The sequence below is a fragment of the Rhizobium sp. GR12 genome (genome assembly GCF_036596185.1).
Classification (GTDB): domain Bacteria; phylum Pseudomonadota; class Alphaproteobacteria; order Rhizobiales; family Rhizobiaceae; genus Agrobacterium; species Agrobacterium nepotum.
In genome coordinates this window covers 111446-222726 of sequence record NZ_JASXTH010000009.1, presented here as the reverse complement: position 1 = coordinate 222726, position 111281 = coordinate 111446, and the positions used below count along the sequence as shown (strand labels likewise).

The following is a 111281-nucleotide window of genomic DNA, read 5'->3' as shown; positions in this document are numbered from 1 at the left end:
GGCGTCAGCCACGGATCGTTGTCGGCAAGGGGATCGGCCACCACATGGGCGGCGGCGAAAGCGATGCGGTTGAAATCGGCCGCACTTCGTTTTTCAACGGCGACCGGCGTACCTGACAGGCTGTAGACCTCGATGCTGCGGTCGTCTTTCGGAAGCTTGAGTTCGCTCACCATCGCCTCCTCAGGAAATGGCCGGAACGTCGAGCCAGCGGCGCTCCTTCCAGGATTTCAGACCCAGTTCGGCAAGCTGCACACCCTTCACGCCCTCCATCAGCCCGTAGGGCCACGGGTCGTTGTCCACTAGATGACGCACGAACATTTCCCATTGCACCTTGAAGCCGTTGTCGTAGGTGACGTTGTCAGGCACTTCCTGCCAGGTTCTGTAGAAATCGATCGTCTGCGGCTGGTCCGGGTTCCACACCGGTTTCGGCGTGTTGGTGCGGTGCTGGGTCCAGCATTTGGTCAGCCCCGCCACCGCCGAACCATGTGTGCCATCCACCTGGAAAGTCACGAGGTCGTCGCGGCGCACGCGCACTGCCCATGAGGAGTTGATGTGGGCGATAGCGCCGCCTTCCAGCTCGAAGGTGGCATAGGCCGCATCGTCCGCATCCGCCTTATAGGCGTTGCCCTGCTCGTCGAAACGCTCTGGGATATGGGTCGCGCCGAGGCAGCTTACCGATTTCACCGGCCCGAACAGATTGTCGAGCACGTAACGCCAATGGCACAGCATATCGAGGATGATGCCGCCGCCATCTTTCAGACGGTAATTCCAGGAAGGACGCTGCGCCGGCTGCCAGTCGCCCTCGAAAACCCAGTAACCGAATTCGCCGCGCACCGAGAGGATCTTGCCGAAAAAGCCGCTGTCGCGCAGCATTGCCAGCTTGCGAAGGCCCGGCAGGAACAACTTGTCCTGCACGACGCCGTGTTTGATGCCGGCGCTTTCGGCCAGCCGCGCAATTGCCAGCGCCTCTTCCATCGTGTCGGAAATTGGTTTTTCGCAATAGACGTTCTTGCCGGCCTTGATGGCTTTCTCCAGCAGGCTGCCGCGCATCTGCGTGGTGCCGGCATCGAAGAACAGCGTATCATCCGGGTTCGCAAGGGCGACGTCGATGTCGGTCGTCCAGCGCGCAACATTGTGCTTCTTGGCGATTTCCTCGATTTTCGCGCCATTGCGGCCGACCAAAATGGGGTCGAGCATGACCCTTTCGCCGTTCTTCAAAAGCACGCCGCCCTGATCGCGAATAGCGAGAACGGAGCGTACGAGATGCTGGTTGTAACCCATGCGGCCGGTGATGCCGTGCATGATGACGCCGATACGTTTCATGAATTTCCTCCCAAGGCGGCCCTTTCCCGTAAGGCCGCTTCCGTCAAACGTGGTAATTTGTAACCATTTGGTTATTTGTGGTCGCGAAGGACGCGATCTGTCAAGGTGTTTTTGCCAGGAAAAATACATGTCATGACGGCGGCCGAAATCACAGCTTCGTGCCGCATCGCAAAACGAAACGGCGCGCTTCGCGGATGCGAATGGCGCGCCGTCGCTGTTGTTAAAGGGGAATTCGGTTTTTGCGGCTCAGACCGGCCGCACTGCAGCAAGCAGAGTATCAACGATGTGCTGGCCCCACCGTTCCAGTTCTGCGGGGTCGGTCAGGTCGCGCTGGAAGATCGTCGAGAGCGTGAACCTGTTCGACAGATAGAAAGCGCCGAGCGAGGCGATCGTCAGATAGACGTCGATCGGATCGAGACCATCGCGGAATTCTCCGGTGTCGCGGCCGCGCCGCAGCACGTCTTCCAGCTCGGAAATGAAGTTCGAATGCATCGCCGCGATCGTCGCCGATTGCCTGAGGTAACGGGCTTTATTGAGGTTTTCGGTGGCCAGGATGCTTAAGAATTCAGGATGGTCGAGAAAATAATGCCAAGTGAAAAGCGCAAGTTCCCTCAAGCCCTCCGAAGGCGCCTTGCGGGCGAGGTCCAGCCGCCTTTCGGTGTGCCGGATGTGGCGATAGGCGTCTTCCAGCACGGCGAGGTAAAGCGCGTCCTTGTCGCCGAAATAATGATAGATCATCCGCTTGTTGGTGCCGGCACGCCGCGCCACGACATCGATTCGCGCGCCTGCCAGTCCCTTGGCGGCCACCTCGCGGCGGGCGGCTTCGAGGATGGCTGCCCGCGTTCTCTCGGGGTTTCTGACCTGCGCCGTTCCGCGCTTGCGTTTGGGGGCAGGTATTTCCTCAAGAGCCGGATCGGGCTGATGGTTTTTCGTCGTTTCTTCCATTTCAGCACCCGCTTGACAATGTTTGCGATCAGTGTTCCCATGTAACCAATTAGTTATAAAACGGCAATAGTCGTTTACGCTCATCATCAATTTGGCAGTCAACAGGGAGGAGTTGCCAATGTCCGTGATGCTTCACAGGAGAAGTGTGCTTTCCGCGGGCCTTGCGGCCCTTTCACTTGCAACATTGGGGGGTGGTTCGGCGCAGGCTCAGGCCGCGCGGCTGCGTATGTTGTGGTGGGGGTCGCAGGAGCGTGCGGATCGCACCAACAAGGCGATATCAGCCTATAAGCAGGTCAAGCCGGATCTCGACATCGCCGGGGAATTCGCCGGCTGGAGCGATTATTGGCCGCGTCTTGCCACGCAGGTGGCCGGCCGTAACGCGCCTGATCTGATCCAGATGGATTATCGCTATATCTTCGAATATGGCCGGCGCGGCGCGCTTGCGCCCCTCGACGATTATATCGGCAAGGGCCTGAAGATCGAAGATTTCGGCAAGATGAACATCGATTCCGGTCGGGTCGACGGCAAGCTTTACGGCATCAATCTCGGGGTCAATTCAAGTGCTGTCTTCTTCGACAAGGCGGCCTGGGAAAAATCCGGTGCGACGCCGCCGTCGATTGGCCAGACCTGGGAAGAATTTGCCGAAAACGCCGCCAAGCTCAGCAAGAACAAGCCGAAGCCCGGTTATTACGCGACAGCCGATGCGAGCGGCGTGGAACCAAGCTTCGAGAACTGGCTGCGCCAGAACGGCAAATCGCTTTACACGCAGGATGGCGGCATCGGTTTCGATCCCACTGATGCGACCAAGTGGTTCACCATGTGGGCGGATCTGCGCAAGAGCGGCGCCTGCGTGCCGGCCGATATTCAGGCGCTGGACCAGTTGAACATCGAAACAAATGCGTTGACGACGGGCAAGGCGGCAACCGCATTCGCCCATTCCAACCAGTTCGTCGGTTATCAGGCGCTCAACAAAGCCAAACTGGCGATAACCTCCTATCCCAGGAGCGCCAAGGACGGCCCTTCCGGCCATTACCTGAAGCCCTCGATGCTTATCAGTGTCGCCAATGGCAGCGCCGGCATCGAGCAGGCGATCGGCTTCATCAACTTCCTCGTCGCCGAACCGCAGGGCATCGATATTCTCGGCGTGGAACGTGGCGTTCCGGCATCGGAATCCATGCGCAACGCGCTGACCCCCAAGCTCGACGAGGTCAGCAAGAGCATGGTGCAATATATTGCCGAAATTACCCCCGGTGTCGGTGATCTGCCGCCGGCACCGCCTCCGGGTGCTGGCGAATTCGCCTTCGTCCTGAAACGCACGGCGGAAGAGATCGGCTTCGGCAAGGTTTCGCCGGCAGAGGGCGGCGACCGGCTCGTCAAGGAATCCGAAACCGTTATCAAACGGAAGTGATGGCATATGGCCTTTCGATCTGAAACTCTCATTGAGGAGAGCCGTGGCGCGGCTCTCCCTAGGCGGGCAGGCGTGAAGCGGATTTTCGACCGCAACATCCACGCCTACCTGTTTCTGCTACCCTGGCTGATCGGCTTTTTCGGCCTCACCCTCGGCCCGGCGCTGGTGTCGCTTTATCTGTCGTTCACCAATTATGACTTGCTTCAGTCTCCGGACTGGGTGGGGGCCGCCAATTATGTGCGCATCGCCACCGCAGATCCCAAATTCGCCGCCGCCATGCAGGTCACCTTCACTTATGTGCTGCTGTCGGTGCCGCTGAAGCTGATCTTCGCGTTGCTGGTGGCGCTCGCCTTCAATCGTGGCATAAAGGGCCTGACGCTTTACCGGGCGATCTTCTACCTGCCGTCGCTACTCGGTTCCAGCGTGGCGATCGCCGTTCTCTGGCGCCAGCTTTTCGCCTCCGATGGCCTTGTCAACATGATCCTGTGGCAAGCATTCGGCTATGAAGGCCCGAGCTGGATTTCCAATCCGGATTATTCGATCTACACGCTGGTCATTCTGTCGGTCTGGCAGTTCGGTTCGCCGATGATCATCTTCCTCGCAGGGCTCCGGCAAATCCCGCAGGATATGTACGAGGCCGCCGATATCGACGGTGCGAGCAAGGTGCGGCAGTTCTTCCGCATTACCCTTCCGCTTCTGACGCCAGTGATCTTCTTCAACGCGGTGATCCAGACGATCGACGCCTTCAAGGCCTTCACGCCTGCCTTCATCATCTCCGAAGGCACCGGCGGGCCGATCAACTCGACGCTGTTCTACACGCTTTATCTCTACCAGGAAGCATTCGGTTTCTTCCGCATGGGATATGCCTCGGCACTTGCCTGGATTCTTGTGATCATCATCGCGCTGTTCACGGCCTTCTCGTTCCTCAGCGCGAAATACTGGGTGCATTACGATGACTGACGCTGTTACCGCTCCCCGGCCGGGACAAGGCTCGCAACGCTCGCCGCTGATGTCGGTGTTGCTGCACACGGCCTTGATCATCGCCTCCTTTGCGATGCTTTATCCTATCCTGTGGATGATCTCGGGTTCGTTCCGCCCGCAGGACGAGCTGTTCGGCTCCTCCTCGCTCATTCCCTCGTCGGTCGATTTCGGCGGCTATATCCGTGGCTGGACCGGGCTTCAGGTAAGCTTCGGACAGTTCTTCTTGAACTCGTTCTTCATCTCGGTACTCGCCACCATCGGCAATGTGGTCGGCTGTTCGCTTGCCGCCTTCGCTTTCGCCCGGCTGCGGTTCGGCGGGCGCAATTTCTGGTTCGCGCTGATGCTCGGCACCTTGATGCTGCCCTATCATGTGGTGCTCATCCCGCAATATATCCTGTTTCTGGAAATGGGCTGGGTGAATACCTCACTGCCGCTGATCGTGCCGAAATATCTGGCGACGGACGCCTTCTTCATCTTCCTCATGGTGCAGTTCTTCCGCGGCATTCCGCGCGAGCTGGACGAGGCGGCGGTGATGGACGGCTGCTCGCCCTTCCGCATCTACTGGAAGATCATGCTGCCGCTGTCTTTGCCGGTTCTGGCCACGGCCGCCATCTTTTCCTTTATCTGGACGTGGGACGATTTCTTCGGTCCGCTGATCTACCTGAACGACATCAACACCTACACCGTACAGCTCGGCCTCAGATCCTTCGTGGATTCCACCGGCAGCTCGGACTGGACCTCGCTTTTCGCCATGTCCAACCTGTCGCTGGTGCCGGTCTTCCTGTTCTTCCTGTTCTTTCAGCGGCTGTTGATCGAGGGCATCGCCACGACAGGAATGAAACGCTGAACGGAAGACGGATCGAGAACGAATTTTAGCATCAACACTGTCGCGGCCGGCCTCTGCGCGGCGCGACAGTCGGGAGAAACAGCATGGCAAGCAGCATTACGCTCGAAAAAATCGTCAAGCGGTTCGGCGCTTTTCCGGTCGTCCACGGCATCGACCTCAAGATCGAGCCGGGTGAATTCACCGTTTTCGTCGGCCCCTCCGGCTGCGGCAAATCCACGCTTTTGCGCATGATCGCCGGTCTGGAGGAAATCTCCGAAGGTGATCTTCACATCGATGGCGAAAGGGTCAATGAGACCGCCGCCTCCAAGCGCGGCATCGCCATGGTCTTCCAGTCCTATGCGCTCTATCCGCATATGAGTGTTTACAAGAACCTTGCCTTCGGGCTGGAAACGGCGGGTTACAAGAAACCGGAAGTCGAGGCGCGGGTGCAGAAGGCCGCCGATATCCTGCAGATCGGCCCGCTGTTGCAGCGCAAGCCGAAGGCGCTTTCGGGCGGCCAGCGCCAGCGTGTCGCCATCGGTCGGGCGATCGTGCGCGAGCCGAAAATCTTCCTGTTCGACGAGCCTTTGTCCAACCTCGATGCCGAATTGCGCGTGCAGATGCGTGTCGAAATCGCCAAACTGCATCAGACGCTTGGCAGCACCATGATCTATGTGACGCACGACCAGGTGGAAGCCATGACCATGGCCGACAGGATCGTGGTCCTGCGCGATGGCCGCATCATGCAGGTCGGCCGCCCGCTCGATCTTTACAACAATCCGGCCAATCAGTTCGTGGCCGGTTTCATCGGCTCGCCGAAGATGAACTTCCTCTCCGCGAAGGTGGCTTCAGGCGACAGCTCCAACCGCACCATCGAGGTCGCCGGCCAGCGTATCACGCTGGAAAAACCGGTTGCGGCTCAAGAGGGCGAACCGCTCACCTTCGGTGTGCGTCCCGAACATGTGAATCCGCAGGCCCAATCGGCCTCGCTGGGCGAAGCCTCCATCCAGCTCGTCGAACATCTCGGCGGCTCGACCGTGGTTTACACCAGCACGCCCGACGGCCAGCCCGCCACCGTGCTTCTCGACGGCCAGCGCCATATCCGCATCGGTGAAACCATTCCCTTTGCGTTCGATCTGGCGAAGACGCATCTGTTCGGATCGGATGGGCGGCGGATATAGCCTGCACCCGTTGCGGTTTTCTGAACCGGAACCCGGTATGTCTTAAGCGGCGTGTTTCGGGCGGCCGGGCCGGCGGGGACGGAAATGCGCATGCATCAGAAGCGGGTCGCGTTGGGTGGCCCGCAGCAGCATCTTGACCGCGTGGCTTACAGGTGCACCCGCACGGTAGTTGTTCCACGTCCGTAAAGTGACACCGAGAAAATCCGCGGCCTCATTATTGGAAAGGCCGATCTCCTCCTGCCATTTGCGCAAATCCTCGACATCGAAGTCCCGCTGGTCCTCTGCGATCTGGTGAAGATGATAGGCATCGATCGCCAAGTCGTCGCCGTCCCATTCCACGCTGGCGCCATAGTCGGTAACTGTCGCGGTCTTCCATATATCCGCCGAACGGAGTGGATTGAGCAATTCTCCCCCGGTCGCTATCCATCCGCTCAGGTCGGCGGTTGATCGGCTTCCGTCGGCCCAGTCGATGGTGAGCAAGCTAGGCAGATTGGGCAGGATGGCTTTGACGCGTGGTGTCATGACTTGTTTGCCTTTTCTACAATGGGAAAACGCGGGTTTGTGCGGTTCCATTCATCGACAATCAGAATCCCGTTGGTTTTCGCCCATGCCAAAGCTTCGGCCTCTGCCCTGCGGGAAAGCTTGCCGCGCAGGATTTCCAGAGTTTCGATGTCGACAAGAGCATCAGCATCAGGTGTTATGATGTGAAAATGCGGCGGCAAGTGATCATTCGCATACACGCGTATGATGATGTTCCCGATCTGAATTAATTTGCCCATGCAACACCCACAACGTCAGTAAAACATAGTGCATAAATTTCACTATGTGAAGTGAGGGAATGGAGTATATTTCTGGTAAGTGGACAGGCAGAAGGCGAGCTTTATGATCTACAAAGAACGTCCCTGAGCGTCACCGCATCTTCCGCAAACTGGCCGATGTCGTCGCCCTTGACGAATTCCAGCATCGCATAAGCCGGTTTCGTCCATTCGCTCTCCGGCAAGGCATCGACACAGGCCCGCCAATAGTCCTCACGTTCGCCAAGCGGCAGGCGGCTGGCATCACTGAGCCAGGCGAAGACGTGCAAGTGGCAGATACGCGAGCCGAGCGCGGATATTTCATCGAGAGCATCGTCGAGCGGCAGGCCGGGGGCCGGTTGCCAGTAGAAGAAGAGGTTGGGCATCGGCAAATCCTGCATGAGTTGCAGGGCCGAAGGCAGCGTGTCCGTCAGCGAATTGGGATGATATTCGAGCCCGATGGTCATGCCATAATCATCCGCTCGCCGGGCGATCATCGCCAGTGCGTCGGTCGCCGCACGGCGCTCCATGGGCGAATAATCGGCGGAGGGGCGTTTGCGGCTGCCGGGCCAGATGCGGATATGGCCGGTGCCGAGTGCTTTGGCTGTTTCCAGCACGGCGGTCAAATCCTTCGGCGCAAAATCGGGCGCGAAGATGTAGGAGCCGTAAGAGGAAACGGTAAGGCCGGCTTTCGCAGTTCGCTCGGCCACATCCCTTGCATTTTCGAGATCACCCGGCGGCACATGGATGTCTGCGCCCCATTCTATCGCCTTGATCCCGTTTGCGGCGGCTAGATCGATAACGGCTTGCGGTGTCATCGCGCGGAAGGTGACGGAGCAGAGGCCCGGTGCGAAAATTCTCATGCGATCAGTTCCAGATGTTCCGGCCGTACCTGCTGTTGCAGCGCAACGCCGTGACAAAAGCGTTCGATTTCGGCAATCGCCATGTCACCGAGACGCGCGCGTTCAAGGCCGATGGCGCCGGCAATATGCGGCGTGAGGAACACGTTCGGCAGGCTGTAGAACGGTGAATCCTGCGGTGGCACTTCAGGATCGGTCACGTCGATGACGGCTTCGATACGTCCGGTTTTCAGTTCCGCCAGAAGGGCGTCTTCGTCGACCAGCGCCCCGCGCGCCGTGTTGATGAGGGTCGCGCCGTCCTTCATCCGGGTCAGCGCCTCTGCTCCGATCATGTGCCGGGTTTGCGGCAGGGAAGGCGCATGCAGGGAAATGACGTCGCTCGCCGCCATCAATTCATCAAGCGGCACCGAACGCACGCCGAGCTTTTCCGCCTCCACAGCACTCAAAAACGGATCGAAAAGCGTCAGGTCGAGGTCGAAAGGCTGCAGTAGATTGATGACCCGACGCCCGATGCGCGACGCTCCGACGATGCCGACTGTCAGGCCGAGATTGCCGATGGCCTGCGATTGCAGGCGCTCGACGTTGTCCCGTCCGCGATCATCGCCATAGATGCGCCGGAAACCGAAAGTGCGTTTGCCGGAAAGCAGGATCATCGCCAGCGCGAACTCCGCAACCGGTTGAGCATTCGCCTCGGCCGCGCTGCATACCGTGATGTCGCGTTCGAAGACCGCTTGCGACAGGAAATATTTGACCGTGCCGGCGGCATGGGAGATCAGCCGCAGTTGCGGCATGAGCGCCAGTTCCCGCATGCCGATATCGGGACAACCCCAGCCGGTCAGAAGAATATCCGTCCGTTCCAGCTGGTCTCTCAGGGATGGATCGTGAAAGTCGTTGATCCGCCTGACGTCGAGAATATCGACGCTCTGCGACAGCCTCGCGAGCGCCTGTGGCGTCAGCACATGCTGCGTCCGCTCCGGGTCCATGGCAAGGCTGAGACGCGGAAGCGGGCTCCTCATTGCGGCTCTCCCGCCGCCGCCATGCTGCTGACCGGAACACCGTGTTCCGCAAACAGGCGGTCGAGCGCCTCGATGTCTGGAAGTGCAGGAACTGTCGCCACGGCTTTTTCGCCTTCCGGCCCTGTCAGTCCCGCAAAGACGGCGCAGGCGAGCAGGGTTTCACCTGCGGGGATGTTACCCCGCAATTGCGGCACGGTGGTTTTGGCGTTGATGAGATTGGTATTGGGCAACGCCTTCAGCGCCACACCCCGGCGAGATATGCTTGAGCCGAGATCGACGATGGCGGATATGTCGGTACCGCAATCGGCCGCCGCCTTGCCTGCCTCCTCGCTCATTGTATCGCAGTCGCCATCGTTGCGGTTGATCGCAAAGCCGCCTTCGGTAACGACAAGGGGGCGGGCGGAGGTGATCCGATGCAGCCTGACATGCCAGTCTCCGGCCGCAATCAGTGTCGTTTCAACAGCCACATCAGGGAATGGCTTCCATGTCGCCCGCAGGTTTTCCCCCGCCAGTAAAACCGTGTCGTTGGTTTCGCGCACCCGGTAGTGCCGGCCGTCCTCGGAAAAGGCCAGCATATTGTCGAAACCATTGGTCTTGAAACCGCGCTCGTCCACTTCCACGCCAAAACCGTAGCGGGAGGAATAGGCGAATTTGGCGTATTTCTCTGGCCCGCCACGCATGGACAGGTTTTCCTGCCCGCTGGTCAGCGCCGTGACGTTGCCTTTGGTGCGCATCATCACCATGCCCGGATGAACGAGCGGACGTGGTTTCGCAGATGCGTCGGGCAGTTTTTCCTCGGCCTGCCAGAAGGGGTGACTTTCGGGCAGAGCGAGCGGCAGGAAGGCCTTGAAGGCCCAATAGGGTGAGCCCGCCGAATTATAGCTTTCCGACATGGTGAGCTGCGGGTAGGCGTAACCGATGGAGAGCACGCCGTCCCGGTCGGCAATCGGTTTGTTCGCCCACCAGCGCAGATGCCTGAGATAAAGCCCCTTGATCTCGCCCCAGGGCAGCGCTCGCTCATCGGCAAAGGCGAGGCCGGCCCAGAAACCGCCGCAGGCGAAACGATAGGTCATGGAGCGGCCGAAGGCGAGGACACCGCCATCCTCGTCGAACCAGCTTGCGAAGTCTGCGGCGAACAGACGGGCGCGTTCGCGGTAACGTTCGGCGTAAACATCGCCCGGTTTGCTGAACCTGGCGTAGATCAGGCCGTAAAAATGCATGGCGAAGGCGATGTAGTGGTCAATGCGGCGGTAATTGCCGTCACGATACCAGCCATCGGCGATATAAAACCCGTCCAGCTCTTTCAGATACGTTTCCGTCAGGCTCCGGTCGAATTCGATACCGAGATGATCGAGCGCCATATCGACCATCACCCGGAAAAACTTCCAGTTATTGTCGGCATAGATGCGCTCGCGCGCCGCCAGAAGATAGCGGCGCACATTGTCTTTCTGAGCATTCGACAGCGGTTCCCACAGGTGCTGCGGCGCAAGCCGAAGCGCAAAGCCGAGGGCCGCAAGCTCCACCAGCCGCTGATCCTTCTGGCGCACGTCGCCCCAGTAATCGGGATGGGTGGGGTCGGTGCCGTTGGCGATGCCTTTCGCCAGCAGCGGCCAATGGGCGAATGTATCGCCGCTGAGCGCAAGCGGCGCGATGCCCCAGAGCGGCCGTGCAAATCCTTCCAGATCGGCCGCCGCCCGGTCGAAATGCGCGGCGGTGCCGCTGAGCGTCACCCTTGCGCCGCTCTCTGAAAAATAGGGAAGCAGCGGCGCAAAGCTGTCGTCCAGCGCCCGCCGGACGTCGGCGCGGGTCTTGAGCGGATTGCCGTGTAGCGGATTGAAACGCGTCATCGGATCATGGTTTGTCGCATCATGCATCGCGCTCTGCCTTTCCCGTCTGTTTCACCTGGCCGGCGGTCTGTCCTTCCACCAGCTGTACGCTCAGCTGAACCTGCCGGGCATTGGCCGATGGCTCCGTCAACCGGCGGCGCATCAGCTCCACCGCCTCGCGGGCGATTTCGCGGCGGTCAACGCGGATCGTGCTGAGCCTTGGGGTGGAAAGCTCGGCGAAGGGCAGGTCGTCAAAGCCGATAATGGAAAGATCGTCCGGCACGCCAAGGCCAAGTTCCTGCGCCGCACCGAGCGCGCCGAGCGCGATCGCGTCGTTCATGCAGAAAATGCCGGTCAGATCAGGGTTTTTGGCCAGCAGCTGGCGAACCGCATCGCCAGCCTGCCCGAAGCCGCTATCCACTGTGGAAAGCAGAAACTCCTCATAGGTGGTTCCTTCCTCCTCGAGGATCGTTTGCCGGAAGCCGCGCATGCGCTCTCTTATGGTGTGGCGGTGCTGTGGGCCGATATAGGCGACCTTCCGGTGGCCCAGTTCCAGAAGCCGCCGCGCCGCCATCGCGCCGCCGTAAAAATTGGAAGGCGAGACGCAATCCAGCATCATCGATGGATCGGCGCTGTTGACCAGAACCGGCTGCAGCACACCCTGCGTGATCCGGTCGATGATCTCTTCTTCAGGATCAAGGCCGATTGCAAGAAGGCCATCGACCTCGCAGACCCGCTGCGTCAGCGCGTCGTCGATCTGCTTCTGGTGCAGGAGCCGGATATCGAGTTCGAAACCCTCCGTCTGGGAAAGGCTGCGCAGCATGTCGAAAATATCGTGATAAAAAGCGCCGATATCGCCGGTCGCCCTCTCGGCGGACATGAGGGCGAGAATTTTCTTGCCTTCCAGCGATACGCCGCCGGTCTGGCTGGTGACTGGCCGCAGCGGATAACCAAGTTCCGCCGCAACACCCAGAACCTTGGTCTGGATCGATGCGCTGATGCCTTTTTCTCCCGCGAGAACCCGGGATACGGTGCTGATGGAAACCCCGGCGCGCTGGGCGATATCCGACTGACGCGGGCGGCTGATGTCGGGCGTATCGTTCATATCGTCTCCTGCGCTTGCAAAAAAATCTATTATGATGCAAATATTGCAAATATGGAAAATTTGCAAGAATTTAAGCGATAAGTAGAAAATTTGCATAACGCGGGAGGAGCAGATGCAAACTATCGACAGACGTGGATTTATGGTGACGGCGGCACTGGCCGGTCTTGGGGTTGCGGCGGGCGGTTTGCGCGCGGCGGCGGCTGAAACCCGGATTCGGTGCGTATGGTGGGGTTCGGCTGACCGCAGCAGGCGCACCAATGAGGTGATCGCCCTTTACCAGAAGGCCGATCCGCAAACGGTGATCAGCGGCGAGATGATCGCCGGTTCCGATTACTGGACCAAGCTTGCGACATCCATGGCGGGACGTAATGTCGCCGATATCTTCCAGCTCGAGCCTTCCACCATTGCCGATTATTCCGGCCGTGGCGCCTGCATGGAACTGGACCAGTTCGTCGGCTCGTCGCTTGATCTTTCCACCTTCGGCAAGAGCGAAGTCGATCTTTGCCGCATCGATGGCAAGCTTTACGGCGTCGGTCTCGGGCTGAATTCCTTCTGCATGATGTATGACGCAGAGACGCTGAAGGAGGCCGGCATCTCCGTGCCGAAGGACCAGATCACCTGGAAAGCGCTTGCGGAACTGGCGCGCGATTTCAAGAAGAACGCCCCGGCGCGTCGCAACTACTGGGCTGTGCCCTATGGCGCACGTTATCACTATGTCTTCGATGTCTGGCTACGCCAGCGCGGCAAGCTGCTGTTTCAGGACGGCACCATCGGATTCAACAAGGAAGACGCCAAGGAATGGTTCGCCTATTGGGAGGATCTGCGTGAGAACAAGCTCTGCGTTTCCGCCGATATCCAGACGCGTGACGACAATACCATCGAGTCCAACGCACTGACCCTTGGCAATTCGGCAATTGGCTTTGCCTATTCCAACCAGCTTGTGGGTTACCAGGCGCTCAACAAGAAAACGCTGTCCATCGGCATGCTACCGGGTGAGGGGGCGGGCAAACCGACCGGGCATTATTACCGGCCGGGCCTCATCTGGTGCATTTCGTCCACCTCCACCAATCCGGAAGCGGCGGCGAAGTTCATCAACTTCTTCGTAAACGATCAGGACGCCGGCAAGGTGCTCGGCGTCGAGCGCGGCGTGCCGCCGGCGAAGAAAGTACGCGAAGCGGTGTTGCCGAGCCTCAACGAAACGGAGCGCAAGACGGTGGACTATATCGAGAGCCTGTCTGGCAAACTCGATACCTATCCGGAGCCCGCCCCCATCGGCGCCAATGAGTTCGACCGCGGCGTGATGCGCCCCATCGCCGACTCGCTCGCCTTCGGCCGCGCCAGCGTGGATGAGGCAGCGCAGAACCTTGTCGATACCGGCACCCGGACCCTGCGCAAGCGCGGATAAGGAAAAGGGGCAGCGCATACGGCATCGAAACCGTTTGCGCTGCCTCCGTTGACTGTTACCCCGCGGCAAGGCTTCAAATATATCGTCACGGCAAACAATGCTGGACAGCATAAATTATTTAAGCCAGAAATTCTGATCTAGATCGATAAATCTGAAGTTTAGAGAATGGCCCCCAATTTCCTCCTTATTGACGCAGAAAAAGAATTCGATGTTTTGAAGGCGGCTTCGTCGCTGATCCGCGTGCAGATATTGAAGCTGCTGCACGAGGCCAACGGTCTGAATGTCAATGAGATCGCACAGAAGCTTGACCTTCCACAGTCCACGGTTTCGGCAGGTGTGACCGTTCTTGAGGAGGCGGGGCTGCTGCGAACCGAAGCGCGCAAGGCGCGCAAGGGCAGCCAGAAAATCTGTTTTGCGACCTGCGACGAACTCATCGTTTCGTTTCGAAGACCCGAAGCGCCAGCGGCGTCGAATTACATTGCCGTCGCCATGCCGCTCGGCCTCTACACGCAGAGTTCAGTGACGGCGCCTTGCGGCATCTGTTCGCCGGAGGGCATTATCGGGCTTCTCGACGTGCCGGATACCTTCATGGACCCGGACCGCATGAAGACAGCGCTTTTGTGGTTCACGTCGGGACATGTCGAGTATCAATTCCCCAATAATGCCAAGATTCAGGGCCGAAACGTCGAGGAAGTCGAGTTTTCGATGGAGGTCAGTTCCGAGGTGCCGGGAACGCACAGCAACTGGCCCTCGGACATTACCCTCTCCGTCAACGGCAAGGAAATCGGTGTCTGGACCTCGCCCGGCGACTTCGGGGACAAACGGGGGACGTTTACGCCGGACTGGTGGAAACTGTCCGGCTCCCAATACGGCATGCTGAAAACCTGGCGTATCACCGCCCAGGGAACCTATGTCGACGGGACGCGCATTTCAGACGTGACGCTGGCGGATATCGATCTGTCCAGCCATCGTTCGATCCGGCTGCGCATCGAGGTCAAGGCCGATGCGAAACATCCGGGCGGGCTCAACATCTTCGGCCGTGGTTTCGGAAATTACGATCAGGACATCGTATTGCGTCTGCGCACAGCGGACTGATCCAGTCATTTTTTAAAAGTATGATTTTCGCGGTTGACAGGCGCGGATTCCCTTGGCAACTATATCAGTAAATATGGTTTATATCATATTTTATGATATAGTGCGCATGGGAGGAGAGCCTTATGAAAGCACGGGTTTCAGTCCACCGGGACTTCCGGATTGGACGTATTGACGATCGCCTGTATTCCGCCTTTATCGAACATATGGGGCGGGCGATCTATGGCGGGATTTACGAACCCGGCCATCCGCAGGCGGATGAAAACGGCTTTCGCAAGGATGTCCTGAAATTCGTGCAGGATCTGAAAATCCCGGCGATCCGTTATCCTGGCGGCAATTTCGTTTCGGCCTATCGCTGGGAAGATGGCATCGGTCCCCGCGACAAGCGGCCGATCCGCCTCGATCTCGCGTGGCGCTCCAAGGAGACTAACCAGATCGGCGTCAATGAGTTCGCGGACTGGGCCTCGATGGCTGGCATAGAGATGATGCTTGCCGTCAACCTGGGTTCCCGTGGTCTGGACGATGCCCGCAACTTCCTCGAATACGTGAATTTCCCCGGCGGCACGGAACTCAGCGACCTTCGCCGCAGCCATGGCACGGAAAAGCCTCACGGCGTGAAGATGTGGTGCCTTGGCAACGAGATGGACGGCCCCTGGCAGATCGGTCACAAGACGGCGGTGGAGTATGGCCGGCTCGCCAACGAAACTGCAAAAGCCTTCAAGGGTTTCGACCCGACCATCGAGGCGATCGTCTGCGGAAGTTCGAACGACGGCATGCCGACCTATCCCGAATGGGAGCGCGAGGTGCTGGAAGAATGCTACGAGAATGTGGATCACATCTCGCTGCACAAATATTTCGGCAATAACAGCCGCGACACGCTGAATTACTTCGGGAAGATCGAAGAAACCGGGCGTTACATTCAGACTATCGCCGGCGTCATCGATTATGTGAAGGCCAAGAAGCGCGCCAAAAACGACGTCTCCATCTGCTTCGATGAGTGGAATGTCTGGTATCACATCCGCGAAGACGACAGCAAACGCATCAAGAGCTGGGACTGGCCGGAAGCGCCGGCACTATTGGAGGAGACCTACAATTTCGAGGACGCTCTCTTCGTTGCCGGTCTGCTCAACGAATTCATCCGTCGCTCGGACCGCGTGCGCATCGCCTGCATTGCCCAGCTCGTCAACGTCATCGCCCCCATCCGGGCGGAAAAGAACGGGCCGGCGTGGCGGCAGACGATCTATTATCCCTATCAGTTCGCCTCGCTCTATGGCCGTGGCGTCGCGCTGAACATCGCTGTCGATTGCCCGACCTATGATTGCAACGCGGCCGACGACGTCAAATATCTCGATGTCGCCGGCGTGTTCGATGAGGAGGAGGGCGTCGTGACGCTGTTCGTCCTCAATCGTCACCTGACCGAGGCGGCGGAACTCAATGTCGGCCTCACTGGTTTTTCGCCCGTTGCACTCAGCCTGCATCTTTCCATGGCGGGATACGATTTGAGGGTCGGCAACGGTCCGGATCAACCTGATCGCGTCGTGCCGGTGCCGGGCAGCGGCATCGGCGTCGAGGATGGGGCGCTCAAAGGCTCCGTGCCGGCGCTGTCCTATCATGTCCTGCGCGTGAAGGTTCAGTGAGGCGGTGATGGGTGTCCGTCTTAGCAATATCGCCAAGTCCTTCGGCTCCTTTGCAGCCATCCGGGACGTTTCGATGGAAATCCCGACGGGCAGCTTCGCGGTTTTCGTGGGGCCTTCCGGTTGCGGAAAATCCACCCTGTTGCGCATGATTGCCGGTCTTGAGGAAACCAGCGGCGGTCACATAGCCATAGATGACCGCGACGTCACTGCGGTCGAACCGGCGGATCGCGGTGTTGCGATGGTCTTCCAGAACTATGCGCTCTATCCGCATCTGACGGTGTTCGAGAACATGGCGTTCAGCCTGCGCCTCGCCCGCCGGCCGAAAGCGGAGGTGAACGAGAGGGTGGGGGAGGCTGCTCGCATCCTTCAGCTCGAGGATCACCTGCACAAAAGACCGTCGCAGCTTTCCGGCGGCCAGAGGCAGCGCGTGGCCATCGGCCGCGCGATCGTCCGGCAGCCGAAGGTGTTTCTCTTCGATGAGCCCCTGTCCAATCTGGATGCGGAACTTCGTGTCCAGATGCGGCTGGAACTGACCCGGCTTCACCGCAAGCTCGGCGCCACGATGATCTATGTCACGCATGACCAGGTGGAGGCCATGACGCTTGCGGACAAGATTTTCGTGCTGAAGGGCGGCATCGTGCAGCAGGCCGGTGCACCGCTCACTCTTTACGACGATCCGGACAACCGTTTCGTGGCGGGTTTCATCGGATCGCCAGCGATGAACTTCCTTGCAGCCGAAATTGTCGGGCAGCGGGACGGTATCGTGACGCTTACGTTTGAAGGTGGTGAAAAGCAGCTCGAAGCCCGGCTTTCGCAACCGGTTTCGCCCGGTCAGCGGGTCGAAATCGGCATAAGGCCGGAACATCTGGTGATCGTCGAGCAGGGTGCATTGCCGGTCAACGTCGAGGTGGCCGAGGAGCTTGGCGATCTTTCCTACCTCTATACCCGCACCAGGGCGGGAAAGGAGCTTGTCGTGCAGCGGCAGGGCTCGCGCGAGCGGCTGGATGGCCGCTCCGTCTCTCTAAGCGCCTCGCCCGATCACATCATGGTTTTCGACAGCGACGGCAAAAGGTTGCGATAGGCGCGAGGAGGCGCCTTTCGATGCAGTAAACCATCCCCTGAACGGGGTGTTCCAAAAACGGGAGGAGTGAACGATGCGACTGATCAAGACATTGCTTGTTGGTACGGTTCTGGGCCTGAGCGCCCTGCCGGCGCTGGCAAGGCAGGATATCGTCTGGTGGGACTTTCTGTCGGGCGGCGACGGCGTGCGCATGAAGGCGCTGATAGACGCCTTCAACAAGGAACATCCCGATATCCAGGTCAAGGGTACCACGCTCGAATGGGGCGTTCCCTTTTATACCAAGGTGCGCACGGCTTCCGCCGTTGGCGAAGGTCCTGATGTCATGACCTATCACCTGTCGCGCGCGCCGCTCGGCATTGAGGAAAAAGTGCTGAGCGAAATCACCGAAAAGGACCTTGCCGACGCTGAGCTGAAGGCGGCTGATTTCTTCAGCGCGCCCCTCGATGCGGCGACCCAGAACGGCAAGCTCTACGCCGTACCTTTCGATATCCATGCCCTCGTCCTCTATTACAATGCCGATCTCCTGAAGGGGTCTCCCTATCTCGATGCCGACGGCAAGCTGACCGGCATCAAGACGATGGAGGATTTTGAAAAGGCGCTGGCCTGGGCGAAGGACAATGGCGTCCAGACGCCGATTACCTATCAGTCGGGTGGCGAGGGCGGTGTATGGCGCGTGTTCTATACGCTCCTGTCGCAACAGGGTGGCGAACTGGTCACCAACAATGAAGTCCTCGCCGGCGACAATGCCGATAAGGCGGCAAAGGCCATCGAGACGATGTCCAGATGGCGGGAAAACGGCTGGGCGCCCGAGCAGGCGGAATATGAGGCATCCGTCGCCCTCTTTTCCGCCGGCAAGTCCGCTTTCCAGCTCAACGGCGTCTGGGAAGTGCCGACCTACAAGGATCTGGAAAAGAACGGCAAGCTCGGCTTCAAATGGAATGCGGTTGAAGTGCCGCCTTTCATGGGCAAGCGCGCCACCTGGGCGGATTCGCACGCCTTTGCCATTCCGAACGAAGGCGACAAGACGGTTTCCGGCGAAAAACGCGCCGCCGTCATGAAGGTCATCGGCTGGATGGAAAAACACGCCATCAGCTGGGCCGATGCCGGGCATATCCCGGCCTATAAATCGATCACCGAAAGCAGCGAATACAAGGCGATGCAGCCGAATGCCACCTATGCCTCGCTGGCGGAGGCCGCGGTGTTCGACCCGAAGACCACGATTACCGGGGTTGCCTCTCCCGCTTACGACGCGGCGCTCAACGTCATCGCTCCGGCCATTCAGGGCTATATGAGCGGCCTGGATGCGGTCGAGCAGATCAAGGCGGAGCTGCAAAGCAAGATCAAGTAATCCGTGACTGCCCTCCGGCGCTAAACAGGCCGGAGGGCAGCGTGCAATGCGGGAGGTCCCGGAGGCATTCCATGGCTATGATTGAAAACCGGCGCAAGAAATCGCTGATCGCGCTGTCGATGGTGACACCGTTCATCGTGGTCTTCACCACGTTCTTTCTTTACCCCCTGATCGAGATGGTGCGCATCAGCTTCACGGATGCGCCGCTGATCGGCGACGGCAACTGGGTCGGCCTTGAGAACTACGCGAAATTGCTGAGCGATCGCCTGTTCCTCACCTCGCTCAAGAACAACGGCTATTTCGTACTGCTGACGGTCGTGCCGACAACGGTCATCGCCTTGATGATTGCGCTGGCCGTCAGCCGCTTGTCGGGCGTCAAGCAGACAATCGCCATGAGCCTGTTTTTCCTGCCCTACGTCCTGCCTGTTTCGGTCGTCACCGAGATATGGGCCTGGATGCTCGATCTGCAGTTCGGCATTCTCCAGCCGGTCATATCGTTGCTGGCGGGTAAACCCATCGCCGTTTTCAAGAACCCCAATTGGGTCATGCCGATGGTCGCCGTCGTCACGATCTGGTGGACGAACGGCTTCAACGTGCTGCTGTTCATTGCCGGCCTGCGAAACATACCGACCGAGCTTTATGAGGCGGCGGCACTCGATGGCGCGACGACCTGGCAGCGTTTCTGGCGGGTTACATGGCCGCTTCTGTGGCCGGTGACAGCACTTGTCCTGACGCTGCAACTGATCCTGCAACTGAAGATATTCGATCAGATCTATCTGTTGAGCGGCGGCGGTCCCTTCAACTCCAGCTTCGTGCTTCTGCTCAAGGTCTATCGGGAAGCGTTCCAGATGAACAATGGCGGCTACGCATCTGCCGTTGCGACGGTGCTTTTCCTCCTGATCGTCGTCGTTTCCGTTCTCCAGTTCCAGTTGCTGCGCATCCGGAGGAATTCATGAGCCCGACAAAAAAACTCGAGAACATCATTTTGACGCTGCTGACGTTTTCGGCGGCGATCGTATGGATTTTTCCGCTCTACTGGACTTTCGTCACGTCAATTCGTTCCGACGAAAATGTTGCCGGCAATACATCGCTGTTGCCCGACGAATTCCAGTTTGGCGCCTATGTAAACGCCATCTTCAATACGCGGTTGATGAACTGGTATATGAACTCCATCGGCACTGCGGTCATCGTGACGGTCTCCGTCCTGGTAATTTCGATGTTATGCGCCTATGCGCTGTCGCAGATACGCTTTCCAGGGCGACGGCTGCTTTACGGCATCGTGCTGGCGAGTTTCATGGTGCCGGCGCAGACGCTTGTCGTCACGCAGTTCATCCTGATGAAGAACCTCAACCTCATCAACACCTGGGCCGGGATCATCCTGCCGCAGCTGATTACCCCCATCGTCATCATCGTCTACAAGCAGTTTTTCGACAGCGTGCCCAAGGAGATGCGCGAAGCGGTGGTTCTGGATGGCGGCGGCGAATACACGATCCTTTTTAAGGTGTATCTGCCGCTGAACTGGGGCATCACGACCGCCATGGCGATCGTGACCTTCATTACGGTGTGGAACGCCTTCTTCTGGCCTTTCCTCGTCGTCACCTCTGAAAACATGATGACGATCCCGGTCGGCATCACGCAGGTAAACGACGCCTTCGGTGTCGCCTATGCGCGCCTGATGGCCGTTGCCATGCTGGCGGCGCTACCGGTCATCGTCGCTTATGTCATCTTCCAGCGACGCGTGACGGAAGCCATCATGATTTCGTCCGGTGTTAAAGGGTGAGGAAGTGATCGGCTACGATGCATTATTCAGGAAAAAACGGTTCACCGGGCGTTGCAGGCCGAGATGATCGCGCAATGTCGGTCCCTCATAGTCTCTCCGGAACAAACCGCGTCTTTGCAGTTCCGGCACGAGGAGGGTGGTGAAAGCGTCGAGACCGGCGGGTAGGAAGGGGAAGGTGACGTTGAAGCCGTCCGAGCCCTCTTCGTAGAGCCATTGCTCCATCTCATCGGCAATCGTCTGCGCCGTGCCGACGAATGCGAGACCCGCATAACCGCCCAGCCGCTGGGCGAGCTGGCGCACCGTCAGGCCTTCGCTTCTGGCGAGTTCGATCACCCTTTCACGGCTGGATTTACTCGCATTCGTTTCGGGAATGTCCGGCAATGGACCATCGGGATCGAAGCCGGAAACATCATGGCCGAGCGCAATCGAAAGCGAGGCGATCGCGCTTTCATAATGGACGAGACTGTCGAGCCGGGCGCGCTTGGCTTTTGCCTCCTCGACGGTATCGCCGAGCAGAACGAAGGCGCCCGGCAGAATGACGATGCCGTCGCGGGAACGGCCCGCCGCGACAGTCCTGTCCTTGACGTCTTTGTAAAAGGCCTTTCCCGCTGCAAGGGTGGGTGTTGCCGCAAAAACGACCTCTGCGGTTTCGGCAGCTAGCTGGCGTCCCGGCTCCGAAGCTCCAGCCTGAACGATGACGGGCCAACCCTGCACCGGACGCGCGATATTGAGCGGCCCGCGCACGGAGAACTCGGGTCCCTTGTGATCGAGAACGTGCATTTTTTCAGGATCGAAGAACAGCCCGCTATCGACGTCCCGGATAAAGGCTTCATCGGAGAATGAGTCCCAGAGGCCGGTGACGACATCGTAAAATTCCCGCGCTCGTCCATAACGCTCCGTGTGATCAGGTTGTTCTTCCCGACCGAAATTCAGCGCCGCATCCGGGTTTGACGTGGTGACGATGTTCCAGCCGGCGCGGCCATTGCTGAGGTGATCGAGAGAGGCGAAACGCCGCGCCACATGATACGGCTCATCGAATGTTGTGGAGGCGGTGGCGACAAGACCGATGCGGGAAGTGACGGCTGCTAGCGCCGAAAGCAGGGTGAAGGGTTCGAAAGACGTCACGGTATGGCTGCGGCGCAGGGCTTCCGTCGGCATGTTCAGCACCGCCAGATGATCGGCCATGAAAAACGCATCGAATTTCGCGGCTTCGAGTTGTTGCGCGAAGCGCGCCAGATGGGCGAAGTTGAAATTGGCGTCCGGGAAAGATCCCGGATAACGCCATGCACCCGTGTGGAGACTGACGGGCCGCATAAAGGCGCCGAGATGCAGTTTGCGATCATTTGCCATTAGGCTTCACTCTCTCATTGGTGTTTCTGATCCGGGCGGCTTATCTTGTCGATTGCTGCGAACAACCGCAGGCAGGCCCGATCCTCATCGCGACGATATCCCTGCCGGGGGATTGGCGCGGCAAACACTATTCCGATAGTGACTTCCAAACCGAAAGATTTTTCCTGAAATTATCCATTTCGCATGATCTCTTTGCTGGCAACGGGTTTGCCTCGGCCTTGTTGGCCGCAGGAACCGGCTGGCGGCGTGCCATCCGTGGCGACTGCCAAACGAATGGCAGCGTATTTTTCACATGGGATTTTATGCACTAAAACTAAGTAAATTCAGTATATTGTCTAAAATAGTTAATGTAGTTTGTTCTTTCGGGCTTGCTGGTCGAGATCGATAAAAAACACGTCGATTCCACGTCCGGCGCGGTTGGAACATTCCCAAACCGCGCTGGACTGTTTCGCGCTCAAACTCCCACCTTCAAACCGTCAGCAGTTTCTCGTTACCGATGCGGGTAGCCACAATGGCTCCCTCGATTTCGATCCGCTTGCCCGTGGCGGGGTCAAAGAAGTGGAGGTGGTTGGGGGGCAGCTCGAAGTGGATGCGCTGGCCGGGTTTGACCAGCAGATCCTCGCCAATGGCGGCGGAGAAGGTCTCGCCGGCAATATCCGCATGCACGATGCGGCCGGAGCCCAGTTCTTCCACGAAATCGACGGTTGCCGGCACGCCCGCACCTTCGGTGCTGACCAGGCATTGTTCCGGGCGGATGCCCACCGTCACGTCGCGGCCGCGCAGTTCTAGTGCCGTTTCGGGGAAGAGTTTGACTGGCGTGCCGCCCAGCATCACGGCAGGAGATTCGACTTCCACCCGCGTGTTGAACAGGTTCATGGCCGGTGAGCCGATGAAGGAGGCGACGAAGGTGCTGGCCGGACGGTGATAGATATCGAGCGGATGGCCGACTTGCTCGACATTGCCCTTGTTCATCACTACCAGGCGGTCAGCCAGTGTCATGGCTTCCACCTGGTCGTGGGTGACGAAGACGGAGGTGGCGGACAGGCGCTGGTGCAGCTTGCGGATTTCAGCGCGCATCGTCACGCGCAGCTTGGCGTCGAGGTTGGACAGCGGCTCGTCGAAGAGAAACACCTGCGGTTCGCGGATGATTGCGCGGGCCATGGCCACACGTTGGCGCTGGCCACCGGAAAGGGCGGCGGGCTTGCGCTCGAGAAAGTCGGAAAGGCCGACGATCTTTGCCGTTTCCTCGACGCGGCGCAGGCGCTCGGCCTTGGCGACGCCGGCGACTTTCAGCGCATAACCGATATTGCCTGATACCGTCATATGCGGATAAAGCGCGTAATTCTGGAACACCATGGCGCAACCGCGCTCGCGCGGCTCCAGCGTGTTGACGACACGCCCGCCAATGGCGATTTCACCTGACGTGATATCCTCCAGCCCGGCGATCATCCGCAGAAGCGTGGATTTGCCGCAGCCCGAGGGACCGAGGATGACGACGAATTCGCCGGTTTCGAAAGTGAGATCCACGCCGTGCAGGGTCGGGGTCTTGCCGTAGGATTTGCGGACCTGCCGAATATCGATCTGAGCCATGATACTGAAAACCTTGTTGTTGAAAAACCGTGCCGTCACTTGTCGGACGAGACGAGACCGCGGACGAACCAGCGTTGCAGGAACGCCACGACGAGAAGCGGCGGCAAGATGATGATGAGGGAACCGGCAAGCGTGACGTTCCAGTCCGGAGTGCCGTCCTCGGAGGGCAAAAGCGCGCGCAACGACATCATCACCGTCTTGTAGGAGGGGTCGGTGACCATCAGCAGCGGCCACAGATACTGGTTCCACGATGAGACGAAGAGAATGGTGGTGAGGGCGAGCATGTTGGTGCGCGACAGCGGCAGCAGCACGTCGAAAAAGAAACGAACGGGACCGGAACCGTCCATGCGCGCCGCTTCCGCAAGCTCGTCCGGCAGGGTCATGAAAAACTGCCGGTAGAGAAAGGTGCCGGTGGCCGTGGCGACAAGCGGCAGCGACAGACCCGCATAGGAATTCAGCAGGTTCCATTCGACATTGATTTCGACACCGCTGACCAGCGCTATGAGGTAGCGGAACGGCTGGAACACATCCGCCGCCACGGCATAGGTCGGAACGGCGCGAATTTCGAGCGGCAACATCAGCGTGATGAAGACGGACCAGAAGAACAGGTGTTTCAGCGGCGAACGGAAAAATACGATGGCGAAGGCGGTGAGCGCGGACAGAGCCACCTTGCCCGCTGTAACGAGCGAGGCCATCACCAGACTGTTGAACATGGCGGTGCCGAGATTGGCGCGGTTCCAGGCGGTGCCGAGATTGTTGAAAAGCTCGCCCTGCGGCATGAAGCTGAAGGGCGTGTGGTTGACCTGCTGCACCGTCTGGCTGGCGCCAGCCAGCACCACGATGAAGGGGCCGATGAGAAGCAGAAGTCCCGCGACCATGACCACGTAGGTCAGGGCGTCGGCATAGGGCGTGCGCTGGATCATCTCTCAGGCCTCACTTGTAATGGACGCGCCGCTCGATGAAGCGGAACTGGATGAAGGTGAAGACCATGATGAGACCGATCAGGACGATGGTTTGTGCCGACGCGCCGGAATAGTTCAGTCCTTCGAAGGCCTCGGTGACGATGCGGTAAACCATCACGTCGGTGGCGCGATTGGGACCGCCTGCCGTCAGAGAATGCACGATGCCAAACGTGTCCTGGCCGACGAAACCCTCGGTCATCATCGTCACCATCAGGAAGAACAGCGTAGGCGCGAGCAACGGCACCTGAATGTCTATGGCGCGGCGGATCGGGCCGGAGCCGTCCATCGCTGCGGCTTCCGTCAGCGAACGGGGCACGGATTGCAGGCCGGCGAACAGGAAGATGAAGGTGTAGCCCGCCCATTTCCAGATGAAGATGGCGATGACGAGCGCCAGTGCATGTTCCCCGTACTTGGCCGGGTTCCAGATATCCGGCCAGGTGGCGTTCAGTGATGCGGCAAGCCCGCGCTCCGGCGACAGGATGAAGCGGAAGGCCATGCCGGCGGCGGGGCCTGCAATGGCGAAAGGCAGGATATACAGAACCCGGAAAAATCCGGAGCCGGGAAGCTGGCGATCGACGGAGAGAGCCAGAACGAGGCCGATCGATATGGCGACGAAGGGGCCGACGGTTGCGAAGATCAGGCTGACGGTAACGGAATGCCAGTAGAACGGATCGGAGAAGACTTCCTGGAAATTGGCGAAACCGACGAATTCCGCCGCGCCGCCAAAGGGCGGTTGAAGGGTGAAGGCCCAGTTGATCACCGCCGCCACGGGCCAGTAGAAGAACAGGAGGATCAGTGCCAGCTGCGGCAATGCGAACAGCAGCGGCAACCATGTGCTTTTGAAAACGGCGCGCTTTTCCATGAAATATCCGAAACAGAAAATGGCATTAAGAGTTTGCCCGTGCGGACACGGGCAAACCCAGGCGAAAAGGACCGGCTTAGTTCAGCTTGGCGCCGGCATAGGTCTTTTCGAAGCGACGCAGATTGGCGTTCGAACGCTCAACAGCCTTGTCGAGTTCGGCCTGAATGTCGGCGTTCTGCATGAAGATGGCTTCGAGCGAGGTCGAAACTTCCTTGCGGATCTGCGTGAAACCGCCGAGACGGATGCCGCGCGTATATTCGGAAGGCGGCGTAAACGTCAGGCTTTCGATCGCCTTTTCACGGCCCTTGTAGGGAGCCTTGTCGTAGAAGCCGTTGGCCTTCATGGCGTCGAAGCCGGTCTTGGTAACCGGGATGTAGCCGGTAACGGTCGACCACCACTCAACCATATCAGGCTGGGCGATGAAGTTCAGGAATGCGGCCGCACCCTTGTATTCGGCGTCCGGACGACCGGCCATGACCCAGAGCGAAGCACCGCCAACCAGCGAGTTGTGGCGCTCGGTGCCCTTCCAGATCGGCAGCATGGCAACGTCCCACTTCACGCCTTCCGGCATGGCCTTGCCGACGGTGCCGTGGCCGGCGATCGAGGACATGAACATCTGGCAGGTCTGCGAGGTGAAGGCGGGCAGGATGTCCATGCCGAGCTGCTTGGTCTTGACGACGAACAGCTTCTCGTCCTGCATCTTCTTGAAGAATTTGACCTGATCGACGAACTTCGTCTTGTTGATCGTCAGTTCGGCGTCGAGACCCTGATAACCGTTGCCCTTGGTGGCGATAGGCTGGTTGTGGATGGCGGAGAACTGCTCCATCAGCATCCAGGTGTCGAAATTAAAGGCCAGCGGGCACTCGAAACCGGCGGTCTTCAGCTTCCTGGCGGCCTCTTCGACCTGTTCCCAGGTGTCGGGCTTGAAGGTGATGCCAGCTTTTTCGAAGGCGTCGACATTGTAATAAAAGACGGCGGTGGAGGAATTGTAGGGGAAGGAGTTCAGCTCGCCGTCAGCCGTCGCATAATAATTGGCGATGCCGGGGAAATAGTTGTTCCAGTCGATCTTGTAACCGTTGTCGGCCATCAGCTTCTTGGCGGGAATGAAAGCCTTGGACAGCATCATGTCCAGCGTGCCGGCATCGTAGATCTGGGTGATGGCGGGCTGCTTCTTGGCGCGGTAGGCGGCAATGGTGTTCTGCAACGTGGCGTCGTAATCGTTCTGCGAGGTGCAGACGATCTCGAATTCAGCCTGGGAGTCGTTGAACTTCTTGCAGGTTTCCTGAACGCGGTCGCCGAGATCGCCGGAAAGGCCGTGCCAGAATTCGAACTTGGTCTTTTCTGCGTGGGCAGCCGTGGCGCCGAAGGCGGCGGCCATGGCAACGCCGGCCACGAAAGAGGTCAGAGCGGAAGGTTTCATGAGGTGAGCCCCGTTGATGGATTGATGGCATGATCGGCAAGGACGTCACATCCTCCGCACGAAGCCATGGGCTCTGCTAGCAGCCGTTTTTGACGGATAGCTTACATTTTGTTGAACGTTTTGTGATGACTGGCCGCGCAGGGAGATCTGCGCGGCGGAGCAGGCGGGAGAAAAGCCGTAGAGACGGATTTCCACTTATTTTACATGCTATTACGGTTTCGAAGCAACTTCGCTACTTGCTGCTGAATAGTGCGCCTGCATCAACCGCGACGTGCGGCTTCGATGGCGGCGACGTCGATTTTCGTCATATTCATCATTGCCGCAAAGGCGCGTTTGGCCTCCGCGCCGCCCACTGCCATGGCTTCCATCAGCACGCGCGGGGTGATCTGCCAGGAGATGCCCCATCTGTCCTTGCACCAGCCGCAGACGCTTTCTGCGCCGCCATTGCCGACGATGGCGTTCCAGTAACGGTCGGTTTCCGCTTGATCCTCGGTTAGGATCTGGAACGAAAAAGCTTCGCTGTGCTTGAATTCCGGCCCGCCATTGAGGCCGACGCAGGGCACGCCGACGACTGTGAATTCCACCAGCAGCACATCCCCCTCCTTGCCGGAGGGATAGTCGCTCGGTGCATAGTATACCTTGCTCACCGCGCTGTCGGGAAAGGTCTCGGCGTAAAACCTGGCGGCTGCCTCGGCGTCCTTGTCGTACCAGATGCAGATCACATTCTTCTTCATTTGCGCCTCCTCCGAAATTCAGGCCCCATTCGGCATAGAATGCTACTATGCGGCGAACGTTCCGAACGTAGCGGAGAAAAGGCACAATTTTACGATTGAAGAACAGCGGAAGGTCTGGGAAAATCTTCTCGATTGCCTGATGATTGGTGCATCGCGCCTGGAATTTGCGGGGAAATTCGTTTGGCAGGGATATCGACTGGCCACATCGGCCTTGCTCTCTGGTTTCTGGCTTCGGCCTGCGGCGCGGCCGGGGCTGAGGAGCCGGCTGCGGGAAAGCCGACCTGTACCTACACCCATGATGTTGCGCCGGAATTGTGCATCCGCGTCGGCAGTTACAATAGCGATCTGTGTCACGCCATCGAGGTTCTGGCCGGGCGCCATGCCGTGCCACCGGATTATTTCGCCCGGCTCATCTGGCGGGAAAGCCTGTTCCGGGCCAATGCGGTCAGTCCGAAAGGCGCTGAGGGCATAGCCCAGTTCATGCCGGGAACGGCAAGGCTGCGCGGCCTTAAAGACAGCTTCAACATCATCGCCGCGCTGGAGACGTCCTCCCGTTATCTCTCGGAGCTGAATGTGCAATTCGGCAATTTCGGCCTTGCAGCTGCGGCTTATAATGCCGGTGAGGCGGGATTGCGGACATTCATCGCCACCGGCCGGTTGCCGACGGAAACCCGGGATTACGTGTTCGCGATAACGGGATATCCCGCAGAGACATGGAAGGACAATCCGCCGGAAAAGGCGGCCCCGGCGCTGGACGACAGCCGGTCCTTCATCGATGCCTGCCTGCGTCTGGCCGACACCCGAACGATGAACGATCCCGTCCTCATCTCATCGGCCGACTGGGCGCCATGGGGCGTGCAGCTTGCCGCGCATTATAATCCGGCGGTGGCAAACCGGCTTTTCACCCGTGCGATAGGCCGGTTGTCCGGGCCGCTTAATGCCGAGCGGGCATTGATCGTGCGGCAGCGAGGCGGAAATTTCGGTTCGCGCCCACGTTATGCCGCCCGCATCGGCCGCGACACACGCGGCGAGGCCAATGAGCTTTGCGGTGAAATCCGGCAGGCCGGCGTTTCCTGCACCGTATTTCGCAACCGGTAGAGAATGCCGGCATGGTGGACGTCGATCATGACAAGTTGATCGGCATTTTGGCCGCTCCTTCTTTCAGCGCAAGATGATCGATCCTAGATTGCGCTGACACGGCGGCGAAAACGCATCGGCCGGTGGCATTTTGTGAGGGAAGAAACTGAAAAAAATGAGATGGCTCGAAACGGGATGTCTGGTCGGTATGCTTACTATTGTTTCGGCGTGCGCCAGCACCGGACAGGCGGAGGTTTCCCGCACCGTGGCAAGCCTCGTGGGTCAGCCCCGGGAGGCGGCTATCGCCAGATTTGGCCGCCCCAACAAGGTCATTATCGAGAACGGTGAAACGGAGTCCTATTGGCTGAAGGTCGAGGTCGAGACCTATGCCGGTCTCAGCAACAGACGGGAGGCCCGTATCGTGAACGGGCAGACGCAGATATCTGAAACCGAGGGCATGAAAATCAAGGAGCATCGCCGCGACTGCATCATCAAGGTCACTGCGGGTGCTGCCTCCATCATCAAGACGAGCGAAATCATCGGCAATCCCGCGAGTTGCGAAAATATTACAAATCGTCCGCAGTCTTGAGATAGGTCAAGGTGATGTTTCCCCCGGCAGCCCCAACCACCGTAACAACCGGATTGTGAGCGGTCTCCTAATATGCGACCATCCGTGCTGGAGGAAGTATGCATGGTATCGACGCTGTCGCATATACGGGAGATCGAACGTGTCGGCATGGGGGCGGTGAGCCCGCGTGATACGTCCGTCATCCAGTCATGGCTGCGCTGTCTGAACGACTACAAGCTTGACCCCACGATCGCGCAGGAAGCCTATATCGTGCCGGAGCTGAAGCTTCGGGAGCATCGCGAGCAGGCCGAGGAGTTGATCCGCATCGGCCGCTCCGGTCTTGAAGCCCTGTTCAACCAGATTGCCGAGCAGAACTATGTCCTGCTGCTGTCTGATGCGCGCGGCGTCACCGTCGATTTCATGGGCGATCCGACCTTCGACAACCAGTTGCGTCGGGCAGGGCTCTATCTCGGCTCTGAATGGTCCGAAAACCGGGCCGGCACCTGCGCCGTCGGCGCCTGCCTCGTTTCCGGCGAGCCGGTGATCATCCATCAGGACGACCATTTCGATACCAGCCATATCGGGCTGACCTGCACGGCGGCTCCCATCTTCGACACGCTGGGTGATCTTACCGCCGTGCTCGATATTTCCCAGCTGCGCTCGCCGACGGCCAAGGCCAGCCAGCAGCTGGCGCTGCATCTCGTCGCCTCCACCGCGCGGCGTATCGAGCTTGCCAATCTGATGACCCGCACCCGCAATGACTGGGTGTTGCGTCTTGCCCGTTCGCCTGAGTTCCTCGATGTCGATCCTGATGCGGCGATTGCCCTCGATGGCAGCGGGCGCATTACCGGCATGACCCATGGGGGTTTCGGGGCGCTTGCGCGCTCCATGAACATGCACGGCCTTGCTACCCGCGATTTTCTCGGCAAGCCGATTTCTTCGGTCTTCGATATCGACGTGGACGACCTGCCGCGCTTCATGCGCGGGCGGCCGAATGGCGAACGGCTTTTGCGCGCGCGCAATGGTCTGGTGCTTTTTGCCAGCGCCATCGCGCCCGCCGTCAGCATTCGCACCTCCCTTGCGCCGGAGCCACGCTTGCCTCGGGCGCTCAGGGATCTGAGCGACGGCGATATGGCGATGGAGAAGGTGCAGGCACGGGCCGCAAAGCTCGCTGCCCGCGATATTCCGATCCTCATTCAAGGCGAAACGGGAAGCGGCAAGGAATATCTGGCGCGGGCAATCCACGACAGCTGCGGCAGCGGCGGCAATTTCGTCGCCGTCAATTGTGCGGCGATCCCGGAGCATCTCATCGAATCCGAATTGTTCGGCTACGCGCCGGGCGCTTTCACCGGCGCCAGCCAGAAGGGCAAACGCGGCCTCATCGAAGAGGCAAGCGGCGGCACATTGTTTCTGGATGAGATCGGCGATATGCCGCTTTCCCTGCAAAGCCGCCTGCTGCGTGTGCTCTCGGAAAACGAGGTGCAGCCGGTCGGTGCATTGAAGGCGAAGCCGGTTCGTCTGAGGGTGCTGTCCGCCTCGCATCGCGATCTTGCCGAGCTGGTGAAGGAAGGCCGTTTCCGGCAGGACCTCTATTATCGCCTGAATGCGGCAACGGTGACGCTGCCGTCGCTGCGGGAGCGTGAAGATCTCGGCTGGCTTATCGACCAGTTTCTCCGGCGCATCGAGAAGGAAAACGGCGAGGCCTATCGGATCGATACGGCGGCACGGGAAATCCTGCTTGCCCATGACTGGCCGGGCAATCTGCGCGAACTTTTCAATGCCCTGCGTGTTGCAGCCGCACTCTGCGACGGCGGCGCCATCGATCCGGGTTGCCTGCCGGAACACCTCTTCACCGAGGCTGCCACTGATACGTCTCGGGATGACGACGATCTGCGCCGGGCGCTGCAGGACTGCGGCAACAATGTCTCGGCGCTGGCGCGGAGCCTCGGCGTCAACCGCTCCACCATCCACCGTCGTCTCAAACGCCTGAACTGATGCGTCTGGACTGATGTGCCCGAACTGGCGCAACTGCTGCAACACCTGTTGCGCGCGACCTGTTGCATTCGTTTGCCGGATTGAAATCGCGTTTTCGCAACCCGTTGAAAACACGACGTAATATAGCATATCCCATTCTGGCATGCCGCTTGCTGAACCTCCTGTGCAAGAACAACAGGAGGAAATGCAATGAAAGCACTGCGCTTTCACGCCGCCAAGGATCTACGCATCGAAGATGTGGATACGCCGCCCGAGCCAGGTCCGGGCGAGGTGCTCGTCGAAAACAAATTTTGCGGCATCTGCGGCACGGATCTGCACGAATATGCCTATGGCCCGATCTTCGTGCCGAAGGAGCCGCATCCTTTCACCGGGGCATACGGCCCGCAAATTCTCGGTCATGAATTCGGCGGTGTCGTCAAGGCCGTGGGCAAGGGCGTCAGCCATGTAAAGCCCGGCGACCGGGTATCGATCCAACCGCTCATCATGCCGCGCCATGGCGATTATTATGCCGATCGCGGTCTCTATCACCTGAGCGCCAATCTCGCACTCGCCGGCCTGTCCTGGCATTCCGGCGGCATGGCGCAGGCCGCTCTTCTCAACGATTATAACGTCCAGCCGATACCCGACGCGCTTACCGATCAGGAAGCGGCCCTCATCGAGCCGACGGCAGTCGCCGTTTATGCCTGCGACCGTGGCGGCGTGACGGCCGGCAGCAGCGTGCTTGTCACCGGTGCCGGACCGATCGGCATTCTCGTCGCCATGGCGGCGCGTGCGGCCGGTGCCTCGCAGATATTCCTTTCCGATCTCAACGACACGCGTTTGGCGCTGGCGCGGGAGGCGCTGGGCGAGGTGCGCACGATCAATCCGAAGACGGAAAAGGTGGGAGATGTCATCCGTGCCGAGACCGAAGGCAATGTCGGCTGCGATGTCGCAATCGAATGCGTCGGCAATGAATATGCGCTGAAGAACTGCGCCGATGCCGTGCGCAAGCAGGGCGTTGTGGTGCAGACCGGCCTCCACCCCGGTGAAAACCCGCTGAACTGGTTCGACGTGACCTTCAAGGATATCGATATTCGTGGTTCCTGGGCCTATCCGACCCATTATTGGCCGCGCGTTGCCCGGCTGATCGCCAGCGGCCAGATTCCGGCAAGCCGGATCGTCACCAAATATGTCTCGCTCAGCGAGGCCGTCACTGAAGGGTTCGACCAGTTGCTCGACCCGGCCGGCAAACATCTGAAAATCCTGATCGACTTGTCCCGATAGGCCGATCCGTCTTGCGGGGCGGTTGAGGAGCCGTCCCGTTTCCATAGTGAGCAGGAGGAGGAACACATGCTCGAAAAAACCCCCACCACCCGCCTTCAGGCGCTTCTCGACACCTTTGACGCGGTGCTGGAAGCTGGCCGGATCGACGATGCCGTCAATCTGTTTGCCGAGGATTGTTACTGGCGCGATCTCGTCGCCTTTACCTGGAACATCAAGACCGTCGAGGGCCGCGATCAGGTGCGCGACATGCTGCAATCGCAGCTTTCGACGGCCAGACCATCAAACTGGCGCATCGCCACCGGCGAGGAGGCAACGGAAGCGGACGGCGTGCTGGAAAGCTGGATCACCTTCGAGACGGCGACCGGGCGCGGTTACGGTCTGGTTCGCTTCAAGAACGGCCAGATATGGACGCTTTTGACGGCGCTTTCCGAACTGAAGGGCCACGAGGAAAAATCGGGTTTCACCCGCCCGCTCGGCGCCCGGCATGGCCAGAACCTTGGCGCAAAAACGTGGAAGGAGGAGCGCGAGGAGGAAGCGCGCACGCTTGGCTACGACAAACAACCCTATACCGTCATCATCGGCGGCGGCCAGGGCGGCATCGCGCTTGGCGCCCGGCTGCGCCAGCTCGGCGTGCCGACGATCATACTTGAAAAGAACGACCGACCGGGTGACAGCTGGCGCAAGCGCTACAAGTCGCTCTGCCTGCATGACCCGGTCTGGTACGACCATCTGCCTTACATCGATTTTCCGAAGAACTGGCCGGTCTTTGCGCCCAAGGACAAGATTGGCGACTGGCTGGAATTCTACACCAAGGTGATGGAGCTGAATTACTGGACCCGCTCCACCGCCAAATCCGCCAAATGGGACGAGGCGGCGAAGGAATGGACGATCGTCGTTGATCGCGACGGCGAGGAGGTGGTGCTCCGGCCGAAACAACTGGTCTTTGCAACAGGTATGTCCGGCAAAGCCAATATTCCCGAGTTCAAGGGTCGGGACCGGTTCAGCGGCGATCAGCACCATTCCTCGCAGCACCCGGGACCCGATGGTTACAAGGGCAAAAAGGTCGCGGTCGTCGGCTCGAACAATTCAGCCCACGATATCTGCGCTGCGCTCCACGAAGCGGGCGTCGACGTCACCATGATCCAGCGCTCGACCACCCATATCGTCAAATCCGACACGTTGATGGATATAGGGCTCGGTGCGCTCTACTCCGAACAGGCCTTGGCGAATGGCGTGACGACGGCAAAGGCCGATCTCATCTTCGCCTCGCTGCCATACCGGATCATGCATGAGTTCCAGATCCCGCTTTACGACAGGATGCGGGAGCGTGATGCCGACTTCTACGCCGCGCTGGAAAAAGCCGGCTTCCAGCTCGACTGGGGTGCGGACGGCTCTGGCCTCTTTATGAAATATCTGCGGCGCGGCTCCGGTTATTATATCGATATCGGCGCCTCGCAGCTCATCATTGACGGCAAGGTGAAGCTCGCCGCCGGTCAGGTGGACGAGATCACGGAGAACTCGATAAAACTTGCCGATGGCAGGGAAATTCCCGCTGACGTCATTGTCTATGCGACGGGCTATGGTTCGATGAATGGTTGGGTCGCGGACCTAATCGATCAGGAGACGGCTGACAGGGTCGGCAAGGTCTGGGGTCTCGGTTCGGACACGCCGAAAGACCCGGGGCCGTGGGAAGGCGAGCAGCGCAACATGTGGAAGCCGACGCAACAGGAGGCGCTGTGGTTCCACGGCGGCAACCTGCACCAGTCGCGCCACTATTCGCAATATCTCGCCTTGCAGCTGAAGGCACGCATGGAGGGTATTAAAACGCCGGTCTATGCGCTTCAGCCCGTTCACCACACGCGCTGACCGGATCGGGTATTCCCGGCAAATACACGATGAAAGGAGAGGGCGGATCATTCCGCTCTCGCTTTCTATCGGGAATGCGGCGCGGGCAACGTCAGGGTGGCAGGGTTCGGTTTCTGTGGATCGCCGCAACCGGTGTTGTTAGTGTGAGCCTCTACGCATATGCTGGAATACTTATTCTCGATTTCCGGCCAAAGCGGACAGCAGTACAATGACCTCCCAACTGGATTTTTTCGCTTCCGCGACGGCGCGGCTTCCTCAGGCTGAACGGGGGCGACAAGCAGGTGGTCGTGAAACGACACCAAAAACTGTTCCCGATGACGAGGCTCTGGCCGGATATCTCGAATCCACCGGCCATTACCGCATCTTGCGCAAGCTGCAGCCGCGCGCGATCAGCGAGCAGCCGCGACCGGGGTTTCCACGTCAGGGCGTGATCCTCGACACCGAGACGACGGGCCTCAACTACCGAACTGACGAGATCATCGAAATCGGCGTCATCACCTTCACATTCGACGATCAGGGGGCGATCGGCGATGTCACCGGCGTCTATGGTGGTTTGCGACAGCCGGGCATCGCCATTCCGGAGGAGATCACGCGGCTGACGGGCATCACCGATGAGATGGTTGCCGGGCAGGCGATAGACATTGATCGGCTGACTTCCCTTATCGCCGATGCCGATTTGATCATCGCCCACAATGCCGGCTTCGACCGTCCGTTTTGCGAGGTCTTCTCGCCGATCTTCCGAAATAAAGCCTGGGCCTGCTCCGTTTCGGAGATTGATTGGAGTGCGCGGGGCTTCGAGGGCAGCAAGCTTGCCTATCTGATCGGACAATCCGGCTATTTCCACGACGGCCACCGCGCCGTAGACGATTGTTTTGCGCTGCTGGAGGTGCTGGAACAGCAACGCCCCGGCCAAAGCGGGACGCCCTTCATGGAACTCCATGAGGCCAGCCAGCACTCCAGGGTCCGCATTTATGCGGAAAACAGCCCGTTCGACATGAAGGATCATCTGAAAAAGCGGAGCTACCGCTGGTCGGATGGTTCCGATGGCCGGCCGAAATCCTGGTGGGTGGAACTGCCGGAAGAAAAGCTCGAAGACGAGCTGCATTTCCTTCGAACCGAGATTTACCGCTGGGACGCCGATCCCACGGTCAAACACCTTACGGCTTTCGACCGGTTCAAGGCGGGTTAAGACGAAAGCTCCAGGGCAAGGCCCGTCGAGATTATATAGCTCTGCATTTTTGGGTGCATGTCGATTTTCTTGCTTAAATTTTAAGCGAGTGGGTGCGGAAATTTTCGGTATTTTTTGATTTTAATAGAATAATCCGTTCTGGCACGAGCCTTGCTTTCAGTCTTGTATGCAAGATTTACATACCAGGCAGGACCGTCAGATAAACATCGAAGAAGCCATCATTTCCGGCATTCTTTCGGCGCGCATCCGGCCGGGCACGCGGCTGAGCGAAAATCAGCTGGCTGGACTTTTCTCCGTTTCGCGCACCCGTGTACGTGAGGCGATGATGCGGCTGGAAACGCGCGGCATCGTCCATGTCAGTGCACGGCGGGGGTGGTTCGTCGTCGAGCCTTCCGCCGAGGAGGCGATGACCATCTACGAGGCGCGGCGGATCATTGAATCCGGATTGCTGCGCAGCATGCGGGTGCTCTCGGAAGAGGGGCGCAAGGTTCTCCTCGCGCATCTCGAGGAGGAGAGGATTGCGATAGCCGCTGCCGACCGCCAGCGCCTTACCTGCCTCTTGGGCGATTTCCATATCCGCATCGCGGAGCTTTGCGGCAATGCCGTGCTCATCGAGCTGCTGCGCGATCTCACCGCCCGGACAATTCTGATTTCCATGCTCTACCAGTCGGAATTCCATGCCCTCCAGTCCCATGAGGGGCACTGCCGGATATTCGAGGCCATGGCTGCGGGCGATTTCGTGAAGGCGGCGGAGCTTTCCATAGAACATCTCGACGAGGTGGAAACCGGCCTCGACCTCACACGCCGCCCGGACCCACTCGCGGGCCTTCGCCGCTCGCTCGCCTTGCCGGAAATAAATGGCGGCGATCCGGACAAAATCCCTACGCAACAAAAATCATCAAAAGGAGAATGACAGATGATCTTCAGCCGCACACTCATCGCTGCCGCAGCAATGGCGACCGCCTTTGGTCTTTCCGCGCCCGCCAAGGCGGATGCCCTTGCCGATATTACCGCACGCGGAACGCTGCGTGTGGCCGTGCCGCAGGATTTCCCGCCCTTCGGCAGCGTTGCGGCTGATATGACCCCCCAAGGTTACGACATCGACATGGCCAAGCTGATCGCCGACAAGCTGGGCGTGAAGGTGGAACTCGTGCCGGTCACGAGCGCCAACCGCGTTCCCTATCTCCAGACCAACAAGGTCGATCTCGTGATCTCCAGTCTTGGCAAGAACGCGGAACGCGAAAAGGTCATCGATTTCTCTGATGCCTATGCGCCCTTCTTCAACGGCGTTTTCGGCCCGACCGATCTTGCGGTCTCCAAGGCCGAGGACTTGACGGGCAAGACCGTCGCCGTCACCCGTGGCTCCGTCGAGGATCTGGAACTGACTAAAGTTGCGCCTTCGGACGCCACCATCAAGCGCTACGAGGACAATAACGGCACCATCTCCGCCTTCCTTTCCGGCCAAGCGGAAGTCGTTGCGACCGGCAATGTGGTCGCAGCCGCAATTCTCGCCAGGAACCCGCCGAAGCGCCCGGAAATGAAGTTCCTCATCAAGAACTCTCCCTGCTACATCGGCCTCAACAAGAGCGAGACGGCCCTGCTTGAAAAGGTCAACGCCACCATCGCGTCAGCCAAGGCGGATGGTTCGCTGAATGCGATCGCCGCCAAATGGCTCGGCCAGGATCTTCCGAAAGATCTTTGATCACCCTTTACCCTGGTCATCCCGGACCCGCCGGGATGACGCCTTTCTCCATCGGCGCAAGGGGACGGTTTCTTGAGCTATCAATTTGATTTCCTGTGGCTTGGCGAATATTGGCCACAAATTGCCAAAGGCATTGCCATTACCAGCCAACTTACGCTGGTCGGCGGTGTGGTCGGCGTCTCGCTCGGCATCGCCTGCGCCTGGGCCCGGGCGCTGGGCCCTTCATGGCTGAAGCCCGTGGTCGGCACCTATGTGGAACTCATCCGCAACACGCCCTTCCTCATCCAGCTGTTCTTCATCTTCTTCGGCCTGCCATCGCTTGGTTTCAAGCTTTCGGAGCTGACCGCAGCCAATCTGGCGATGATCGTCAATCTCGGCGCCTATAGCTGCGAAATCATCCGCGCCGGCATTCAGGCGACGCCGAAGGGCCAGTTCGAGGCGGGGGCGAGCCTCGCCATGACTCGCTTCGAGACGTTTCGCCATGTGGTGCTCACACCCTCGCTGCAACGCATCTGGCCGGCGCTCTCCTCGCAGGTGGTGATCGTCATGCTCGGCTCGGCGGTTGTCTCGCAGATTGCCGTGGAAGACCTGACCTTTGCAGCGAACTTCATCCAGTCGCGCACGTTCCGCGCCTTCGAGGCCTACATCCTGTCAACCATCATCTACCTGCTGCTCGCCATCCTGCTGCGCCAGGGCATGCTGGCGCTCGGCAGCTTTCTTTTCCCGAGGAGGACGGCACGATGACCGAATTCACTCTTTGGGACATTCTGCGCAATCTTTTGCTTTCCGCCCGCTGGACGCTGCTGCTCTCGCTCGTTTCCTTCATTGGCGGCGGCATGGTCGGCATCGTGATTCTGTGGCTGCGCATCAGTCCGCGCCGGGCTTTGAACCGTGCGGCCCGCATCTATATCGAGGTCTTTCAGGGCACGCCGCTGCTGATGCAGCTCTTCATCGCCTTCTTCGGTCTTGGCCTCATCGGGATCGACGTTCCGGCCTGGCTTGCGGCGGGCGTTGCGCTGATCCTCTGGACGGCCGCGTTTCTTGCGGAAATCTGGCGTGGCTGCGTGGAGGCGATTGCCAAAGGGCAATGGGAAGCTTCGGCCAGCCTCGCCATGGGCCGCCTGCAACAGATGCGTTACGTCATTCTGCCGCAGGCGATGAAGATTGCCATTCCGCCGACGGTCGGTTTCTCCGTACAGGTCGTCAAGGGCACCGCGCTCACCTCCATCATCGGTTTCGTCGAGCTGTCCAAGGCCGGCACGATCGTAACCAACGCCACCTTCCAGCCTTTCACCGTCTACGGGCTGGTCGCTCTCATCTACTTCGCTCTCTGCTGGCCGCTGTCGAAGTCCAGCCAGTTCCTCGAAAGGAAGCTCAATGTCGCTCATCGAAATCACTGAAGTCCACAAGAGCTTTGGCGACAATGAGGTACTGAAGGGCATAAATCTGGATGTCGAACCCGGCGAGGTGATCGCCATCATCGGGAAAAGCGGCTCCGGAAAATCGACGCTGCTTCGCTGCATCAACGGGCTGGAGACGATCAGCAACGGTTCGATCCAGGTGGCGGGTGCGCAATTGCTGGACGACGAGCTGCATCTGAAGGCATTGAGGCTGAAGGTCGGCATGATCTTCCAGCAGTTCAATCTCTTTCCGCATCTGACGGCCGGCGGCAATGTCATGCTCTCGCAGATGGTGGTGAAGAAGGTCACCAAGCCGGAGGCAGAGGTGACGGCGCGCAAAATGCTGGAGCGCGTCGGGCTGGCCCACAAGTTCGATGCCTATCCGGATGAACTGTCCGGCGGCCAGCAACAGCGCGTGGCGATTGCCCGCGCCCTTGCCATGCAGCCGATCGCGCTTCTCTGCGACGAGATCACCTCGGCGCTCGACCCCGAACTCGTGTCCGAGGTGCTGGCCGTTGTGCGCGAGCTGGCAAAGGAAGGCATGACGCTGTTGATGGTGACGCATGAAATGAAGTTCGCCCGCGATGTCTGCTCGCGCGTCGTCTTCATGCATCAGGGCCGCGTGCACGAAATCGGTCCACCGGAAGAGGTTTTCGCCAATCCCCGGACGCCGGAACTCAAGCAGTTTCTCGGCATGCTGTGAGCGCCGTGCCGACGCAAAGTCACCTGCCCGGTGCGTGCGTCGGCATTGCCAAGATCGCATACAATTTCTACATAGAATCGAAAACAATCGCTGCAATTTTGAGCAGCCCGATGGCCGGACCAGAGGCCATTTTGAAATTCTCCTTTCATATCAAAGGCAAAGCAGACTGGCACGCCTCCTGCATGACAAAGACGTCGCAGGAGAGTGTTCATGAGCAAAGCCGCAGCAATCGACATCGCTTCCGTTTCCAAGATTTATGGAAACACCACAGCCGTGCACGCGATAAGCCTCAAGATTCCGGCTGGAAGCTATTGCTGCCTGCTCGGTCCGTCGGGCTGCGGAAAAACCTCGACGCTGCGGATGATTGCCGGTCACGAAAGCATTTCAAGCGGCGATATCAGGCTTGGCAATGTGGTGGTCACCGATCTGCCGCCCGCCAGACGCGGCACGGCGATGATGTTCCAGTCCTATGCGCTGTTTCCGCATCTCGATCTCGTCGATAACGTCGCCTTCAGCCTCAAGATGAAGGGGGTGGACAAGGAAACGCGCCGCGCCAAGGCGCTGGAGATGCTGCAGCTGATGCAACTTGAGCCCTATGCGACCCGACGCCCGGCCCAGCTGTCCGGTGGGCAGCAGCAGCGTGTGGCGCTGGCGCGCGCATTGATCACCGATCCTGAGGCGCTTCTGCTGGACGAGCCGCTTTCGGCACTCGACCCTTTCCTCAAAATTCGCATGCGCGCCGAGTTGAAGAAGCTTCAAACCTCGCTCGGCATTACCTTCGTCCACGTCACCCATAGCCAGGAAGAGGCCATGGCACTGGCCGATGTCATCGTCGTCATGAATGACGGCCGCATCGAGCAGGCGGCGACGCCGCGCGAGCTGTTCGAGCGTCCGGCCACCGCTTTCGTCGCCCGCTTCATGGGCGACCACAATGTCATTTCCGGACGCTTCAAGGAAAAGAGCGGCGATCTCATCACGCTGGAAATTGCAGGCGGCGGCGCCTTCACCGCGAGCGGCATTGCCCCGAATGACGGCGCGGTCGATATCGCCGTTCGCACCGACCGCGTACGCGTGGGCGAGGCGGATCAACCCGGTTTCGGTTTTACCGGCATCGTCTCGAATGTCGAATATCGCGGCGCGAGCGTGAAGATTGCCGTCACAGGCGCGGGCATTGAGGATTTCAACGCCATCCTCAGTGACGTCGCCTTCTTCGAAAAGCCGGTAAAGACCGGCGACGCCATACCGCTTTCATGGAATGCGGCCGATGCCATCGTGCTCGGCCGGGTAGACAAGTGACCCCAATAATAACCAGAGGAGAACTTTGAAATGACCGATACCTCCAAGATCAAGACCGGCCTTTCCCGCCGCGGCCTTCTGAAGGCGGGCGCTGCCGCAACCGGTGCGGCGATTGGCTCCGGCCTCATCACCGGTTTCCCGACCATCTGGGCGCAGAACCCGATCACCATCCGCCAGTTCGGCACCGGCGTATCGAACCTCAACGCGATTGCTGAAAAGTGCAAGGCCGACCTCGGTATCACGCTCGAGATGACGGCGACGGATTCGGATGCGGCCGCCCAGCGCGCCGTCACCCAGCCGAACTCCTATGACATTGCCGATATCGAATACTGGATCCTCAAGAAGGTCTATCCGGCGGGCGTCATCCAGCCGATGGAAATCAAGAAGCTGAAATATTACGACAAGATCGTGCCGCTGTTCAAAAACGGCAAGCTGACACCGGACAGCGTCGTGGCGCAGGGCACAGCCCCGCACACGGTCGGTTTCGTCGAAAAGCCCGGCGACAAGACTTTCGCCAAGGGTGAGACCGATTATTTCACCATGGTTCCGACGATCTACAACGCCGATACGCTCGGCATCCGCCCCGATCTCGTCGGTCGCGATATCACCAGCTGGGCCGATATCATGGATCCCAAGTTCAAGGGCAAGGCCTCCATCATCAACATCCCCTCCATTGGTATCATGGATGCGGCGATGATCATGGAAGCCACGGGCAACATCAAATATGTCGACAAGGGCAACATGACCAAGGAAGAGATCGACAAGACGATCGATTTCCTCATCAAGGCGAAGAAAGACGGCCAGTTCCGTGCGTTCTGGAAGAGCTTCGACGAAAGCGTCAACCTCATGGCGTCGGGTGAAGTCATCATCCAGTCCATGTGGTCGCCGGCCGTCGCCGCTGTCCGCTCAAAGGGCGTCGCCTGCAAATACCAGCCGCTGAAGGAAGGTTACCGCTCGTGGGGCGGTGGTCTCGGCCTCGCTAAGCACCTCTCCGGCGCCAAGCTCGATGCGGCTTATGAATATATCAACTGGTACACTTCCGGCTGGGTCGGCGCATATCTCAACCGTCAGGGCTACTACTCCGCCGCCATGGGTACGGCGAAGGAGCACATGTCCGCCGACGAGTGGGGCTACTGGGTCGAAGGCAAGCCCGCGCAGGGCGACATTATCGCGCCTGATGGCAAGGTCATGGAAAAGGCCGGTGCAGTGCGCGACGGCGGCTCCTTCCAGGAACGCATGGGCAAGGTCGCTTGCTGGAACTCTGTCATGGACGAGGACCGCTACATGGTTCGCCGCTGGAACGAGTTCATCGCGGCTTGATATATGCAAAAGACAAGACTGGCGGCTTATAACCGTCAGTCTTGAGAACGGCAGGGCGTCCCAACTTCTCAACCGTCATCCTCGGGCTTGACCCGAGGATCCACAACCCGGTGTGGCCATGGATCCTCGGGTCAAGCCCGAGGATGACGTCGAGAGTGTGGAGGACTTTTCAACATGCTCGCCGGCGACCTTGCCGCCGGTGCATCCGCAAATTAAGGGAGAGGCCCCGATATGGTGACAGTCAGATTCATCGGCGTGAGCGAAAAAAAGGACAAGCCGTCCCGCAGCTTTGCCCTGCCGCAGAAGCTTGTGTCCTATGTTCAGGCCACACCGCTTTTCCTGATCCTCGGCTTTTTCCTGGCTTTGCCGATCGTCATGATCGCCGTCGTCAGTTTCTGGGATTATGATTTCGCCCAGATGTACCCGGGCTTCGTGACCTTCAACTATACCGAGACGCTCGGTTCCTGGGTCACATGGCAGACCTATATCAATACGCTGAAATTTGCCGCCATCGTCTGGGCGATCACGCTGTTCTGCGGTTTCTGGGTCGCCTATTTCCTCGCTTTCCATATCCGCACGACGACCATGCAGATGGTTCTGTTCCTCATCTGCACTGTGCCGTTTCTGACGTCCAACATCATCCGCATGATTTCCTGGATTCCCGTTCTCGGGCGCAACGGGCTGGTCAACAGTGCGCTGCTCAGCGCCGGCATCGTACCTGCGCCGATCGAATGGCTGCTTTATTCGGATTTCGCCGTGGTGCTGGCCATGGTGCATCTTTATACGCTGTTCATGGTCACGCCGATCTTCAACACGCTGATGCGCATCGACAAATCGCTGATCGAAGCGGCACGTGATGCCGGTGCGAGCGGCTGGCAGACCCTCTGTAACGTCATCATTCCGCTTGCCAAACCCGGCATGGCGATCGGCAGCATCTTCGTCGTGACGCTGGTCATGGCTGATTTCTCCACGGTTCAGGTCATGTCCGGCGGGCAGAGCGCGTCGGTGGCGCTGATGATGAAAAACCAGATGTCGCTGCTGCAATATCCGGCGGCCGCCGCAAATGCCGTCATCCTGCTCATCCTCGTTCTTCTGATGGTCGCGGGCATCCTGCGCATCGTCGATATCCGCAAGGAGCTGTGACACATGCATTCGGAAAAACGCGGCCGCGAATTTTACGTCCTTGCCTTCTTTTTTCTTCTTTTCGTGCTGTTCCTTTACGGCCCGCTATCGGCGATCCTCATCCTCGCCTTTCAGGGGCCGAATGGCGGACTGACCTTTCCGTTGAACGGCGTTTCGCTGCACTGGTTCGGCAATCTTTTCGAACAGCAGGCGGTCGGTGATTTCGGCGGCTCGTTCCGCCGCTCCTTCGGCCTCGGTGTGATGGTCATGGTCGTCACTGTGCTCGTCTCGCTTCTGGCGGGTCTTGCTTTCCGGCGCAAATTCATCGGTGCGACGCCGCTGTTTTATCTCGCCGTTGCCAGCCTCGTGGTGCCGTCGATTATCATTTCGCTTGGCATTGGTGTTCTTTTCCAGCAACTTGGACTGGAACCTTCATGGTATACATCAGCTTTCGGCGCGCACCTGACCTGGACACTGCCCTTCGGCGTTCTCATCATGCTGGCCGTTTTCAACCGCTTTTCGCCCTCCTATGAGGAGGCCGCCCGCGATCTCGGCGCATCCGCCTGGCAGACCTTTGCCCATGTGGTGCTGCCGATGATTGCGCCGAGCCTGATCGGTGTCGGCCTGTTCGGCTTCACGCTCTCCTATGACGAATTCGCCCGAACGCTGATGACGTCAGGCACCTACAACACCCTGCCGCTGGAAATCTACGGCATGACTACCAACGTCACGACGCCGGTGCTTTATGCGCTCGGGGCCGTCACGACCCTGTTCTCCTTCCTGGTGATTGCGGCCACGCTCGGCCTGATCGTTACCCTGAACCGCCGCCATTCGCGCGGATAAAGAAATGTAAAAATGCGCATCCTCGTCATCAATCCGAACACGACGCAATCCATGACGGCGACGATCGCCGACGCCGCAACGCGGGCAGCCAGCAGCGATACGGAAATCCTCGCCGTTACCTCTTCCATGGGGCCTGTCTCCATCGAAGGATATTACGATGAGGTTTTCGCTGTGCCTGGCCTGCTGCTCGAGCTTGCGAGGGCGCCGGCGCTCGGTGCCAAGGCAGCCGTCATTGCCTGTTTCGACGATACCGGGCTCGATGCGGCCCGCGCGCTGGCAGATATACCGGTGATCGGCATCTGCGAAGCGGCGGTTTCCGCCACCGCCTTCATTGCGCAGAGGTTCACCATTGTCACAACGATGGAACGGTCACGGCTGCCGCTCGAGCACCTTGTCCATCGATATGGCATGTCTGCCCGTTGCAACGTTCGTGCCGCCGATATTCCCGTCCTGTCGCTGGAAGAACCGGGCTCGAATGCCCGTGAGCGGTTGCGCGAAGAGATTTTGCTGGCGCTGAAACAAGATCGCGCCGAAGCGATCGTGCTTGGCTGTGCCGGCATGGCGGACCTTACTGCCGAACTGCGCAGCGAATTCGGCGTGCCTGTTATCGATGGCGTTGCCGCGGCCGTGAAACAGGCGGAATCGCTGGTATCCATGGGGCTTTCCACCGCCAAACGCGGTGCCTATGCCACACCGGTTGCTAAACCCTATCGCGGATTGCTCGAAGCGTTCGGGCCGGAGAGGCTTGCCGGGGTGCCTGCGGACGGTTGAAGCAGCCGTTCCAATATGTGTTTCGGATGGTGACGCGGCCTGCCGTAAAATACACGCGAATATATCCCAGAAATCAGCGACGGATTTTGCGCGGGTCTGCGTTAAAGTGGCAAGGTGCGGAACGCCGTCACTGAAGCCGCTGTCAATCCGCATGGAATTTCCCCCTGTCCGGCAGGACGGTACGGAGACAAAGCCTGATACATGGTAAGTGATCCGGATGCAGATTTGGTGGCGGATGTCGCTGCGGGAGATGTCCGCGCGATGCAGGCGCTGGTGACGGTCAAACTGCCACGGATCATGGCGCTTGCCACGCGCATGCTGGGTGATCCGGCAGAGGCGGAAGACATCGCGCAGGAGACGTTCCTGCGGATATGGAAACATGCCGGCACCTGGCGGCAGGGACGCGCGCGGTTCGATACCTGGATCCACCGGGTGGCGCTCAACCTCTGTTACGACCGGCTGCGAAAGCGCCGGGAAATATCGGTAGCGGAGCCGCCCGAACAGATCGACGGCAGCGCGCTGCCCGATGCCGACCTGCCATATGATGGCGACGAGAGCGGTGCCGTGGCGCGCGCCCTGCAGGCCATACCGGCCCGGCAACGGGAGGCGATCGTTCTGGTCTATTATCAGGAGATGTCGAACCGCCAGGCGGCCGATGTCATGCATGTCAGTGTGGATGCGCTGGAAAGCCTTCTGGCGCGGGCGCGTCGGGCACTCCATGCAATTTTGAACGAGGGCGACAGATGAACGGCGCGAACAAGACGCTCATGGATAGCCAGATTTTTTCCGAACTTGTGTCGGCCTATGGTGCCGATCCCGAGCGTTGGCCGCAGGATCGGCGGGTAGAGGCCATGGTTTACGCGGAGACGGAAGACGGCAGACACCTAATCGCGCAGGCGGCCGGTCTCGATTCCGTGCTGTCGACGTATCGTCTTCGGGACCCATCGGCCATCCTCAACGCAAAGATCATGGCGCAGGCAAGAACCCAGACGACCAGACGCAGGTGGATCGTCCGATACGGGTTGGGTGCCGGCATGATCGGCATCAGCCTTGCCGGAGCGCTGACGGGAGCGGTTGCCGTCATCAACCTCACGCCGCCGCCGGCCCTGACACTCGGCGATACTTTGACGGCATTCGGAAACCTGCAAAACGATAGTGAAATGGCCGAGGACACGAAATGAGCGATCAGAATTTCCGCTGGATAGTCGTTGTCCTTCTCGTCGTGAACACGTTTCTTGTCTGCGCAATTGCCGGCGCGGGTTTCGTTTATCTGAAGAATGACCCCGCCGCCGTCGCTGCCCGCATGCCGCTTGCGGGCGAGCAATTGCCAAAGGCCGAAAGGGAAGCCTTCCGGCGCAGCCTGAGCGACGCGCGCAGGACCATGCGGGAAACCTCCGCCGAGGCGCGTCAGGCGCGCATCGAGGCGGCGTCTCTGATGGGCGCGGAAACGCTCGATCCGGAAGCGCTTTCCGCAGCGCTCGAACGCGCCCGCAAGGCGGAATATGAGGTGCGCGCCGCAACCGAGCTTCAGGCGGCGGAGTTTGCCCGCACATTGTCGCTCGAGGCGCGGCGGCGGCTGGCGGAAGGGCTGCTCGCCCGCGAGGCGCCAAAGCCTGCCACGAAATAATCACATTTCAACAACGACGGATTTTGGCCCTGGCTCCCGTTGAATGGTCGATAACGAAACGGAGTTCGTATCGGCCATGTCAAATTCCAAGGAACTGGATGCAGCCCTCTGTCTGTGGCGTTTCGGCCTCGGCGCGCGCGAAGGCGATATCCAGGCGATCAAAGACGATCCGCGCGACCTGTTGCGGCTGGAAGTTACCGAACGCGCCACACCAATTCCCGTCGGCGCGCAGCTGCATTCCAGCGCTGATCTTCTGGTATCGCTGCTGGCGTATAACAAGGAGATCAAGGCCGAGCGTGAAAAACCGGCTGTCCTTGCTGTTTCTGCCGGCACCGGCGGAGCAGGAGCAATGGATCGCCCGTCGCCAGAAATGGGGGCGGCCGCAAATGCAATGGACAAGGAAGGCATGACGCCGCCCACCGGCGGCCAGGCGGACAAGAAACCGGACGCGACAGTCTTAAAACGCCCCTATTTTCCCCAGCAGATATTGCTTGCGGAGGCGGACGCCCGCTTCAACGGCACGATACACCAGCCGCTGATCGGCTTTGGCGAACGGCTGGCTATGTTCTGGGCCAATCATTTTGCGATCGCCACCGGCAAGGGCGGCGATGTGCACATTCTGGCCGGGGCTTTCGAGCGTGAGGCGATCCGTCCGTATGTCTTCGGCAATTTCGAGGATATGCTGCTCGCGGTCGAGACCCACCCCGCCATGCTGTATTTTCTCGACAACCAGCAATCGGTTGGACCGAATTCGCAGGCCAACAGGAACGGCAAGCGCGGGCTCAACGAAAACCTCGCACGCGAGATCATGGAACTGCATACGCTCGGGGTGGATGGTGGCTATAGTCAGGCCGATGTGACAGCTCTTGCTCGCATCATCACCGGCTGGAGCGTTTATCGTGATGAGAAGCTTCCCGGCCCGCTTGGCCGTTTTTCCTTCAACGCCAACAGCCATGAACCCGGCGACCATGCGGTGATGGGCATCACCTATGGCGAAGCCGGGGTGGAGGAGGGGCGTCGGGCGCTGCGCGATCTCGCGCACCACCCGGCCACGGCCCGCCATCTCGCTTATAAGCTGGTGCGTCATTTCGTCAGCGACCATCCCCCACCGGAACTGGTCGCGAAACTTGCCGCCGCCTACACCAAGAGCCATGGCGATCTTTCCGCCACCTATACGGCGTTGATCGAGGCGGAACAGTCGTGGAACCCGACCCTGACCAAGCTCAGACCGCCGCTCGATTTCGTGACGGCCGTCATCCGGGCGAGCGGTATCGAGCCGAAACCCGAACAGGTCGTCTCCGTGCTCAAAGCACTGGGCCAGCCGCTATGGAACCCCTCCGGCCCAAACGGCTTTGCCGATGTCACCGACAGCTGGGGTTCTTCCGAAGGACTGGCGACGCGCATCGATGCCGCCAGCCTGTTCGCCCATCAGGTTGCGGGTTCGATTGACCCGCGCGACTTCGTCGCAGACCGGCTGGGGCCGCTTTTGTCCGACGAGACGAAAAAGGCCGTGCAGCGGGCGGAGAGTAAGCCGCAAGGACTGACGATCGCATTCCTTTCCCCCGAATTCCAGAGGCGTTGACCATGCTGTGTGAACATCTTTCCCCCACCCGCCGTGCTCTTCTCGGCACAGGCGGTGCGCTTTTCGCCTGGGCTTTCATGCCGCGCTTTGCTTTTGCTGCCGGTGGTCGCGACCCACGTTTCGTCACCATCATCCTGCGCGGCGCGCTCGACGGGCTGACCGCCGTGCCCCCGGTGGGTGACCCCGATTATGAGGCCTTGCGGCAACAGATCGCCATGCGCACCGAAGGCGACAATCCCGCCCTTGCGCTGGATGGTTTCTTCGCACTCCACCCCTCTCTTCGCAATTTCCAGCGGCTTTACCGGAAGGGCGAGGCGGCAATCGTCCATGCCAGCGCCACCGGTTACCGTGACCGTTCGCATTTCGACGGGCAGGATGTGCTGGAATCGGGTTTTCCGACCCCCGGCCATGTCGAGACCGGTTGGCTGAACCGCCTGCTCGAACAGCTGCCGGCGGGTGAAACCATCAATCCGGCGGCTGGACAGCGGGTGAGCGGCCTTGCCGTTGGCGCCAGCGCACCGCTGGTCATTCGCGGCAAGGCGCCGATCCTCGGATGGGCACCATCCGTTCTCAAACCCGCCGATGGCGATCTGGCCCCGCGTCTTGCCGATCTCTATGGTCAGACGGACCCGATGCTGGCGGCATTGCTTGCCGAGGGCATCGAAACCGGCAAGATCGCCTCGGGCGTCGACATCAAGGCGCGCGGTGGTCCGGGTGATCCCGTCGGCATGGAGCAGATGGCGCGCGGTGCCGCGCGGTTGATCGCCCACCCCGAAGGCCCGCGCGTCGCAGCACTCGCCTTCGAAGGCTGGGATACCCATGCCCACGAGGTAGACCGTCTGGCGAAGTTGCTGAGCGGACTGGACAATGCGCTCGCCGCCTTCGAGCAGGAACTGGGGCCGGCCTGGAAGGACACGGCAATATTGGTCGCCACGGAGTTTGGCCGCACCGCCCGTATCAACGGCACGGAAGGGACAGATCACGGAACGGCAACAACGGCCTTTCTCGCCGGTGGCAGCATCCGTGGCGGACGTGTCATCGCCGATTGGCCCGGCCTCAAGGTCGCGCAGTTGCGGGATGGGCGGGACCTTGCGCCCACCACGGATATTCGCGCAATCATCAAGGGTCTCGCTGTCGATCATCTCGGCGCAAGCGCTGCCATGCTCGACAAGGCGGTCTTTCCCGGCTCGGAGGCCATCCGGCCCATGAAGGGGCTGATCGTCTGAGGCTGGAGAATACCTGAAACGAAGATATGGAGCGCGTCCTACGACACCTTTTATAAGGACGCACTCCGGCCTCTTCATATCCCTGTCATAATAGTATCTGATATCGATATCGTTTTAAGATATCGGCATTGTGTAGACGAACAGCCGTTGCACGCTCAGGGAGCTTTTTCGTGAAGTCGTCAACGGAAACAATTCGCACTGAAACCGCTACCCCTCGCAACGGCACGCCCGGCGAGGTCTTCGCGGCCTTCCTGAAGCTCGGCGTCACCTCCTTTGGCGGCCCCATCGCCCATCTCGGTTATTTTCGCGATGAGCTGGTCGTGCGGCGCAAATGGATCGACGAGGCCGGCTATGCCGATCTCGTGGCGCTTTGCCAGTTTCTACCCGGCCCGGCCTCCAGCCAGGTGGGTTTTGCCCTTGGGCTGCTGCGGGCAGGGCCGTTCGGCGCGCTTGCGGCCTGGACGGCGTTTACCCTGCCATCCGCCATCCTCCTCCTGCTCTTCGCTACGGTTGCCGCATCCATCGAAGGGCCAATCGGCACCGGCCTGTTGCATGGCCTGAAGATTATCGCCGTCGCCGTTGTGGCGCAGGCGGTTTGGGGCATGGCAAAAAGTCTCGCCCCCGACCGTGAACGCGCCAGCATCGCGCTTGCTGGCATCATCTGTGTCGTCTTCCTTGCTGGCGCCTTCGGGCAAATTCTGGCGCTCGCCGTGGGCGCCGTCGCCGGTCTCGTCTTCTGCCGCACAGATGCGGTTCGACAGGCCACCCATCTCGCATTCCGGGTGCCGAAAAGCGTCGGATACATCGCACTCGCCGCCTTTGTCCTTCTGCTTGGCCTCTTGCCGCTCCTTGCGGCGGTGGCCGGATCGCAGGGCCTGTCGCTGTTCGATGCGTTCTATCGTGCCGGTGCTCTTGTTTTCGGCGGCGGCCATGTAGTGCTGCCATTGCTGCAATCGGCAGTCGTTTCAACGGGCTGGGTGACGGAAGATGCGTTTATCGCCGGTTACGGCGCAACCCAGGCCGTTCCCGGTCCGCTGTTTACCTTCGCGGCCTATCTCGGCGCGGTGGTCGGGCCGCAGCCGAACGGCATTGCGGGGGCAGCCATTGCCCTCATCGCGATCTTTCTGCCGGGCATGCTGCTGCTCGTCGGCGCGCTTCCCTTCTGGGAAGGGTTCCGCAAGCACCTTCTGGCGCAGGCCGCCATGCGCGGCGCAAACGCCGCCGTCGTCGGCATTCTCGGAGCCGCACTTTATGACCCGGTGTGGACAAGCGCCATCTTCACCCCAAAAGATTTCGCGCTCGCGCTTGCGGGATTCATCCTGTTGACGGTGTGGAAGACGCCGCCATGGATCGTCGTGGTCATCTGTGCTGCCGGCGGCGTTCTGCTGGCCCTGTCATAGGCCGTCCTGCGCAGGGCCGATATTGGCAAACATCCAGTCGTAAAAGGCCTGCATGGCTGCGGTCTGCGGCTTTGATTGCAGCCGCGTCAGCCAGTAGCTCCCAAGCGATATGGTGATGGGAAAGGGCTGCACGATCTCCCCGGATGCCAGATGCCGCGAAAACATCGAGGGTGGGGCGAGCGCCACGCCCAGCCCCTGCAATGCGGCCTCCATCATGCCGAGCGAAGTATCGAAAACGATCCCGGCATTCACCTGCGCCACCGGCGTCACGCCAGCCGCCGTAAACCACGTGCTCCACTCATCTGACCTGTAGCTGCGCAGCAGCGTTGCCTCCGCGAGAGCGGCGGGCGATTTCAGTGTCTCCGCCAGTTTCGGCGTGCAAAGGGGCGACAAAGGCGCTTCGAAAAGCCGGAACGCATCCGTGCCATGCCAGGAGCCCTGGCCGAAGCGAATGGCGAAATCCAGCCCTTCGGCGGCCATGTCTACCCGGTTGTTATTGGTGGAAACGCGCACATCGACAAATGGGTGCTGCTTTTGAAACTCTCTTAGTCGGGGCAGCAGCCAGCCAACGGCAAAGGTTCCCACAACCCCCAGAAACAGTAGCTCGCGCACCTGTCCGGCCTCGATCCTGTCGAGCGTGGTCGCCATCTGGTCGAAGGAACTGGTCACCGTCGGCAGCAGGGCCTCACCTTCCGCCGTGATTTTCAAACCCCTCGGAAGCCGTTGAAAAAGCGAAACCCCCAACCGCTTTTCCAACCCCTTCACCTGCTGGCTCACAGCCGCCTGCGTCACGCACAGTTCAATGGCCGCGCGGGTGAAGCTGAGGTGCCGGGCTGACGCCTCGAAGGCCCGCAGGCCATTCAGGGGAAGAAATTGCCGAACCATTCAAGACCTAGATTTTCTTGTATCTGCTCCGAGATATCATGATTTGTTCGTGCATAGTAGGGCGGTTAAACGTCTTTCATTGGGTACGACGCACACGCCGAAAATCCACCTGAAATCCTGGAGAACGCGAAAGATGATACTTAATTGCAGACACGTCGCACTGGCCACCTTGCTCTCGACAAGCCTGTTCACGCAGGTTTTCGCCGCTGATGATGCCAGGCTGAAGGCGATAACGGATGTCGCGATCAAGCCGGTCATGGAGAAAAACGGTATTCCGGGTCTTGCTGTTGGGATCAGCGTCGATGGTGAAAATCACGTCTTCACCTATGGTGTTGTGTCAAAAAGTACGGGCCAGCCGGTCACCCCGCAGACGCTTTTCGAACTCGGCTCCATCAGCAAGACATTTACGGTCACGCTCAGCACTTATGCGGAGGCGCAGGGCAAGCTGTCATTGTCCGGCAAGGTCGGAGATTATCTTCCGTCCATGAAGGGGAAGCCCTTCGGCGATGTCACGCTGATGCAGCTCGGCACCCACACCGCTGGCGGTTTTCCGCTGCAGGTGCCGGATGATGTGAAAACCGAACAGCAGCTTCTGGCCTATCTCAAGGCCTGGAAGCCCTCTTATAAGGCTGGGACAAACAGAACCTACGCCAATCCCAGCATCGGAATGCTCGGATACGTCACCGCAAAGGCCATGGGCCAGGGCTTTGACAGCGCCATGCAGGACGTGCTGTTTCCCGCGCTTGGATTGAAGAGCACCTTCACCGTGGTGCCCAAAGCGAAGATGGCCGATTATGCTCAGGGCTACAAGAGAACCGGCGAGCCGGCCCGCGTGACACCGGCCATTCTCTCTTCGGAGGCTTACGGCGTCAGATCGACAGCGACAGACATGATCCGCTTCGTCAGCGCGAATATGGGTCTGGAAAAGCTGGACGCGAAACTCCAGCAGGCGATCACCAGCACCCATACGGGATATTTCAGCGTCGGCGCGATGACGCAGGATATGATCTGGGAGCAATATCCTCAAGCCGTCGCACTGAAAACGCTGGTTGAGATGAACTCCGGCGCGTTGCTGAAGACAGTGCCGGTCAAGGAAATCACGCCGCCGATGAAACCGGCCCCGGATGTTCTCATCAACAAGACCGGCTCCACCAACGGCTTCGGTGCCTATGTGGCGTTCATACCGAAGCAGAAACTCGGCATTGTCATTCTGGCCAATAAAAACTATCCCAATGAGGATCGTGTTTCCGCGGCTTACCGGATTCTGACGGCGCTTAGAACTTCCGAATGATGCCCAGGCCGTTGTGAACTTGCGCGTTGGGAGCGACGGCATTCCGGTTGTGAGGTGCCGGCAGGCTCGGCGCGCGGTTCTCCGGTCGAACCCTCATTCTTGCCTTGGGAGGATGCAGTCCTCTTCCTGAAAAACAGCACAATGCCCATATTTTGAGCTGTTCAAACGGCGGCTCAAAATTGGGCTTGACGTCTGCGAAATTTTCTCACCAAATGAACCAATACATGATTGGTTCACAAATGGTGCGGTGTGGCGGCAGGTCCTAACGACAATTCAAACTACGCTCTGGCGAAGCTGCGCGCGTACATTCAGGCGCCGCATCTCGCGAAAGATGGCCGTCTGCCGACGGAACGGGCTTTTGCCGAGACCTTCAATGTCGGTCGCCGGTCAATCCGCCGCGCTCTGGAGGTTCTGGAAGCCGAAGGTTTGATCTGGCGTCGTCAGGGGGCGGGGACCTTTGTCGGCGAAAAGCCGGATGATTGGTCCGCTCAGGTCACCGAACTGGTCGCCGGCACGGATATCATGGAAATCATGGAAGTGCGTCTTCGCATCGAGCCGCAACTGGCGCAGCTTGCAGCCATGCGCGCCAAGCCCGCCGAGGTCGAGCGCATGCGTGCGCTTGTCCAGAAGACCGGCGAGAGCACGGATGCCGACGCCAAGGAATTGTGGGACGGTTCGCTCCATCGCCAGATCGCCCAGAGCGCCGGCAACAGGCTCTTCCTGTCGATTTTCGATGTCGTCAACCGTATTCGTCAGGACGATGCCTGGCAGTCAATACGCGAGCTTGCGCGTCGCACCGGCACGAATGGCAGGGCTTCTTTCGAACAGCATATGGCCATCGTCGACGCCATTGCCGACCGCGATCCGGCGAGAGCCGGAGAAGCGATGCGCCAGCACCTTCTCATGCATCAGGAAAGGCTGATCCGCGCCACTTCGTTCGGTTTTCACGAGGAGAAAACTACGCAAGACAGCGCGGCACAAAGCCTCGACGAAGCCGACAATCCGCTTACCCCGGCCTCATAGGCTGCGGGTCAAAACCTGTCGGCCTTTCGGGCCGGCCAATTTTAAAAAGCAACGACAAAAACAAAGAAAACCAGACCAGAGGATCGAACATGAAGAAAATCTACACACTGACTGCGGCCCTGTTGGCCAGTGCGTTTCTGGCAGCACCAGCCATAGCGTCCGAATTGCGCATCGGCCTCAATGATGACGCAGATGTCCTTGATCCGGCGCAATCGCGCACCTTCGTCGGCCGTATCGTATACACTGCCATGTGCGACAAGCTGGTCGACATTTCCCAGGACATGAAGATCGTTCCGCAGCTTGCCACCGAATGGGCCTGGTCCGAAGGCGGCAAGGTGCTGACGATGAAAATTCGCGACGGCGTGAAGTTCCACGACGGCGAAACGCTGGACGCGGCGGCCGTCGTCGCCACCATCGAGCGCAACATGATCCTGCCGGAATCCCGCCGCAAGAGCGAGCTGTCTTCGGTCGAGAAGGTTGAGGCTACCGGGCCGCTGGAAGTCAAGTTCACGCTGAAGACGCCCGACGTCACGTTGCTTGCGCAGCTTTCCGACCGCGCCGGCATGATCGTCGCGCCGAAGGCAGCCAAGGAACTGGGCGCGAATTTCGGTTCGAAGCCGGTCTGCGCCGGACCGTTCAAATTCGTCGAACGCATCCAGCAGGACCGTATCGTGCTCGAGAAATTCGTGGATTATTGGGACAAGGACAAGATCAAGGTCGACAGGATCGTCTACCTCCCCATCCCCGATACCACGGTGAAGCTTGCAAACCTGCGTTCAGGCGATCTCGATATCGCCGAGCGCATCTCGGCATCCGACGCGGAATCCGTCAAGAACGATCCCAAATTGACCTATGCGGACGTGATCGGTCCGGGCTACATGGCCATGTATGTCAATATCAACAATGGTGCGCGCGCTGACAATCCGCTCGGGAAGGACAAGCGCCTGCGTCAGGCCTTCTCTTATGCGATTGACCGCGAGGCGATCGGCCAGATCGTTTTCGAGGGGACTTCCAAGGCCGGCAACCAGTCATTCCCGCCGACAAGCCCCTGGTTCAACCAGAACCTGCCGGTGCCTGCCCGCGATATCGACAAGGCCAAGCAGCTGATGAAAGAGGCGGGCTACGAGACGCTCGATATCGAACTTCAGCACGCCAACAACACCACGCAGACGCAGATGATGCAGGTGATCCAGTCTATGGTGGCGGAAGCTGGCTTCAACGTGACCCTGAAGGCCACCGAATTTGCGACGCTTCTTTCCGAACAGACGGCCGGCAATTATCAGCTCAGCCGCTCCGACTGGTCTGGTCGTATCGATCCGGACGGCAATCTTCATCAGTTCGTCACCTGCAAGGGCGGCATCAACGACGTGAAATATTGTAATCCTGAAGTCGACAAGCTGCTGAACGAAGCACGCGCCTCGACCGAAGATGCGGTCCGCAAGGAAAAATACGATGCGGCGAGCGTCATCCTCAACGATGACATGCCGATCATCTATCTCGGCCATCAGCCCTATGCCTACGCCATCTCCAACAAGGTCAAGGGCTGGGCGCCGTCGCCGGATGGCATGATCCGCCTTCTCGGCGTCAGCAAGGACTAAGCGCTTCAAATCCGCCGCACGGCTTGCCGTGCGGCCCTCCAGAACGTGTACGAACGGGGGCAATGCCATGCCTGTCTACATCGGCAAGCGACTGCTGGTCGCTATCCCGACCCTTTTGATCATCTCCATCTTCGTCTTCTCGCTGCAGAAACTGTTGCCGGGCGATCCGATCCTCGCCATGGCGGGTGAGGAGCGCGATCCGGCGACGATAGAATTCCTGCGTGAGAAATATCGGCTGAACGACCCGGTGCCCCTCCAGTACATCAACTGGCTGGGCGGCGTGGTGACCGGTGATTTCGGTATTTCGCTGCGCACGAACCAGCCGGTGCTGGAACTGATCGGCCAGAAGCTGCCGGTCACCATCCAGCTGGCTGTGATGGCGATGTTCTTCGCGATGGTCATCGGCATACCGATCGGCATTCTGGCCGCCGTCAAGAAGAATACGTGGATTGATTACACGGCCAATATCGTGGCGCTTTCGGGCCTGTCGATCCCGAATTTCTGGCTCGGCATCATGCTGATCCTGCTGGTTTCGGTCAAACTCGGCTGGCTGCCCGCATCCGGTTATGAATCGATCTTTGTCGACCCCGTTCGCTCCATCGAAACGATGATCATGCCCGCCTTCGTACTCGGCAATGCGCTTGCGGCAACGCTGATGCGCCACACAAGGTCGGCAATGATCGCGGTGCTGAATTCCGACTATATCCGCACCGCGCGCGCCAAGGGCCTCTCGCCGCGCGAGATCATCCTGTCGCACAGCTTTCGCAACGCGCTTCTGCCTATCATCACGCTGTTGGCATTGCTCTTCGGGGAACTGCTGGCGGGCGCAGTTCTGACGGAGCAGATATTCACGATCCCCGGCTTCGGCAAGATGACCGTCGATGCGGTCTTCACCCGCGATTACGCTGTCGTACAGGGCATCGTCCTTTGCACTGCGGTCGGCTTCATCCTCATGAACCTTCTGGCCGACATCGCCTACGTCCTGCTTAACCCTCGCCTCAGGGCGACGATCTGAGGCCCGATATCATGACCGCTCTCGATCAAAACCTGTCCGTACCGGTGCTGAGGCAGGAAAGCCGCGCCTGGAAGAAAATGAAGCGCAACAAATCGGCGATGGTCGGTCTGGTTATCGTGCTGTTCTTCACAATTCTTGCCGTTGCAGCACCGATCTTGCCGATCGCGGACCCGATTGCGACCAGCTGGTCGGCCATCCGCAAGGCGCCGTCCGCCGCCCACTGGCTCGGCACCGATGACCTCGGCCGCGACATTCTTTCGCGCATGATATACGGCGCGCGCGCCTCGCTGATGGCGGGCGTCGTCTCCGTGATGATCGCGGTGGTCATCGGCGTGCCCTTCGGCCTGATCGCCGGTTACTTCGGCGGCTGGGTTGATATGGTCATATCCCGCATCACCGAAGCCTTGCTGGCCATGCCATTCCTTATCATGGCAATTGCCCTTGCGGCCTTCCTCGGCCCGAGCCTTACCAACGCGATGATCGCCATTGGCCTCTCCGCCATGCCGATTTTCGTGCGGCTGACCCGTGGTCAGGTGCTGGCGGTCAAAATGGAGGATTATGTCGAAGGTGCAAGGTCGATCGGCCTCAACCACATCGACATCATGACCCGTTACATCCTGCCGAATGTCTTTGCTCCCATCATCGTGCAGGCAACGCTGACGGTTGCGACCGCCATTATCGCGGAAGCGAGCCTTTCCTTCCTCGGCCTTGGCCAGCAGGCGCCGGCGCCGTCATGGGGTTCCATGCTGAACACCGCAAAGAACTTTCTGAGCCAGGCGCCATGGATGACGATGTGGCCCGGCATTGCAATTTTCCTCGTCGTCATAGGCTTCAATCTCCTGGGCGACGGCCTGCGTGACGCGCTCGATCCGCGCGAAGCATGATTTCTCATAAGGAACTGACTGAATGACCGAATTTACCACACGCCCCGAAATCCTCGGCACATTCGGCGTCGTCACCTCGACGCACTGGATCGCCTCGGCCGTGGGCATGGCGATCCTAGAAAAGGGAGGCAACGCCTTCGATGCTGCTGTCGCCACGGGCTTCGTTTTGCAGATCGTCGAACCGCATCTCTGCGGCCCGGGCGGTGACATGCCTGCGGTCTTTTATTCGAAGAAGAAGGACAAGGTCGAAGTCATCTGCGCGCAGGGTCCTGCTCCGAGCGGTGCCACGATCGAGCACTACACTTCGGAGGGGCTGAAGCTGATCCCCGGCGATGGTCTGCTCGCAACCGTCATTCCCGGAGCCTTCGACGGCTGGATGCTGATGCTGCGCGACTATGGCACGATGAGCGTTCGCGAGGTGCTGGAGCCCGCCATCTACTACGCCGAATACGGGCACCCGACGCTGCCGCGCGTTTCCGCCACTATCAAAGGGCTGGCGGATTTCTTTGAAAAGGAATGGCCGACCTCCCATGAGACCTGGCTGCCGGGCGGTGCCGCACCCGAGCCCCATGCCCTTTTCAGAAACCCGTTTCTTGCGGAAACCTACAAGCGGATCATCAAGGAAGCCGAAGCCCGCTCCGGTCGCGAAAACCAGATCGAAGCGGCGCGCGACGCCTTCTACCGAGGTTTCGTAGCGGAAGCTATCGACACTTACGTCAGGACCGCCGAAGTCATGGATGCAAGCGGCACCAAGCACAAAGGCGTGCTGACGGCGCAGGATATGGCGGACTGGCATGCGACCGTCGAAGCGCCGCAGACGCTCGATTATCATGACTGGACGATTGCGAAGACACCCGCCTGGGGGCAGGGTCCGGTTCTGTTGCAGTCGCTCGCTTTGCTGAAAGGCTTCGATCTCGCGGCCATGGATCCGTCCGGTCCCGATTTCATCCACACCATTGTCGAAGCCATGAAACTCGCCTTTGCTGACCGTGAGGTCTATTACGGCGATCCGGAGTTCGGCCAGATTCCGACGGAGTATCTTCTCTCCGAAGGCTACAATGTCGGGCGTCGTAAACTGATCGGCTGCGAGGCATCGCTTGATCTGCGTCCCGGCACCGTGCCGGGTTACGAAAAGCAGGTGGATGCCACCATGGCCATGCTGGCCGAGATGAGCGGCAAGGGTACCGTTTACGAACCGACCATGTCGCATCTGACGGAGAAACGCGGCGACACCGTACATATCGATGTCATCGATCGCTGGGGCAACATGGTTTCCACCACGCCATCAGGCGGCTGGCTGCAATCCTCGCCAATCGTGCCGGGCCTCGGTTTTGCGCTCAATTCCCGCGCCCAGATGTTCTGGCTGAAGGAAGGTCTGCCGACTTCACTTGCGCCGGGAAAACGCCCACGCACCACGCTGACGCCGTCCCTCGCATTGCATCAGGGACGCCCTTCCATGGTGTTCGGCACGCCCGGCGGCGACCAGCAGGATCAGTGGCAACTTCCTTTCTTCCTGCGCTACGCCCATCACGGCAAGAACCTCCAGGCGTCCATCGACATGCCGCTGTTCCACACCTCGCATTTTCCGGGCTCGTTTTACCCGCGCACCAGCTCGCCGGGCGAGATCATGGTGGAAAGCACCGTCGGAGACGTCACGTTACAGGAGCTTCGCCGTCGCGGGCACAAGGTCACGGTTGCCGATGCGTGGACAGTGGGGCGTCTGACCGCCGCACGACGGGATGCCGATGGCCTGCTGCGGGCCGCCGCAACACCCCGGCTGATGCAGGCCTATGCTGTGGGACGATAGAGCCATGAATACGACACCTGTCCTATCGGTTAGAAACCTGACCACCTCTTTTCTTGTCGATGACGAGTGGAAAAGCGTCGTCCGTAACGTCTCCTTCGATGTTGCTCCCGGCGAAACCGTTGCCATTGTCGGCGAGTCCGGCTCGGGCAAGTCCGTCACCTCGCTGTCTATCATGCGCCTGCTTAACCCCGCTTCCAGCCGGATCGAAGGTGAAATTCTGCTGAACGGCCGCAATCTTCTGGCGCTTTCCGAAAAGGAAATGCGGGGCGTGCGTGGCAACGACGTCTCGATGATCTTTCAGGAACCGATGACGTCTCTCAACCCGATCTTCACGATCGGCCGTCAGATTTCCGAGGTTCTCGTTCGGCACAAGGGCCTTTCAAGGCAGCAGGCGAGGGCGGAGACGGTTCGCCTGCTGGAAAAGGTCCGCATTCCCAACGCGTCGGGCCGCTTCGATGAATATCCGCATCAGTTTTCCGGCGGCATGCGTCAGCGCGTGATGATTGCCATGGCGCTCGCCTCCCGGCCGAAACTGCTGATCGCCGATGAACCGACAACTGCGCTCGACGTCACCATTCAGGGCCAGATTCTTGATCTGATCAAGCTGCTTCAGGAGGAGGAGGGCATGTCGGTCCTCTTCATTACCCATGACATGGGCGTGGTGGCTGAGATCGCCGACCGCACGATCGTCATGTTCCGGGGTGACGAGGTTGAGACCGGACCGACAGAGGATATATTCCAGCGCGGTAAACATCCCTATACGCGGGCGCTGCTTTCGGCGGTGCCAAAGCTCGGCTCGATGCGTGATCGGCGATGGCCGACGCGTTTTCCGGTCCTCGACATGAAAACCGGCCTGTCGACCGAGCCGGTGGAAGTGGCCGAAACGGTGGCGAGCGGACAGACGCCGGTTCTGTCGGTCAAGAACCTTGTGACCCGTTTTCCCATCCGCTCTGGCCTGTGGGCGCGCCAGACGGGTGCTGTTCATGCCGTTGAAAACGTCTCCTTCGATCTGTTCCAGGGGGAAACGCTGGCACTTGTCGGCGAGTCCGGCTGCGGAAAATCGACCACCGGCCGCTCGATCATGCGCCTTGTGGAGCCGACGGCCGGCGAGGTGTCGCTCGACGGTTACGATGTGATGCGGCTTGATACCGTTGGTCTGCGCAATATGCGCAAGTCCGTGCAGATGATCTTTCAGGATCCGTTCTCTTCGCTCAATCCGCGTATGACGGTGGGGACCGCGATTTCCGAGCCCTTCATCAAACACCAGCTGGGTACCGCAAGGCAGGCAAAGGATAAGACGGCCGATCTTCTGGAGAAGGTTGGTCTGGCTGCCGACATGGCCAGCCGCTACCCCCATGAATTCTCGGGCGGCCAGCGCCAGCGCATCGCAATCGCCCGTGCGCTTGCCCTCGATCCGAAGGTCATCGTTGCAGATGAAAGCGTGTCGGCGCTCGATGTGTCGATCAAGGCGCAGGTCTGCAACCTGCTGCTCGACCTGCAACAGAGTCTCAATCTGGCCTTCCTGTTCATCTCCCACGACATGGCGGTGGTGGAGCGCGTCAGCCATCGCGTCGCGGTAATGTATCTCGGTGAGATCGTCGAGATCGGCCCGCGTGTGGCCGTCTTCGACAATCCGCAACATGCCTATACGAAGAAGCTGATGGCGGCGGTGCCGGTGCCTGATCCGGCAAGGCGCGGGATAAAGCGGAGCATATCCAACGACGAACTGAAAAGCCCGATACGGCCGATAGGTTATCAAGTACCGGAGCGGAACTACACAATGGTCTCGCCCGGCCATCTGGTCCAGATGGCTTGAGCCCTGCGCAGTTCGTAACGATGCACCCGGCATCCTCTGATGCCGGGCGTGGAGGCGTGAACTTCATCCCCGGTTCTGCTATTCAGAGTCGTCGCAACGTCTTTCGAAGGGGGGAGCCATGATTGCAGCCTATATTGATGAAATCATCATGTTTTTTGCCGGCTTGTGGATGACGCTGGTGGGGTTTGGTTATCTGCGCCTGTCAAAAAACCAGATGAGCCAGCCGCCGGTGGTCCGTCACTTCAAGTGGATGGGTCCCTTGCTGCTCGTGATCGCCCTCGTTCTGGCCGCTGCCTCATAGCTGTGGCCGCCAACCCGAACGACGAGGCGAAGAAAAACCCGCCGAAGCGGGTTTCCCATTACCATGTCTGACGACCGTACCAGTCGTCGACGTCCTTGCGGGCTCTGTCCTTCTCGTAACCGTAGCGCTCCTGAAGCTTGCCTTCCAACTGCTCGCGCTTGCCGTTGATGACGTCGAGGTCGTCGTCGGTGAGCTTGCCCCACTGTTCCTTGACGTTACCCTTCATCTGCTTCCAGTTACCTTCGACACGATTCCAATCCATTGGGACCTCCCATAGTTTTGTTTTCAGCTTACGATGGTAAATGTCTCAATCCACATGAGGTTCCGGCGAGGCGACCTGGACTGCTTCTCGTCCCACCGCACCCTGGAACAATCACCGGCTTTCTTTGTTAGTCTCACCGAAACCGAACACGGTGTGTGTGCGGCAGTGCAAGACCGCAAGGTATAGAGCGCTTCATGAATAGGCTGTTCACTCGCCTCGCAGGCGGTATCGCTTCTTTCTCAGGCTCCCCGATCGCATTCGTGGTGGCGCTGGGAACAGTTCTCGTCTGGGGGATCAGTGGTCCGTTATTTGGCTTTTCAGAGGTCTGGCAACTGGTCATCAACACGGGCACGACCATCGTCACATTCCTGATGATCTTCCTCGTGCAGAATTCGCAGAACAGGGACTCCGCCGCAATGGAAGCAAAGCTGGACGAGTTGCTGAGGGCGGTGGAGCAGGCACGCGGAGATTTTATCGGAATCGAGCACCTCACGGCGGAGGAAATCGAGGAAATCCGCGCGCGTCTTGAAAAGGACAATGGGCAGGAAAGCGACAAGCCTCCTCCCCATCACACCGTGGCTCGTCTGCTTTCCCGGCGTTAGACCCGATGCCTCGCCAGAGGAGACGGCAGCCTGAAACGTCCATCGGCCCAGCCAGCGGAAGGAGCTATCATGTCGCTCACAGCCATTGCTTTAAACGCAACGCTCAAGCCGTCGACGTCAGTCGATGGTTCTTCGACGGAAAAACTGTTGCAGTTGATCATTCGGGAACTCGCCGGTCATGACATTCGAACAGAGACGATCAGGCTTGCCGACCATAACATCAAACCCGGCGTCTCCTCCGATGAAGGTGAGGGCGACGCGTGGCCCGCCATCAGGAGAAAAATCCTCGAGGCCGATATTCTCCTGTTTGGAACGCCGATATGGCTCGGTCAGCCTTCGAGCGTGTGTAAAAGGGTGCTGGAGCGCATGGATGCGTTTCTCGGCGAGACCGACGATCAGGAGCGAATGGTTTCCTATGGCAAGGTCGCAGCCGTTGCCGTTGTGGGCAATGAGGACGGCGCCCACCATGTATCGGCAGAGCTTTTTCAGGCACTGAACGATGTCGGCTTCACCATTCCGGCCAACGCGGTTGCCTACTGGGTCGGAGAAGCGATGGGCTCGAAGGATTTCATCGACCTCGATGAACCACCTGAGGCGGTGGAGACCATGATCGGCATGCTCGTACGCAATACCGTCCATCTGGCTGCTCTTTTGAAAAATGCCCAGTATCCGGGAAGCAAGGCGTAACGGCATTTCCGCCGCGAGCCGGTTTGCGCCACTTCTCGTCGGACGAAGCAATATTTCCCGTGACTTCAATTATTTTGGGAACTTGGCCGATGTCGCGGAGTTCGGAGGGCGTCCGAATCCGGACCTTTCAGTATCGTCACATCAAGGAGGAGAGACATGCCAAATCAAGGTGGATCACACGACCAGGGCAAGGCTGGTCAACAGACCAAAAGCAGCAACAACAAGGGTGGCAACGACACCCGCCGTTCCTCGGCCAGGGACGATAACAAGCAGGGCGGCACACATGAACAGCATGTGAAGGCCGGGCAGCAAAGTCACAAGAATGACCGTTGATGTCTGTCTGAGAACGGGTTCCCGTCTGGAGGAGGGGAACCCCGGAGATGGAAAGGTCGATTGGACCAGACGGATCGAGACCGGAATGCCAAGCGGAGGAAAACCGGATGAAAACGACCATTCTAGTTGTGATGCTCTTCGGGGCCAGCACGGTGTCGGCCGTAGCCCAGCAGGCTCCGGCGACCAATCCCAGCGGAAACACGCCGGCTGTTACCACGCCTGACAGCAAAAATCCCACCGCTCCGGTGGAGGGCGCCAACAGCTTCACTGAGGCCCAGGCTAAGGAGCGCATCGAAGCTGCCGGGTACACGCAGGTCAAGGACCTGAGGAAAGACGACAAAGGCGTGTGGATGGCATCGGGCATGAAGGACGGCAAAGCCATGGCCATCGCGCTCGATTACCAGGGCAACATCGTCGCCAGGTAAGGCGCGAAGGACTTTTTGGGAGGAATGACATGAGAACCGTAACCGGACTTTTTGACGACTACGCCGACGCAAAAACGGCTGTCAGCGAACTCGAGGCGGCCGGCGTACCGTCACGCGATATCAGCATCGTATCCAGCAATGCCGACGGCCGCTACGTAGAGGGCTCGAAAGCGGCTGAAGGAGCAGGCGCCGGCGCGGGAATAGGCGCTGTTGTCGGCGGCGCCGGCGGTCTGCTGACCGGCCTCGGCGTGATGGCGATCCCCGGCGTCGGGCCGGTTGTGGCCGCCGGCTGGCTTGCCGCAACGGCTGTTGGTGCAGCGGGCGGAGCCGTGGCGGGTGGCGCTGCCGGTGGCCTTATCGGAGCGATGACCCGTTCGGGCATTTCCGAAGACGACGCCAACGTCTATGCGGAAGGCGTTCGCAGGGGAGGCTCGCTCGTCACGGCAAGGGTTGAGGAGAGCTTCGTGCCGGAGGCGGAAAGCATCCTCAAGCGATCCCGCTGGATCGATCCGGTGGAGCGTCGCGCAGCTTACAGCGAAGAGGGCTGGACACGCTTTGATGAGACGCAGAGGCCCTATGCGCCGGAAGATGTCGAAAGGGAGCGGAACCGCTATCGCCATTCCTCCGTTTGACGGAAGACCGCTTTGTTCAGCCGGGGTCGTGGCTTCCTCGACCCCTTGCTCACTCTTTTTTGGGATCTAAAATGGCTAGGAAAACAGCGTCCACCTCATCTGTCGGAAAAAACGCCCCTGCCACTATCCACGATCAGAAGCTCGATCGTGGTGCAGGTGGCGAACTGCATCAAACCGCCCAGGGCGAGGGAGCCATATTGACCACCGCTCAGGGCGGGCCGGTCGCCGACGATCAGAATTCTCTCCGGGTCGGCCCCCGCGGCCCCCTGATCATGGACGATTTCCATTTCCGCGAGAAGCTTTTTCACTTCGATCACGAGCGAATTCCTGAGCGCGTTGTCCATGCCCGAGGTTATGGCGCGCATGGTTATTTCGAGACATATGAATCCCTTGCGGCCTATACCAAGGCGGACCTGTTCCAGCGTGCAGGCGAAAAAACTCCGGCCTTCGTCCGGTTCTCGACCGTCGCCGGCAACAAGGGATCGGCGGATCTGGCCCGGGACGTGCGGGGCTTCGCCGTCAAGCTATACACGCAGGAGGGTAATTGGGATCTCGTCGGCAACAATATTCCGGTATTCTTCATTCAGGATGCAATCAAGTTTCCTGACCTCATCCATGCCGCCAAACAGGAGCCTGATCGCGCTTTTCCCCAGGCGCAAACCGCGCATGACACGTTCTGGGACTTCATCAGCCTCACGCCTGAAAGCATGCACATGGTCATGTGGATCATGTCTGATCGCACCATTCCGCGCTCGTTCCGGTTCATGGAAGGCTTCGGCGTGCACACCTTCCGTTTCGTCAATGCGAAAGATCAGTCGACATTCGTGAAATTTCACTGGAAACCGAAGCTGGGTCTTCAATCCGTGGCGTGGAACGAGGCTGTCAAGATCAATGGCGCCGATCCCGATTTCCACCGGCGCGATCTGTGGACCGCGATCCAGTCAGGCAATTTCCCTGAATGGGAGCTTCAGGTCCAGCTTTTCGATCAGGAGTTTGCCGACAGCTTCGACTTCGACATCCTCGACCCGACCAAAATTATCCCGGAGGAAATATTGCCTCCGCAACCGGTCGGCAGGCTTGTTCTTGATCGTATGCCCGAGAACTTCTTTGCCGAGACCGAGCAGGTGGCGTTCATGACGCAAAACGTTCCGCCGGGTATAGATTTCAGCAATGACCCGCTGCTGCAAGGCAGAAATTTCTCCTATCTGGATACACAGTTGAAACGGCTGGGCAGCCCGAACTTCACACATCTGCCGGTCAATGCTCCGAAGTGTCCTTTCGCGCATTTCCAGCAGGACGGCCATATGGCGATGCGCAACCCGACGGGCCGGGCCAATTATCAACCGAACTCGTTCGGGGAGGGGCCAAGAGAATCGCCGGCGCACGGTTTCCAGCATTTCCCCGCTGACGAGGAGGGGAGTAAGGCGAGGTTACGGCCGGAAAGTTTCGCCGACCACTACAGTCAGGCCCGGCAGTTCTACATCAGCCAGACGCTGCCCGAACAACGCCATATCGCGTCGGCCCTTACCTTCGAACTCAGCAAGGTCGAAACACGGGTTATTCGCGAAAGGATGGTTTCGCACCTCCTGAATATTGACGAAGGGCTCGCCACGACCGTCGCGCAGAAGTTGGGCCTGCAGACGATGCCGAAACCGGCGGATGCTGCTGTGCCGACCCGCCAGGATCTGGAGCCGTCGCCGGCGTTGAGCATCATAGAACGTGGCCCCCAGCGCTTCGAGGGGCGCAAGCTTGGCATTCTTGTCACCGATGGCGTCGATGCAAAGCTGCTGCAGGGGCTGACGGAGGCCGTTACCGCTGAGAAGGCCGTCTTCGAGCTGATCGCACCGAAGGTCGGGGGTGTTACCGCTTCGGACGGCGCTTTCATCGAGGCTCACCACATGATCGATGGCGGCCCCTCGGTTCTGTTCGATGCGGTGGCATTGCTGACATCGACGACGGCTATCGACGATCTGGTTAAGGAAGCGACTGCCCGGGACTTCGTCGCCGACGCATTCCAGCACTGCAAGTTCATCGGCTACGATCAGTCGGCGCTGCCGTTGCTGGAAAAGGCCGGCGTTGCGGAGGCCATGGATGAAGGCGTTCTCCCCCTGCCGGGTAAAGAAGGACCGGCGGCCTTCGTTTCCGAACTCGGCAAGTTGCGCCTCTGGGGCCGGGAGCCTTCGCTGAAATTAGGCAAGGCGTCCGCTCCCCTCGGCAGGGAGTAACGAACGCAACCGATACTGGCGACACTTCGTTTATCCGGCGGGTTTTGTATTCAAACGAGGTCGAATTATGAAACTGCTTCGCGATAATGGGTTGTCGATTGTCCTGCTCCTTGCCTCCCTGCTTACCATCGGCGGCATGTTCGCTACGGGCTGGGTCGTTCACAATGACGAACTCGCGCAACATCACGATACACCGCTGACGTTCCTGTCCTACGCGACCAGCGGCCATTTCCTCTCGGCGCTGTTCGAGAACTGGGAGAGCGAATTTCTACAGATGTCGGCCTATGTGGTGCTGACGGCGTTCCTGTTTCAGAGGGGCTCTGCCGAATCGAAAGATCCGGACGAGCAAGCGCCGCAGGACGAGGACCCGGAGCGGAGAAAGCACGAGCGTCACGTTCCATGGGCGGTCAAAACCGGCGGCGTCATCCGTGTGATTTATTCCTATTCCCTCGGTCTCGCCCTTTTCGCTCTCTTTATTGCGAGCTTTCTTCTGCATCTCAGATACAGCGCCAATGCCGCAGCTGTGGAGGCGCGCCTGCATGGCGAGCCTGTGGCGACGGTGTTCACCCACCTTGGAAGTGTCGAATTCTGGTTCGAGTCCTTCCAGAACTGGCAATCGGAGTTTCTTTCGACCGCGGTTCTGGTAATTCTTTCCATTTTCCTGCGCTTCAGGCGGTCGCCGGAATCCAAGCCCGTTGCCTCCCCGCACAGCGAAACCGGAGGATAAGGGCAGAGGGGCGAACAACCAGGGGAGAGGCAATTCCGCTCCTTGTTGGGGCTGGTTGACGCACGCCGCAGCTTCTTATTCCGGTTCCGCCATCATCGTCTTCAGCGGCTGCTGCGCAAGATTGGCCTCGATCTGCGCACGCCCTGGAGTCTCGTTCAACGCCTTTTTCATGTTCCTGCGATAGTCTTCCGGCATCCTGGGCGGCATCATCGGTTCGTAAGCGTCGACAACCGCTTCGATGATCACAGGCCCTTCATCCGCGAATGCGGCGTCCAGTACGCCGTCGATCTCTTCGGGCCGGGAGATGCGATAGCCGATACCGCCGAGGGCTTTGGCGGCAAGCGTAAAATCGATGGGTTGAAGTTCGCAGGCAAATTGCGGATTGCCGAGAAACATCATCTGCTCCCATGCGATCTGGTTGAGCATCCCGTTCTTGATGACCAGCATTTTCAGCGGAATCCTGTGCCGAACGGCGGTCGAGAACTCGCCGAGTTGCATGGCGAAACCGCCATCGCCGACGACAGCAAGGACGGGACGGCCGGGGAATGCGATGCCGGCCGCGATGGCATAGGGCAGGCCGCACGCCATGGAAGCGAGCGAGCCCGATACGGCAAACGCCTGAGTGGGCTTCATGTCGATGTGACGGGCCGCCAGCTCGGTATTTTGGCCGGAATCGGTGGTGAGGATTGCATTGTCCGGCATGCGGTCCCCAAAAGCCTTGACGATCCGCTGGGGTTTCAGAGGCACGTCGTCTCTTGCCTCGGCTTGCCTCATCATTTTGCGCCAGCGGACCATGCCCTGTCGGGCGCGGTCGAGAAACGAACGATCCGGCTTTCGCTCCAGTTTCTGATTGAGAAGGTTAAGAGAGACAGCGGCGTCGCCGACGAGACCCGCTTCAACAGGACAACGTAAGCCGATGCGCTGCGCATCACGATCGATCTGCACGCATCGCGCCTGACCCGGCTTTGGGTAATATTCGATATAAGGAAACGTCGAACCGACAATCAGCAGCGCGTCGCATTGTTCCATGATTTGCTGTGAAGGAAGCGTTCCAAGGATGCCGATACCGCCGGTCGTATAGGGATGATCGTCCGACAGGACCGCTTTGCCCAGCAGGGCTTTTGCGACCGGAGCGCCAAGCAGGTCGGCGGTCTTTTCAAGCTCAGCCCTCGCGTGCAGGGCGCCGCGTCCGACCAGAATAGCGACATTCGAGGCTTCCTTCAAAATCGCGGCGGCTTTTTCGAGTTCAGCTTCGTCAGGCAGTTGGCTGCCATTAAACCACCGGGTCGGTGCGTGACCTTCGCGGTTTCGACGCGAGCGTTCGCTGTCGTCCTTCGTCATTTCCTGAACGTCGCTGGCGATAGAGATGTGAGCGACACCTCGCGCCGCGAGCGCCGAGCGGCATGCAAGGCTTGCGACGTTTTCCATATGAGCGGCGTCGGCCACCTGTACGTTGAACACGGAGACATCGTTGAATACCCGCGTGAGATCGACATCCTGCTGTGTAAAGGTCTCGATCAGGTCATGGAACTGCATGCCGGTGATTGCGAGAACCGGAGCCTGATCGAGTTTGGCGTCGTAAAGACCGGTCAGCAAATGCGTGCCGCCCGGGCCGGAGGTCGCGAGGCAAACTCCAAGCTTGCCCGTCCATTTCGCATAGGCGCTTGCCATGAACGCCGCGGATTCCTCGTGGCGCACCTGAACGAACCGGATACGGTCCTGTCGCGTCCGCAGCGCTTCCATGATGCCATTGATGCCATCGCCGGGAAGGCCGAAGATGACCTCCACGTCCCAGGCAATCAGAGTTTCAATCAGGATGTCTGCTGTATTGGTCATGTCAAATCGCCCTCTTTGGCAACCCGTGCAGTTGTTCTCGCGTGGCGAGCCTTGCAGTATGGGATTGGTCAGCGCCTGCGCGCTCCAGCCCTTGTCAACCGGAGGAGTTTTTCAATGCAGGGAATGAAGTCAGGTTCATCTTTTTTTAAGGTTGCCGGTTGGCGGAGTGGTCCTGTTCCTGCTCCGTCTTGATGGCGTTGCCGTCCTGGCCGCGTTCTTTCGAGTGCTGCTTCTTGTCTCGGTTCGAAAGCACCTGATTTTCTCCAACCGCCTCTTTGTCCAGCTCGGTCATTGCACCTGCACCGGAACCTTTTCCCTGCGTTCCTTTTCCGAAGTGTTTTCTGTCTCCCTTCGCCATGATCATCTCCTCTTTCGTGGCTGGAGTGATGCTGCGGCGCCGGACGCAGCCCGATGCCGCAGCCTGTCATTTCCAAACTCCAGGCGGGCCGATTCGTTCCGGAACTTCTGCCGCCGCGCGTAGTTCGTGAACGCAAAAGGGCTGCTGCGGATTGGGGAACATCACCGCATCGAAAGGAGGATCTCGATGACCAGCAAACATCCGAAGACACGCAAACCCACCGACAGGGATCTGCGGAAAAATCCCGGAATCGGTACTTCCAAGGGCGCCACCGAAACCAAGAAAAATCTCGATGAGGAAGAGGACCTGTTGGGAGACAACACATTCGAGGGCGATGTCGCGAATGACGTCACGCCGCAGGGAGGCATCAATCCCGGTCAGACCGGGCGTACGAACAAGTAAAACAAGTAAAAGGAGGCACGACCATGGCCGGCCGAAAGACCCACGAACAACAGCTGCGCATCATCGAAAAACGCGAAAACACCGGTAATGCAGGCGACGATTTCAACGCCGAGGAGGAGTTGAAGCGATCCAAACAGGTGCGGGAGGTTCATCTGGGTACGGATAATCTTCGCGATGACGGTGTGGAGGTGACGGATAAAGATGATCGTCAGATGGTGCGGGGTAAAAATCAGGAAAGTCAGCATCACAAGCGCGGAGGAGGCGATTGACGATATTCGGCAGATTTACCGGTCGCGGGAAGGTCACGGCTGTCCCGCATCCCGGCGGAAAGCGCCTGCCGGATTGGTGGCAAAATGCGGAGGAGCCACATAATAGGGGCATATTTTGCGGTGGGATTTAGACGCTTCAAATGGCAAGCCGGGTTACGCCGTGCTTGATTATGCACTAGGATATTAAAAAAAATGAGGACTCCACCATGGCCGACAGTGCGCGTTTTCCCATCGTCGGCGTTGGTGCGTCTGCTGGCGGCATACCGGCGTTTGAAGGCCTGTTTCGCGGCCTCCCGGTCGATTGCGGCCTTGCTTTCGTTATCGTCACCCATTTGAGCCCCGCGCGCCAAAGCCTTTTGCACGAGGTCATCGCGCGCTATACCGAATTGCCGGTCCAAGTTGCTGAAGAGGGCTGCCGGGTTGAGGTGAACCACATCTATGTGATGCCGGAGAACGTCATTCTGACGATCGAAGGCGGCATCCTCAGGATGAAAGAGCCAAAGGCCGGCGAACGCGAGCGCAAACCGATAGACGTCTTCTTTGCTTCCCTCGCAGAGGATCAGGGAGAGTTTTCCATCGGCATCGTGTTATCCGGCGGAGACGGTGATGGAACCCTTGGCGCCAAGGCGATCAAGGAGGCGGGCGGTCTGACGCTTGCGCAAACCGCCGATGGCTCGGGGCCCAGACATTCCGATATGCCGCAAAGCGCGATCTCCAGCGGGATGATCGACATCTGCCTTCCGGTTGAGAAGATGGGCGAGAGGCTCGTGAGTTTCGCCCGCAGCTTCGACATGCTGGACGGGCCTGCGCAGGATGACGGCGACGACGAGGATGCGGCGCTCGACGCCGCACGAATGGAGATCTGCGCCATCCTGTCGAGCCACAGGGGTCATGATTTCTCAGGCTACAAGACCAAGACCTTCTTCCGGCGCGTGCGCCGGCGCATGCAGGTCCATCAGCTGGCGTCGATGTCGAAATATATCGACGAGCTCAGGAAAAACGAGAACGAGGTCATCAGCCTTTTCCGCGATCTGCTGATCAACGTCACCAATTTCTTCCGTGATCCCGACGCCTTCCGATTGCTTGCGGAGAAGATCGTTCCGAAGCTATTCGAAGGTAAAGGAGCCAAGGATGCCGTGCGGATCTGGGTGCCCGGATGTGCAACGGGCGAAGAGGTTTTCTCACTCGCGATCCTTGTGCGGGAACATATGGACAATGTGTCAGTGCATCCGAAAGTCCAGATCTTTGCGACTGACATCGACGAACCCGCGCTTGGGGTGGCGAGGCAGGCGCGTTATCCCGGGCATCTGCTGGATGGCGTCAGCGAGGAACGCCGCCGAAGGTTCTTCCGGCTGGACGGCGCAAGCTACGTCCTCGATGCCGAGGTCCGCGAGCTGTGTATCTTTTCTCCGCATAACCTGATCCACGACCCGCCGTTCTCACGCATGGACATGGTTTCCTGCCGCAACCTTTTGATCTATTTCGGGCCCGAGCTTCAAAAGCAGGTTATTCCGACGTTCCATTATTCCCTGAAACCCGGTGGGTTCCTGTTCCTTGGAACGTCGGAAAGCATAGGCGTTCACGGACATCTGTTCTCGCCGGTAGACAAGAAGTTCAGGATATTCCAGGCACGCGAGACGCCGTCGCAGATGCCACGCCTGCCGAGCCTGACCGGACAGGACCGTTCGTTCCCACTGCAGGATGTCAGAGGGAGCGGCACGAGGGACATGGCGGCAGCGCTCAAGCAGGTGGCGGAGTGGCAAATCCTGGAACGTTATGCGCCGGCGCATGTGATCATCACGGCTGATGGCGACATCCTGCACTATTCGGCGGGAACCGGACGTTTTCTGGAAGCCGCTGCCGGCATGCCCAGCCGGCAATTGATGACCGTTGCGCGCCGCGGTCTGCGTCTCGACCTGAGATCGGCCCTGCGGGAAGCGGTGGAGAATAAACGTACGGCCGTGCGCGGTAATCTGACCGTTGAACGCGACGAGGATCAGACCCAAGTCGTCACGGTCACCGTTGAGCCCCTGCGTGAGGGTGTCAGCCCCGAGCCATTGTTTCTCGTCGTATTTTCTCCCCAGGCCGCACCGCAACCCGCATTCATACGCCCCGCGACCGAGAAGCTGAACGCCGAAATCGAGGCGGATCTTCGGGCGACGAAGGACAAGCTGCAATCGACCATCGAGGAATACGAGACCGCGCTGGAGGAACTGAAATCTTCCAATGAGGAGTTGGTCTCGGTCAACGAGGAGGTTCAATCGAGCAATGAGGAGCTTGAGGCTTCGAAAGAGGAGACCCAGTCCCTCAACGAGGAACTGAATACGATAAACGCGGAACTGCACAGCAAGGTCGAGGAACTTGACCGTGCCAACGCCGATTTGCGCAACCTGTTTGAAAGCACGCGGATCGCGACGATATTCCTTGACCGGAACCTGGTGATCCGCACCTTCACACCCGCAGCTGCGTCCTTCTTCAACCTGAGGCCTGCGGATGTCGGCCGACCGCTGACGGAGCTTGCGAGCCAGCTCGACTACCCCGAGCTCAAGGATCACATCACGGGCGTTTTCGAGACGGGAGAGCCGCTCGATCATCATCTTGCGCAGGACAAGGAAGGCAAAAGCTACCTCGTAAGGCTGATCCCGTATCGCCGCAGCGGCAACAGGGTCGACGGCGTCGTGGTCACCATGGTCGATGTGACGAGGCTGACAGAGGCCGAAAAACACCAGCAGGTCCTGAACGCCGAGCTTAATCACCGCGTCAAGAACATGTTGGCCATCGCCATCGCCATTGCCCATCGCACACTCGAAAGCGCACAGACGCCGGAAGCCTTCTACAAGGCGTTCACCGGCCGGCTGAATGCCATGGCCCGCGCTTACGGTGTGCTGTCGCAGCAGAGCTGGACGGAGACGTCGCTGCACGCCCTGATCCGGCAGGAACTGAACCCGTTCGGCGAACAGTGTTTCAGCATCGGCGGCAACGATATTCCTCTCAAATCCCAGTATGTACTCCCGATAGGCATGGTCCTGCACGAACTGGCCACCAATGCCGCCAAATACGGAGCTTTTTCGCAAAAAGACGGCAGAGTGCAGGTGGACTGCCGGGCAGATGAGGGAATGTTGCACATTTCCTGGCGCGAAACCGACGGGCCGACCGTTCGCGAGCCGGTTCGGATGGGGTTCGGGCTGAAGCTGCTTGAGGGCGAGGTCAGCTATCGTCTCAAAGGCGAGTTTGAAACCAATTTCAGCCCGGAGGGTTTAACGGTGCTAATTCGCATTCCAATTACGGAGTAGCGATCGATGACTGACAGAAAACACGTCCTCGTCGTGGAGGATGAGTGGCTGCTTGCCTCGGAGATTTCCCGCAGGCTGACAAAAAGCGGCTACGACGTGATCGGGCCGGTGCCGACGGTCGAAGAGGCGATGGAGCGGATTGAGCAGCGCCAGCCAAATTGCGCCGTTCTGGATGTCCAACTGGACGGAGGGACGACGCTTGCGCTGGTGCCGCGTCTTGTCGAGAAGCACATACCGTTCTTCTTCCTTTCAGGACATTCCACGCGGGATTTCCCGGAACTCGTTGCACATACCGTTCTTTCGAAACCGGCTGACTGGAACGACTTCTTCCGGACGCTGGAAACGAAACTGCTGCAAAAAGCGTGATCCGACGTCAGCGCGCATTGTGAGGTCGCGGCGATAACCGCTGTACCTGGCGCTCAGCCCCTCGCTCTCCCGGCGGCCGTCAACTTCGCGACTGGCAGACGCAGATCCGTCCCCAGTTCGATGAGCCCGGCGTCGCGTGCGATGATCATGGTTTTTAGTCCGACGTGTTTCGGCGGACGGCGGAAGCTGCGGTCGTCCAGATGTTGCAGGAGCGCCGTCAGCCGATTTTCCGCAATTGAGGGCTTCTTTTTCGCTTCGTCCTCTGGCCCGCCCTCCGGAAACAATAGGCGAGCTGCGAGGAGCGCATTTGTCTGGACGGAGCGAAGATGCTCTTCGCTCAGCTTCTGCATGTCGCGAAAATTTTGCAAAAGCCTTTCGGCCAGCGCCGTGTCGCACCGTGCCGCCCGCAACCGCGTGATGACTTCCTGTTGGCGATCTATCCGGCCCTGTCCATCCCGCAGGTGGCGCAGGCACCTCGCTTCTGTCGTCTCGCGCATTCAGGCACCTCCTGAAAGGAGAATACCCGATCCAGCACCCGTGATCGACTATTAAGTTTCCCGGTCTTCAATTCCAGACACGGCATGTCGGCGCGCCGTACCGGTGCTTGCGGCTCTCCAAGGGCATCACAGCCGGAGATATCGGGAGCAGGAACGAAACATTGCCGCTGCGGTTAGGCGGGTTCACAAACATCCAAGACCGAGGAGAAATACCATGCGACACATCTCCCCAGACCAGCAGGCCTGCATCGACGATTGCCTGGCGTGTTACGCCACATGCCTCTCAACCGCGATGAACCATTGCCTCGAAAAGGGCGGCAGGCATGTCGAGCCGAAACACTTCAGGCTGATGATGTCCTGCGTCTCCATATGTCAGACGGCGGCCCATTTTATGCTGATCGGCTCCCGGCATCACAAACATGTCTGCCGGGAATGCGCTGAAATATGTGAGGAATGCGCCAACGACTGCGAAGCGCTCGGCGATATGAGAGAGTGTGTCGACGCGTGTGCGAAATGCGCGGAAAGCTGCCGGAAGATGGCCGCCTGACATGCCTGGTTGTTCGCCCGTCGAAAACTCACGGCCCGGTCGGCTGGCGGGTCATGAAATAGGTCGCCAGCGGGTCGATGTCCTCTTCCTTCAGATGTTCGACCGCGCGTGTCATCATGATGTGGAATGGACCGCCGCCGCGCCGCTTGTCGCTGAAGAGGCGAAGCTGATTGGCGAGATAGGCGCTGGGCTGGCCTGAGAGGCGTGGAATGACGGGATTGCCATCGGCCTTCTCGTGACAGTTCAGGCAGGCTGGAAGGTTTCTTTCCGGATCCCCGAATTCGGCAAGTCTTTCGCCCCGTGTTCTTAGCGACTGATCCACTGTCTGCATCGCGCCGGATGCGGCTTGCCCGGCAAAGACGGCGGCAAGGGTTTTCCGTTCTTCCTCGCTCAATCCTTCCGTCGCCACAGCCATGATACCGCTAGGGCGGGTATTGTTTGCAAAGGCGGTAAGGGCCTGTTGCATATAGGTGAGCGACTGGCCGGTAAGCCGGGGAACGAGACTGTCGGCTTCAAGGCGCTCCGGGGCATGGCAGCCGTTGCAGGTCTCGATCAGCCGCTCGATCCTTTTCGAGCGCGTTGCCGTGTATCCGGCAAGCGCGCGGTAGTCCCGAGCCGTCATTTCCGGGTAGCGCCGGAGGAAAGACACCATGGCCCACGTCTCGTCGTCGCGCTCCGCAACCGGCCATGCCGGCATGCCGGTAAAACGTATTCCGTGCTGCACGATCTGGAAAAGTTCGGCGTCGGTCCATGTTGGAATCCTGTCTTTCAATTCAGGGGGCACGGGCAGCATGTTGCGAACGCTGGCGGGCGGCGGCGTGCCGGGAGAGCCGTGGCAGAGGGCGCAGCCCTGTTCGAAATGACGGGCCGCCATCGGTAACATGCCCTTTGTGAACGGGGGTATGGTCGTGCCCAGCGCCGCCGTGCGCACCGAGGAACGCATGGCCCAGTGCAAGAACCAGTCTGTCGCTTTCCAATGGCCGGTACTCGCGCCGACACCGATGATGCCGCTCCAGGCAAGGAGAAGAGCACCAAGCCCGCCGGCGACGATCAGGCCGGCTATATGTTTCCAGCCGATCACCATCGCGGTTTCTCCACCGGGATGCGGCGATCCTCGCGCAAAAGACCCGAGATAAGGATGACGCCGCCGATGAGATAAGAGAACGCGCCGGCCACCAGCATGAACACGCCGCCCAATTGCTGGTCGGCTGCGGCTGAAAGAGGAATGCCGAAACAGGTCACCTCACCTTCGCCATAGAGCGGGCGCGGGGCGAGCGCAAGCAGTACGCCGAGCAGGGTCATGTGCATGAAGGTGAACAGGAGGCCGATCGCGCCTGCGAGGCGTCCTTCCTTCGGTTGAAGGCAGGCGAACCAGAGTAGAAAGCCGGCGGCAAAAAAGCTGATTTGTTCCAGGAGGGAAAGGGCAATACTGGCATCGGCGGCCGTGCGCAGCGCCGGCGCGTGCCAGAACCAGACCACGGCGAGTTCGATCAACGAAGCGGGCATTGGTGTTACCCGCTCCAGCAGCAACACCGGCCCCTGTGCAGCGCCGGCCACGGCATAGGCGATGAGCGGGGCTGCGAATGCCACCGTTCCCATGTGAACGATCATGTGAATGGTGAAGGAGCCGTTGCCGGCGTTCGCCACGAGAAGGATCGCGATGAGGGCGAGAAGAGCGAGGCCTGCTGTAAGGCAAATAGTCTTCATGGCTGGCAGGTCTCCATGAAAACGAGCGGAATGGCGACGAAGAACACGGCGACAAAGCTGAGGCCGCAGAGAAGCAGCGTGGCAAAACCCTGGAAGAGCAGCCGGTCTCTGCGCGTCGCCGCACCATGCGGCGGGTCATCGGAGCCAAAGCCCCATTGCCGCCAGGCGAGGAAGGCTGAAAGAGCGATGCCGGCAAGGGCGGCGAGCGTTATCCCTGCAAGGATAAGACGCATTGTTCCGAAGGAAAAGGGCGCGGCCTTTGCGCAAAAGACGGCGGCAAGAACGTAGCATGTCAGGAAATGCAAAGCCCAGATGACGGGAGCTGTGAAAAGCGTCCAGAGGGTCTCGATTTCTTTGGGGATCAGGCGCATTAGCGTCACCTCGCAGCCGGAAAAAGGCCGAGCACGCCGAAGGACGTGACCGCCGTGATGACGAGGAAATGCCAATAGAGCACGACATTGCGAAGGTCCATGTCATGCCGCGTGCTCATCCGGCCGGCGAAACTGCGCGCCAGGCAATAGAGTTGCATGATGGTGCCGACGAGGCCGTGCGCGACCGTCCACAAAACCACGACCCAGACAATTGCCGGATAGACGTGGGTCGTCGGATCCATGGCTGCAAAATGGGGTCCGGCAAGGCCGGAGCCGCAGGCGGCAAGCGCAAGCAGGAAAGACGTAGCCAGCCAGAAACGGGTAAGGCGGTGGCGGTCGTTTTCGTTTACGTGGCGGGCAATCAGCATGGCCACCCAGGAGAGCGTGAAAAGCGCGACCGCGACAAGCGGCCAGAACAGGCCCGGCCCGACATGGCCGCCGGTGAAGTCGTCGTGGATTGTCCAGTAGAAGAAATATCCGAACATCAGGCTGGCATAGGCCGTGCCGTCTCCCGCCATCGTGATGAACATCGCCCACCAGCCGACCGATTGCGGGCCGGAGGCATAGAGGGGAAGTCTCTCGCCCAGACCGATCTCGCGCATCTCCTCCTTGGGAATGGCGGCCGTCCCCGTCCAGAGCCAGGCGATGATCGCGGCAAGCGCGACGAGCGCAGAGATGGCCGTCACGATCCACCAATGGAAGGTCAGCGCGATGAATACTCCGCCGAGAGCAAAGGCGGCAATGATGTTGAGGATTGAGGTGCCGCCAACACGCAGGCATTGAATGGGTTTTGCATCCAGCACTGATGTGACGAGGGTCTCACGCGCACCATCACTGGCATCGGCCAGATAATAGCGGCCGGCCTTGATCTCCTCGATCAATCCGGGCTGATCCCATAGCGGATAGCGGCTACGGATGATCGGGATGGAACGCACTCCCCAGGTCTCTTCCGGTTCGCTTATCCATTCGAGCGTGCCGGAATTCCACGGATTTTGTTCGCCTTTCGGCTGGCGATGTTTCGGGCGCAGCACATCGATCACCACAAGCGCAACGCCGGCGGCGAATATGAAAGCGCCTATGGACGAAATCAGGTTGAACCAGTTCCAGCCGATATCGGCGGGATAGGTGAAGACCCGGCGCGGCATGCCGCGCAGCCCGGCAAGATGCATGGGAAAGAACGCAATGTTGAAACCGGAGAACATCAGCCAGAAGGCGATCTTGCCGAGCCTTTCGGACAGCCTTCGTGCGTTCAGCAGGGGATAATAATAATAGATGCTCGCGACGACCGGGAAGAGCATGCCGCCGATCAACACATAATGCAGATGTGCGACGATGAAATAGGTGTCGTGCGCCTGCCAGTCGAAAGGCACGAGCGCCACCATCACACCCGTCAGGCCACCGATGATGAAGATTGCGAGCCCGCCCGCCCCGAAGAGCATAGGAACGGAGAAAATGACGCGGCCGGCGAGCATTGTTGCGATGAAGACGAATATCTGCACCCCGGTCGGGATCGCCACGGCCTCCGAAGCGGCGGAAAAGAAGGCGAGCGAAATCTGCGGTAGACCGGTGGTGAACATATGATGCACCCACAGGCCGAAACTCAGGAAGCCGGTGCCCACTGCGGCAAGAACGATCCAGGAATAACCTACGATCGGCCGCTGGGCGAAAGTCGGCACGATCATCGCCATCAGCGCGATCGCCGGCAAAAAAATGATGTAGACCTCGGGGTGGCCGAAAATCCAGAAAAGATGCTGCCACAGCAGAGGATCGCCGCCACGTTCGGCATCGAAGAACGGCCAGTCGAACATCCGCTGCATCTCGAACAGGATGTCGCCGGCGATCAGCGGCGGGAAGGCGAAGAGGATCATGCCGGCAACGATCAGAAGATACCAGGCGAACAACGGCATCATGTTGATACGCATTCCCGGCGCCCTGCACTTCATGATCCCGACGATCAGCTCCACGGCGGCGGCAATGGAGGCGACTTCGATAAAGGAGAGGCCGAGCAACCAGATATCCGCGCCGATGCCGGAATATTCCTTGTCGGTGGCAAGAGGCGGATACATGAACCAGCCGGTGTTCGGCGCAGCACCGAAAAAGATGGAGCCGCAGACGAAGACGCCCCCAAGTGCGAAACTCCAGAACCCGAAAGCGGCCAGCCGAGGAAAGGGCAGCTCCCGCGCGCCCAGCATCGAGGGCAGAAGGAAGATGGCCACCGCCTCGAAAATCGGCACGGCGAACAGGAACATCATCACCGTGCCATGCAGGGTGAAGGCCTGGTTGAACATGTCAGCAGACAGGAAGTCATTATCCGGCACAGCAAGCTGAACACGCATCATCAGTGCCAGCACGCCGGCAAACAGCATGAAGATGAAGGCGGCCGATCCGTACCAGAGGCCGATTTCGGTATTGTTGACCGAGGTCCAGTAACGCCAGCCGGAGGGCGTGCGCCAGATTTCCCGCAGCTGCGCTTCCTGCATTTCGCGTTCTTTACTGGAAAGATGCGGCACGGGGGCGCTGGTCATCTCAGCTCCGTAAGATAGGTGGCTATGGCCGCGATGTCCTCATCCGGTAACATGTCGAAAGCGGGCATTTTCACGCCGGGTTTGATTGCCTCTGGATTGCGGATGAAGCGCGCGACATTTTCGCGAGTATTTGCGAGCGTTCCGGCGCCGAGCGTCAGCCGCGCACCGAAGAAGGTGAGATCCGGCCCGAGGGTTGCGGGCGACGTAACGCCGCGTATGCCGTGACAGCCGACGCAGCCGTGATGCTCGAAGAGCCGTTCGCCCTCGCTCCGCTCCGGCCGGTTGCCGCCGGCCTGCGCGCGGCGCCAGGATGCATAGGCTTCCGGCTCCATGACGATGACGGAAAAAGCCATGAGCGCGTGGGAGGTTCCGCAAAACTCCGCGCAAGGTGCACGAAAGACGCCGGTTCTTGTCGGCAAAAGAGACACGATATTGGTGCGGCCGGGGATCATGTCCATCTTGCCGCCGAGCGCAGGTATCCAGAAGGAATGGATGACGTCGGCGGTCTTCAGCGAAAAGGCGGTACGCTGCCCGACCGGCAGGCGCAATTCATTCGCCGTTTTGAAAGCAGCAACGCCGTCGGTCGGCGGATAGTTGATGCGCCACCAGAACCGTTCGCCGGTCACCTCGATCATCTCTCCCGCCGACACGGACCTGGATAACCAGGGGCGGATACCTGGCATCAGCCAGACGGTATAGGTCAGCAGCGCGAAGAGGATGACGACTGGAAATGCCACTCCGCCCCAGGCAATCAGGCGGCCTGCGTTTTCACCAGACCACGGTGGAGTGCGGCGACGTGCGGCAATCATGAGCAGGCCAACGACGGAAATCCAGATCAACGCGCCGCCAACGACCATGACAAGGAACAGCCGATAAATCGCCTGCGCCTCCTCTCCTGCCGGAGCGAGGGCAGATTGCCTGCCGGAGCAGCTCGTCAAGCCCGTGAGGGCGACAGCGCAAAATCCGGCTAAAAATACGTTTCCGGGCCGGTCATGATCAAGTGGCATGGCAAGCGCTCTTCGATGGGCGGACATCGACCGCCGCAGCGATCTCGCAGGTAGCCAACAGGTTTCACCGGCACGGCCACAAATCCAAAACTGGAATCGGCGGGAATTGTTCCGGGCAGACCACGGGGCCGGGCCGGAGGACGCCTGCAATCGACCGGAGAGGCTCCCCGGCGTATCCAGCATGTCCGTACGCTCGAAGAACTCCGTATCGGCCGCATCTGGCATCAGGCAGTGACCGTGACGCTGATGCATGAGGAGGTGCTAGTGATGACTGCAAGGCCAGGCTCGTTCTCCTCTAGGGATTGAGAACGACCTTGATGCAGCCGTCGTCCCTGCCGCTGAAGGTCTTGTAGAGATCGGGGCCTTCGTCGAGAGTGGCGCGGTGGGTGATGACAAAGGAAGGGTCGATTTCGCCCCTCTCGATCCTCCCCATCAATGCCGGCAGGTAAGCCTGTACGGGCGTCTGCGCCATTCGGAACGTCAGGCCGCGATTGATTGCCGAACCCATCGGAATCTTATCCAGAAAACCGCCATAGACGCCGACAAGCGAGACCGTGCCGAAGTTGCGGCAGCAGTAGATCGCCTGACGCAGGACGTGCGGCCGGTCGGTTCCCATGAAGGTGGCAACCTTGATGCGATCCAGCCGGGAGTCCCAACCTGCCGCGGGATCGGCCTCCGTTCCCACCGCATCGATGCAGGCATCAGCGCCACGGCCTTGGGTCAATTCCATGATCCGCTCGTAAATATCTTCGTCCAGATAATTGAGCGTCAGCGCGCCGGCGGCGGCTGCGAGATCGATGCGTTCCTGCACCGCGTCGATGGCGATCACTCTTTCGGCGCCGAGCAGAAAGGCGGAACGGATGGCCATCTGGCCCACGGGTCCGCAACCCCATATGGCGATCGTATCGCCGGGCTGGATATTACAGAACTCGGCGGCCATGTAGCCCGTCGGGAAAATATCGGACAGAAACAGCACCTGCTCATCGCTGAGCCCATCCGGAACCTTTATCGGTCCGGCATCCGCAAATGGCACGCGCATATATTCCGCCTGCCCGCCGCTGAAGCCGCCGAGAAGATGGGTATAACCGAACAGCCCCGCCGGCGAATTGCCCCACATTTTCCTGACTTTGGACTGGTCCGGGTTGCTGCGCTCGCAACCGGAGTAATAACCGCGTTTGCAAAAAAAGCATTCGCCGCAGGCAATGGTGAAGGGAACGACCACGCGATCGCCGACCTTCAACGACGTGTTGTCCTTTCCGACCTCCACGACTTCTCCCATGGTCTCGTGGCCCATGATGTCGCCGCTGTGCATGTCCGGCATGATACCATTATAAAGGTGGAGGTCGGAGCCGCAGATGGCACACGCCGTTACCTTTATGATCGCATCGCGTCCATGCTCGATTTGGGGGTCGGGAACGGATTCGCAGCGAATGTCGTGTTTGCCGTGCCAGGTCAGTGCCTTCATTGTCGCTCACCTTCGTCGTTTATCTGATTGTGAAATGCCGTCCCCGCCAGCGTGCGCCTAACCGGCGCGGCGTGCCAAAGTTCCCGCCACAGGGGTCTTCGCCGTGCCGGCTTCCGCCGTGGGCGCAGTTTTTTTCGTTCAGCGGAAACCAGTAGCGCTTTCAAAGGTTCGGAGCCCAGAAACTTGGGAGTTGGATCATGACATCGCGACGCAAGACGTCTCCCGACATCGGCTTCAATCCGGGTCCTGCCGGTGGCTGGGGTTCAGCCAAGTCGGTCGGGGAGGTGCTGTTGCGTGAGCATGTCCCATTATCCGGCCCGGCATTGCTCAAACATCAGAACAGGCCGGAAGGCTACATGTGTGTCAGTTGCGCCTGGGCGAAACCGGCGAAGACCCATCCTCTGGAGTTTTGTGAAAACGGCGCCAAGGCAACGGCCTGGGAAGTGACAAGCCGACGCGCCGACAGCGCGTTTTTCGAAAGGCATACCCTCAGCGAACTGGAGAACTGGCTCGACCACGATCTGGAGGAACAGGGTCGGCTTACCCAGCCCATGCGCTGGGACGCCGCTTCGGACAGATATCTGCCGGTCAGCTGGAAGTCGGCATTCGAGGAGATCGGCGGCGAATTGCGTGCCATATCGCCGGAACAGGCGGAGTTTTACACGTCCGGCCGCGCCTCGCTCGAGGCGTCCTATATGTACCAGCTTTTCGCCCGTATCTACGGCAGCAACAATTTGCCGGACTCTTCAAACATGTGCCACGAAAGTTCGTCCGTCGGCCTTCCGGAAAGCATAGGAGCTTCCGTCGGCACGGCCATCCTCTCCGATTTTCAGAACTGCGACTGTATTTTCTATATGGCCCAGAATGTCGGAACGTCCTCGCCCCGGCTGCTGCACGATCTGCAGGACGCCGTTGATCGTGGTGTGAAAATACTGACATTCAATATGCTGAAGGAGCCGGGTCTGGAGCGCTTCGTGAACCCGCAATCGCCAGGCCAGATGCTGGCAGGCGGCCCCACGCCCATCTCATCAAAATATTATCAGGTGAAAAACGGCGGCGATATCGCCGCGTTATTCGGCATATGCAAGGCGCTGATCGAGGCGGACGACGCACTGCATGCGAGCGGCGTTAGCAAGGTCTCCGGCTCGGACGCGCAGCCGCGCGACCCGGACTATGCGGCAGCCGTGGCTTTCGCCGCCGCCGTCGCCGCCGCTGACAAAAAACACGTACTCGATCATGATTTTCTTGCCGAGCACACAAAGGGATTTGAAGCCTTCGCGGCTGCTGCCCGTGGACATGAATGGGAGGAGCTGGAGCGTGTTTCGGGCCTTTCCCGCGAGGAAATGATGGAAGCGGCCGCCATTTACGCCGATTCGCAAGCCGTGATGATGGTGTATGGCATGGGCTTGACCCAACATCTGATGGGCGTGGAAAACGTCCATATGGTCGTCAATCTGGCGCTGCTGCGGGGGAATATCGGCAAACCGGGAGCAAATATCTGCGCTGTGAGGGGGCATTCCAACGTTCAGGGCCAACGCACCGTCGGCATTACCGAAAAGCCAAGCCTCGTCCCGCTTGACAAACTCGCCGTCCTCTATGATTTCCAGCCTCCCGTCTCTGAAGGCCATTCGACGGTGGATACTTGCAAAGCCGTCCTTTCAGGCGATGCGCGTGCCTTTATCGGCCTCGGCGGCAACTTTCTGCGGGCCGCGCCGGAAACGAAAGCCATGGAGACGGCGTGGCGTAAGTTGCGACTGACGGTGCATATCGCCACGAAGCTCAACCGCAGCCACGTCATCCATGGCGAACTGGCCTTTCTGCTTCCCTGCCTCGGGCGCATCGAAATCGATGAACAGGCGACCGGGCCGCAGGCGGTCTCCATGGAAAGTTCCGTCGCTCATTTCCACGGTTCGCGCGGCAGGGCAAAACCGGCGAGCCCGGATCTGCTTTCCGAACCCGCGATCATAGCCGGCATGGCGATGGCGACGCTGACACGCGGCAGAGTACCATGGCAACAATGGGTGGACGATTATTCCCGCATTCGCGACGCCATCGAGCAGACCTATCCGGAAACCTTCAAGAACTTTAACAAACGGCTTTTCCAGCCCGGCGGCATTGCGCGTCCGCTGCCTGCCCGGGAGCGGAAATGGGTGACTGCAAGCGGCAAGGCGAATTTCCTGACGCCCGACCGCCTGTTCCCGGAATTCCCGCCGGAGGCTATGGCCCCGGAGGTGCTGCACCTCGCGACCCTCAGGTCGAACGATCAATTCAACACGACGGTCTATGGCTACAGCGATCGCTTTCGCGGCGTGGAAGGAACGCGCCAGGTACTGTTCATGAATGTCGACGATGTTGCCCTGCTTGGCTTTGCAGATGGCGACATCGTCGATATCGTCACGGCGATCGAACCGCAGACGCGTAGGGCCGTCAACGGTTTCAGGATTGTGACCTACGATATTCCTCACGGCTGTTGCGCCGCGTATTTTCCGGAAACCAATCCGTTATTTCCGTTGAGCCATCACAGCCCAAAGGCAAAGACCCCGTCCTACAAGCTTCTGCCCGTAAGATTGACGCCGTCAACGACAGTCCCGATCAACTGAGGATCGTTGAGGTGCAGGATGCTGACGGAAAGGGGAAACAATCTTTCATCGATCGGTCTCTGGTTCGCATTGGGAACTTTTCTGGCAGGCGCTGCGGTGTTCGCGGGGTGCTTTCGGGAAACCCGGACGTTTCGTACCGATCCTCCGATATCGGCTGCTCTTGATAAATTCCGGTTGATGCCGGTTCCCGTGGCCGGCGCGCCTGCGGAAGTTTATTTTGCGCTTGGCAGGCCCTTTGAGCGCACTGCCTATGATCTTTCGCAGGGCAAGCGTCTCTATGCGTGGTTCGGTTGTGCAGCCTGCCATGGCGAGGGGGAGGGCGGTAAAGGCCCGCCGTTTCTTGACGGCCAATGGCTTTACGGCCCGTCCATGGTGTCTGTCGCGGCATCGATCAGGGATGGCCGTCCGAATGGCATGCCGCCTTTCCGCGACAAAATGACGAGCAGGGAAATCTGGCAACTTGCCGGATATGTCAGGACGATCGGGGCCTATTCTGCCTTGATAGCCGCACCGGCCCGCAACGACGATCGCCAGACCCGGCCAGCGGAAAACCGGGCGCCTGCGGCAATCCTTTTTAAGGAGGATCCTGTGCCGCCACGACCACCTCAAGGCGCTTTGCCTTGAAGCGCGCCGCCTCGATTTTTTCGGTTTTTGGGCTGCTTTCCGGGTGCGGCGGCATTCAGTCTGCTCTCAATGCCGATGGTCACGCGGCGGCGACGCTGAGAGATTTGATCTTTCTGATCGTCGGCGTGAGCCTTGTCGTCTGGCTGGCAGTTAGCGGTGTCTTGATCTGGTCGCTGTTCAGACGTCGGCGCACGCCGGTGCAAAACGAACAGGCGACCCAGCGCCGATTGCAGCTAGTCGTGACGATCGCGGTGGCGATGACGGTTGTGATCATAAGCTGGCTGACGGTGGCGAGCTTCCGTGTGACGCGGACCGTCGGATTTGACGACGACGCCGACCTGACGATACGCGTTCGCGCCCATCAATGGTGGTGGCAGTTCGATTATGAGGAAGCCGGACTGGGAGGGGGCTTTCAGACTGCCAATGAAATACACATTCCAGTGGGGCGGAATGTACGGGTGAAACTCGAGAGTGCGGACGTGATCCACTCGTTCTGGGTGCCGAGCCTTGCGGGTAAAATGGACCTCGTTCCAGGGCGGGAGAATATTCTGATTTTCCGGACCGACCGGCCGGGCGTTTATCGCGGCCAATGTGCGGAGTTCTGCGGGCTTCAGCATAGCCATATGGCTTTGATGGTGATTGCCGATGACGAGCCGGGATATCTGCGGTGGGCCAAGGCGCAAAGGGCCGACGCTGACACGCCACAGAATGTGGATGCGCAAGCCGGCATGTCTGTCTTCATGCGCAAGCAATGCGCCGCCTGTCATACCATCCGCGGAACGCCCGCTTCCGGCGTGACGGGACCTGACCTGACGCATGTCGGCAGCCGCCGGACGATTGGTGCAGGTCTTCTTGAAAACACCCGTGGTTCGCTTGCCGCATGGGTAGCCGATCCGCAGACTCTGAAACCCGGCAACAACATGCCGCTGGTTCCGCTTTCCAGCGAAGAACTGCGGCAGGTTTCCGTCTATATGGAAGGGCTGGAATGATGGTGCAGGGACAGGCTTTCGTCCTCATCGACAGCGACCTGACTGCTCTGCGAACAGAGAGCGAACTGGAAAAGACATGGGGCTCGCGTCCGGGTTTCTGGGGCGCTGTCGCCTCCGTCGACCACAAGGTGGTGGCGCGGCGATACATCGTGACGGCTTTTGTCTTCCTGGTGCTCGGCGGAATTCTGGCACTTGTCATGCGCCTGCAACTGGCCACGCCAGAAGCGCGTTTTGTCGATGCGGACCGGTACAATCAGATATTCACGATGCATGGGGCGAACATGATGTTCCTGTTTGCCGTGCCGGTCATGGAAGCGATGGCGGTCTATTTCGTGCCCCTGATGGTGGGCACGCGCAATATCGCCTTCCCGCGGCTGAACGCCTATTCCTACTGGGTGTTTCTCGCCGGTGGGCTGCTTCTGTGGGTTTCATTCCTGCTGGATAGCGCGCCGGATGTCGGCTGGTTCGCCTATGTGCCTCTGGCGGGTCCGGAATACGGTGCCGGCAAGCGGGCGGACATATGGGCCCAGATGATAACCTTCACCGAACTCGCCGCACTTTCCATTGCGGTGGAGATCGTTGTAACCGTCTTCAAGCAGCGTGCGCCCGGCATGTCGCTCGACCGTATTCCGCTTCTGGTCTGGGCAATGCTTGTCATGGCCTTTCTCGTCATCATCGCCATGCCCGCAATCATGTTCGCAAGCTCCACGATGATCATGGACCGCCTTGTCGGCACACATTTTTATAATCCTGCCGAAGGCGGAGACGTGCTCCTGTGGCAGCACGTCTTCTGGTTTTTCGGGCATCCGGAAGTCTACATCATCTTTCTTCCCGCCGTCGGCATGGTCTCCACGATCCTGCCAGCCTTCGTCGGGCGACCTGTGTTCGGGTATATGGCAATCGTCATGGCCATGATCGCGACCGGCGTCCTGTCGTTCGGTCTCTGGGTGCACCACATGTTCGTTGCCGGTCTGCCGAAGCTGGGAGAGAGCTTCTTCACAGCCTCCAGCATGGCGATTTCCGTGCCGGCCGGTGTTCAGATATTCTGCTGGCTCGCGACATTATGGGTGGGACGGCCGGTGTTCAGGACCCCGCTCCTTTTCGTCATCGGCTTCATCGTCACCTTCGTCATCGGCGGTCTGACCGGGGTGATGGTGGCATCCGCGCCGTTCGATACGCAGGTTCACGATACCTATTTCGTGGTCGCGCATTTCCATTATGTCCTGATCGGCGGCGCGGTTTTCCCGCTGATAGGCGCGGTCTATTACTGGTTCCCGAAGATGACTGGCCGGATGATGAGCGAGACGTTGGGTCGCCTCAGTTTCTGGCTGATTTTCATCGGCTTTCATCTGACGTTTTTCCCGATGCATATTCTCGGCCTGCTGGGAATGCCGAGGCGCATCTACACCTATCAGCCGGATCTTCCATGGGCGGGTCTCAACCTGTTTGTAAGCCTGAGCGCGGTCGTTCTTGCTTCCGGTTTTCTTGTCTTTTTCCTCGACGCCATCCGAAGTTTCTTACGGGGCCATGTCGCCGGCAACAATCCGTGGGGGGCATCGACCCTGGAATGGGCGACGAGTTCACCGCCGCCAGCCTTTAATTTTCGCTCGATCCCCGTGGTCGATCGCTGTGATCCTCTCTGGCCAACGGTCGATGAACTACCCGTCGTCTCCGGGCTGCGGGTGGATCGTCGCGAAATTCTGGTCACCAGCGTCGTGCAGGCGCTGCCCGAGGCGCGTGAGGCATCACCAACCGACTCGGTCTGGCCGTTCTGGGCGGCCATAGCAACGTCGATCATGCTTATCTGGTCGATGTTTTCACCCTGGGCCGTCGTCTGGGGATCGATCCCCATCGCGGTCACGCTGATCGGCTGGTTCTGGCCGAAGGGAACGACGGAGGAGGAAGCGTGAAGGAACGTATCGTGCTTGATGTCTCGAAGTTGCCCATGTCCGGCACCGGCACCGCCAGCCCCGCATGGTGGGGAACCTGCGCCTTCATGCTGATAGAGGGTTCGGGTTTCGCGCTTGCAATCGCCGTCTATTTCTATCTGATGAGCCTTGCGCCCCATTGGCCGATCGATGCGCCGCCGCCGGATCTTTTCGCTGGCATGGTGCTGACCGCGCTGCTTGTAATAAGCGTCATTCCGAACATTCTCGTCACCCGCTGGGCAAGGCAGAGACGGCTTGCACGCGTCCGTTCGGGTCTCGTCGTGATGTCCGCAGCTGGAATTGCCGTGCTCGCCGTGCGTGTTTTTGAGTTTCCCGCCCTTCAGGTGAAATGGGACGACAATGCCTACGGGTCGATCGTTTGGACGATCCTCGGGCTGCACACGACCCATATCCTCACTGATCTCGTCGACACCATGGTGCTCACCTGCCTGATGTTTACCCGGCACGGCGACAGCACCCGGCGTTACGGCGACGTGGAGGACAACGCCCTCTACTGGAACTTCGTCGTTCTGATCTGGCTCCCACTTTATCTGTGTCTTTACTGGATACCGCGGCTATGACGTTAAAGACCGGACATCTCGGTGGATTGTTCGTTGCTCCCGCCATGTGGGCGCTCAACACGCAACTCGGCCAGATCCTTCCCGCAATCGATTGTACGAGCCGGACCGCATCAATAGTCGTGATCGCCTTCGCTTCAGCGGGTGTGGCGGTCGCTGCCGCCGCTGTTTCAGCGAGAAGCAGGGCTGTGAAGCCTTCACGGGTTTTGACGTTTCTGGCGTCGCTGAGTGTTCTGGTCGCGCTTGTCTTCGCGTTCGCGCTTTTTCTTCAGGGAGCAGCAACGTTGCTGATAAGCCCATGCGCGCGCTGACACTCATAGCCCTGTTCATGGCAAGCGCCGGTCCGCTTGGCGCTCATGACGGGGAGACACATTTTTCCGGGCTGGTCTGGACTTTCGATGCCTGGATCATTGGCCCGCTCCTGCTGTCGGGCGGGCTTTACGTCATTGGCTTCGTCCGTCTCTTGAGGCGGTCCGGCGCGAGCCGGCGGATGATAAGATCTGCGGCCGCCTTTTGGAGCGGCTGGCTCGTTCTGGTCGCCGCGCTCGTCTCTCCGGTCCATTTCATGGGAGAGCGTCTATTCACCTTTCATATGATCGAACATGAACTGGTGATGGCCGCGGCCGCGCCCCTCATCGTGCTGGCGCGTCCGGTCGGAATTATTCTTTGGAGCCTGCCGAGAATGTTTCGCCGTCTCGTAGGTGTAGTGATGGCCAGTCGGCAAATGCGCGCCATATGGAATATCCTTGCCGGTGGTGCGATGGCGACATCCCTGCACGCGCTGGCCATCTGGGGCTGGCATGCACCGGTCCTGTTCGATGCCACCGTGGCCAACGTGGCGCTGCACCGGTTCCAGCATCTCGTCTTCTTCCTGACGGCGCTGCTCTTCTGGTGGGCAATTCTCTGGCGGGCCGACAAGGGGCTGGCGGCATGGCATCTTTTCGTCACCATGATGCATACCAGTATTCTCGGCGCGTTGATCACGCTCGCTCCACAAATCGTTTACGTATCGCAGACGCAGGATGCGCCGCGCTGGGGCCTGACGCCCTTTCAGGACCAGCAACTCGCCGGGCTCCTCATGTGGGTGCCGGGCGGTGTTATCTATGCGGGGGCGGCGCTTGCGATGCTTGCGGTCTGGATTTCCCGCTCAAGCAGGGGAGGTCGGCATGAGGACCCTATATCCGTCTCTTAAGGTTGGCCGGGTGCTGATCGTCCTTGTCTCTGCGGCGCTCGCAACGGGCATTATCACCAATATCGCCGAAGACAGGGCGCGACGCAGCGCGGTGGCCACGGCGATGACCGGCGGCGACGCCAGGCTGGCTCCTGAAATATTCCGGCGCTACGGTTGCGCCGGATGCCATACAATCCCCGGCATTCCCGGCGCTGACGGGAAGGTGGGCGGAGAGCTTCGATCCATCTGCGAGCGGGTCTATATCGGTGACGGCGTCAACAACACACCGGAAAATCTTGTCCGATGGATCGTCTCGCCGACGCATTTCTCGCGCGGAACAGCGATGCCCGAGACCGGTATTTCGGAAGCCGAAGCGCGGCATCTTGCAGCCTATCTCTACGCGGATTGAGCATCAGGGAAGGGGCGTCGGCCTTGCCGGAAGCGACTTGATGTAGTGGGCGATGGCGTCGCGATCGCTTTGCGGAAGTTGCGACAGATTGGAGATCACATCCGTCATGCTGGAACCCGCATGCCTATGGCCGGGGGTTTCTCCCGTCGCAAGCAAGGTCGAGATGTCGGCCTGCGTCCATGCGCCGAGGCGCTCCGAAGTAATGTTCGGAACGAAGCCGGTGCCCTCGGTATCCGGTCCGCCCGCAAAACGCGTTTCGGGTCGGATCGCGCCGAAAATATTGCGGGTGGAATGACATTCCGCGCAATGCGCAAGCGTTTCAGCCAGATAGGCGCCGCGATTGAAGACGGGATCTCCCGTTTTCACCGGAGCCGTGCGGCCTTCCGTGAAAAACAGCAGCTTCCATATCCCGATAAGACGGCGGATGCGGACGAGCGGTTGCAGATCGTGCTGCCGTGATCGGCCTGACACGGGAGGAAGGGTCCGCAGATAGGCATAGAGGTTTTTTATGTCCTGAATGTCTATCCCCGTGTAGCTCGTATAGGGAAAGGCAGGGTAATAATGGTGTCCGCCAGGCGATACGCCGGCGACGAGGGCGTTGGCGAGGTCCGCCGCAGACCACGATCCGATACCGTCCGCGACATCAGGAGAGATATTGGGCGGGCGGAACACGCCGAAAGATGTAACCAGCGCCATGCCGCCGCCGAGCACAAGCGGGTTCGGTTGTCCCGGAGTGGCGTGACAGGACGCGCAACTGGCGGCCAGAAACACCATTCTTCCCAATTGCGGATCTCCCGGGGTCGAACCCATCTCCTCCGGTCCGAAAGGTCTCCTTGGCGCGGTGGCGAACCATGATCCCGCACATACCGCCGCAACGCAGGCCAATACCGACAGCCAACCTGCCCGAGGCAATAGGTGAGCACCTTCAGCTTGCTGGACCATCATCGAAACGTCCATATTCCGGGCGGTTGCGTGCGCGGCGACGGCGGGAGCCAGACATTTTCCCGTTATCGAACTTCCAATCTCGATTGATGTTCCCACGACGATCGGGCAGCTGCATCGGTTGTCTATTATTCCGCGATGACCTTGCATCGGTTGGAACAACCCGGCCCGAGCGGGGTTAGGCGCTCTATGTTCAACCCAGATGGAGGTCGCACCCGTGGACCCGGCAATTGATCACGAGACCTGCAACAGCCTGAACATCGAAGCTGCGACCCCCAAGGTGATTAAAATCATCATCGGGGAGCGTACCGTGCTTGAAGGCGTTCTGAACACGGGCAGCGTCCTGAGCGTGCAGACGAAAGAGGGCGCCGACCCGCAATCCATCGAACTGGTTGTCGAGGACCTTTCGCGATAACGGCTTTCATTATCCGAAACCGCCTTAGCCGCGAAAGTCGCCCTCGTTCGTCTCCCGTTCGTCGTAGTTGATGTCCCAGTCTTTCTTGGGCTTTTTGGTTCCCGGCGGCAGCTTGTTTGCGGTCGCATCGTCGGAGCCGGTTACGACCCTCGGTTTCGCGCTGGCAACGCCGTTATTCGTCGAGGTCTTTTTTCCACGCGCAAACTGAGGGGCGCTGTCTTTGTGGATCTGCTTGAGCTTGTCTTTCTTGTTCATGGCCTACTCCTCTCGCATTCCTAACCGTTTTCGGCCGCGACTGTTCCCTCAAACCTTTTGAGATCAGGGAACCTCCGTCCGCTCCTGCGGTTAGAACAGATGGCAGGACCGCGAGGACCTGCGGCCATGAGGACGATATTCAATAAAAGAAGGGGGTTCTGCGATGGGGCGAACAGAAGACGGTGTGAAGCCTGAACCCGGCACCGACGACGCCCGTTCTACCGATAGCGAGGAGAGCCGGCAGGATCGGGAGCAGGCGAAAAGGAACGCGGAACGCATGATGCGGTTGCGATACGGACAGGACCGGAACGAAGAAGACAAAGGCGCGTGACCGCCATAGGTGCAATCGACAGGAGGCTGATGTGACGGAATCTGTGACAACGACCGATCACGACGAAATAAGGCAATGGGTCGAACAGCGGGACGGGCATCCCGCGAAAGTTGACGTTTCAGGCGACGGAGGCATACTTAGGATCGATTTCGGCGAGCCGGAAGACACACTCACGGAAATCTCGTGGGAGGAGTTTTTTGAAATCTTCGAGGACCGGAAGCTCGCCTTTCTTCATCAGGATAAAAAGTCGGACGGCCAGAGCCGGTTCAACAAATTCATTTCGCGCTGACGAGGGAGAGGCGAGTGAGCGACGACGTGGGACGCACTGTCAGCCCCAATCGTGAACAGCAACAAAAAGCCTACCGCTTCTGGGCTCCGGTCTATGACGGTATCTACGGGTTTTTTCTGAAACGGGCGCAGACTGAACTGGCCCTGCGAGTTGCCGATGCAGGCCGCGATATTCTGGAAATCGGCGTGGGAACAGGGCTGGTGTTGCCGCTTTATTCACCCGGCAGCAGTGTGACTGGTATCGACATATCAGAAGAAATGCTCGTGAAGGCGAAGGCGAAAATTGCCGAGGGCACGCTTCCCCATGTGAAAGCATTGCATGTCATGGATGCGTGCGACATGGAGTTTCCGGACGCGTCTTTCGACGTGGTTTCGCTTCCCTTCGTCATTCCCCTCATTCCAGATACCGACCGGCTCCTGTCCGAATGCGCCCGCGTTCTCAGACCGCGCGGCGAAATCATCATCGTCAGCAAGATAACCACCAGCGAAGGCGCCATGCGCCGTGTCGAGCAGCTGGTCTCGCCGCTGGTGCAAAATATCGGACTGAGTTCGGCTTTTCGCCTCGACGGAGTTCAGGAATGGCTGAACCGTAATCCGTCCTTTCATCTCGCTGAAAACAGGCCGATCCCGCCGACCGGACATTTCCGTTTGCTGCGTCTTTCCCGCCCTTGATCGCCCCCATGGCGGCGCCGTCATTGTACGTTGGCGTACGGCAACCAGGCTGCCGCTGGCCCATTTCCTCCTTGTGAAAGGACAAGGACAATGGCCAAACACGCTGTAAGTGAACATTCCGGCGACGCCCTGAGCGAAGCGCAACTCGAGACGTTACGCGACGGTATCGCCGATCTTGCGCCAGCGTTAACGGCGTTTGCGCATCGTTTCGTCAAAAACGACGAGGACGTCGACGATCTCGTTCAGGAAACCATGTTGCGGGGACTGCGCTCCCTGCATCGTTTTACCCCGGGTACAGCTCTGAAATCGTGGCTGTTCACGATTTTGAGAAATACATTCTGTACACGATACAAGGTAGCGAGACGCGAATGTATCGGCCTGCCGATCGGTATAGAACAGACGATGTCCGTCCCGGCGAGCCAGGAGTGGCGGATGGAACATGAGGAAGTCATGCGCGCCATCCGCGATCTCGACGCCGATCAGAAAAAAGCCCTGCTGCTTGTTGCTGGCGGAACGAGCTACGCCGATGCCGCCTCCATCTGCGGCTGCAGGGTCGGCACCATAAAAAGCCGCGTCAACCGGGCCAGGGAATCCCTGAGACGCAATCTGTACTGATAATCACCCGGCAACCGCAAACAACGCGCTGTAGCCGCAGGTTTTTCCCGTTGTGGTATCGATGCTGCCGTGTAGGTGGAAGATTTCTCCTTCCACGGCCGGCAGCTCGATTGCTGTACCGGACAGATTGGCGCGCATTTGCAATCGCCCGGCACTGAACCTCCAGTCGGTCGCCAGCGCTTGCGACGGACAATCCAGCGCGACGCCCCTCTCAAATGCGGAGCCGAGCAAAGGCCACACAAATTGACGGCGCTTGGAAAGCACCGCTGTCATTGCCTCGCTCCTGCGTTTTCCGTTCTTTTGGCGCGCGGAGCACCAGTCCAATGTCGAAAGGGCCTGTGTCCGTTGGTCGTTCGGATCTTTCACCAGTCCGGCAGCGTTGGCTGGAAGACTTCCCTGGAACATTTCGGCCTGTATCAGGCGCCTTTTTATCTCTTCGTCCCGATTCTCTCCCGGATGGTCGGAAAAAAAGTAGAACGGTTGCGCAGAGCCGTGATCGTCCCCCATGAACATCAGCGGGGTCTGCGGACAAAGCAGAAGAAGACACTCCAGCACATCGAAAAGCTCGGGCGCGATCAAGGCGCGCAGACGTTCGCCGCACAGCCGGTTTCCAGCCTGATCGTGGTTGTGGAGGAAATTCACGAATGTCTGCGGCGGCAGGTGGTCACTCCGCTCACCGCTCTTTTCGAAGTCTTTCGAAGGACGTGGATCACCCTGATAGACGAAACCGGTCGCCAGTGAACGGCGAAGCCTGTCGTGCGGCTCGAAGGCGAAGTCGCCATAGATGCCGCCGTCTTCCCGCGTCGTGATGACGTGGACGACGTGATGAAAGTCATCGTTCCATTGAGCGTCGATCAGGGCGGGGGCGTTGCCCGCGGGTGTCATCGGCGCCACCGCGTTCCTTGCGTCTTCTATGACAAGGTGCACATGCCTGCCTGTTATCGAATTTCGGACGGTTCGCGCCAGCTCTGTCAGAAAGTCGACTTCTGCGCCGCCACCGGCCAGGTGGTCGGCGGCATCGATCCGCAATCCGTCGAAACGATAGGTTTGAAGCCAGTACAATGCGTTTTGCAGGAAGAAGGAACGCACTTCGGCTCTGTTGAAATCCGGTGCCGGTCCCCACGGCGTTCCATCTTCTTTGAAGAAATCGGGCGCATAGGTCTGGAGAGTGTTCGCTCCGGGACCGAAATGGTTATAGACGACATCGAGTAAAACCATCATGCCGCAGCCATGTGCGGCGTCTATGAAGGCCTTGAGATCATCCGGCGATCCATAGTTTCGCTGGGGCGCAAATTGCAGCACACCGTCGTAACCCCAGCCGCGATCTCCCTGAAACGAGGCGAGCGGCATCAGTTCGATGGCGGTAATGCCGATTTCAGCCAGCCGTTCCAGTTTTTCTGCGGCTGCCTGAAAAGTGCCTTCCTCCGTGAACGTGCCGACGTGAATTTCATATATCACCGCCTCGTGCCAAGGGCGGCCGCTCCAGCGGTCATTTTTCCATGCGAAGCTGTGATCAACGACCATCGATGGACCGGTCGGTCCCCATTGCTGCCGATGGGAGGCGGGGTCCGGAACCTCTCGCCCCTCCGGAAGAAAAAAGTGATAGGGATCGCCGTCTTTCACGCCGGGCGCTGTTGCCTCGTACCAGCCGTCGCCCTTGTGTCGCATCTCGAATTCGGCGCCCTTCAGTATCAGTCTTGGCGTTTCCGAACCGGGCGCCCATATCGCGAAGGTTGCGCTTCTCGAGCCATCGAACTGCACGCCCCAATTGCGGTATTTCGTTGTGTTCATCAACCGAACCTCCAGTCAGCTTCGTGGCCGTCCTAACCGGGTCGTGAACGGGCGGTTCCCTTCATTGCACCGCGAATGCGTGGTTGCCGGAACAAATAGGTTGGCCCGTGGTTTCTGAAGGACAACCGACAGCTGGTTAAGACGCACAAACAGCGTGTTGCTCGGCGAAGTGGCGCGCTTATCGGGAAAGCGATGGCGAAATGACACAGGAAACGGACCTTGCCGACTTCTTTCACGTCGCGACAGACGACGAATTGTTTCACAAGATGCGAGAGCTTGAGGTGAAGAGCGAAAAGGACGGGTTGAGCGAGGTTGCCGCACTGGTGGAACTGACCGCCACCGAAATCGAGAACCGGTTCCCCGGCCAGTCTCTCGCTCCCTACGTGCGGTGGAAGCACGACCGCCTGTTATGAAGCCAGCGTCAGAACGTTATGGCCTGGCCTGCCGCCGCTCAGTCCGCATTTTTGCAAATGCTTCCGGCATCATGGCCGGCATGGTTTGAGTCTCCTGAGCTCTCTTGCGGACGAGCCCGTTAAAAAGCGCCAGATATTGCGCAGCGCTTTTCTCCCATGAAAAATTGGCGCGCATGGCCTGCGCCTGAAGCCGCTTGAAAAGCTCCTTGTCGTTATAAGCGGCGACAGCACGTTCCAACGCTGACCGCAGATCGTCGGTGTTTGCCGGTTCGAACTGGAAACCCGTGGCAACCCCGGCATCTATCGCGGCGTCATTGGCGTCGATGATCGTTTCCGCCAGGCCTCCGGTGCGGCCGACGATCGGCAGCGCGCCATATCTTAACGCGTAAAGCTGGGTCAGCCCACAGGGTTCGAACCGCGACGGCTGAATGATGAAATCCGATCCCGCATGGATCATATGCGCCAGGCGCTCGTCATAACCGATATGGGCGCAAACCATCTCCGGATAACGCTTCGACAAGGCGCGAAGAGCATCTTCCAGCCGCCCGTCTCCTTCCCCGTGGACGATCAGCCTGCCTTTTCGGGCGATGATGAATGGTACCATTTCGGGCAGAAGATCGACGCCCTTTTGCCAGGTCAGACGGCTTACGACACCGAATACCGGTCCTTGCGTAGGAGCGAGGCCGAGGGCCTGGAGCAAGCCGTATTTGTTCAGGCTCCGTTTTGTCCTTGCGGTCGATGTGAAATTTGCCAGAATGCAGGGATCGGTTGCGGGGTTCCAGACGTCTTGATCGACACCGTTGACGATGCCTCGTACGCTTTCGCTCCGCATGCCGAAGACCCCGTGCATTCCCATGCCCGCTTCGGGCGTCAGGATCTCACGCGCATAGGTCGGGCTGACCGTGGTGATGGCCGATGCCGTTGTCAGGCCCCCCTTCAGAAACGACATGTCGCCATAATATTCGAGGCAATCCACCGTGCAGAGATGTTCCGGAAGTTCGAGCATCTTTGCCCGTGCCAGCGGGTATTGTCCCTGGAACGCGAGGTTGTGGACCGTGATGACGGCGGGCACCTTGCCCGGTGCTGCCTCTGCCAGATAGACGCAGGTCAAAGCCGTGTGCCAGTCGTGGACATGAACGATATCGGGCTTCCAGCCGGAAACCGAGCCCAGCGCGATTTCTGCAGCAGTCTTCGACAGGACGGCGAACCTGAGGTCGTTGTCGGGGAAGGGGCGTTCCTTTTCCCCATATGGATGCCCGTCTCTGTCAAACAGTTCCGGCGCGTCCAGAAGCAGCAGGTTCTTTCGGTCGGCGACAACGGAAAATACCGAAACGGCCTTTCCCAATATTGTGGAGGAGAAACACGGTTGATGGTCGTCGACAAGGGGGCGCAATTTTCGATACAGGGGCAACAGCGTGCGAACCTCCGCACCCTGTTTTGCAAGCGCATCCGGCAGAGCTCCTGTCGTATCGGCCAATCCGCCGGTTTTGACGAAAGGGAACATTTCAGCCGTGACGGCAAGAATCTGCATGAAAGCCTCCCGCAATTGCGTCAATCTGTCATTATGAGGAAACGCGGGCTTCAACGATGTCGCGAAACCTCTTGCTGGTGTCGTTAAGTCGTCGCTTCATAAGGTACCGGAACGACGCCGGTAATAATAAAGCCACTCGCTGGCGCCGCAGGGATCCGGCGATGGCGGATCCGCAGGTCCTGCTTCGGCACGGTATAGGTCATCGCTCGGGTCAGCAGACGCACGGCTTCCGCCATAATCGCAACCGTCACCTTTTCGCCGGGGCAGCGATGGCCTTGTACTACGTCGCCGGCACCCTGCGGAATGAAGCGACCGCCGCCCACCGTCGATGAAAGCTGCCGGTAAGGCTTGAACTTGTCCGGTTGTGGAAAAAGGTCCTCGCAGTTCATCGTCCCGTAAAGATCGAGTAGAAACCATTGTTTCGGTTCAAAGGTGATTTCGTGAAGTCGGAAGCCATTTTTGGCGACCGCCCCTACAAACGGAAAGAACGGGGAGATACGCCGGACCTCTTCGACAAAATCGTCGATCAACTCATCACCGCCGTTTCGGAACAGCCAAGGCCATTGCGGATGCAGGTGCAGTCGCAAGGCGGCAAAGACGATGTATCGTCCGATCGCGGTAATCGGGCGCAGCAAGTTGATAACTTCCACTGCGGCCGCTTCCACCGTGATCAACCGGCCAGCGTGATCCCGGTGCATCGCGATCTGGCACAGGGGAGAACGATCGTTCCGCGCTTCCGGGCGGCTTCTCGTTTCCTCAATCAGAGACTGTAGCGAACGCTCAAAACCGGACCGCCGGAAAAGTGTCAGAAATGTCCGCGGCCCGAAGTGTCCTGCGGCCTCGATCATTTGCGCGAGTATTCGCCTTTCGTCCGCCAGCCCATAGCGTTCGGGCACACCGCACCATGACAGGCTCACTTTCGCAAGCAGATCGGAGACCTCCTGTAAAAGTGTCACGCGTTTTTCCTGTTGCCACAGCGGCAGTCTCCTCAGCCATTCCCGCCTGAACAGGTCAACCAGCCTTGCTGTTGCATTTTCGTCTCTCATCAGGAGCCGAACGAACATTTCTTTGCGGGCGCGATGTGCGTCACCGTCCAGTTGCTGGACGCTTTCCCTGTCCTGAAGCAGGCGCAATACCGTTTGCGGCATGCCGCCCACCCTGGTCAGGTTTTCATTTCCATATATGAAATTCGCTGCGGCCGGACCGCGCATGCAAATGACACTCCTGCCCATGATACGTGTTCGAAAGGCGTCCGAATTCAGTTTCCTGCATCTGTTGGAAATGAAATCATAACCTTCACGCAGCATGAAAACCGTTTCGTCCGGAAGGATTGTACTGCGAGGCACGTCCTGCAGAAAATAGACGGAACCGGTTTGCTCCAGCGACGTGGCGTCCATGACAGCATGTGTCTCCTCGGAAAAGTTGTTCGCTCCCCGGGTGCCGGCGGGAACCGGAGACACTATCGATCCTGCTGGTGACCCTGATGCGTCGTGTTGATTTTTATGTTGGCCTGCCGGCCCGTTCGGGTAGAAGCTTTTTTCTCCTTTGCGGAAGAAGCGTTTTCGGCGTTCAGGCGCTCCCTGTCACCGGGGCCCTGATGGCTTTGGTTGTCTTTCGGGATGGGCAGTGTTTTCCTGGTCATTTTTGAACCTCGTTTGGCGTGGTGCGGATCATTTCCTTCGAACGAGCCGAACCCGGCTGCCAGACGATTGTTCCCGCCCCGTCGTTCAAATCCGCGCTTTTTTGCGGCTTTCCGCGCCGTCAGTCGCTTAGCAAAAATTCCTCGCGACGATGCAGCCAATCCCGCGCGCCGACCAGCGTCAACTGTGCGGCAAAGCGACCTCGAAGGACCGTCAGCGAGGCGTCATGCGTCGTGTCGCGCGCGCTACAGACTGCGTCTTCCAACAGGAAGATGCGGTATCCCAGATCCACAGCGCCGAGGACGGTCGCGAGTACGCAGACATCCGTCTCTCCCCCGGATATGACGAGCGTGCCGACCCCTTGCCGTGCAAGTTTCCGGTGCAGCCGCCCGTCCGTCCAGGGCGAATAGGTCGTTTTCAGGAACTCCTGCGCAGGCGGGATATAGCCGGCGAACTCGGAAACGATCTCTGTCATTTCGGGACGAAGGTGCTCGCCCGTCATCATCCACCATTTTTCATAATAACGCCCCCACCGCCCCGCTGCGGCATCCGCATCCGGAGGAGGGATAAAACGGGTGAAAATAGTTCTGTGGGGCGAGTTCTCCACCACGCACCCGACATTGTCGATGATGCGCGGCATCCAGCCCACGTGCCACGGCGTTTCTTCGGCAAACATGCGCTGCATGTCGATGCAGAGATGACACCACCGTGGAAAGGGGCGCTCCTGTGATTTCATGGCAATGTCCGAAAAATTTCGCCCGCGTGACTTTATATAGATGTCAGCTAACAATCCGGCTCAATGAAAGTTCCGTCCGCCGGTCAGAAGTCACCCCACGCGCAACTTCGTTCTAAAATAAAGGGCAGACATCCGCTGGAGTTTGCCGGGGTCGACAATACCGCGGTCGTACATCTTCAGAACGTAACGGGCAACTTCGTCGACACGCAGACAAGGATCCTGCTCCGCAGACAAGACGCCATCATAAGCTGCCTTGACGATATTGATATCGTCGTCCAGGAAAATGCCTGAACTTTGGTACGCGCGGTTGGCGGACATTGCACCTCCTTGGCGGATGCGCTCCACATGCGCCGGAAAAACGGGAGACATGTCCATGTTATACGGAAACGCCCGAAGGTAAATGTTCGCAACCGTACCGATAGAGCTAATTCTTGCATCGGCGCGCGTTCATCCCTCTCCTGCCGCAGAGCCTGGCTGTCCGATGGAGCTGAGATCGTTCATCTGCGCTTTGGTCTCATCGAGAAAAACGTGCGAACACGCGCGTGCTTTCGCTCTCCGCCAGCCCGTATAAATCCCGGGCGTAGACTTCGAGCGCCTCGCGGTTCCTCACCGTTATTTTTGCTCTTTCGGAGCGAATAAATCGCTGGCTTTCGAGGACGTGCAGTGCATCCGTCACACTCGGCCGCCGGACCGCCAGCATCATTGACAGGAAGTCATGCGTCAGTTGAAGCTGGTCGCCCTTCACCCGGTCTTGACACATCAACAGCCAGCGCGCCAGACGTTGGCTGACCGTGCAGGTGGCGTTGGCCGCAGCCGTGCATTCCACCTGCGTTCTCGATACGTGCAGGGCGCAGATCATGATTTCGGAGAAAATGCGGTGTTTTGCAATCAGCGCGCGGAAGGACCGCATATCTATCGCCAGGGCTTTCCCCGGCGCCTGGACGACGATCTCGTTGAAGCTCGTCTCCGCACCGGCAAGGACGCCGGCCGGCACGAAACCTTCATTGCCGACGATACCGGCCTCGGTCTTCCGTCCTGATGTCGAAATCACGACGATCGACGCGATACCTGAGGAAAGGAACAGGGCGTGTTCGATGGGCGTGCCGGCGGAAACCAGCTTGTTTCCCAACGCCAGCTTCACGGGCATGCAGGCAGCAAGAACCTCGCGCCTGATGTCTTCGTCAAGGAGAGAAAGCAGAAAATTTGCTTCTCCCGGCCCCTCGCTCCTCTCCGGCATAACACTTGCCTCGCTTCAGTGTCTTATGCCTCCACCTTGCGCCATCAAAGCGGAAGCGATGTTCTCGATATCCTCTGAACGTTCGGAGAGCACAAAAGGTCCCGGTTCGCTGTCGATGACGAGCCAGGGCACAAAAAATAGGTAAGGAATGGCCTTTCCTTCGAGCTGATCCGTCAGGCGCAGCATTATTTCCGCCTCGTAGCGAACGTCGATAATCGCAGCAGAAAATTTAAAGGTGTGGTCGTTGTCCATGGCGTCGGCCGGGTAGGGGCCTTCAAGACCGATGCGGGCGCGGGACCACGCCTCTCCGATTTCCGGTGTAACGGTGTCCGCCGCGCCGATAACGACGATAGTGAGACGTTTGATGGTCTGCATGCCTTACTCCTCGCACGCCGCCGGCAATGCGTGCATCCATTCCCTATTATACTGTCAAATAAAGCCATTTCTGTATCCGCTATACCTCATTTCATCAAATAAGCGCGAGCCTTGCCCAGTCGACACGTTTTGTCACCTTCCATTGGAACAATTGCGCGCGCGCAGGGTTCGGGGCGTCATTCTAACAGGGAGATTTCCATGGCTACTCAAAAAACGCTTGATGATCTGTTCCTCGATGGCCTCAAGGACATCTATTATGCGGAAAAACAAATCCTCCGAGCCCTTCCGAAAATGGCGCGCGCCGCGCAGCTCGACGAGGCGAAGCAGGGTTTTCTCCACCACCGCGATGAAACGCAGGGCCATATCGAGCGATTGGAACGGGTGTTCGAAATCATCGGCAAGAATGCGCGCGGCAAGACCTGCGAGGCCATTCAGGGCATTATCGGCGAGGCCGAGGAAATCATGGAATCCTTCAAGGATTCTCCGGCGCTTGATGCGGGTCTGATCGCCTCCGCGCAGGCCGTCGAACACTACGAAATCGCCCGTTACGGCACGCTGGTGGCGTGGGCGGGCCAACTGGGTATCAACGAAGGGGTTCCGCTGCTGCAGGCGAACCTCGACGAAGAAACGGCAACCGATAAAAAACTGACGAAACTTGCCGAAACCGTTGCGAACCCGAAAAGCCAGAAAGCGGCCTGACAGGGGCATCAAGGCGGCATCCGCCGCCCCCGGGGGCGGCGGATATTCTGCGCGGGGAGGGCATTTCGGCCCTCTTGAGATGCTGGCGGTTTCACGATCATGGAGGAGATAATGACAACAATTCCGGTGCTCGGCGCATATCCACTCGAAATTTCCGTGGGCGGCCGATGCTTCGTCGTCTTTGGCATGGATGAGGCAGTTCGTTTGCTGGAAGAGGAGTGGCCGGAAAAAGCGGGCGTGCATTACGCGCGAGCGTTGAGGAGCTGCCGTCTGGCGATGTCGAGAAACGGGTCAGCGGCGGTGGCGCGGGAACATTTGATCGCCGCATGCCTGGAGGCAGGCATTCCACATGAAGCCTCTTCCAGTTTCGAAGCAGATCAGTTGCCGCTGTTTGCCGGACCGGAGACAGGCGAAAAGGGAACCTTGGCGGTCGAACCTCGCCTGTGAGGTTCGATGCGTGCGGGAGAAAGCAAGAGGACAGGATGGCAGAGCGGCGCGAAAGCATCAGACCCGAGCAGGATCTCAATCGTCCCGTCAGCGAGGAGCTAGATTCCAAATTCTCGCCGGTCGGCGTCGATGACGGTGCTTTTCGCGGACGAAAGCGGACATGGAAAAGGATGATAGTTTATGTCATGGTCATTTTTGCGCTGGCAATCGTGATTGCGTTTTCTTTTCTTTTGGGCACGCATCCCGGCCGCGTATCCTGATTACTCTCGGACAGGGGGAAATCGCATGAGCGAACGTACGGATGAAAAGTCGGTCTACTGGATGATCGTCGGCGCGGATACCAACACCAACCAGGGACTTGTGCGATTGCTGGGCGTCATCGTCGCCCTGATCGTTGTCGGGGGCGTTTTCGTCTGGCTGCTGGCCCACTGAACCGTTCTTCCACCTTTGTAGGTGGTGCCCGCCGCCCGTGGAGCCGCATCGGACGGCGGCTTCTGTGGTAATCCCGGAGTTCCCGGCTTAAAGTTTCCCGGTGGCCAGGTCACGGCCCTCAAGCGAAACCGGCGTGTTTATCTCTCCGTTTCTGTACTTCAGTGGAATGTCCACCTGGTAGGGCACTGCCACGGTCAACCGGAATGCGTTACCGGTTCCGCGCGACGCTGCGGCTTCATCCGTCAGCACGAAATCGACGTTCTCCGCCTTCATTGACGTGACCGCCAGATAGCGGCTTGGATAAACGGCCTGCATGACGCTGCCGACCAGAACGGCCCAACCGTTTTCGTGTGGCATGATCTCACATTCGATCTTCTTGTTCATTGTGATCATCCTCCCTTTCGGCAGCACCTAACCACGATCGAAAAAGCTTGTTCCCGACGGCAGGGATGATTGCTGCAATCGACGCGCGCTATTTTTCTGCTGCAAGGAATTCCGTGATCTTGCGCAGATCCGTGATAAACGCCCGCCGTTCCTGCCGCGCCTCCTCACGGTTGCGAAGGCGCAGCAGATACGAGGGATGAATGGTCACGAGAAGACGTTTTCCATCCGGTGTGGTCGACAAATGCCCCCGTTCCCTGATTACGCCTGATGTGCGGCCGGTCAGGGAGTAAAATGCCGTCGCGCCCATGGCGACGATCAGTTGCGGATCGAGCAGCCGCAGTTCCGCTCCCAGCCACCAGGCGCAGCGCTGCACTTCACCGCTGTTGGGGCGCGCATGCAACCGCCGCTTGCCCCGTTGTTCGAATTTGAAGTGCTTTACGGCATTGGTCACGTAACATTGGGAGCGATCGACCTCCGCCTCCTGCAGGCAGGCGTCCAGCAGCCGTCCAGCCGGACCGACGAAGGGGTGGCCTTTCAGGTCTTCTTCGTCGCCAGGCTGTTCGCCGACGAGAACGACGTTTGCATTCGTTCTGCCCTCGCCAAAAACAAGCTGGGTGGCATTCCTGTACAGATCGCACCGCTCGCAATCCTCGGCCTGGCTGCGTAACGCGGCAAGGGAGGGCGCATTGGCCGTCTCCGGCTGAAAGGCAGGCGGCGGGCGCGCTTTGCGGGCTGCTGTCGCCATGGGCTCATCCTTCCGGCGGCGGCTCTACCGCATAGGGGCGGGCACCGCGACGGCACAGGTAAACCTCCCGTTCCGGATTTCGCTCGATGATGAAACCGGAGCTGCGAAGAATTGCCTCCACAGCAGCCTTGTTCGGAATAAACCAGTTCGTCGGATCGGCCGCGTAGCGGTCTTCTACGAAAAACAGTTTCGGGTAGGTGGGGTTTTCGAAGACGGCCCATTCGGAAAAGGGGTAGTCCTCCTCCAGCGTCTGCGTTCGCTCGTCACCTCGCTGGAGGGACTGGAACAGCAGCATGTCGTCGGCGACATGTTCGTGGATGAGGTCGAGAGCCAGTAACGGATGCCGCAAATGGTAGAACACGCCCATGAAGATTACGAGGTCGAAGCGCTCTTTCAGCTTGCCGATGTCGTATACCGACATTTCGCGGAATTCTATGTCGAGGGCGGATTGTTCGGCCACAAAACGTGCCTGGGCGAGATAACGGGGATCCGCGTCGATGCCGACGACACGGCCCGCATTGCGGCGTTTCATCTCGATGCTGTAAAACCCGGCATTACAGCCGATATCGAGAACACTGCGTCCGCCAAGATCATCCGGAACGATGTGGCGGAACCCCTCCCATTTGAATGCGGGATAGTTTCCGAGGAAATGGTCGGGCGCCGTCTCCACGCCGGCGATTGCAATGTTCTGAAACCAGGGGCCGAGCTCCTGGATTTGTTTTTCCAGTTTATGACGCATGATCTAAGCTCCCAGCATCGCGCCGTTCGCGACTGCTGCGGCCCGCATCCGGGCGGCGGCTCCGGTTTTGACGTTGCTGCTGCCGAGCGTGAAAGCGAACCATTCGGCCGTATGGCGAAGACCTTCTGCCAGCGGCACTTTCGGTGCCCAGTTCAATAATTTCCCGGCGCGGGAAATATCGGGCCGCCGTCTTCTGGGGTCATCGGCTGGCAGAGGCCGGTGCACCACAACCGAGCGTGTGGGAACCGTCAGGAGAACGAGATCGGCAAGCTGTTTCACCGTGAATTCCCCCGGATTGCCGAGATTGACGGGAACGCCGGGGTTGGGCTGCACATCCATGAGCGCCATCAAACCTGCGACGAGATCGCTCACATAGCAGAAGGATCGCGTCTGCTGGCCGGTGCCGTAAATCGTCAGCGGCTCGCCGGAGATTGCCTGCACCAGAAGGTTGGAGACAATGCGCCCGTCGTCGGGCCGCATGCGCGGACCGTAGGTGTTGAATATCCGCGCCACGCGAGCATCCACCTTCCCGGTCCGCAGGAGATCGAAGCAAAGCGCCTCCGCTGCACGTTTTCCTTCATCGTAACAGGCGCGCGGACCCGTGCAGCTGACATTGCCGCGATATTCCTCCCGCTGCGGATGTTCGTCGGGGTCTCCATAGATTTCGCTGGTGGAGGCCTGCAGGAAGGATGCGTCGTGGCGGTGGGCAAGAGACAGCAGATTACCGGTGCCCGACACGCAGGTCATCATCGTATGCACTGGATCCGCCTGATATTGCGGCGGTGAGGCCGCGCAGGCGAGATTGTAGATTTGATGGATCGGCTCATCGATCTCCTGAAGATCGCATATGTCGCATTCTATCAGCCGGAAGTGCGGATGGTTAAGGAGTGGCCGGACATTGGACCGCGAACCGGTGAGAAAACTGTCGACACAGATCACCCTGTCGCCGCGCGCCAGCAACGCATCGCAAAGATGCGAGCCGACGAAGCCGCCGCCGCCTGCAATAACAACCGATCTAATAGCTTGATTTCGTTTCGGCATACTCACTCTCCCTGTTTTGGAGTCTGATGAGGTGTTTTTCTGTCTCCGGAAGCCGCTCCGGTATTTCAGAAAGATATGCTGTCAGTTCGCCGGCTCTCGTTTCGCCGGTGTGAAGGCTGAGGATCCGCCTCTGGGCTGCGGTCGCGATTGCCTGCCGGTCTCCTTCTTCGATGGAGGTGAGAGCCTTCACCACGTCCTCAGTGCTGCGTGCTATGACGATCGCTTCATTTTCAGGCAGCAATTCTTCAAGACCACGCCAGAAATCGCTGATGATCGGCGTGCCGCAGGCTGCTGCCTCAAACAGACGCACGCTTGGTGACCAGCCTGCCGCTACCATATCGGCCCGTGTGACATTGAGCGTGAAACGCTGACGGCTGTAAAAACCGGGATGGCTTGCAGGCGGCAGGTGCTCGATGCGTTCTACATTCTCCGGCCAGCTTATCGTGGATGGATATTGAGGTCCGGCAACCACGAAACGCATGTGGCGAAGCTGCCGGGCCGGTTCGATCAGTAGTTCTTCGAGACGAGGCTGGCGGTCCGGGCTGTAGGTGCCGAGGTAACCGAGATCCCAGAGAAAATCGTCACCAGAATTCCGATATCGCTTTCCGTCTACCGAGCAATAGAGCGCTTCCGCCCGCCGGGCGCCGTAGCGCCGTTCGAGACGGTCCAGCGTTTCGCCGCCGGTGAAGGAGAAGTAGATATCGAAAAGGGGTATCTGTCGCCGGGCGAGATATTCCTCGTCGTTCCGGTTGAGTTTCTCCAGTGTAACCGGCGTATCGATATCGTAAAAACACAGGCGCTTTGGTCCCAGCGCCTCAATGGCGTCAATCACTGCCACGCCGTCCGGCACATAGGAGCCAATGATGACGGCATCCGCCTGCCGCAAACGAGCAGCATACGCGGTGGTCATGGCGAGCGGATCGTCGTAATAGACCAGTTCGCAAAAATCGGGATCGGGCAGGTCGCGCCGTGTGGCATACCAAGGCGTCTCGCGCTCCAGAAACAAAACGCGGTGCCCCGCAGCGTCCAGCCCCCGGATGAGAGAGCGGAATGTGGTCGCATGGCCGTTGCCCCAGGATGATGAAAGGCAGAGGCCGACAAACACGATGTCCAGCGGCTTTTTCATTCTGCCGCCTCCACCCGCACGCCCGCCCGGGCTTTGAACAACCGGTCCACTTCCTCGGCGCGGTGTTCGTAGGTGTGCTCGCGAAGCACCCTTGCCAATGCACGCTCGCCGATGGCGGCGGCCTTTGCCGGTGTGAGCGTCGTCAGAATGTCGCCGACATCCTTGCCGTCACGCGCGACCAGGATTTCTTCGCTAGGCTTCAGGAAGAGTTCGATGCCCTCCCAATGATCGGTGATGATGCACGCGGCGGCGCCAGCCGCCTCGAATACGCGGGTGGCGGGTGAAAACCCGTTCTGCGCCATGCTGGCGCGCGAAATATTGAGAACAGCTTGCGGCGTCGCGTTGAAGGCGTTGTGATCGCGCGTGGATACGTGCCCGATATAGCGGACGTTGGTGGACATGGTCTTGTCCTGCCAGCCCGAGCCACCGAGCAGGAAGGTTCGGTCCGTGAGACGGGCTGCTGGTTCAAGGAAAAATGTCTCCACTCTTTCTTCACGATCCGGCAGGCGGTTTCCGAGGAAACCGAGGGAGGCGGCAAAACGTGGATCCGGGGCAACCGGGTGATGGGTCTCCGGATCGAGCGCGTTGTAAACCGGAATGCACCCCTTGGCACCGAACGCCCGATAGGCATCGACCACCGGCTCGCCGCCGCCATAGGTGAGCACCAGATCGATGTTTGCAAGCGCGCGGCGCAGGGGATGATCCGGCGACGCCCGAAGTTCGGCAAGCGTTGCTGGCGCGTCGACGTCCCAAAATATCGTGATGGCGTCGGCGCGGGCATTCTGCAGCACCTCAACGAGCAGCAGGTCGTCTTCAAACCCGACGCCGCTTGCCTTGACGACGATATCCGCTTCGGCGGCCTGTTCTGCTGCCTGGCGCAGCGCGGGCAGACTGTCCTCATAGACAACGACCTTGCACCATTCCGGCGGATCAATGTCCCTGTTGTTCTGCCGGTCGAAAACATCAGGCTCATAGAAGGTGATGTCGTAGCCTCTTTTCGCCAGCGCGTTGAGGAGACCGCGATAATAAGTGGCGGCGCCGTTCCAGTAGGCGGAAACCAGGCTCGATCCGTAAAAGGCGATTTTCATTGCGCAGCCTCCCTTGCGGTCAATGCATCGGTCACCCGTCTCGTGCCGCAGGCGCAGAGAACATCCAGAAGCTCATCGACACGATGACGGCAGGTATGCCGGGCACGAATGGTCTCCAAACCGGACCGGACGAGGTTGTCGGCAAGGTCGCGGTCGGCGAGAACGTTGCGTAGCTGCCGTTTCATTTCCGCGCCTGATTTGACAGAAATATAGTCCTCGCCGGTGCGGAAAAGCCCTTCGCAATCGTTCCAGGGGGCAGAAATCAGGGGTATGCCGCAGGCGAGTGCTTCGAACACCCGGATCGTGGGAATGCCGGGAAGATGTTCGACGTATGGCCGGCGCGGAATGTGAACGGTTACCCGGTTCTGCGCGAAGGCGAGCGGCACTTCCGCGTTGGCTATCCATCCCTGATAATCAATGCCTCCGCGCATCAGGGCTTCCAGCGCTTCTGCCGGATAGCGGACACCGCGCACGGTGGTTCGAACCCGCAGTTCCTCGGCTGGTCGAATGAGAAACTCTCTGATCTCGCTGGACCTTTCGTCATCTCCCCAGTTCCCGATCCAGATCAGATCTCCGGTTTTAGTCACCGATGGCATAGGCTTGAAGAGGCTGTCGTCAGCAGCCTCGTGCCAGACGAAGACACTGCGCCCCCAACCGGTAGCGCGATAACGCTCCCGCAGGGTTTCACCGAAAACGAGAACGCCGTCATAATCGGCGAGTTCAAGGCCGGCTATGTCGCTGCCGGCGGAGACGGCGCGATGATGGGTATCGTGAAACAGGAGCGTAAAAGTTGCGCCCGCCCGCCGCACGTTGCCGAGGCGCGCGACCATCGCCGGGTCTGTCCACTCGTGCACGATCACCACGTCCGCATCGTCAACGGCTGCCTCGTGATGGAAGTCGTCGCCATAAATCACCGAGCGCAGTTCGGGAAAGGTCTCGTGGAACGTATTGACGGCCGTATCGCCCTGATCCGCCATCAGATTTTCCCGGCTCCACGATCCCGCAGGTTCGAGAGCGAAGACTTCGTGTCCGCGGCGCAGGAGATCGCGCATGATGCCTCGCAGGAAGTGGGCGTTGCCGTGGTTCCAGTCCGAGATCAGCGAATGCGTATAAAAAACGAACTTCATGGTCTACTCCGCAGCTGTGAGAAAACGGGGAAGGTGCATCGCCGCGCGATAGAGATGAAGCATGGCGTCGACCTGCGCCCGCAGGGTAAAATCAAGCGACCGGGACATCGCCTTTGTGCCCAGCCGTTCCCTGAGAACACGATCCCGCGCGAGGCGGTTTATCGCGGTGGAAAACGCGCCTGGGTCACGAGGGGACGCAAACAGCGCCGCTCCATCCCACAATTCGCGATAGGTGGCGATATCGGCCAAAACCAGCGCGCAGCCGCATCTGGCAGCCTCCAGCGCCGCAAGGCCAAAGGGTTCATAAATCGAAGGGGAGACGAAGATCGCAGCGGCGCGCATCAGCGACATCACGTCGCGATGCGCGCACTCGCCCTTCGACCGGCAATTGGCTATATCGAGGCGCTGGCCGTTCGGACCAGACACCGAACCCGCCATGACGACCGGCCAGATTGCGTTCCGCGCTGCTTGGTCAAGTATGGCTCCGTTCTTCCCCTCGTCCCACCAGCGCCCGGCCCCCAGGACGAAATCGTCCTTTTGCGCTGGCGGTGAGAAGACGTCACTTGAATTGTAAACCACCTTCAGGCGGGGAAGGTCTCCATAGGCAGCCTTCAAACTCTCTCCGTGGCTTTTACTCGGAACAAGAACGAGATCGGCGCGGCTGAATCCCTGCCGTCCAAGCTTTTCGTGAAAGCGCCAGTCCGGCGGCGAAGGCGTGCCCCGAACGGCGGAAAACCAGGTGGGGATGCAGGAATGCGACATGACCACAACAGGTCTTTCAAGGCGCAACCCGGCTGCCTGCGACGGCAGATTAAGGTGCAGGACATCTACCCTTTCCCGCAGGGCGACCTCCTCGATCATCCCGGGCACCTGGGCAAGCCTGTCCGGGTCGTCAACCATCCAGTCGAGCGGCGCATCCAGCCATACAAGCCTGCAATTGTGGGGAACTTCCTGAATATGATCGTTCGAGGGGGGAGGTCCAAAACCGGCCAAAATGACGTCGACGTTCTTCTCCTCAAGCCCGGCTGCCAGATCGAGCGCGTAACGCCAGACGCCCCCGACCGCATCGACCGTCATCAGGATTTTCCGGACTGCCCCGTCTGTCGTGCGTAAAGTCATGCGCGCCTCCTGCCGCGTTCCTGAACTTCCGCCATGCCCCCGAACCGGTTTTCGACCAGCCATGCCGCGAGATCGCGAAGCCCCTGTCGCCAGGAGGTTCGCGCTTCCCATCCGAGCACGCTTTGCAGTTTCCGCGTATCTGCGACAAAAAACAGCTGGTCACCGGCGCGCCATTCGCCAAAGCCTGTTTCCGCCTTGCGCCCTATGACCGTCTCGATCTCGCGTATCACTTCCAGCACGCTGACGGCGTTGACGGGCCCGCCGCCGAGATTGAAGGCCTGCCCTGTTACCGCCTCGATGTTCGCAAATACCCGGCGATAGGCCGCAACAGCGTCGTCGACGTGGAGAACGTCGCGGACCTGCCTGCCGTCGCCGTAGATTGAAACCGGCTCACCCGCCAGCAAGCGGAGCAGGAAATGCGCGACCCAGCCCTGGTCTTCGGTGCCGAACTGGCGCGGGCCATAAATGCAGCTCATACGCAGCACGGCAGAGGGAATGCCGAAGGAATGGGCGTAGTCCAGCACGTATTGATCGGCCACGCCTTTCGAGCAGCCATAGGGGGTGCAGAAGGCAAGCGGGCGATCTTCCCCGATCCCGAACGAGCGAATGGCCTCGCTGGCGGGCAGATAGCGGTCACCAGCCTCGATCATTTCCAGATCGTCCAAGGCTCCATAGACCTTGTTCGTGCTGGCGAATACGACTGCTGCCCGGTTGCCAGCCTTACGCACGGCCTCCAGCACGTTCACGGTACCGCGGCCGTTCGTCTCGAAGTCGTCCGGCGGGTGCGCGAGGCTGGTCGTAACCGCAGTCTGTGCTGCCAGATGAAAAACCGCCTTGGCATCGGTAAAGACCGCTTCGATGCCGTTGAAGTCGCGAACGTCGGCGAGAACGGGATGAACCCTGTCGCGATGCTGCTCCATCAGCCACTCGAGGTTCTGGTCGACACCGGGGCGCTGGAGATTGTCGAGAATGACAACGTCTTCGCCATCGTTGAGAAAACTCTTCGCAAGATTGCTGCCGATGAAGCCGCTACCGCCGGTTACGACGATCGGCGACGCATGAGTGGCGAGCCGGGGCGTCGCCAGCCGGGTCACCTCTTCCAGCCGGGCAATGCCGCCTTCGGTCAACAGACGTGCCAGAAGTTTGGGCTGATTGTCGTGGC

General features: G+C 59.5%; 115 protein-coding genes (2 of these 115 running past the window's edge). 71 read left to right on the top strand and 44 right to left on the bottom strand.

Annotation, left to right across the window (positions count from 1 at the left end; genetic code table 11):
- From QSK43_RS17515 to QSK43_RS17505, 3 genes are all read right to left on the bottom strand, one after another.
- Positions 1-170, bottom strand: partial view of a dihydrodipicolinate synthase family protein gene (locus QSK43_RS17515; protein WP_332304519.1) — the 5' end (the start) only. 994 nt of this gene lie to the left of the window's left edge; only the first 170 of its 1164 coding nucleotides appear in the window; the start codon lies at positions 168-170; the stop codon falls past the left edge of the window.
- A gap of 10 nt (positions 171-180) precedes the next feature.
- On the bottom strand, positions 181-1323 hold the full coding sequence (locus QSK43_RS17510; RefSeq protein WP_332304518.1) for a Gfo/Idh/MocA family protein: 1143 nt from the start codon (positions 1321-1323) through the stop codon (positions 181-183).
- Between the two features lie 246 nt (positions 1324-1569).
- On the bottom strand, positions 1570-2268 hold the full coding sequence (locus QSK43_RS17505; protein ID WP_332304517.1) for a TetR/AcrR family transcriptional regulator: 699 nt from the start codon (positions 2266-2268) through the stop codon (positions 1570-1572).
- Between the two features lie 118 nt (positions 2269-2386).
- Here QSK43_RS17505 and QSK43_RS17500 point away from each other — a divergent pair, with 118 nt between their 5' ends.
- The 4 genes from QSK43_RS17500 (at position 2387) to QSK43_RS17485 (ending at position 6664) form a co-directional block, all read left to right on the top strand.
- On the top strand, positions 2387-3676 hold the full coding sequence (locus QSK43_RS17500) for an ABC transporter substrate-binding protein (RefSeq protein WP_332304516.1): 1290 nt from the start codon (positions 2387-2389) through the stop codon (positions 3674-3676).
- Positions 3677-3682: 6 nt separating this feature from the next.
- Positions 3683-4636, top strand: coding sequence for a carbohydrate ABC transporter permease (locus tag QSK43_RS17495; protein WP_332304515.1), 954 nt, complete (start codon positions 3683-3685; stop codon positions 4634-4636).
- Positions 4629-5504: a carbohydrate ABC transporter permease gene (locus QSK43_RS17490; protein ID WP_332304514.1), complete on the top strand. Its 876-nt coding sequence runs from the start codon at positions 4629-4631 to the stop codon at positions 5502-5504. Before QSK43_RS17495 ends, QSK43_RS17490 begins: the two co-directional genes overlap by 8 nt.
- Before the next feature lie 83 nt (positions 5505-5587).
- Positions 5588-6664 carry an ABC transporter ATP-binding protein gene (locus QSK43_RS17485; RefSeq protein WP_332304513.1) on the top strand — a complete coding sequence of 359 codons (1077 nt, stop codon included), beginning with the start codon at positions 5588-5590 and terminating at the stop codon, positions 6662-6664.
- A 42-nt stretch (positions 6665-6706) separates the two neighbouring features.
- On the opposite strand, the gene QSK43_RS17480 is transcribed toward QSK43_RS17485, so the two are convergent.
- The 6 genes from QSK43_RS17480 to QSK43_RS17455 form a co-directional block, all read right to left on the bottom strand.
- The gene (locus QSK43_RS17480; RefSeq protein WP_332304512.1) at positions 6707-7186 is read right to left on the bottom strand and encodes a hypothetical protein; all 480 of its coding nucleotides are present in this window, start codon (positions 7184-7186) and stop codon (positions 6707-6709) included.
- Positions 7183-7443 carry a DUF4160 domain-containing protein gene (locus QSK43_RS17475; protein WP_332304511.1) on the bottom strand — a complete coding sequence of 87 codons (261 nt, stop codon included), beginning with the start codon at positions 7441-7443 and terminating at the stop codon, positions 7183-7185. The genes QSK43_RS17480 and QSK43_RS17475 overlap by 4 nt, the downstream gene beginning before the upstream one ends.
- Positions 7444-7544: 101 nt before the next feature.
- Positions 7545-8321, bottom strand: coding sequence for a sugar phosphate isomerase/epimerase family protein (locus QSK43_RS17470; RefSeq protein ID WP_332304510.1), 777 nt, complete (start codon positions 8319-8321; stop codon positions 7545-7547).
- The gene (locus QSK43_RS17465; protein WP_332304509.1) at positions 8318-9334 is read right to left on the bottom strand and encodes a hydroxyacid dehydrogenase; all 1017 of its coding nucleotides are present in this window, start codon (positions 9332-9334) and stop codon (positions 8318-8320) included. Before QSK43_RS17465 ends, QSK43_RS17470 begins: the two co-directional genes overlap by 4 nt.
- On the bottom strand, positions 9331-11208 hold the full coding sequence (locus tag QSK43_RS17460; RefSeq protein ID WP_332304508.1) for a DUF2264 domain-containing protein: 1878 nt from the start codon (positions 11206-11208) through the stop codon (positions 9331-9333). Before QSK43_RS17460 ends, QSK43_RS17465 begins: the two co-directional genes overlap by 4 nt.
- Positions 11201-12265: a LacI family DNA-binding transcriptional regulator gene (locus tag QSK43_RS17455; protein ID WP_332304507.1), complete on the bottom strand. Its 1065-nt coding sequence runs from the start codon at positions 12263-12265 to the stop codon at positions 11201-11203. The genes QSK43_RS17460 and QSK43_RS17455 overlap by 8 nt, the downstream gene beginning before the upstream one ends.
- 112 nt (positions 12266-12377) lie before the next feature.
- Between QSK43_RS17455 and QSK43_RS17450 the strand changes: the two genes are divergently transcribed.
- From QSK43_RS17450 to QSK43_RS17420, 7 genes are all read left to right on the top strand, one after another.
- Positions 12378-13670, top strand: coding sequence for an ABC transporter substrate-binding protein (locus QSK43_RS17450; protein WP_332304506.1), 1293 nt, complete (start codon positions 12378-12380; stop codon positions 13668-13670).
- A gap of 165 nt (positions 13671-13835) precedes the next feature.
- Positions 13836-14765, top strand: coding sequence for an ArsR/SmtB family transcription factor (locus QSK43_RS17445; RefSeq protein WP_332304505.1), 930 nt, complete (start codon positions 13836-13838; stop codon positions 14763-14765).
- Between the two features lie 122 nt (positions 14766-14887).
- Positions 14888-16399 (top strand): arabinosylfuranosidase ArfA, encoded by a 1512-nt coding sequence (gene arfA / locus QSK43_RS17440; protein WP_045020453.1) that lies wholly within the window; start codon positions 14888-14890, stop codon positions 16397-16399.
- Between the two features lie 7 nt (positions 16400-16406).
- Complete coding sequence (locus tag QSK43_RS17435; protein ID WP_332304504.1) at positions 16407-17480, top strand: ABC transporter ATP-binding protein; 1074 nt, start codon at positions 16407-16409, stop codon at positions 17478-17480.
- A gap of 73 nt (positions 17481-17553) precedes the next feature.
- Complete coding sequence (locus tag QSK43_RS17430) at positions 17554-18828, top strand: extracellular solute-binding protein (protein WP_332304503.1); 1275 nt, start codon at positions 17554-17556, stop codon at positions 18826-18828.
- 71 nt (positions 18829-18899) lie between these two features.
- The gene (locus QSK43_RS17425; protein ID WP_045020447.1) at positions 18900-19784 is read left to right on the top strand and encodes a carbohydrate ABC transporter permease; all 885 of its coding nucleotides are present in this window, start codon (positions 18900-18902) and stop codon (positions 19782-19784) included.
- Positions 19781-20608, top strand: a complete 828-nt coding sequence (locus QSK43_RS17420; RefSeq protein WP_332304502.1) for a carbohydrate ABC transporter permease — start codon at positions 19781-19783, stop codon at positions 20606-20608. Before QSK43_RS17425 ends, QSK43_RS17420 begins: the two co-directional genes overlap by 4 nt.
- A gap of 12 nt (positions 20609-20620) precedes the next feature.
- On the opposite strand, the gene QSK43_RS17415 is transcribed toward QSK43_RS17420, so the two are convergent.
- On the bottom strand, positions 20621-21958 hold the full coding sequence (locus QSK43_RS17415; RefSeq protein ID WP_332304501.1) for an LLM class flavin-dependent oxidoreductase: 1338 nt from the start codon (positions 21956-21958) through the stop codon (positions 20621-20623).
- Between the two features lie 17 nt (positions 21959-21975).
- On the opposite strand from QSK43_RS17415, the gene QSK43_RS17410 reads away from it, so the two are divergent.
- Positions 21976-22269 carry a hypothetical protein gene (locus QSK43_RS17410; protein ID WP_332304500.1) on the top strand — a complete coding sequence of 98 codons (294 nt, stop codon included), beginning with the start codon at positions 21976-21978 and terminating at the stop codon, positions 22267-22269.
- Between the two features lie 157 nt (positions 22270-22426).
- Here QSK43_RS17410 and QSK43_RS17405 read toward each other — a convergent pair whose 3' ends face one another.
- From QSK43_RS17405 to QSK43_RS17385, 5 genes are all read right to left on the bottom strand, one after another.
- The gene (locus QSK43_RS17405) at positions 22427-23548 is read right to left on the bottom strand and encodes a sn-glycerol-3-phosphate import ATP-binding protein UgpC (RefSeq protein WP_332304499.1); all 1122 of its coding nucleotides are present in this window, start codon (positions 23546-23548) and stop codon (positions 22427-22429) included.
- Positions 23549-23583: 35 nt separating this feature from the next.
- The gene (locus QSK43_RS17400; RefSeq protein WP_045020432.1) at positions 23584-24471 is read right to left on the bottom strand and encodes an ABC transporter permease subunit; all 888 of its coding nucleotides are present in this window, start codon (positions 24469-24471) and stop codon (positions 23584-23586) included.
- A gap of 10 nt (positions 24472-24481) precedes the next feature.
- Positions 24482-25372 (bottom strand): carbohydrate ABC transporter permease, encoded by an 891-nt coding sequence (locus QSK43_RS17395; RefSeq protein ID WP_045020429.1) that lies wholly within the window; start codon positions 25370-25372, stop codon positions 24482-24484.
- Positions 25373-25448: 76 nt separating this feature from the next.
- Positions 25449-26792, bottom strand: coding sequence for an extracellular solute-binding protein (locus QSK43_RS17390; RefSeq protein WP_045020428.1), 1344 nt, complete (start codon positions 26790-26792; stop codon positions 25449-25451).
- A 260-nt stretch (positions 26793-27052) separates the two neighbouring features.
- A complete protein-coding gene (locus QSK43_RS17385; protein ID WP_332304498.1) occupies positions 27053-27526 on the bottom strand; it encodes a VOC family protein in 474 nt (157 codons plus the stop codon).
- A 204-nt stretch (positions 27527-27730) separates the two neighbouring features.
- On the opposite strand from QSK43_RS17385, the gene QSK43_RS17380 reads away from it, so the two are divergent.
- From QSK43_RS17380 to chrA, 22 genes are all read left to right on the top strand, one after another.
- Entirely contained in the window at positions 27731-28624 is an 894-nt protein-coding gene (locus QSK43_RS17380) for a transglycosylase SLT domain-containing protein (protein WP_442967854.1), read from the top strand.
- A 154-nt stretch (positions 28625-28778) separates the two neighbouring features.
- Positions 28779-29192: a hypothetical protein gene (locus QSK43_RS17375; protein ID WP_332304496.1), complete on the top strand. Its 414-nt coding sequence runs from the start codon at positions 28779-28781 to the stop codon at positions 29190-29192.
- 102 nt (positions 29193-29294) lie between these two features.
- Positions 29295-31166 (top strand): sigma-54-dependent Fis family transcriptional regulator, encoded by a 1872-nt coding sequence (locus QSK43_RS17370; RefSeq protein ID WP_332304495.1) that lies wholly within the window; start codon positions 29295-29297, stop codon positions 31164-31166.
- A gap of 189 nt (positions 31167-31355) precedes the next feature.
- Positions 31356-32429 carry a 2,3-butanediol dehydrogenase gene (locus QSK43_RS17365; RefSeq protein WP_332304494.1) on the top strand — a complete coding sequence of 358 codons (1074 nt, stop codon included), beginning with the start codon at positions 31356-31358 and terminating at the stop codon, positions 32427-32429.
- Positions 32430-32495: 66 nt separating this feature from the next.
- Positions 32496-34295, top strand: coding sequence for an NAD(P)/FAD-dependent oxidoreductase (locus tag QSK43_RS17360; RefSeq protein ID WP_332304493.1), 1800 nt, complete (start codon positions 32496-32498; stop codon positions 34293-34295).
- A 208-nt stretch (positions 34296-34503) separates the two neighbouring features.
- Complete coding sequence (locus QSK43_RS17355) at positions 34504-35484, top strand: 3'-5' exonuclease (RefSeq protein WP_332304492.1); 981 nt, start codon at positions 34504-34506, stop codon at positions 35482-35484.
- 166 nt (positions 35485-35650) lie between these two features.
- Entirely contained in the window at positions 35651-36397 is a 747-nt protein-coding gene (locus QSK43_RS17350; RefSeq protein WP_332304491.1) for a GntR family transcriptional regulator, read from the top strand.
- Between the two features lie 3 nt (positions 36398-36400).
- Positions 36401-37186 carry a transporter substrate-binding domain-containing protein gene (locus QSK43_RS17345; protein ID WP_332304490.1) on the top strand — a complete coding sequence of 262 codons (786 nt, stop codon included), beginning with the start codon at positions 36401-36403 and terminating at the stop codon, positions 37184-37186.
- Between the two features lie 72 nt (positions 37187-37258).
- Entirely contained in the window at positions 37259-37930 is a 672-nt protein-coding gene (locus tag QSK43_RS17340; RefSeq protein WP_332304489.1) for an amino acid ABC transporter permease, read from the top strand.
- Positions 37927-38586: an amino acid ABC transporter permease gene (locus tag QSK43_RS17335; RefSeq protein WP_332304488.1), complete on the top strand. Its 660-nt coding sequence runs from the start codon at positions 37927-37929 to the stop codon at positions 38584-38586. Before QSK43_RS17340 ends, QSK43_RS17335 begins: the two co-directional genes overlap by 4 nt.
- Complete coding sequence (locus tag QSK43_RS17330; protein WP_045020413.1) at positions 38564-39289, top strand: amino acid ABC transporter ATP-binding protein; 726 nt, start codon at positions 38564-38566, stop codon at positions 39287-39289. The genes QSK43_RS17335 and QSK43_RS17330 overlap by 23 nt, the downstream gene beginning before the upstream one ends.
- A gap of 210 nt (positions 39290-39499) precedes the next feature.
- Positions 39500-40585, top strand: coding sequence for an ABC transporter ATP-binding protein (locus QSK43_RS17325; protein ID WP_332304487.1), 1086 nt, complete (start codon positions 39500-39502; stop codon positions 40583-40585).
- A gap of 30 nt (positions 40586-40615) precedes the next feature.
- Entirely contained in the window at positions 40616-41905 is a 1290-nt protein-coding gene (locus QSK43_RS17320) for an ABC transporter substrate-binding protein (protein ID WP_332304486.1), read from the top strand.
- A gap of 231 nt (positions 41906-42136) precedes the next feature.
- Entirely contained in the window at positions 42137-43048 is a 912-nt protein-coding gene (locus tag QSK43_RS17315) for an ABC transporter permease (protein ID WP_332304485.1), read from the top strand.
- Between the two features lie 3 nt (positions 43049-43051).
- Positions 43052-43870 (top strand): ABC transporter permease, encoded by an 819-nt coding sequence (locus QSK43_RS17310; RefSeq protein ID WP_045020405.1) that lies wholly within the window; start codon positions 43052-43054, stop codon positions 43868-43870.
- A 12-nt stretch (positions 43871-43882) separates the two neighbouring features.
- Positions 43883-44641 carry an aspartate/glutamate racemase family protein gene (locus QSK43_RS17305; protein ID WP_332304484.1) on the top strand — a complete coding sequence of 253 codons (759 nt, stop codon included), beginning with the start codon at positions 43883-43885 and terminating at the stop codon, positions 44639-44641.
- Positions 44642-44842: 201 nt separating this feature from the next.
- Complete coding sequence (locus QSK43_RS17300) at positions 44843-45388, top strand: RNA polymerase sigma factor (RefSeq protein ID WP_332304483.1); 546 nt, start codon at positions 44843-44845, stop codon at positions 45386-45388.
- Positions 45385-45822, top strand: coding sequence for a hypothetical protein (locus QSK43_RS17295; RefSeq protein ID WP_332304482.1), 438 nt, complete (start codon positions 45385-45387; stop codon positions 45820-45822). Before QSK43_RS17300 ends, QSK43_RS17295 begins: the two co-directional genes overlap by 4 nt.
- Positions 45819-46268, top strand: a complete 450-nt coding sequence (locus tag QSK43_RS17290) for a periplasmic heavy metal sensor (protein ID WP_332304481.1) — start codon at positions 45819-45821, stop codon at positions 46266-46268. Before QSK43_RS17295 ends, QSK43_RS17290 begins: the two co-directional genes overlap by 4 nt.
- Before the next feature lie 76 nt (positions 46269-46344).
- Entirely contained in the window at positions 46345-47850 is a 1506-nt protein-coding gene (locus QSK43_RS17285; protein ID WP_332304480.1) for a DUF1800 domain-containing protein, read from the top strand.
- Positions 47851-47852: 2 nt separating this feature from the next.
- Positions 47853-49076: a DUF1501 domain-containing protein gene (locus QSK43_RS17280; RefSeq protein ID WP_332304479.1), complete on the top strand. Its 1224-nt coding sequence runs from the start codon at positions 47853-47855 to the stop codon at positions 49074-49076.
- Between the two features lie 170 nt (positions 49077-49246).
- Positions 49247-50476 carry a chromate efflux transporter gene (gene chrA / locus QSK43_RS17275; RefSeq protein WP_332304478.1) on the top strand — a complete coding sequence of 410 codons (1230 nt, stop codon included), beginning with the start codon at positions 49247-49249 and terminating at the stop codon, positions 50474-50476.
- On the opposite strand, the gene QSK43_RS17270 is transcribed toward chrA, so the two are convergent.
- On the bottom strand, positions 50471-51361 hold the full coding sequence (locus QSK43_RS17270) for a LysR substrate-binding domain-containing protein (protein WP_332304477.1): 891 nt from the start codon (positions 51359-51361) through the stop codon (positions 50471-50473). The genes chrA and QSK43_RS17270 overlap by 6 nt on opposite strands.
- Positions 51362-51494: 133 nt before the next feature.
- Here QSK43_RS17270 and ampC point away from each other — a divergent pair, with 133 nt between their 5' ends.
- From ampC to QSK43_RS17230, 8 genes are all read left to right on the top strand, one after another.
- Positions 51495-52652: a class C beta-lactamase gene (gene ampC, locus QSK43_RS17265; protein ID WP_332304476.1), complete on the top strand. Its 1158-nt coding sequence runs from the start codon at positions 51495-51497 to the stop codon at positions 52650-52652.
- Positions 52653-52901: 249 nt separating this feature from the next.
- Positions 52902-53675, top strand: coding sequence for a FadR/GntR family transcriptional regulator (locus QSK43_RS17260; RefSeq protein WP_442967853.1), 774 nt, complete (start codon positions 52902-52904; stop codon positions 53673-53675).
- Positions 53676-53764: 89 nt separating this feature from the next.
- Complete coding sequence (locus tag QSK43_RS17255) at positions 53765-55273, top strand: ABC transporter substrate-binding protein (RefSeq protein WP_332304474.1); 1509 nt, start codon at positions 53765-53767, stop codon at positions 55271-55273.
- Between the two features lie 67 nt (positions 55274-55340).
- Positions 55341-56288, top strand: coding sequence for an ABC transporter permease (locus tag QSK43_RS17250; protein WP_332304473.1), 948 nt, complete (start codon positions 55341-55343; stop codon positions 56286-56288).
- An 11-nt stretch (positions 56289-56299) separates the two neighbouring features.
- Positions 56300-57172, top strand: coding sequence for an ABC transporter permease (locus QSK43_RS17245; RefSeq protein WP_332304472.1), 873 nt, complete (start codon positions 56300-56302; stop codon positions 57170-57172).
- A 22-nt stretch (positions 57173-57194) separates the two neighbouring features.
- On the top strand, positions 57195-58979 hold the full coding sequence (locus QSK43_RS17240) for a gamma-glutamyltransferase family protein (protein ID WP_332304471.1): 1785 nt from the start codon (positions 57195-57197) through the stop codon (positions 58977-58979).
- Positions 58980-58983: 4 nt separating this feature from the next.
- Entirely contained in the window at positions 58984-60795 is a 1812-nt protein-coding gene (locus QSK43_RS17235) for an ABC transporter ATP-binding protein (RefSeq protein ID WP_332304470.1), read from the top strand.
- 118 nt (positions 60796-60913) lie between these two features.
- Positions 60914-61096 carry a hypothetical protein gene (locus tag QSK43_RS17230; protein WP_332304469.1) on the top strand — a complete coding sequence of 61 codons (183 nt, stop codon included), beginning with the start codon at positions 60914-60916 and terminating at the stop codon, positions 61094-61096.
- Positions 61097-61154: 58 nt separating this feature from the next.
- Here the strand turns inward: QSK43_RS17230 and QSK43_RS17225 are convergent, their stop codons facing one another.
- On the bottom strand, positions 61155-61358 hold the full coding sequence (locus QSK43_RS17225) for a CsbD family protein (RefSeq protein WP_332304468.1): 204 nt from the start codon (positions 61356-61358) through the stop codon (positions 61155-61157).
- 194 nt (positions 61359-61552) lie between these two features.
- On the opposite strand from QSK43_RS17225, the gene QSK43_RS17220 reads away from it, so the two are divergent.
- The 7 genes from QSK43_RS17220 to QSK43_RS17190 all read left to right on the top strand — a co-directional run bounded on the left by QSK43_RS17220 (position 61553) and on the right by QSK43_RS17190 (position 66989).
- Entirely contained in the window at positions 61553-61960 is a 408-nt protein-coding gene (locus QSK43_RS17220; protein WP_332304467.1) for a low affinity iron permease family protein, read from the top strand.
- A 69-nt stretch (positions 61961-62029) separates the two neighbouring features.
- Complete coding sequence (locus tag QSK43_RS17215) at positions 62030-62647, top strand: flavodoxin family protein (RefSeq protein ID WP_332304466.1); 618 nt, start codon at positions 62030-62032, stop codon at positions 62645-62647.
- Between the two features lie 156 nt (positions 62648-62803).
- Positions 62804-62980, top strand: coding sequence for a hypothetical protein (locus QSK43_RS17210; RefSeq protein ID WP_332304465.1), 177 nt, complete (start codon positions 62804-62806; stop codon positions 62978-62980).
- A gap of 107 nt (positions 62981-63087) precedes the next feature.
- Positions 63088-63405 (top strand): PepSY domain-containing protein, encoded by a 318-nt coding sequence (locus QSK43_RS17205; protein WP_332304464.1) that lies wholly within the window; start codon positions 63088-63090, stop codon positions 63403-63405.
- 29 nt (positions 63406-63434) lie between these two features.
- Entirely contained in the window at positions 63435-64037 is a 603-nt protein-coding gene (locus QSK43_RS17200) for a general stress protein (RefSeq protein ID WP_332304463.1), read from the top strand.
- A 71-nt stretch (positions 64038-64108) separates the two neighbouring features.
- Positions 64109-66262: a catalase C gene (gene catE / locus QSK43_RS17195; RefSeq protein WP_332304462.1), complete on the top strand. Its 2154-nt coding sequence runs from the start codon at positions 64109-64111 to the stop codon at positions 66260-66262.
- Between the two features lie 67 nt (positions 66263-66329).
- Complete coding sequence (locus tag QSK43_RS17190; RefSeq protein WP_332304461.1) at positions 66330-66989, top strand: DUF6766 family protein; 660 nt, start codon at positions 66330-66332, stop codon at positions 66987-66989.
- A gap of 75 nt (positions 66990-67064) precedes the next feature.
- Here the strand turns inward: QSK43_RS17190 and QSK43_RS17185 are convergent, their stop codons facing one another.
- Positions 67065-68825 (bottom strand): thiamine pyrophosphate-dependent enzyme, encoded by a 1761-nt coding sequence (locus QSK43_RS17185; RefSeq protein ID WP_332304460.1) that lies wholly within the window; start codon positions 68823-68825, stop codon positions 67065-67067.
- Positions 68826-68970: 145 nt separating this feature from the next.
- On the bottom strand, positions 68971-69183 hold the full coding sequence (locus tag QSK43_RS17180; protein ID WP_332304459.1) for a hypothetical protein: 213 nt from the start codon (positions 69181-69183) through the stop codon (positions 68971-68973).
- Between the two features lie 186 nt (positions 69184-69369).
- Between QSK43_RS17180 and QSK43_RS17175 the strand changes: the two genes are divergently transcribed.
- From QSK43_RS17175 to QSK43_RS17160, 4 genes are all read left to right on the top strand, one after another.
- A complete protein-coding gene (locus QSK43_RS17175; RefSeq protein ID WP_332304458.1) occupies positions 69370-69585 on the top strand; it encodes a hypothetical protein in 216 nt (71 codons plus the stop codon).
- A 23-nt stretch (positions 69586-69608) separates the two neighbouring features.
- On the top strand, positions 69609-69854 hold the full coding sequence (locus QSK43_RS17170; RefSeq protein ID WP_332304457.1) for a hypothetical protein: 246 nt from the start codon (positions 69609-69611) through the stop codon (positions 69852-69854).
- 206 nt (positions 69855-70060) lie between these two features.
- Positions 70061-73147, top strand: coding sequence for a CheR family methyltransferase (locus QSK43_RS17165; RefSeq protein WP_332304456.1), 3087 nt, complete (start codon positions 70061-70063; stop codon positions 73145-73147).
- A 6-nt stretch (positions 73148-73153) separates the two neighbouring features.
- The gene (locus QSK43_RS17160; protein ID WP_332304455.1) at positions 73154-73513 is read left to right on the top strand and encodes a response regulator; all 360 of its coding nucleotides are present in this window, start codon (positions 73154-73156) and stop codon (positions 73511-73513) included.
- A 53-nt stretch (positions 73514-73566) separates the two neighbouring features.
- Here the strand turns inward: QSK43_RS17160 and QSK43_RS17155 are convergent, their stop codons facing one another.
- Complete coding sequence (locus QSK43_RS17155) at positions 73567-74010, bottom strand: hypothetical protein (RefSeq protein ID WP_121692368.1); 444 nt, start codon at positions 74008-74010, stop codon at positions 73567-73569.
- Positions 74011-74224: 214 nt separating this feature from the next.
- Here QSK43_RS17155 and QSK43_RS17150 point away from each other — a divergent pair, with 214 nt between their 5' ends.
- Complete coding sequence (locus QSK43_RS17150) at positions 74225-74557, top strand: four-helix bundle copper-binding protein (RefSeq protein WP_332304454.1); 333 nt, start codon at positions 74225-74227, stop codon at positions 74555-74557.
- Positions 74558-74585: 28 nt separating this feature from the next.
- Here QSK43_RS17150 and QSK43_RS17145 read toward each other — a convergent pair whose 3' ends face one another.
- The 6 genes from QSK43_RS17145 to QSK43_RS17120 all read right to left on the bottom strand — a co-directional run bounded on the left by QSK43_RS17145 (position 74586) and on the right by QSK43_RS17120 (position 81632).
- Entirely contained in the window at positions 74586-75641 is a 1056-nt protein-coding gene (locus QSK43_RS17145) for a c-type cytochrome (RefSeq protein WP_332304453.1), read from the bottom strand.
- Positions 75635-76264, bottom strand: coding sequence for a cytochrome c oxidase assembly protein (locus QSK43_RS17140; RefSeq protein WP_332304452.1), 630 nt, complete (start codon positions 76262-76264; stop codon positions 75635-75637). Before QSK43_RS17140 ends, QSK43_RS17145 begins: the two co-directional genes overlap by 7 nt.
- Positions 76261-76635, bottom strand: a complete 375-nt coding sequence (locus tag QSK43_RS17135) for a hypothetical protein (protein ID WP_332304451.1) — start codon at positions 76633-76635, stop codon at positions 76261-76263. Before QSK43_RS17135 ends, QSK43_RS17140 begins: the two co-directional genes overlap by 4 nt.
- Positions 76636-76640: 5 nt before the next feature.
- Positions 76641-79160 (bottom strand): cytochrome c oxidase subunit I, encoded by a 2520-nt coding sequence (gene ctaD, locus QSK43_RS17130; RefSeq protein ID WP_332304450.1) that lies wholly within the window; start codon positions 79158-79160, stop codon positions 76641-76643.
- Positions 79157-80167 (bottom strand): cytochrome c oxidase subunit II, encoded by a 1011-nt coding sequence (locus QSK43_RS17125; RefSeq protein ID WP_332304449.1) that lies wholly within the window; start codon positions 80165-80167, stop codon positions 79157-79159. The genes ctaD (QSK43_RS17130) and QSK43_RS17125 overlap by 4 nt, the downstream gene beginning before the upstream one ends.
- Before the next feature lie 295 nt (positions 80168-80462).
- A complete protein-coding gene (locus QSK43_RS17120) occupies positions 80463-81632 on the bottom strand; it encodes a zinc-dependent alcohol dehydrogenase (protein ID WP_332304448.1) in 1170 nt (389 codons plus the stop codon).
- Between the two features lie 197 nt (positions 81633-81829).
- Between QSK43_RS17120 and QSK43_RS17115 the strand changes: the two genes are divergently transcribed.
- The 8 genes from QSK43_RS17115 to QSK43_RS17080 are packed head-to-tail and all read left to right on the top strand — an operon-like array spanning position 81830 to position 89931.
- A complete protein-coding gene (locus QSK43_RS17115) occupies positions 81830-84232 on the top strand; it encodes an FdhF/YdeP family oxidoreductase (protein ID WP_332304447.1) in 2403 nt (800 codons plus the stop codon).
- 18 nt (positions 84233-84250) lie between these two features.
- Positions 84251-84856, top strand: a complete 606-nt coding sequence (locus tag QSK43_RS17110; protein ID WP_332304446.1) for a c-type cytochrome — start codon at positions 84251-84253, stop codon at positions 84854-84856.
- On the top strand, positions 84853-85845 hold the full coding sequence (gene coxB, locus QSK43_RS17105; RefSeq protein WP_332304445.1) for a cytochrome c oxidase subunit II: 993 nt from the start codon (positions 84853-84855) through the stop codon (positions 85843-85845). The genes QSK43_RS17110 and coxB overlap by 4 nt, the downstream gene beginning before the upstream one ends.
- A complete protein-coding gene (gene ctaD, locus QSK43_RS17100) occupies positions 85845-87755 on the top strand; it encodes a cytochrome c oxidase subunit I (RefSeq protein ID WP_332304565.1) in 1911 nt (636 codons plus the stop codon). Before coxB ends, ctaD (QSK43_RS17100) begins: the two co-directional genes overlap by 1 nt.
- On the top strand, positions 87752-88354 hold the full coding sequence (locus QSK43_RS17095) for a cytochrome c oxidase subunit 3 (protein ID WP_332304444.1): 603 nt from the start codon (positions 87752-87754) through the stop codon (positions 88352-88354). Before ctaD (QSK43_RS17100) ends, QSK43_RS17095 begins: the two co-directional genes overlap by 4 nt.
- A complete protein-coding gene (locus QSK43_RS17090; protein ID WP_121692381.1) occupies positions 88351-88662 on the top strand; it encodes a hypothetical protein in 312 nt (103 codons plus the stop codon). Before QSK43_RS17095 ends, QSK43_RS17090 begins: the two co-directional genes overlap by 4 nt.
- Positions 88650-89543, top strand: a complete 894-nt coding sequence (locus QSK43_RS17085) for a cytochrome c oxidase assembly protein (RefSeq protein ID WP_332304443.1) — start codon at positions 88650-88652, stop codon at positions 89541-89543. Before QSK43_RS17090 ends, QSK43_RS17085 begins: the two co-directional genes overlap by 13 nt.
- Positions 89518-89931, top strand: a complete 414-nt coding sequence (locus QSK43_RS17080) for a c-type cytochrome (RefSeq protein ID WP_332304442.1) — start codon at positions 89518-89520, stop codon at positions 89929-89931. Before QSK43_RS17085 ends, QSK43_RS17080 begins: the two co-directional genes overlap by 26 nt.
- Before the next feature lie 3 nt (positions 89932-89934).
- Here the strand turns inward: QSK43_RS17080 and QSK43_RS17075 are convergent, their stop codons facing one another.
- A complete protein-coding gene (locus QSK43_RS17075; RefSeq protein WP_442967852.1) occupies positions 89935-90873 on the bottom strand; it encodes a c-type cytochrome in 939 nt (312 codons plus the stop codon).
- 217 nt (positions 90874-91090) lie between these two features.
- Between QSK43_RS17075 and QSK43_RS17070 the strand changes: the two genes are divergently transcribed.
- Positions 91091-91288 carry a hypothetical protein gene (locus QSK43_RS17070; RefSeq protein WP_332304440.1) on the top strand — a complete coding sequence of 66 codons (198 nt, stop codon included), beginning with the start codon at positions 91091-91093 and terminating at the stop codon, positions 91286-91288.
- Positions 91289-91312: 24 nt separating this feature from the next.
- Here the strand turns inward: QSK43_RS17070 and QSK43_RS17065 are convergent, their stop codons facing one another.
- Positions 91313-91543 carry a hypothetical protein gene (locus QSK43_RS17065; RefSeq protein WP_332304439.1) on the bottom strand — a complete coding sequence of 77 codons (231 nt, stop codon included), beginning with the start codon at positions 91541-91543 and terminating at the stop codon, positions 91313-91315.
- A gap of 163 nt (positions 91544-91706) precedes the next feature.
- Between QSK43_RS17065 and QSK43_RS17060 the strand changes: the two genes are divergently transcribed.
- The 4 genes from QSK43_RS17060 to QSK43_RS17045 all read left to right on the top strand — a co-directional run bounded on the left by QSK43_RS17060 (position 91707) and on the right by QSK43_RS17045 (position 93449).
- Positions 91707-91874 (top strand): hypothetical protein, encoded by a 168-nt coding sequence (locus tag QSK43_RS17060; RefSeq protein ID WP_332304438.1) that lies wholly within the window; start codon positions 91707-91709, stop codon positions 91872-91874.
- Between the two features lie 31 nt (positions 91875-91905).
- Positions 91906-92163 carry a hypothetical protein gene (locus QSK43_RS17055; RefSeq protein ID WP_121692387.1) on the top strand — a complete coding sequence of 86 codons (258 nt, stop codon included), beginning with the start codon at positions 91906-91908 and terminating at the stop codon, positions 92161-92163.
- A gap of 14 nt (positions 92164-92177) precedes the next feature.
- Positions 92178-92834, top strand: a complete 657-nt coding sequence (locus QSK43_RS17050; RefSeq protein ID WP_332304437.1) for a class I SAM-dependent methyltransferase — start codon at positions 92178-92180, stop codon at positions 92832-92834.
- A 90-nt stretch (positions 92835-92924) separates the two neighbouring features.
- Positions 92925-93449, top strand: a complete 525-nt coding sequence (locus QSK43_RS17045; RefSeq protein WP_332304436.1) for a sigma-70 family RNA polymerase sigma factor — start codon at positions 92925-92927, stop codon at positions 93447-93449.
- A 3-nt stretch (positions 93450-93452) separates the two neighbouring features.
- Here the strand turns inward: QSK43_RS17045 and treZ are convergent, their stop codons facing one another.
- Positions 93453-95240: a malto-oligosyltrehalose trehalohydrolase gene (gene treZ / locus QSK43_RS17040; RefSeq protein WP_332304435.1), complete on the bottom strand. Its 1788-nt coding sequence runs from the start codon at positions 95238-95240 to the stop codon at positions 93453-93455.
- Between the two features lie 200 nt (positions 95241-95440).
- Here treZ and QSK43_RS17035 point away from each other — a divergent pair, with 200 nt between their 5' ends.
- Positions 95441-95653: a hypothetical protein gene (locus tag QSK43_RS17035; protein ID WP_121692390.1), complete on the top strand. Its 213-nt coding sequence runs from the start codon at positions 95441-95443 to the stop codon at positions 95651-95653.
- A 16-nt stretch (positions 95654-95669) separates the two neighbouring features.
- On the opposite strand, the gene glgA is transcribed toward QSK43_RS17035, so the two are convergent.
- The 6 genes from glgA to QSK43_RS17005 form a co-directional block, all read right to left on the bottom strand.
- Positions 95670-97184 carry a glycogen synthase GlgA gene (gene glgA / locus QSK43_RS17030; protein ID WP_332304434.1) on the bottom strand — a complete coding sequence of 505 codons (1515 nt, stop codon included), beginning with the start codon at positions 97182-97184 and terminating at the stop codon, positions 95670-95672.
- A gap of 83 nt (positions 97185-97267) precedes the next feature.
- The gene (locus QSK43_RS17025) at positions 97268-98581 is read right to left on the bottom strand and encodes a cytochrome P450 (RefSeq protein WP_332304433.1); all 1314 of its coding nucleotides are present in this window, start codon (positions 98579-98581) and stop codon (positions 97268-97270) included.
- A 364-nt stretch (positions 98582-98945) separates the two neighbouring features.
- Entirely contained in the window at positions 98946-99560 is a 615-nt protein-coding gene (locus QSK43_RS17020) for a cysteine hydrolase family protein (RefSeq protein ID WP_121692394.1), read from the bottom strand.
- Between the two features lie 90 nt (positions 99561-99650).
- Positions 99651-99878: a hypothetical protein gene (locus tag QSK43_RS17015; RefSeq protein ID WP_332304432.1), complete on the bottom strand. Its 228-nt coding sequence runs from the start codon at positions 99876-99878 to the stop codon at positions 99651-99653.
- 196 nt (positions 99879-100074) lie between these two features.
- Positions 100075-100797 carry a Crp/Fnr family transcriptional regulator gene (locus tag QSK43_RS17010; protein WP_332304431.1) on the bottom strand — a complete coding sequence of 241 codons (723 nt, stop codon included), beginning with the start codon at positions 100795-100797 and terminating at the stop codon, positions 100075-100077.
- 15 nt (positions 100798-100812) lie between these two features.
- Positions 100813-101172 (bottom strand): hypothetical protein, encoded by a 360-nt coding sequence (locus QSK43_RS17005; RefSeq protein ID WP_332304430.1) that lies wholly within the window; start codon positions 101170-101172, stop codon positions 100813-100815.
- Between the two features lie 198 nt (positions 101173-101370).
- Between QSK43_RS17005 and QSK43_RS17000 the strand changes: the two genes are divergently transcribed.
- From QSK43_RS17000 to QSK43_RS16990, 3 genes are all read left to right on the top strand, one after another.
- Positions 101371-101871 (top strand): YciE/YciF ferroxidase family protein, encoded by a 501-nt coding sequence (locus QSK43_RS17000; RefSeq protein ID WP_121692398.1) that lies wholly within the window; start codon positions 101371-101373, stop codon positions 101869-101871.
- 111 nt (positions 101872-101982) lie between these two features.
- Positions 101983-102318 (top strand): DUF982 domain-containing protein, encoded by a 336-nt coding sequence (locus QSK43_RS16995; protein WP_332304429.1) that lies wholly within the window; start codon positions 101983-101985, stop codon positions 102316-102318.
- A gap of 285 nt (positions 102319-102603) precedes the next feature.
- On the top strand, positions 102604-102750 hold the full coding sequence (locus QSK43_RS16990) for a hypothetical protein (RefSeq protein WP_162992076.1): 147 nt from the start codon (positions 102604-102606) through the stop codon (positions 102748-102750).
- An 87-nt stretch (positions 102751-102837) separates the two neighbouring features.
- Here QSK43_RS16990 and QSK43_RS16985 read toward each other — a convergent pair whose 3' ends face one another.
- The 9 genes from QSK43_RS16985 to QSK43_RS16945 form a co-directional block, all read right to left on the bottom strand.
- A complete protein-coding gene (locus QSK43_RS16985) occupies positions 102838-103134 on the bottom strand; it encodes a hypothetical protein (RefSeq protein ID WP_332304428.1) in 297 nt (98 codons plus the stop codon).
- Between the two features lie 88 nt (positions 103135-103222).
- Positions 103223-103879, bottom strand: a complete 657-nt coding sequence (locus tag QSK43_RS16980; RefSeq protein ID WP_332304427.1) for a UdgX family uracil-DNA binding protein — start codon at positions 103877-103879, stop codon at positions 103223-103225.
- Positions 103880-103883: 4 nt separating this feature from the next.
- Positions 103884-104618, bottom strand: a complete 735-nt coding sequence (locus tag QSK43_RS16975) for a TIGR04290 family methyltransferase (protein WP_121692402.1) — start codon at positions 104616-104618, stop codon at positions 103884-103886.
- 3 nt (positions 104619-104621) lie between these two features.
- Positions 104622-105659 (bottom strand): UDP-glucuronic acid decarboxylase family protein, encoded by a 1038-nt coding sequence (locus QSK43_RS16970; protein ID WP_332304426.1) that lies wholly within the window; start codon positions 105657-105659, stop codon positions 104622-104624.
- Positions 105634-106785 carry a CgeB family protein gene (locus tag QSK43_RS16965; RefSeq protein WP_121692404.1) on the bottom strand — a complete coding sequence of 384 codons (1152 nt, stop codon included), beginning with the start codon at positions 106783-106785 and terminating at the stop codon, positions 105634-105636. Before QSK43_RS16965 ends, QSK43_RS16970 begins: the two co-directional genes overlap by 26 nt.
- Complete coding sequence (locus QSK43_RS16960) at positions 106782-107873, bottom strand: CgeB family protein (protein WP_332304425.1); 1092 nt, start codon at positions 107871-107873, stop codon at positions 106782-106784. Before QSK43_RS16960 ends, QSK43_RS16965 begins: the two co-directional genes overlap by 4 nt.
- Entirely contained in the window at positions 107870-109000 is a 1131-nt protein-coding gene (locus tag QSK43_RS16955) for a CgeB family protein (protein WP_332304424.1), read from the bottom strand. Before QSK43_RS16955 ends, QSK43_RS16960 begins: the two co-directional genes overlap by 4 nt.
- A 3-nt stretch (positions 109001-109003) precedes the next feature.
- On the bottom strand, positions 109004-110119 hold the full coding sequence (locus tag QSK43_RS16950; RefSeq protein ID WP_332304423.1) for a glycosyltransferase family 4 protein: 1116 nt from the start codon (positions 110117-110119) through the stop codon (positions 109004-109006).
- Positions 110116-111281, bottom strand: the 3' portion of a protein-coding gene (locus tag QSK43_RS16945) for an NAD-dependent epimerase/dehydratase family protein (RefSeq protein ID WP_442967848.1). It continues 871 nt past the right edge of the window; only the last 1166 of its 2037 coding nucleotides appear in the window; the start codon falls outside the window, past its right edge; the stop codon is at positions 110116-110118. The genes QSK43_RS16950 and QSK43_RS16945 overlap by 4 nt, the downstream gene beginning before the upstream one ends.

What these genes read in the sequence shown, in the direction of transcription:
- QSK43_RS17510 (WP_332304518.1), bottom strand. Translation starts at nt 1,323, where the DNA reads ATGAAACGTATCGGCGTCATCATGCACGGCATCACCGGCCGCATGGGT.
- QSK43_RS17505 (WP_332304517.1), bottom strand. Translation starts at nt 2,268, where the DNA reads ATGGAAGAAACGACGAAAAACCATCAGCCCGATCCGGCTCTTGAGGAA.
- QSK43_RS17500 (WP_332304516.1), top strand. Translation starts at nt 2,387, where the DNA reads ATGTCCGTGATGCTTCACAGGAGAAGTGTGCTTTCCGCGGGCCTTGCG.
- QSK43_RS17495 (WP_332304515.1), top strand. Translation starts at nt 3,683, where the DNA reads ATGGCCTTTCGATCTGAAACTCTCATTGAGGAGAGCCGTGGCGCGGCT.
- QSK43_RS17490 (WP_332304514.1), top strand. Translation starts at nt 4,629, where the DNA reads ATGACTGACGCTGTTACCGCTCCCCGGCCGGGACAAGGCTCGCAACGC.
- QSK43_RS17485 (WP_332304513.1), top strand. Translation starts at nt 5,588, where the DNA reads ATGGCAAGCAGCATTACGCTCGAAAAAATCGTCAAGCGGTTCGGCGCT.
- QSK43_RS17480 (WP_332304512.1), bottom strand. Translation starts at nt 7,186, where the DNA reads ATGACACCACGCGTCAAAGCCATCCTGCCCAATCTGCCTAGCTTGCTC.
- QSK43_RS17475 (WP_332304511.1), bottom strand. Translation starts at nt 7,443, where the DNA reads ATGGGCAAATTAATTCAGATCGGGAACATCATCATACGCGTGTATGCG.
- QSK43_RS17470 (WP_332304510.1), bottom strand. Translation starts at nt 8,321, where the DNA reads ATGAGAATTTTCGCACCGGGCCTCTGCTCCGTCACCTTCCGCGCGATG.
- QSK43_RS17465 (WP_332304509.1), bottom strand. Translation starts at nt 9,334, where the DNA reads ATGAGGAGCCCGCTTCCGCGTCTCAGCCTTGCCATGGACCCGGAGCGG.
- QSK43_RS17460 (WP_332304508.1), bottom strand. Translation starts at nt 11,208, where the DNA reads ATGCATGATGCGACAAACCATGATCCGATGACGCGTTTCAATCCGCTA.
- QSK43_RS17455 (WP_332304507.1), bottom strand. Translation starts at nt 12,265, where the DNA reads ATGAACGATACGCCCGACATCAGCCGCCCGCGTCAGTCGGATATCGCC.
- QSK43_RS17450 (WP_332304506.1), top strand. Translation starts at nt 12,378, where the DNA reads ATGCAAACTATCGACAGACGTGGATTTATGGTGACGGCGGCACTGGCC.
- QSK43_RS17445 (WP_332304505.1), top strand. Translation starts at nt 13,836, where the DNA reads ATGGCCCCCAATTTCCTCCTTATTGACGCAGAAAAAGAATTCGATGTT.
- arfA (WP_045020453.1), top strand. Translation starts at nt 14,888, where the DNA reads ATGAAAGCACGGGTTTCAGTCCACCGGGACTTCCGGATTGGACGTATT.
- QSK43_RS17435 (WP_332304504.1), top strand. Translation starts at nt 16,407, where the DNA reads ATGGGTGTCCGTCTTAGCAATATCGCCAAGTCCTTCGGCTCCTTTGCA.
- QSK43_RS17430 (WP_332304503.1), top strand. Translation starts at nt 17,554, where the DNA reads ATGCGACTGATCAAGACATTGCTTGTTGGTACGGTTCTGGGCCTGAGC.
- QSK43_RS17425 (WP_045020447.1), top strand. Translation starts at nt 18,900, where the DNA reads ATGGCTATGATTGAAAACCGGCGCAAGAAATCGCTGATCGCGCTGTCG.
- QSK43_RS17420 (WP_332304502.1), top strand. Translation starts at nt 19,781, where the DNA reads ATGAGCCCGACAAAAAAACTCGAGAACATCATTTTGACGCTGCTGACG.
- QSK43_RS17415 (WP_332304501.1), bottom strand. Translation starts at nt 21,958, where the DNA reads ATGGCAAATGATCGCAAACTGCATCTCGGCGCCTTTATGCGGCCCGTC.
- QSK43_RS17405 (WP_332304499.1), bottom strand. Translation starts at nt 23,548, where the DNA reads ATGGCTCAGATCGATATTCGGCAGGTCCGCAAATCCTACGGCAAGACC.
- QSK43_RS17400 (WP_045020432.1), bottom strand. Translation starts at nt 24,471, where the DNA reads ATGATCCAGCGCACGCCCTATGCCGACGCCCTGACCTACGTGGTCATG.
- QSK43_RS17395 (WP_045020429.1), bottom strand. Translation starts at nt 25,372, where the DNA reads ATGGAAAAGCGCGCCGTTTTCAAAAGCACATGGTTGCCGCTGCTGTTC.
- QSK43_RS17390 (WP_045020428.1), bottom strand. Translation starts at nt 26,792, where the DNA reads ATGAAACCTTCCGCTCTGACCTCTTTCGTGGCCGGCGTTGCCATGGCC.
- QSK43_RS17385 (WP_332304498.1), bottom strand. Translation starts at nt 27,526, where the DNA reads ATGAAGAAGAATGTGATCTGCATCTGGTACGACAAGGACGCCGAGGCA.
- QSK43_RS17375 (WP_332304496.1), top strand. Translation starts at nt 28,779, where the DNA reads ATGAGATGGCTCGAAACGGGATGTCTGGTCGGTATGCTTACTATTGTT.
- QSK43_RS17370 (WP_332304495.1), top strand. Translation starts at nt 29,295, where the DNA reads ATGGTATCGACGCTGTCGCATATACGGGAGATCGAACGTGTCGGCATG.
- QSK43_RS17365 (WP_332304494.1), top strand. Translation starts at nt 31,356, where the DNA reads ATGAAAGCACTGCGCTTTCACGCCGCCAAGGATCTACGCATCGAAGAT.
- QSK43_RS17360 (WP_332304493.1), top strand. Translation starts at nt 32,496, where the DNA reads ATGCTCGAAAAAACCCCCACCACCCGCCTTCAGGCGCTTCTCGACACC.
- QSK43_RS17355 (WP_332304492.1), top strand. Translation starts at nt 34,504, where the DNA reads ATGACCTCCCAACTGGATTTTTTCGCTTCCGCGACGGCGCGGCTTCCT.
- QSK43_RS17350 (WP_332304491.1), top strand. Translation starts at nt 35,651, where the DNA reads ATGCAAGATTTACATACCAGGCAGGACCGTCAGATAAACATCGAAGAA.
- QSK43_RS17345 (WP_332304490.1), top strand. Translation starts at nt 36,401, where the DNA reads ATGATCTTCAGCCGCACACTCATCGCTGCCGCAGCAATGGCGACCGCC.
- QSK43_RS17335 (WP_332304488.1), top strand. Translation starts at nt 37,927, where the DNA reads ATGACCGAATTCACTCTTTGGGACATTCTGCGCAATCTTTTGCTTTCC.
- QSK43_RS17330 (WP_045020413.1), top strand. Translation starts at nt 38,564, where the DNA reads ATGTCGCTCATCGAAATCACTGAAGTCCACAAGAGCTTTGGCGACAAT.
- QSK43_RS17325 (WP_332304487.1), top strand. Translation starts at nt 39,500, where the DNA reads ATGAGCAAAGCCGCAGCAATCGACATCGCTTCCGTTTCCAAGATTTAT.
- QSK43_RS17320 (WP_332304486.1), top strand. Translation starts at nt 40,616, where the DNA reads ATGACCGATACCTCCAAGATCAAGACCGGCCTTTCCCGCCGCGGCCTT.
- QSK43_RS17315 (WP_332304485.1), top strand. Translation starts at nt 42,137, where the DNA reads ATGGTGACAGTCAGATTCATCGGCGTGAGCGAAAAAAAGGACAAGCCG.
- QSK43_RS17310 (WP_045020405.1), top strand. Translation starts at nt 43,052, where the DNA reads ATGCATTCGGAAAAACGCGGCCGCGAATTTTACGTCCTTGCCTTCTTT.
- QSK43_RS17305 (WP_332304484.1), top strand. Translation starts at nt 43,883, where the DNA reads ATGCGCATCCTCGTCATCAATCCGAACACGACGCAATCCATGACGGCG.
- QSK43_RS17300 (WP_332304483.1), top strand. Translation starts at nt 44,843, where the DNA reads ATGGTAAGTGATCCGGATGCAGATTTGGTGGCGGATGTCGCTGCGGGA.
- QSK43_RS17295 (WP_332304482.1), top strand. Translation starts at nt 45,385, where the DNA reads ATGAACGGCGCGAACAAGACGCTCATGGATAGCCAGATTTTTTCCGAA.
- QSK43_RS17290 (WP_332304481.1), top strand. Translation starts at nt 45,819, where the DNA reads ATGAGCGATCAGAATTTCCGCTGGATAGTCGTTGTCCTTCTCGTCGTG.
- QSK43_RS17285 (WP_332304480.1), top strand. Translation starts at nt 46,345, where the DNA reads ATGTCAAATTCCAAGGAACTGGATGCAGCCCTCTGTCTGTGGCGTTTC.
- QSK43_RS17280 (WP_332304479.1), top strand. Translation starts at nt 47,853, where the DNA reads ATGCTGTGTGAACATCTTTCCCCCACCCGCCGTGCTCTTCTCGGCACA.
- QSK43_RS17270 (WP_332304477.1), bottom strand. Translation starts at nt 51,361, where the DNA reads ATGGTTCGGCAATTTCTTCCCCTGAATGGCCTGCGGGCCTTCGAGGCG.
- ampC (WP_332304476.1), top strand. Translation starts at nt 51,495, where the DNA reads ATGATACTTAATTGCAGACACGTCGCACTGGCCACCTTGCTCTCGACA.
- QSK43_RS17255 (WP_332304474.1), top strand. Translation starts at nt 53,765, where the DNA reads ATGAAGAAAATCTACACACTGACTGCGGCCCTGTTGGCCAGTGCGTTT.
- QSK43_RS17250 (WP_332304473.1), top strand. Translation starts at nt 55,341, where the DNA reads ATGCCTGTCTACATCGGCAAGCGACTGCTGGTCGCTATCCCGACCCTT.
- QSK43_RS17245 (WP_332304472.1), top strand. Translation starts at nt 56,300, where the DNA reads ATGACCGCTCTCGATCAAAACCTGTCCGTACCGGTGCTGAGGCAGGAA.
- QSK43_RS17240 (WP_332304471.1), top strand. Translation starts at nt 57,195, where the DNA reads ATGACCGAATTTACCACACGCCCCGAAATCCTCGGCACATTCGGCGTC.
- QSK43_RS17235 (WP_332304470.1), top strand. Translation starts at nt 58,984, where the DNA reads ATGAATACGACACCTGTCCTATCGGTTAGAAACCTGACCACCTCTTTT.
- QSK43_RS17230 (WP_332304469.1), top strand. Translation starts at nt 60,914, where the DNA reads ATGATTGCAGCCTATATTGATGAAATCATCATGTTTTTTGCCGGCTTG.
- QSK43_RS17225 (WP_332304468.1), bottom strand. Translation starts at nt 61,358, where the DNA reads ATGGATTGGAATCGTGTCGAAGGTAACTGGAAGCAGATGAAGGGTAAC.
- QSK43_RS17220 (WP_332304467.1), top strand. Translation starts at nt 61,553, where the DNA reads ATGAATAGGCTGTTCACTCGCCTCGCAGGCGGTATCGCTTCTTTCTCA.
- QSK43_RS17215 (WP_332304466.1), top strand. Translation starts at nt 62,030, where the DNA reads ATGTCGCTCACAGCCATTGCTTTAAACGCAACGCTCAAGCCGTCGACG.
- QSK43_RS17210 (WP_332304465.1), top strand. Translation starts at nt 62,804, where the DNA reads ATGCCAAATCAAGGTGGATCACACGACCAGGGCAAGGCTGGTCAACAG.
- QSK43_RS17205 (WP_332304464.1), top strand. Translation starts at nt 63,088, where the DNA reads ATGAAAACGACCATTCTAGTTGTGATGCTCTTCGGGGCCAGCACGGTG.
- QSK43_RS17200 (WP_332304463.1), top strand. Translation starts at nt 63,435, where the DNA reads ATGAGAACCGTAACCGGACTTTTTGACGACTACGCCGACGCAAAAACG.
- catE (WP_332304462.1), top strand. Translation starts at nt 64,109, where the DNA reads ATGGCTAGGAAAACAGCGTCCACCTCATCTGTCGGAAAAAACGCCCCT.
- QSK43_RS17190 (WP_332304461.1), top strand. Translation starts at nt 66,330, where the DNA reads ATGAAACTGCTTCGCGATAATGGGTTGTCGATTGTCCTGCTCCTTGCC.
- QSK43_RS17185 (WP_332304460.1), bottom strand. Translation starts at nt 68,825, where the DNA reads ATGACCAATACAGCAGACATCCTGATTGAAACTCTGATTGCCTGGGAC.
- QSK43_RS17180 (WP_332304459.1), bottom strand. Translation starts at nt 69,183, where the DNA reads ATGGCGAAGGGAGACAGAAAACACTTCGGAAAAGGAACGCAGGGAAAA.
- QSK43_RS17175 (WP_332304458.1), top strand. Translation starts at nt 69,370, where the DNA reads ATGACCAGCAAACATCCGAAGACACGCAAACCCACCGACAGGGATCTG.
- QSK43_RS17170 (WP_332304457.1), top strand. Translation starts at nt 69,609, where the DNA reads ATGGCCGGCCGAAAGACCCACGAACAACAGCTGCGCATCATCGAAAAA.
- QSK43_RS17165 (WP_332304456.1), top strand. Translation starts at nt 70,061, where the DNA reads ATGGCCGACAGTGCGCGTTTTCCCATCGTCGGCGTTGGTGCGTCTGCT.
- QSK43_RS17160 (WP_332304455.1), top strand. Translation starts at nt 73,154, where the DNA reads ATGACTGACAGAAAACACGTCCTCGTCGTGGAGGATGAGTGGCTGCTT.
- QSK43_RS17155 (WP_121692368.1), bottom strand. Translation starts at nt 74,010, where the DNA reads ATGCGCGAGACGACAGAAGCGAGGTGCCTGCGCCACCTGCGGGATGGA.
- QSK43_RS17150 (WP_332304454.1), top strand. Translation starts at nt 74,225, where the DNA reads ATGCGACACATCTCCCCAGACCAGCAGGCCTGCATCGACGATTGCCTG.
- QSK43_RS17145 (WP_332304453.1), bottom strand. Translation starts at nt 75,641, where the DNA reads ATGGTGATCGGCTGGAAACATATAGCCGGCCTGATCGTCGCCGGCGGG.
- QSK43_RS17140 (WP_332304452.1), bottom strand. Translation starts at nt 76,264, where the DNA reads ATGAAGACTATTTGCCTTACAGCAGGCCTCGCTCTTCTCGCCCTCATC.
- QSK43_RS17135 (WP_332304451.1), bottom strand. Translation starts at nt 76,635, where the DNA reads ATGCGCCTGATCCCCAAAGAAATCGAGACCCTCTGGACGCTTTTCACA.
- ctaD (WP_332304450.1), bottom strand. Translation starts at nt 79,160, where the DNA reads ATGACCAGCGCCCCCGTGCCGCATCTTTCCAGTAAAGAACGCGAAATG.
- QSK43_RS17125 (WP_332304449.1), bottom strand. Translation starts at nt 80,167, where the DNA reads ATGCCACTTGATCATGACCGGCCCGGAAACGTATTTTTAGCCGGATTT.
- QSK43_RS17120 (WP_332304448.1), bottom strand. Translation starts at nt 81,632, where the DNA reads ATGAAGGCACTGACCTGGCACGGCAAACACGACATTCGCTGCGAATCC.
- QSK43_RS17115 (WP_332304447.1), top strand. Translation starts at nt 81,830, where the DNA reads ATGACATCGCGACGCAAGACGTCTCCCGACATCGGCTTCAATCCGGGT.
- QSK43_RS17110 (WP_332304446.1), top strand. Translation starts at nt 84,251, where the DNA reads ATGCTGACGGAAAGGGGAAACAATCTTTCATCGATCGGTCTCTGGTTC.
- ctaD (WP_332304565.1), top strand. Translation starts at nt 85,845, where the DNA reads ATGGTGCAGGGACAGGCTTTCGTCCTCATCGACAGCGACCTGACTGCT.
- QSK43_RS17090 (WP_121692381.1), top strand. Translation starts at nt 88,351, where the DNA reads ATGACGTTAAAGACCGGACATCTCGGTGGATTGTTCGTTGCTCCCGCC.
- QSK43_RS17085 (WP_332304443.1), top strand. Translation starts at nt 88,650, where the DNA reads ATGCGCGCGCTGACACTCATAGCCCTGTTCATGGCAAGCGCCGGTCCG.
- QSK43_RS17080 (WP_332304442.1), top strand. Translation starts at nt 89,518, where the DNA reads ATGAGGACCCTATATCCGTCTCTTAAGGTTGGCCGGGTGCTGATCGTC.
- QSK43_RS17075 (WP_442967852.1), bottom strand. Translation starts at nt 90,873, where the DNA reads ATGGTCCAGCAAGCTGAAGGTGCTCACCTATTGCCTCGGGCAGGTTGG.
- QSK43_RS17065 (WP_332304439.1), bottom strand. Translation starts at nt 91,543, where the DNA reads ATGAACAAGAAAGACAAGCTCAAGCAGATCCACAAAGACAGCGCCCCT.
- QSK43_RS17060 (WP_332304438.1), top strand. Translation starts at nt 91,707, where the DNA reads ATGGGGCGAACAGAAGACGGTGTGAAGCCTGAACCCGGCACCGACGAC.
- QSK43_RS17045 (WP_332304436.1), top strand. Translation starts at nt 92,925, where the DNA reads ATGGCCAAACACGCTGTAAGTGAACATTCCGGCGACGCCCTGAGCGAA.
- treZ (WP_332304435.1), bottom strand. Translation starts at nt 95,240, where the DNA reads ATGAACACAACGAAATACCGCAATTGGGGCGTGCAGTTCGATGGCTCG.
- QSK43_RS17035 (WP_121692390.1), top strand. Translation starts at nt 95,441, where the DNA reads ATGACACAGGAAACGGACCTTGCCGACTTCTTTCACGTCGCGACAGAC.
- glgA (WP_332304434.1), bottom strand. Translation starts at nt 97,184, where the DNA reads ATGCAGATTCTTGCCGTCACGGCTGAAATGTTCCCTTTCGTCAAAACC.
- QSK43_RS17025 (WP_332304433.1), bottom strand. Translation starts at nt 98,581, where the DNA reads ATGGACGCCACGTCGCTGGAGCAAACCGGTTCCGTCTATTTTCTGCAG.
- QSK43_RS17020 (WP_121692394.1), bottom strand. Translation starts at nt 99,560, where the DNA reads ATGAAATCACAGGAGCGCCCCTTTCCACGGTGGTGTCATCTCTGCATC.
- QSK43_RS17015 (WP_332304432.1), bottom strand. Translation starts at nt 99,878, where the DNA reads ATGTCCGCCAACCGCGCGTACCAAAGTTCAGGCATTTTCCTGGACGAC.
- QSK43_RS17010 (WP_332304431.1), bottom strand. Translation starts at nt 100,797, where the DNA reads ATGCCGGAGAGGAGCGAGGGGCCGGGAGAAGCAAATTTTCTGCTTTCT.
- QSK43_RS17005 (WP_332304430.1), bottom strand. Translation starts at nt 101,172, where the DNA reads ATGCAGACCATCAAACGTCTCACTATCGTCGTTATCGGCGCGGCGGAC.
- QSK43_RS17000 (WP_121692398.1), top strand. Translation starts at nt 101,371, where the DNA reads ATGGCTACTCAAAAAACGCTTGATGATCTGTTCCTCGATGGCCTCAAG.
- QSK43_RS16995 (WP_332304429.1), top strand. Translation starts at nt 101,983, where the DNA reads ATGACAACAATTCCGGTGCTCGGCGCATATCCACTCGAAATTTCCGTG.
- QSK43_RS16990 (WP_162992076.1), top strand. Translation starts at nt 102,604, where the DNA reads ATGAGCGAACGTACGGATGAAAAGTCGGTCTACTGGATGATCGTCGGC.
- QSK43_RS16985 (WP_332304428.1), bottom strand. Translation starts at nt 103,134, where the DNA reads ATGAACAAGAAGATCGAATGTGAGATCATGCCACACGAAAACGGTTGG.
- QSK43_RS16980 (WP_332304427.1), bottom strand. Translation starts at nt 103,879, where the DNA reads ATGGCGACAGCAGCCCGCAAAGCGCGCCCGCCGCCTGCCTTTCAGCCG.
- QSK43_RS16975 (WP_121692402.1), bottom strand. Translation starts at nt 104,618, where the DNA reads ATGCGTCATAAACTGGAAAAACAAATCCAGGAGCTCGGCCCCTGGTTT.
- QSK43_RS16970 (WP_332304426.1), bottom strand. Translation starts at nt 105,659, where the DNA reads ATGCCGAAACGAAATCAAGCTATTAGATCGGTTGTTATTGCAGGCGGC.
- QSK43_RS16965 (WP_121692404.1), bottom strand. Translation starts at nt 106,785, where the DNA reads ATGAAAAAGCCGCTGGACATCGTGTTTGTCGGCCTCTGCCTTTCATCA.
- QSK43_RS16960 (WP_332304425.1), bottom strand. Translation starts at nt 107,873, where the DNA reads ATGAAAATCGCCTTTTACGGATCGAGCCTGGTTTCCGCCTACTGGAAC.
- QSK43_RS16955 (WP_332304424.1), bottom strand. Translation starts at nt 109,000, where the DNA reads ATGAAGTTCGTTTTTTATACGCATTCGCTGATCTCGGACTGGAACCAC.
- QSK43_RS16950 (WP_332304423.1), bottom strand. Translation starts at nt 110,119, where the DNA reads ATGACTTTACGCACGACAGACGGGGCAGTCCGGAAAATCCTGATGACG.